Annotated in this window: 112 protein-coding genes, 1 tRNA gene, 1 riboswitch and 1 other annotated feature (2 of these 115 cut by a window edge); of the genes, 87 read left to right on the top strand and 26 right to left on the bottom strand. The window is 42.7% G+C overall.

Going from position 1 to position 115,343, the window contains the following annotated elements; genetic code table 11:
- From AC0MXB_RS02335 to rlmD, 15 genes are all read left to right on the top strand, one after another.
- Nucleotides 1–248, top strand: partial view of a RidA family protein gene (locus AC0MXB_RS02335; protein WP_474037948.1) — the 3' portion only. Its footprint begins 130 nt before the window's first position; 248 of the gene's 378 nt are visible here — the last part of the coding sequence; its start codon lies beyond the left edge, outside the window; its stop codon occupies nt 246–248.
- A 138-nt stretch (nt 249–386) separates the two neighbouring features.
- Nucleotides 387–2,888, top strand: a complete 2,502-nt coding sequence (gene pcrA, locus AC0MXB_RS02340; RefSeq protein WP_474038727.1) for a DNA helicase PcrA — start codon at nt 387–389, stop codon at nt 2,886–2,888.
- A gap of 12 nt (nt 2,889–2,900) precedes the next feature.
- Entirely contained in the window at nt 2,901–4,943 is a 2,043-nt protein-coding gene (gene ligA / locus AC0MXB_RS02345; RefSeq protein WP_474037949.1) for an NAD-dependent DNA ligase LigA, read from the top strand.
- On the top strand, nt 4,924–5,184 hold the full coding sequence (locus AC0MXB_RS02350) for a DUF1653 domain-containing protein (RefSeq protein WP_474037950.1): 261 nt from the start codon (nt 4,924–4,926) through the stop codon (nt 5,182–5,184). The genes ligA and AC0MXB_RS02350 overlap by 20 nt, the downstream gene beginning before the upstream one ends.
- A gap of 57 nt (nt 5,185–5,241) precedes the next feature.
- Nucleotides 5,242–5,532 carry an Asp-tRNA(Asn)/Glu-tRNA(Gln) amidotransferase subunit GatC gene (gene gatC / locus AC0MXB_RS02355; protein ID WP_474038728.1) on the top strand — a complete coding sequence of 97 codons (291 nt, stop codon included), beginning with the start codon at nt 5,242–5,244 and terminating at the stop codon, nt 5,530–5,532.
- 14 nt (nt 5,533–5,546) lie between these two features.
- Entirely contained in the window at nt 5,547–7,007 is a 1,461-nt protein-coding gene (gene gatA / locus AC0MXB_RS02360; protein ID WP_474037952.1) for an Asp-tRNA(Asn)/Glu-tRNA(Gln) amidotransferase subunit GatA, read from the top strand.
- On the top strand, nt 7,007–8,446 hold the full coding sequence (gatB, locus tag AC0MXB_RS02365; RefSeq protein ID WP_474037954.1) for an Asp-tRNA(Asn)/Glu-tRNA(Gln) amidotransferase subunit GatB: 1,440 nt from the start codon (nt 7,007–7,009) through the stop codon (nt 8,444–8,446). Before gatA ends, gatB begins: the two co-directional genes overlap by 1 nt.
- 165 nt (nt 8,447–8,611) lie before the next feature.
- Nucleotides 8,612–10,459 (top strand): spore germination protein, encoded by a 1,848-nt coding sequence (locus tag AC0MXB_RS02370; protein WP_474037955.1) that lies wholly within the window; start codon nt 8,612–8,614, stop codon nt 10,457–10,459.
- Nucleotides 10,460–10,477: 18 nt separating this feature from the next.
- Complete coding sequence (locus AC0MXB_RS02375; RefSeq protein WP_474037956.1) at nt 10,478–11,581, top strand: GerAB/ArcD/ProY family transporter; 1,104 nt, start codon at nt 10,478–10,480, stop codon at nt 11,579–11,581.
- On the top strand, nt 11,563–12,807 hold the full coding sequence (locus AC0MXB_RS02380) for a Ger(x)C family spore germination protein (RefSeq protein WP_474037957.1): 1,245 nt from the start codon (nt 11,563–11,565) through the stop codon (nt 12,805–12,807). Before AC0MXB_RS02375 ends, AC0MXB_RS02380 begins: the two co-directional genes overlap by 19 nt.
- Before the next feature lie 15 nt (nt 12,808–12,822).
- Complete coding sequence (locus tag AC0MXB_RS02385) at nt 12,823–12,981, top strand: hypothetical protein (RefSeq protein WP_474037959.1); 159 nt, start codon at nt 12,823–12,825, stop codon at nt 12,979–12,981.
- Nucleotides 12,982–13,009: 28 nt separating this feature from the next.
- Nucleotides 13,010–14,311, top strand: coding sequence for a Ger(x)C family spore germination protein (locus tag AC0MXB_RS02390; RefSeq protein WP_474037960.1), 1,302 nt, complete (start codon nt 13,010–13,012; stop codon nt 14,309–14,311).
- A gap of 10 nt (nt 14,312–14,321) precedes the next feature.
- The gene (locus AC0MXB_RS02395; RefSeq protein WP_474037962.1) at nt 14,322–15,011 is read left to right on the top strand and encodes a lysostaphin resistance A-like protein; all 690 of its coding nucleotides are present in this window, start codon (nt 14,322–14,324) and stop codon (nt 15,009–15,011) included.
- Between the two features lie 82 nt (nt 15,012–15,093).
- On the top strand, nt 15,094–17,517 hold the full coding sequence (locus AC0MXB_RS02400) for a Lon protease family protein (RefSeq protein WP_474037964.1): 2,424 nt from the start codon (nt 15,094–15,096) through the stop codon (nt 17,515–17,517).
- Nucleotides 17,518–17,534: 17 nt separating this feature from the next.
- Nucleotides 17,535–18,917, top strand: a complete 1,383-nt coding sequence (rlmD, locus tag AC0MXB_RS02405) for a 23S rRNA (uracil(1939)-C(5))-methyltransferase RlmD (protein WP_474037965.1) — start codon at nt 17,535–17,537, stop codon at nt 18,915–18,917.
- Between the two features lie 377 nt (nt 18,918–19,294).
- Here rlmD and AC0MXB_RS02410 read toward each other — a convergent pair whose 3' ends face one another.
- From AC0MXB_RS02410 to AC0MXB_RS02425, 4 genes are all read right to left on the bottom strand, one after another.
- On the bottom strand, nt 19,295–20,416 hold the full coding sequence (locus AC0MXB_RS02410) for a J domain-containing protein (RefSeq protein ID WP_474037967.1): 1,122 nt from the start codon (nt 20,414–20,416) through the stop codon (nt 19,295–19,297).
- A 148-nt stretch (nt 20,417–20,564) separates the two neighbouring features.
- The gene (locus tag AC0MXB_RS02415; RefSeq protein WP_474037968.1) at nt 20,565–21,329 is read right to left on the bottom strand and encodes an ion transporter; all 765 of its coding nucleotides are present in this window, start codon (nt 21,327–21,329) and stop codon (nt 20,565–20,567) included.
- Between the two features lie 7 nt (nt 21,330–21,336).
- Nucleotides 21,337–21,630 carry a hypothetical protein gene (locus tag AC0MXB_RS02420; protein ID WP_474037969.1) on the bottom strand — a complete coding sequence of 98 codons (294 nt, stop codon included), beginning with the start codon at nt 21,628–21,630 and terminating at the stop codon, nt 21,337–21,339.
- Nucleotides 21,627–22,058 carry a rhodanese-like domain-containing protein gene (locus AC0MXB_RS02425; RefSeq protein ID WP_474037970.1) on the bottom strand — a complete coding sequence of 144 codons (432 nt, stop codon included), beginning with the start codon at nt 22,056–22,058 and terminating at the stop codon, nt 21,627–21,629. The genes AC0MXB_RS02420 and AC0MXB_RS02425 overlap by 4 nt, the downstream gene beginning before the upstream one ends.
- Nucleotides 22,059–22,249: 191 nt before the next feature.
- On the opposite strand from AC0MXB_RS02425, the gene AC0MXB_RS02430 reads away from it, so the two are divergent.
- Complete coding sequence (locus AC0MXB_RS02430; protein WP_474037971.1) at nt 22,250–23,218, top strand: hypothetical protein; 969 nt, start codon at nt 22,250–22,252, stop codon at nt 23,216–23,218.
- A 552-nt stretch (nt 23,219–23,770) separates the two neighbouring features.
- On the opposite strand, the gene AC0MXB_RS02435 is transcribed toward AC0MXB_RS02430, so the two are convergent.
- Nucleotides 23,771–24,367, bottom strand: coding sequence for a hypothetical protein (locus tag AC0MXB_RS02435; RefSeq protein ID WP_474037972.1), 597 nt, complete (start codon nt 24,365–24,367; stop codon nt 23,771–23,773).
- 739 nt (nt 24,368–25,106) lie between these two features.
- Between AC0MXB_RS02435 and AC0MXB_RS02440 the strand changes: the two genes are divergently transcribed.
- From AC0MXB_RS02440 to AC0MXB_RS02450, 3 genes are all read left to right on the top strand, one after another.
- Nucleotides 25,107–25,373 carry a hypothetical protein gene (locus AC0MXB_RS02440; RefSeq protein WP_474037974.1) on the top strand — a complete coding sequence of 89 codons (267 nt, stop codon included), beginning with the start codon at nt 25,107–25,109 and terminating at the stop codon, nt 25,371–25,373.
- 485 nt (nt 25,374–25,858) lie between these two features.
- Nucleotides 25,859–26,140 carry a hypothetical protein gene (locus AC0MXB_RS02445; RefSeq protein WP_474037975.1) on the top strand — a complete coding sequence of 94 codons (282 nt, stop codon included), beginning with the start codon at nt 25,859–25,861 and terminating at the stop codon, nt 26,138–26,140.
- A gap of 301 nt (nt 26,141–26,441) precedes the next feature.
- A complete protein-coding gene (locus AC0MXB_RS02450; protein ID WP_474037977.1) occupies nt 26,442–27,233 on the top strand; it encodes a hypothetical protein in 792 nt (263 codons plus the stop codon).
- Between the two features lie 216 nt (nt 27,234–27,449).
- Here AC0MXB_RS02450 and AC0MXB_RS02455 read toward each other — a convergent pair whose 3' ends face one another.
- The 4 genes from AC0MXB_RS02455 to AC0MXB_RS02470 form a co-directional block, all read right to left on the bottom strand.
- Nucleotides 27,450–27,779 carry a universal stress protein gene (locus AC0MXB_RS02455; RefSeq protein WP_474037978.1) on the bottom strand — a complete coding sequence of 110 codons (330 nt, stop codon included), beginning with the start codon at nt 27,777–27,779 and terminating at the stop codon, nt 27,450–27,452.
- A 36-nt stretch (nt 27,780–27,815) separates the two neighbouring features.
- Nucleotides 27,816–30,935, bottom strand: a complete 3,120-nt coding sequence (locus AC0MXB_RS02460; protein WP_474037979.1) for an efflux RND transporter permease subunit — start codon at nt 30,933–30,935, stop codon at nt 27,816–27,818.
- Nucleotides 30,932–32,050, bottom strand: coding sequence for an efflux RND transporter periplasmic adaptor subunit (locus AC0MXB_RS02465; RefSeq protein WP_474037980.1), 1,119 nt, complete (start codon nt 32,048–32,050; stop codon nt 30,932–30,934). The genes AC0MXB_RS02460 and AC0MXB_RS02465 overlap by 4 nt, the downstream gene beginning before the upstream one ends.
- Nucleotides 32,051–32,628: 578 nt before the next feature.
- Nucleotides 32,629–33,087, bottom strand: coding sequence for a MarR family winged helix-turn-helix transcriptional regulator (locus AC0MXB_RS02470; protein ID WP_474037981.1), 459 nt, complete (start codon nt 33,085–33,087; stop codon nt 32,629–32,631).
- Between the two features lie 953 nt (nt 33,088–34,040).
- Between AC0MXB_RS02470 and AC0MXB_RS02475 the strand changes: the two genes are divergently transcribed.
- Entirely contained in the window at nt 34,041–34,316 is a 276-nt protein-coding gene (locus tag AC0MXB_RS02475) for a CD3324 family protein (protein ID WP_474037982.1), read from the top strand.
- Between the two features lie 130 nt (nt 34,317–34,446).
- The gene (locus AC0MXB_RS02480; protein ID WP_474037983.1) at nt 34,447–35,172 is read left to right on the top strand and encodes an SAM-dependent methyltransferase; all 726 of its coding nucleotides are present in this window, start codon (nt 34,447–34,449) and stop codon (nt 35,170–35,172) included.
- A gap of 176 nt (nt 35,173–35,348) precedes the next feature.
- On the opposite strand, the gene AC0MXB_RS02485 is transcribed toward AC0MXB_RS02480, so the two are convergent.
- Nucleotides 35,349–35,900, bottom strand: coding sequence for a helix-turn-helix domain-containing protein (locus tag AC0MXB_RS02485; protein ID WP_474037985.1), 552 nt, complete (start codon nt 35,898–35,900; stop codon nt 35,349–35,351).
- Between the two features lie 163 nt (nt 35,901–36,063).
- Here AC0MXB_RS02485 and AC0MXB_RS02490 point away from each other — a divergent pair, with 163 nt between their 5' ends.
- From AC0MXB_RS02490 to AC0MXB_RS02500, 3 genes are all read left to right on the top strand, one after another.
- On the top strand, nt 36,064–36,756 hold the full coding sequence (locus tag AC0MXB_RS02490) for an AzlC family ABC transporter permease (protein ID WP_474037987.1): 693 nt from the start codon (nt 36,064–36,066) through the stop codon (nt 36,754–36,756).
- Nucleotides 36,753–37,079 (top strand): branched-chain amino acid transporter permease, encoded by a 327-nt coding sequence (locus AC0MXB_RS02495; protein ID WP_474037988.1) that lies wholly within the window; start codon nt 36,753–36,755, stop codon nt 37,077–37,079. The genes AC0MXB_RS02490 and AC0MXB_RS02495 overlap by 4 nt, the downstream gene beginning before the upstream one ends.
- A gap of 125 nt (nt 37,080–37,204) precedes the next feature.
- Nucleotides 37,205–37,750 carry a CatA-like O-acetyltransferase, family 3 gene (locus tag AC0MXB_RS02500; protein WP_474037990.1) on the top strand — a complete coding sequence of 182 codons (546 nt, stop codon included), beginning with the start codon at nt 37,205–37,207 and terminating at the stop codon, nt 37,748–37,750.
- A gap of 110 nt (nt 37,751–37,860) precedes the next feature.
- On the opposite strand, the gene AC0MXB_RS02505 is transcribed toward AC0MXB_RS02500, so the two are convergent.
- The 4 genes from AC0MXB_RS02505 to AC0MXB_RS02520 all read right to left on the bottom strand — a co-directional run bounded on the left by AC0MXB_RS02505 (nt 37,861) and on the right by AC0MXB_RS02520 (nt 41,204).
- Complete coding sequence (locus AC0MXB_RS02505; RefSeq protein ID WP_474037991.1) at nt 37,861–38,808, bottom strand: NAD(P)-dependent oxidoreductase; 948 nt, start codon at nt 38,806–38,808, stop codon at nt 37,861–37,863.
- Nucleotides 38,809–38,872: 64 nt separating this feature from the next.
- Nucleotides 38,873–39,847: a phosphate acetyltransferase gene (gene pta, locus AC0MXB_RS02510; RefSeq protein WP_474037993.1), complete on the bottom strand. Its 975-nt coding sequence runs from the start codon at nt 39,845–39,847 to the stop codon at nt 38,873–38,875.
- Nucleotides 39,848–39,877: 30 nt separating this feature from the next.
- Nucleotides 39,878–40,285: a FosX/FosE/FosI family fosfomycin resistance hydrolase gene (fosX, locus tag AC0MXB_RS02515; RefSeq protein WP_474037995.1), complete on the bottom strand. Its 408-nt coding sequence runs from the start codon at nt 40,283–40,285 to the stop codon at nt 39,878–39,880.
- 31 nt (nt 40,286–40,316) lie between these two features.
- Nucleotides 40,317–41,204 (bottom strand): EamA family transporter, encoded by an 888-nt coding sequence (locus AC0MXB_RS02520; RefSeq protein ID WP_474037997.1) that lies wholly within the window; start codon nt 41,202–41,204, stop codon nt 40,317–40,319.
- 108 nt (nt 41,205–41,312) lie between these two features.
- Here AC0MXB_RS02520 and AC0MXB_RS02525 point away from each other — a divergent pair, with 108 nt between their 5' ends.
- From AC0MXB_RS02525 to AC0MXB_RS02540, 4 genes are all read left to right on the top strand, one after another.
- The gene (locus AC0MXB_RS02525; RefSeq protein WP_474037998.1) at nt 41,313–42,194 is read left to right on the top strand and encodes a LysR family transcriptional regulator; all 882 of its coding nucleotides are present in this window, start codon (nt 41,313–41,315) and stop codon (nt 42,192–42,194) included.
- 70 nt (nt 42,195–42,264) lie between these two features.
- On the top strand, nt 42,265–43,023 hold the full coding sequence (locus AC0MXB_RS02530) for a hypothetical protein (protein WP_474038000.1): 759 nt from the start codon (nt 42,265–42,267) through the stop codon (nt 43,021–43,023).
- Between the two features lie 219 nt (nt 43,024–43,242).
- Nucleotides 43,243–44,331 (top strand): ribosome small subunit-dependent GTPase A, encoded by a 1,089-nt coding sequence (gene rsgA / locus AC0MXB_RS02535; protein WP_474038001.1) that lies wholly within the window; start codon nt 43,243–43,245, stop codon nt 44,329–44,331.
- A gap of 91 nt (nt 44,332–44,422) precedes the next feature.
- Nucleotides 44,423–44,878, top strand: coding sequence for a gamma-glutamylcyclotransferase family protein (locus tag AC0MXB_RS02540; protein ID WP_474038002.1), 456 nt, complete (start codon nt 44,423–44,425; stop codon nt 44,876–44,878).
- On the opposite strand, the gene recD2 is transcribed toward AC0MXB_RS02540, so the two are convergent.
- A complete protein-coding gene (gene recD2 / locus AC0MXB_RS02545) occupies nt 44,853–47,081 on the bottom strand; it encodes an SF1B family DNA helicase RecD2 (protein ID WP_474038003.1) in 2,229 nt (742 codons plus the stop codon). The two genes, AC0MXB_RS02540 and recD2, sit on opposite strands and share 26 nt — an antisense overlap.
- A gap of 197 nt (nt 47,082–47,278) precedes the next feature.
- On the opposite strand from recD2, the gene AC0MXB_RS02550 reads away from it, so the two are divergent.
- The gene (locus AC0MXB_RS02550) at nt 47,279–47,815 is read left to right on the top strand and encodes a hypothetical protein (protein WP_474038004.1); all 537 of its coding nucleotides are present in this window, start codon (nt 47,279–47,281) and stop codon (nt 47,813–47,815) included.
- Between the two features lie 12 nt (nt 47,816–47,827).
- Here the strand turns inward: AC0MXB_RS02550 and AC0MXB_RS02555 are convergent, their stop codons facing one another.
- The gene (locus tag AC0MXB_RS02555) at nt 47,828–48,058 is read right to left on the bottom strand and encodes a DUF2164 domain-containing protein (protein WP_474038006.1); all 231 of its coding nucleotides are present in this window, start codon (nt 48,056–48,058) and stop codon (nt 47,828–47,830) included.
- Nucleotides 48,059–48,163: 105 nt separating this feature from the next.
- A complete protein-coding gene (locus AC0MXB_RS02560; protein WP_474038007.1) occupies nt 48,164–49,408 on the bottom strand; it encodes an L-lactate MFS transporter in 1,245 nt (414 codons plus the stop codon).
- Between the two features lie 70 nt (nt 49,409–49,478).
- Nucleotides 49,479–49,561, bottom strand: a riboswitch (ZMP/ZTP riboswitch).
- A gap of 211 nt (nt 49,562–49,772) precedes the next feature.
- On the opposite strand from AC0MXB_RS02560, the gene AC0MXB_RS02565 reads away from it, so the two are divergent.
- A complete protein-coding gene (locus AC0MXB_RS02565; protein ID WP_474038009.1) occupies nt 49,773–49,928 on the top strand; it encodes a hypothetical protein in 156 nt (51 codons plus the stop codon).
- 258 nt (nt 49,929–50,186) lie between these two features.
- Here the strand turns inward: AC0MXB_RS02565 and AC0MXB_RS02570 are convergent, their stop codons facing one another.
- Nucleotides 50,187–50,684, bottom strand: a complete 498-nt coding sequence (locus tag AC0MXB_RS02570) for a hypothetical protein (RefSeq protein ID WP_474038010.1) — start codon at nt 50,682–50,684, stop codon at nt 50,187–50,189.
- 208 nt (nt 50,685–50,892) lie between these two features.
- On the opposite strand from AC0MXB_RS02570, the gene AC0MXB_RS02575 reads away from it, so the two are divergent.
- A complete protein-coding gene (locus tag AC0MXB_RS02575; RefSeq protein ID WP_474038012.1) occupies nt 50,893–51,600 on the top strand; it encodes a Bax inhibitor-1/YccA family protein in 708 nt (235 codons plus the stop codon).
- Nucleotides 51,601–51,679: 79 nt separating this feature from the next.
- Here the strand turns inward: AC0MXB_RS02575 and AC0MXB_RS02580 are convergent, their stop codons facing one another.
- From AC0MXB_RS02580 to AC0MXB_RS02595, 4 genes are all read right to left on the bottom strand, one after another.
- On the bottom strand, nt 51,680–52,471 hold the full coding sequence (locus AC0MXB_RS02580) for a hypothetical protein (protein WP_474038014.1): 792 nt from the start codon (nt 52,469–52,471) through the stop codon (nt 51,680–51,682).
- 242 nt (nt 52,472–52,713) lie between these two features.
- The gene (locus AC0MXB_RS02585) at nt 52,714–53,427 is read right to left on the bottom strand and encodes a DUF421 domain-containing protein (RefSeq protein WP_474038015.1); all 714 of its coding nucleotides are present in this window, start codon (nt 53,425–53,427) and stop codon (nt 52,714–52,716) included.
- Nucleotides 53,428–53,615: 188 nt separating this feature from the next.
- Nucleotides 53,616–53,780 carry a hypothetical protein gene (locus tag AC0MXB_RS02590; RefSeq protein WP_474038016.1) on the bottom strand — a complete coding sequence of 55 codons (165 nt, stop codon included), beginning with the start codon at nt 53,778–53,780 and terminating at the stop codon, nt 53,616–53,618.
- 38 nt (nt 53,781–53,818) lie between these two features.
- Entirely contained in the window at nt 53,819–53,989 is a 171-nt protein-coding gene (locus AC0MXB_RS02595) for a hypothetical protein (RefSeq protein WP_474038018.1), read from the bottom strand.
- Nucleotides 53,990–54,279: 290 nt separating this feature from the next.
- On the opposite strand from AC0MXB_RS02595, the gene AC0MXB_RS02600 reads away from it, so the two are divergent.
- Nucleotides 54,280–54,510, top strand: a complete 231-nt coding sequence (locus AC0MXB_RS02600; protein ID WP_474038019.1) for a hypothetical protein — start codon at nt 54,280–54,282, stop codon at nt 54,508–54,510.
- A gap of 108 nt (nt 54,511–54,618) precedes the next feature.
- Here AC0MXB_RS02600 and AC0MXB_RS02605 read toward each other — a convergent pair whose 3' ends face one another.
- Nucleotides 54,619–55,143 (bottom strand): hypothetical protein, encoded by a 525-nt coding sequence (locus AC0MXB_RS02605; protein ID WP_474038020.1) that lies wholly within the window; start codon nt 55,141–55,143, stop codon nt 54,619–54,621.
- A 420-nt stretch (nt 55,144–55,563) separates the two neighbouring features.
- On the opposite strand from AC0MXB_RS02605, the gene AC0MXB_RS02610 reads away from it, so the two are divergent.
- The 3 genes from AC0MXB_RS02610 (at nt 55,564) to AC0MXB_RS02620 (ending at nt 59,670) form a co-directional block, all read left to right on the top strand.
- The gene (locus tag AC0MXB_RS02610; RefSeq protein ID WP_474038021.1) at nt 55,564–55,827 is read left to right on the top strand and encodes a LysM peptidoglycan-binding domain-containing protein; all 264 of its coding nucleotides are present in this window, start codon (nt 55,564–55,566) and stop codon (nt 55,825–55,827) included.
- 203 nt (nt 55,828–56,030) lie between these two features.
- Complete coding sequence (nrdJ, locus tag AC0MXB_RS02615; protein ID WP_474038023.1) at nt 56,031–58,040, top strand: ribonucleoside-triphosphate reductase, adenosylcobalamin-dependent; 2,010 nt, start codon at nt 56,031–56,033, stop codon at nt 58,038–58,040.
- 70 nt (nt 58,041–58,110) lie between these two features.
- Complete coding sequence (locus tag AC0MXB_RS02620) at nt 58,111–59,670, top strand: aldo/keto reductase (protein ID WP_474038024.1); 1,560 nt, start codon at nt 58,111–58,113, stop codon at nt 59,668–59,670.
- A gap of 64 nt (nt 59,671–59,734) precedes the next feature.
- Here the strand turns inward: AC0MXB_RS02620 and AC0MXB_RS02625 are convergent, their stop codons facing one another.
- The 3 genes from AC0MXB_RS02625 to AC0MXB_RS02635 form a co-directional block, all read right to left on the bottom strand.
- Nucleotides 59,735–61,573 carry an APC family permease gene (locus AC0MXB_RS02625; RefSeq protein ID WP_474038025.1) on the bottom strand — a complete coding sequence of 613 codons (1,839 nt, stop codon included), beginning with the start codon at nt 61,571–61,573 and terminating at the stop codon, nt 59,735–59,737.
- 227 nt (nt 61,574–61,800) lie between these two features.
- Nucleotides 61,801–62,133 (bottom strand): hypothetical protein, encoded by a 333-nt coding sequence (locus AC0MXB_RS02630; RefSeq protein WP_474038026.1) that lies wholly within the window; start codon nt 62,131–62,133, stop codon nt 61,801–61,803.
- On the bottom strand, nt 62,134–63,366 hold the full coding sequence (locus AC0MXB_RS02635) for a radical SAM protein (RefSeq protein WP_474038027.1): 1,233 nt from the start codon (nt 63,364–63,366) through the stop codon (nt 62,134–62,136). It lies immediately after the preceding gene.
- A gap of 156 nt (nt 63,367–63,522) precedes the next feature.
- Here AC0MXB_RS02635 and AC0MXB_RS02640 point away from each other — a divergent pair.
- The 52 genes from AC0MXB_RS02640 to mreD form a co-directional block, all read left to right on the top strand.
- Nucleotides 63,523–63,597, top strand: a tRNA-Gly gene (locus AC0MXB_RS02640).
- A 184-nt stretch (nt 63,598–63,781) separates the two neighbouring features.
- Nucleotides 63,782–65,071: a trigger factor gene (tig, locus tag AC0MXB_RS02645; RefSeq protein ID WP_474038028.1), complete on the top strand. Its 1,290-nt coding sequence runs from the start codon at nt 63,782–63,784 to the stop codon at nt 65,069–65,071.
- Nucleotides 65,072–65,106: 35 nt separating this feature from the next.
- Nucleotides 65,107–65,712, top strand: a complete 606-nt coding sequence (clpP, locus tag AC0MXB_RS02650) for an ATP-dependent Clp endopeptidase proteolytic subunit ClpP (RefSeq protein WP_474038029.1) — start codon at nt 65,107–65,109, stop codon at nt 65,710–65,712.
- Nucleotides 65,713–65,724: 12 nt separating this feature from the next.
- Nucleotides 65,725–66,990 carry an ATP-dependent Clp protease ATP-binding subunit ClpX gene (gene clpX, locus AC0MXB_RS02655; protein WP_474038030.1) on the top strand — a complete coding sequence of 422 codons (1,266 nt, stop codon included), beginning with the start codon at nt 65,725–65,727 and terminating at the stop codon, nt 66,988–66,990.
- Nucleotides 66,991–67,128: 138 nt separating this feature from the next.
- Complete coding sequence (lonB, locus tag AC0MXB_RS02660) at nt 67,129–68,787, top strand: ATP-dependent protease LonB (protein WP_474038031.1); 1,659 nt, start codon at nt 67,129–67,131, stop codon at nt 68,785–68,787.
- A gap of 180 nt (nt 68,788–68,967) precedes the next feature.
- Nucleotides 68,968–71,328, top strand: a complete 2,361-nt coding sequence (lon, locus tag AC0MXB_RS02665; RefSeq protein ID WP_474038033.1) for an endopeptidase La — start codon at nt 68,968–68,970, stop codon at nt 71,326–71,328.
- Nucleotides 71,329–71,351: 23 nt separating this feature from the next.
- Nucleotides 71,352–71,996, top strand: a complete 645-nt coding sequence (gene yihA, locus AC0MXB_RS02670; RefSeq protein WP_474038729.1) for a ribosome biogenesis GTP-binding protein YihA/YsxC — start codon at nt 71,352–71,354, stop codon at nt 71,994–71,996.
- Between the two features lie 95 nt (nt 71,997–72,091).
- Nucleotides 72,092–72,544: a siroheme decarboxylase subunit alpha gene (gene ahbA / locus AC0MXB_RS02675; protein ID WP_474038034.1), complete on the top strand. Its 453-nt coding sequence runs from the start codon at nt 72,092–72,094 to the stop codon at nt 72,542–72,544.
- An 8-nt stretch (nt 72,545–72,552) separates the two neighbouring features.
- On the top strand, nt 72,553–73,050 hold the full coding sequence (ahbB, locus tag AC0MXB_RS02680) for a siroheme decarboxylase subunit beta (RefSeq protein WP_474038035.1): 498 nt from the start codon (nt 72,553–72,555) through the stop codon (nt 73,048–73,050).
- 88 nt (nt 73,051–73,138) lie between these two features.
- Nucleotides 73,139–74,107, top strand: coding sequence for a polyprenyl synthetase family protein (locus AC0MXB_RS02685; RefSeq protein WP_474038037.1), 969 nt, complete (start codon nt 73,139–73,141; stop codon nt 74,105–74,107).
- A gap of 211 nt (nt 74,108–74,318) precedes the next feature.
- The gene (locus tag AC0MXB_RS02690) at nt 74,319–74,528 is read left to right on the top strand and encodes a twin-arginine translocase TatA/TatE family subunit (RefSeq protein WP_474038039.1); all 210 of its coding nucleotides are present in this window, start codon (nt 74,319–74,321) and stop codon (nt 74,526–74,528) included.
- 9 nt (nt 74,529–74,537) lie between these two features.
- The gene (gene tatC / locus AC0MXB_RS02695) at nt 74,538–75,293 is read left to right on the top strand and encodes a twin-arginine translocase subunit TatC (protein ID WP_474038040.1); all 756 of its coding nucleotides are present in this window, start codon (nt 74,538–74,540) and stop codon (nt 75,291–75,293) included.
- A 75-nt stretch (nt 75,294–75,368) separates the two neighbouring features.
- Entirely contained in the window at nt 75,369–76,214 is an 846-nt protein-coding gene (gene folD / locus AC0MXB_RS02700) for a bifunctional methylenetetrahydrofolate dehydrogenase/methenyltetrahydrofolate cyclohydrolase FolD (RefSeq protein ID WP_474038041.1), read from the top strand.
- Nucleotides 76,215–76,255: 41 nt separating this feature from the next.
- A complete protein-coding gene (locus AC0MXB_RS02705; protein WP_474038042.1) occupies nt 76,256–77,923 on the top strand; it encodes a formate--tetrahydrofolate ligase in 1,668 nt (555 codons plus the stop codon).
- Between the two features lie 36 nt (nt 77,924–77,959).
- Complete coding sequence (locus tag AC0MXB_RS02710) at nt 77,960–78,799, top strand: sulfide/dihydroorotate dehydrogenase-like FAD/NAD-binding protein (protein ID WP_474038044.1); 840 nt, start codon at nt 77,960–77,962, stop codon at nt 78,797–78,799.
- The gene (gene gltA, locus AC0MXB_RS02715) at nt 78,781–80,187 is read left to right on the top strand and encodes an NADPH-dependent glutamate synthase (RefSeq protein WP_474038045.1); all 1,407 of its coding nucleotides are present in this window, start codon (nt 78,781–78,783) and stop codon (nt 80,185–80,187) included. The genes AC0MXB_RS02710 and gltA overlap by 19 nt, the downstream gene beginning before the upstream one ends.
- 65 nt (nt 80,188–80,252) lie before the next feature.
- Nucleotides 80,253–80,472, top strand: a binding site (T-box leader).
- 46 nt (nt 80,473–80,518) lie between these two features.
- Entirely contained in the window at nt 80,519–83,173 is a 2,655-nt protein-coding gene (locus AC0MXB_RS02720) for a valine--tRNA ligase (protein ID WP_474038046.1), read from the top strand.
- Between the two features lie 33 nt (nt 83,174–83,206).
- A complete protein-coding gene (locus AC0MXB_RS02725; RefSeq protein ID WP_474038047.1) occupies nt 83,207–84,499 on the top strand; it encodes a bifunctional folylpolyglutamate synthase/dihydrofolate synthase in 1,293 nt (430 codons plus the stop codon).
- A gap of 77 nt (nt 84,500–84,576) precedes the next feature.
- Nucleotides 84,577–85,830, top strand: a complete 1,254-nt coding sequence (locus AC0MXB_RS02730) for an O-antigen ligase family protein (RefSeq protein ID WP_474038048.1) — start codon at nt 84,577–84,579, stop codon at nt 85,828–85,830.
- Nucleotides 85,831–86,072: 242 nt separating this feature from the next.
- Nucleotides 86,073–86,465: a DRTGG domain-containing protein gene (locus AC0MXB_RS02735; RefSeq protein ID WP_474038050.1), complete on the top strand. Its 393-nt coding sequence runs from the start codon at nt 86,073–86,075 to the stop codon at nt 86,463–86,465.
- Nucleotides 86,438–86,881: an ATP-binding protein gene (locus AC0MXB_RS02740; protein ID WP_474038052.1), complete on the top strand. Its 444-nt coding sequence runs from the start codon at nt 86,438–86,440 to the stop codon at nt 86,879–86,881. The genes AC0MXB_RS02735 and AC0MXB_RS02740 overlap by 28 nt, the downstream gene beginning before the upstream one ends.
- A 6-nt stretch (nt 86,882–86,887) precedes the next feature.
- Entirely contained in the window at nt 86,888–88,240 is a 1,353-nt protein-coding gene (locus AC0MXB_RS02745) for a [Fe-Fe] hydrogenase large subunit C-terminal domain-containing protein (protein ID WP_474038053.1), read from the top strand.
- Between the two features lie 14 nt (nt 88,241–88,254).
- On the top strand, nt 88,255–88,605 hold the full coding sequence (locus tag AC0MXB_RS02750; RefSeq protein WP_474038054.1) for a serine kinase: 351 nt from the start codon (nt 88,255–88,257) through the stop codon (nt 88,603–88,605).
- Entirely contained in the window at nt 88,598–89,341 is a 744-nt protein-coding gene (locus AC0MXB_RS02755; RefSeq protein WP_474038056.1) for a PHP domain-containing protein, read from the top strand. The genes AC0MXB_RS02750 and AC0MXB_RS02755 overlap by 8 nt, the downstream gene beginning before the upstream one ends.
- A gap of 42 nt (nt 89,342–89,383) precedes the next feature.
- Nucleotides 89,384–89,881, top strand: coding sequence for an NADH-quinone oxidoreductase subunit NuoE (gene nuoE / locus AC0MXB_RS02760; RefSeq protein ID WP_474038057.1), 498 nt, complete (start codon nt 89,384–89,386; stop codon nt 89,879–89,881).
- A 2-nt stretch (nt 89,882–89,883) separates the two neighbouring features.
- Nucleotides 89,884–90,447, top strand: a complete 564-nt coding sequence (locus AC0MXB_RS02765; RefSeq protein WP_474038058.1) for an ATP-binding protein — start codon at nt 89,884–89,886, stop codon at nt 90,445–90,447.
- Nucleotides 90,434–90,799 (top strand): (2Fe-2S) ferredoxin domain-containing protein, encoded by a 366-nt coding sequence (locus AC0MXB_RS02770; protein ID WP_474038059.1) that lies wholly within the window; start codon nt 90,434–90,436, stop codon nt 90,797–90,799. Before AC0MXB_RS02765 ends, AC0MXB_RS02770 begins: the two co-directional genes overlap by 14 nt.
- 22 nt (nt 90,800–90,821) lie before the next feature.
- Nucleotides 90,822–92,612: an NADH-quinone oxidoreductase subunit NuoF gene (nuoF, locus tag AC0MXB_RS02775; protein WP_474038060.1), complete on the top strand. Its 1,791-nt coding sequence runs from the start codon at nt 90,822–90,824 to the stop codon at nt 92,610–92,612.
- A gap of 21 nt (nt 92,613–92,633) precedes the next feature.
- Nucleotides 92,634–94,358: an NADH-dependent [FeFe] hydrogenase, group A6 gene (locus AC0MXB_RS02780; protein WP_474038061.1), complete on the top strand. Its 1,725-nt coding sequence runs from the start codon at nt 92,634–92,636 to the stop codon at nt 94,356–94,358.
- 116 nt (nt 94,359–94,474) lie between these two features.
- Nucleotides 94,475–95,701, top strand: a complete 1,227-nt coding sequence (locus AC0MXB_RS02785) for a cation:proton antiporter (protein WP_474038062.1) — start codon at nt 94,475–94,477, stop codon at nt 95,699–95,701.
- A 237-nt stretch (nt 95,702–95,938) separates the two neighbouring features.
- Nucleotides 95,939–96,580 carry a redox-sensing transcriptional repressor Rex gene (locus AC0MXB_RS02790; RefSeq protein ID WP_474038063.1) on the top strand — a complete coding sequence of 214 codons (642 nt, stop codon included), beginning with the start codon at nt 95,939–95,941 and terminating at the stop codon, nt 96,578–96,580.
- Between the two features lie 439 nt (nt 96,581–97,019).
- Complete coding sequence (locus AC0MXB_RS02795) at nt 97,020–98,525, top strand: acetyl-CoA hydrolase/transferase family protein (protein ID WP_474038065.1); 1,506 nt, start codon at nt 97,020–97,022, stop codon at nt 98,523–98,525.
- A gap of 25 nt (nt 98,526–98,550) precedes the next feature.
- Nucleotides 98,551–100,197, top strand: coding sequence for an acyl-CoA mutase large subunit family protein (locus tag AC0MXB_RS02800; RefSeq protein ID WP_474038066.1), 1,647 nt, complete (start codon nt 98,551–98,553; stop codon nt 100,195–100,197).
- A gap of 20 nt (nt 100,198–100,217) precedes the next feature.
- Nucleotides 100,218–100,610: a cobalamin B12-binding domain-containing protein gene (locus AC0MXB_RS02805; RefSeq protein WP_474038067.1), complete on the top strand. Its 393-nt coding sequence runs from the start codon at nt 100,218–100,220 to the stop codon at nt 100,608–100,610.
- Between the two features lie 84 nt (nt 100,611–100,694).
- Complete coding sequence (meaB, locus tag AC0MXB_RS02810) at nt 100,695–101,633, top strand: methylmalonyl Co-A mutase-associated GTPase MeaB (protein ID WP_474038069.1); 939 nt, start codon at nt 100,695–100,697, stop codon at nt 101,631–101,633.
- Between the two features lie 36 nt (nt 101,634–101,669).
- On the top strand, nt 101,670–102,077 hold the full coding sequence (gene mce, locus AC0MXB_RS02815; RefSeq protein ID WP_474038071.1) for a methylmalonyl-CoA epimerase: 408 nt from the start codon (nt 101,670–101,672) through the stop codon (nt 102,075–102,077).
- A gap of 37 nt (nt 102,078–102,114) precedes the next feature.
- Nucleotides 102,115–103,644: a methylmalonyl-CoA decarboxylase subunit alpha gene (mmdA, locus tag AC0MXB_RS02820; RefSeq protein WP_474038072.1), complete on the top strand. Its 1,530-nt coding sequence runs from the start codon at nt 102,115–102,117 to the stop codon at nt 103,642–103,644.
- A 107-nt stretch (nt 103,645–103,751) separates the two neighbouring features.
- A complete protein-coding gene (locus tag AC0MXB_RS02825) occupies nt 103,752–103,913 on the top strand; it encodes a hypothetical protein (RefSeq protein ID WP_474038073.1) in 162 nt (53 codons plus the stop codon).
- A 32-nt stretch (nt 103,914–103,945) separates the two neighbouring features.
- Nucleotides 103,946–105,076: a sodium ion-translocating decarboxylase subunit beta gene (locus AC0MXB_RS02830; RefSeq protein WP_474038074.1), complete on the top strand. Its 1,131-nt coding sequence runs from the start codon at nt 103,946–103,948 to the stop codon at nt 105,074–105,076.
- A 135-nt stretch (nt 105,077–105,211) separates the two neighbouring features.
- Nucleotides 105,212–105,814, top strand: a complete 603-nt coding sequence (locus AC0MXB_RS02835; RefSeq protein WP_474038075.1) for an LbetaH domain-containing protein — start codon at nt 105,212–105,214, stop codon at nt 105,812–105,814.
- A 33-nt stretch (nt 105,815–105,847) separates the two neighbouring features.
- Nucleotides 105,848–105,997 carry a hypothetical protein gene (locus tag AC0MXB_RS02840; RefSeq protein WP_474038076.1) on the top strand — a complete coding sequence of 50 codons (150 nt, stop codon included), beginning with the start codon at nt 105,848–105,850 and terminating at the stop codon, nt 105,995–105,997.
- Between the two features lie 55 nt (nt 105,998–106,052).
- Nucleotides 106,053–106,370 carry an OadG family transporter subunit gene (locus AC0MXB_RS02845; RefSeq protein WP_474038077.1) on the top strand — a complete coding sequence of 106 codons (318 nt, stop codon included), beginning with the start codon at nt 106,053–106,055 and terminating at the stop codon, nt 106,368–106,370.
- Between the two features lie 42 nt (nt 106,371–106,412).
- Nucleotides 106,413–106,811, top strand: coding sequence for a biotin/lipoyl-containing protein (locus AC0MXB_RS02850; RefSeq protein ID WP_474038078.1), 399 nt, complete (start codon nt 106,413–106,415; stop codon nt 106,809–106,811).
- A 273-nt stretch (nt 106,812–107,084) separates the two neighbouring features.
- Nucleotides 107,085–108,500 (top strand): GntP family permease, encoded by a 1,416-nt coding sequence (locus AC0MXB_RS02855; protein WP_474038079.1) that lies wholly within the window; start codon nt 107,085–107,087, stop codon nt 108,498–108,500.
- Nucleotides 108,501–108,590: 90 nt separating this feature from the next.
- The gene (locus tag AC0MXB_RS02860; protein ID WP_474038080.1) at nt 108,591–110,066 is read left to right on the top strand and encodes an SLC13 family permease; all 1,476 of its coding nucleotides are present in this window, start codon (nt 108,591–108,593) and stop codon (nt 110,064–110,066) included.
- Between the two features lie 172 nt (nt 110,067–110,238).
- A complete protein-coding gene (locus AC0MXB_RS02865) occupies nt 110,239–111,114 on the top strand; it encodes a LysR family transcriptional regulator (protein WP_474038082.1) in 876 nt (291 codons plus the stop codon).
- Between the two features lie 163 nt (nt 111,115–111,277).
- Nucleotides 111,278–111,565 carry a DUF4321 domain-containing protein gene (locus AC0MXB_RS02870; RefSeq protein ID WP_474038083.1) on the top strand — a complete coding sequence of 96 codons (288 nt, stop codon included), beginning with the start codon at nt 111,278–111,280 and terminating at the stop codon, nt 111,563–111,565.
- Nucleotides 111,566–111,578: 13 nt separating this feature from the next.
- The gene (locus AC0MXB_RS02875) at nt 111,579–112,181 is read left to right on the top strand and encodes a Maf family protein (RefSeq protein ID WP_474038084.1); all 603 of its coding nucleotides are present in this window, start codon (nt 111,579–111,581) and stop codon (nt 112,179–112,181) included.
- The gene (gene radC / locus AC0MXB_RS02880; RefSeq protein WP_474038085.1) at nt 112,178–112,873 is read left to right on the top strand and encodes a RadC family protein; all 696 of its coding nucleotides are present in this window, start codon (nt 112,178–112,180) and stop codon (nt 112,871–112,873) included. The genes AC0MXB_RS02875 and radC overlap by 4 nt, the downstream gene beginning before the upstream one ends.
- 28 nt (nt 112,874–112,901) lie before the next feature.
- Nucleotides 112,902–113,936 carry a rod shape-determining protein gene (locus AC0MXB_RS02885; RefSeq protein WP_474038087.1) on the top strand — a complete coding sequence of 345 codons (1,035 nt, stop codon included), beginning with the start codon at nt 112,902–112,904 and terminating at the stop codon, nt 113,934–113,936.
- A gap of 15 nt (nt 113,937–113,951) precedes the next feature.
- Nucleotides 113,952–114,896: a rod shape-determining protein MreC gene (gene mreC / locus AC0MXB_RS02890; RefSeq protein WP_474038088.1), complete on the top strand. Its 945-nt coding sequence runs from the start codon at nt 113,952–113,954 to the stop codon at nt 114,894–114,896.
- Nucleotides 114,893–115,343 carry the 5' portion of a rod shape-determining protein MreD gene (gene mreD / locus AC0MXB_RS02895; RefSeq protein WP_474038089.1) on the top strand. 44 nt of this gene lie beyond the right edge of the window, so the window shows 451 of its 495 coding nt (coding positions 1–451); its start codon is at nt 114,893–114,895; its stop codon lies beyond the right edge, outside the window. Before mreC ends, mreD begins: the two co-directional genes overlap by 4 nt.

The following is a 115,343-nucleotide window of genomic DNA, read 5'->3' on the forward strand; positions in this document are numbered from 1 at the left end:
AAGGCGGCGTAGAAGCGCAGACGAAGCAATCTTTGGAAAATGTTATGGCGATTTTGAAAAGTGAAGGTCTTACTGCCGCTGATGTAGTAAAAACATGTGTATTTATTAAAGACATGAATGATTTCCAGAAAATTAACGGCGTATACAGTCAGTATTTTACCGAAAAAGCGCCAGCTCGTGCTTGTGTAGAAGTGGTTCGTCTGCCGAAGGATGTTCTCGTAGAAGTAGAGGCTATTGCCGTTTACTAAGCCGGAGAATTTTACAGTAAAAGCCTTGCCGGAATCATTCGTGCAAGGCTTTTTTCACTTTGTACCATAGAGCTTCAGGGAAAAACGGCTAGTTACGATGCAGGTCGGATAAAGGAGTCGAAGAGTTTGTCAAAAGAAATGATTGAGGAATATGGAGAACTTTGCGAGGCGCTGCGGCAGAAGTTTCTTGCTGGTTTGAATCGTGAGCAGCGACGGGCTGTTATCAGCACAGAAGGGCCGCAGCTTATTTTAGCTGGCGCTGGCAGCGGCAAGACGCGGGTTCTTGTTCATAAAATTGCTTATATGCTCATGTTTGGGGCCGATTGCTATGAAAAAGACCCTTATCTTTCGGCCGAACGGCTGACGAAGCTTCGCCGCCTAGTAGAAAGCCCTGGCGCCTCCTGGGAGCAATGTGTGGGACTGATCGGACAGGAAGCGCCCATTCGACCTTGGCAGATTTTAGCCATTACCTTTACGAATAAAGCGGCAGCGGAGATGAAAGACCGGGTGGCAGCGCTCATTGGCGAAACTGCGAAGGATATTTGGCTCAGTACCTTTCATTCCTTTTGCGCGAAGTTTTTACGGTTCGAAATTGACCATTTGCCTGGTTACAGCAAGAATTTTACCATCTATGATACATCAGATAGTCAGAGTGTCATTAAACACTGCTTGAAAACGCTGAATCTTGATGAGAAACAGTATGCCCCAATGGGAGTACTGTCAGCCATTTCCAATGCCAAAAATGCGCTCATGGGGCCGCGCGAATTTGCCAGAAAGGCTGATCATTTTTACGCGCAGAAGGTTGCGGAAATTTACGAGCTTTATCAAGAGCGACTCTGGCGGAGCAACGCCCTTGATTTTGATGATCTCTTGATGCTTACGGTTACTTTGCTAGAAGAAAACGAAGAAGTGCAGGAAAAATATCAGGAAAAATTCCGTTATATTTTAATTGACGAATATCAAGATACGAACCATGCTCAGTATCGCTTGGCCAAAATTTTGGCAGCGAAGCGGAAAAATCTCTGTGTGGTTGGTGATGCCGATCAGAGTATTTACGGCTGGCGCGGTGCTGATATCAGCAATATCCGTGATTTTGAACGAGACTATCGCGATGCCCAAGTCATTAAATTAGAGCAAAATTATCGTTCCGTAAAGACGATTCTTGATGCCGCGAATGCGGTTATTGAAAATAACGGCAACCGGATTCCCAAAACGCTCCTAAGTACCCGCGAGCAGGGTGATAAGATTACTTATTATTTGGCGCAGGATGAACATGACGAAGCGCGCTTTATTTCAGATCAAATCAGCCAGCTCAATACGATTTATAATATGCCTTACGGCGACATGGCTGTATTGTATCGAACGAATGCCCAGTCGCGTGTCGTGGAAGAATGGTTTATGCGGCAAGGCATTCCCTATACAATGGTGGGCGGTTTGAAATTCTATGACCGCAAAGAAATTAAAGATATTATCGCTTATTTAAAAGTGATTCATAATCCCGCCGATACAGTAAGTCTTCAGCGCATTATTAATGTGCCAAAACGCGGCATTGGCGCTGCCAGTATCGAAAAGATGGAAGCTGTAGCCGCTCTGGAAGAATTCACGTTTTTTGATGTACTGTCGAATACGGATAAAGTGCCGAAATTAACAGCGAAAGTGAAAAAAGGCTGCGAAGATTTGGCTACTTTGATTTTTTCTTTGATGGGTCAAATGCAAAGTCTTTCGGTACGCGATCTGATTGAAAAAGTAATCCATGAATCAGGCTACTTGCTAGAACTGCAGCAAGAAGGGACCGATCAGGCGGAAAGCCGCATTGAAAATATGAAAGAGCTTCTGTCGGTGGCGCGCGATTTTGCGAAAGATAATAATGTGGAAGATACTTTGGAAAACTTTTTAGAAAGAGTGGCTCTCGTATCGGATATTGATACAGCCGATTTGGATGGTGAACGTGTTACGCTCATGACGCTCCACTCGGCCAAGGGATTAGAGTTTCGTACGGCCTTTCTGGCTGGTTTGGAAGAAGGTATCTTTCCTCACTCACGGGCGCTTATGGATGACAGCCAGATGGAAGAAGAACGCCGTCTTTGCTATGTGGGAATTACCCGGGCCAAAGAGCGGTTGTATCTGACTGGTGCTAAAATGCGAACGATTTATGGTCGGGCGCAAATGTCGGGACCGTCACGGTTTATTTATGAAATTCCCTCAGAACTGTTAGAACAAGAAGAGCCGCGACGACCGCAGCGACCTGTTTATAATGGGCGTTCCGATAGTCAGCAACGGATTGTGAATAGTCCCTTTCGAGCTGCTCCGACGGCGCCGGTTGGTCAGACGTTTGCTCAAATGCAGCAAAGTCAAAGACAAAGTCTTGGCCAACAAGACTCGTCACGATTCCCAAATTCCAGTGCTATGCAAGGTTCTGTAAGACAAGCTAGTACAAGTCCAGGCGCGGCAAGAATTTCTAGTGCTGCGGCGGCAGGCGACTGGAAAGCTGGTGACAAAGCGCTGCATAAGAAGTACGGCGTGGGGACAGTCGTGAGTGTCAAGGGCTCCGGCGAAGAACAAGAGCTCACCATTGCCTTTCCTGGTGTAGGGATTAAGCCGTTTATGGTAAAATACGCTCCGCTGCAACGAGTGGAGTAGGGAGGAATTGTTTTGAACGAACCAATCGGGTGTACGCGTGAGGAAGCGGAACGGGAAATAACGTCTTTACGAGAAACAATTCATACCCATAATTACTATTACTATGTCCTTGATGACCCGAAAATCTCTGATAGTGATTTTGATGGGTTGCTGCGTCGATTGCAGCAGTTGGAAGAAGCTTATCCTGAGCTTATTACCGAGGATTCGCCGACGCAGCGTGTGGGCGGCGTTGTCGCCGATGGATTTGAGAAGGTGGCCCATCGTCAGCCCCTCTTAAGTTTAGCGAACGCTTTTTCCGCGCAGGAACTACGCGATTTCGACCAGCGTATCCATCAAACTTTGCCGGAGGAACCTATTGAATATGTAGGAGAATTGAAAATCGATGGTTTGGCCATGAATCTTACCTACGAAGCGGGGCGGCTCATCCAGGGAGCGACACGAGGCGATGGCGAATACGGCGAAAATGTAACGAATAATATTCGCACCATTCGTTCGATTCCCTTGAAACTTCACAAGGCGGCGCCGCCGTTGCTCGAAGTTCGCGGCGAAGTCTATATGCCCTTTCGTTCTTTTGAACGGCTTAATGAAGAACGCGATGAAGCAGGCGAAGCCGCTTTTGCCAATCCGCGCAATGCCGCGGCGGGATCGCTTCGTCAGCTTGACCCGAAAATTGCGGCTAAGCGTTCCCTCGATATGTTTATTTACGGACTGGGTGAGGGTGCGCCCATAGAGCTTGCGACCCATTATGCTGGGCTTCAGTATGCGAAAGAGCAGGGGTTTAAAATCAATTCCCATGCGACGCTGCTGACTGATATCGAAGCTGTCATTGCTTTTTGCGACAGTTGGTCGGAAAAACGCTTTGCCCTTCCGTACCAAATTGATGGGATTGTCATCAAGGTGAATTCGCTATCCGCCCAAAAAGCGCTTGGGGCAACAGCTAAAGTACCGCGCTGGGCCATTGCTTTCAAATTTCCCGCAGAACAAGCTAAAACCGAGGTTCTGTCCATTGATATTAGTGTCGGGCGGACAGGGGTACTTACGCCAACGGCGAATTTAAAGCCAGTCCACTTGGCTGGGACGACTGTGAGCCGGGCGGCGCTGCATAATAGCGATTATATTGCCGATAAAGATATCAAGATTGGCGATAAAGTGCTGATTCACAAGGCTGGTGAAATCATCCCCGAAGTCGTGCGGGTTGTTACGGAAGAACGAACTGGCGATGAAATCCCTTTTGTTATGCCAGAGGAGTGCCCCGAATGTGGTTTTCCTGTGGTTAAAGAAGGGCAGGAGGCGGCCCATAAGTGCAGCAATCCCCACTGTCCGGCTTTATTTCGGGAAGGGCTGATTCACTTTGTGTCCCGCGATGCCATGAATATTGAAGGCCTAGGAGAGGCGGTGGCCATTGCCTTAGTCGATAGCGGTCTAGTCACTTCGGTGGCGGATCTGTATCGTCTGACAGTAGAGGAACTGCTGAACTTAGAGCGATTTGCCGCTAAATCAGCCAATAATCTCATTGAAGCGATTGCGAAAAGCAAAGAAGCGGGCCTGGAGCGTCTGCTCTTCGGACTGGGAATCCGCCATGTAGGCGTAAAAGCTGCAGCGCTGTTAGCGCAGCATTTTGGTTCGATTGAAGCTTTGCAGCAAGCCGACGAGGCAGAAATTACAGCGATTGCTGAAATTGGTCCCAAAATGGCGGCAAGCATTTGCCACTATTTCCAGCAGGAAAAGAATCAGCATTTAATTGCCGATTTAACGGAGCTAGGACTGGTTATGACTGCTCTGGCCAAACCAGTTACTGCTACAGCGCAGTTTGCTGGTAAGACCTTCGTGCTGACAGGTACTTTGCCAACCCTGTCCCGCACGGAAGCTGCGGCGGCAATTACAGCTAGAGGCGGCAAGGTGTCCGGCTCTGTCAGTAAAAAAACCGATTATGTGGTAGCTGGCGAAGAAGCTGGCAGTAAGCTCGCGAAAGCGCAAGCGCTCAATATTCCGGTGATCTCCGAGGAAATTCTCGTGAGCTGGCTGGAGGAGGCCGATGATGACAGAAAAAACTAGTACGATACAAAATGAATCTCCCATTCAAACAGGACGCTATCGCCACTTTAAGGGCAAAGAATACGAAGTGATTGGGGAAGTGATTCATTCCGAAACAGAGGAACTGCTCGTGCTCTATCGTCCGCTCTATGGCGAAGGAAAACTGTGGGTTCGTCCGAAAGCCATGTTTTTGGAGCTAGTAGATCGCGATGGTCGTCAGATTCAGCGCTTTTCCTACCTGGGGCCTCACATCTCTAAGTAACTTTGTGATATAATATATAATTATTTGCAGAAAAGCAGAAAAATGGATGGTGAAATGATGAAAATTACCAACGAAGATGTAAAGCAGGTAGCGCTGCTGTCCCGTTTGGATATTGCCGAAGATCAGATTGAGACTTTTACCAGTCAGCTTAGCGCTATTTTAGATTATGCTGAAAGTCTCAGCAGCTTAGATACGGCCGATACGCCTCCTATGGCTCATGTTTTGCCGATTCAAAATGTTATGCGTGCTGATGAAGTGAAACCATCGCTCGCGCGTGAATTGGCGCAGCAAAATGCGCCTGAGCCGGAAGACGGCTACTTTAGAGTTCCCAAAGTCGTGGAAGGGTAGGAGGAAAGGCGCTTATGCTATGGAAAGAGACAATTCATGGACTTCATGAAAAATTAGTAAACAAAGAAATTTCCGCCGTAGAGCTTTCTGAGTCCGTTTTCGAGCGGATTGATGCTGTAGACAGCCAAGTAAAAGCCTATGTGACGGTTACGAAAGAAACCGCTCTGGAGCAGGCTCGCGCAGTGGATGCCAAAATTGCCGCTGGAGAACAAATTGGTGATTTAGCAGGGATTCCTGGCGCGATTAAAGATAATATTTGCACGAAAGATATTCGGACAACGTGTTCCTCAAGAATGTTGGAGAAGTTTGTACCGCCCTATAATGCTGCTGTTATTGAAAAACTGCAGCAAGCTGATTTTGTCATGACAGGCAAAGCGAATCTTGATGAATTCGCTATGGGCGGTTCGACCGAATCGTCGGCGTTCTTCCCTACGCATAATCCTTGGGATTTGAGCCGCGTTCCTGGCGGTTCCAGCGGCGGTTCTGTTGCGGCTGTAGCAGCAGGCGAAGCCATTTGGGCATTAGGTTCTGATACGGGCGGATCAATCCGTCAACCTGCAGCCTTTTGCGGTCTTGTTGGCTTAAAACCGACGTATGGTCGTGTTTCTCGTTATGGTCTCATTGCCTATGCTTCTTCATTAGACCAGATCGGGCCGTTGACACGGGATGTGACCGACTGCGCTATTGTCATGAATGCCATTGCTGGTCATGATCATCGCGATTCTACGTCAAGCAATACAGTTGCACCCGACTATAAAACAGCGCTTGTTAATGATGTAAAAGGCCTGAAAGTCGGAATTCCTAAGGAGTATTTCGTAAAAGGAATGGACCCGGCTGTGGAAAGCGCCATTAGAAAATCCATTGATCAGTTGGCTTCGCTCGGCGCTGATATTCAGGAAGTCTCCATGCCTCATACGGAACATGCCTTGTCGGTCTATTATCTCTTAGCTCCGGCAGAAGCAAGCTCGAATCTGGCTCGTTATGACGGTGTCGGTTTTGGCTATCGTAAAGAAGGCTCTGATATTGTTGATATGTATAAAAAGACCCGCAGTGAAGGCTTTGGCGACGAAGTCAAACGCCGGATCATGCTGGGAACTTATGCGTTAAGCTCCGGTTACTATGACGCTTACTACCTCAAAGCACTTAAAGTACGGACGCTCGTAAAACAAGACTTTGATAAGGCCTTCGAAAAAGTTGACGTTCTTTTAACGCCAACAGCGCCTTCCGCTGCTTTTAAAATCGGCGAATTTACTGATCCTTTGACTCTCTATCTACAGGACGTATGCACTGTTCCGGTTAATTTGGCCGGTCTTCCGGGCATTTCTGTTCCTTGCGGCTTTGCCAACGGTCTACCAGTAGGGATGCAGTTTATCGGCAAACCTTTAGCGGAAGCAACTTTGCTTCAGGCCGCCTATACCTTTGAACAAAATAATGACTACTTTACGCGCTTGGCGCCGCTCGGGGAGGCCAAATAATGAGATACGAAACAGTCATTGGACTTGAAGTTCATTCTGAATTAAAAACAAAAACAAAGATCTTCTGCGGCTGCAGCACCCAGTTCGGTTCTGAGCAGAATACGAATGTATGCCCGGTTTGCCTAGGGCTTCCTGGCGTTCTGCCGGTACTCAATGAAAAAGTCGTAGAGTTTGCCATTCGCGCTGGTCTGGCGCTAAATTGCACGATTTTGCCATTTAGCAAATTTGACCGTAAAAATTATTATTATCCTGATCTGCCGAAGAACTTCCAAACGTCTCAATATGATTTGCCGATTGCAGTAAACGGCTATTTAGATATTGAGGTAGATGGCGAAACACGGCGTATTGGCATTACACGCGTACATATGGAAGAAGATGCTGGCAAGCTAGTTCATGCTGGTACGACAATTTCTAATTCTGATTACAGTCTCGTAGACTACAATAGAACCGGGGTTCCTTTGATTGAGATTGTGTCTGAGCCTGATATTCGTACTCCTGAAGAAGCCAAGGCTTATTTGGAAAAAATGAAATCCATTCTGGAATATATCGATGTATCAGACTGCAAAATGGAAGAAGGCAGCTTGCGCTGCGATGCTAACGTATCGCTGCGTCCAGTAGGTCAAGAAGAATTCGGCACCAAGGCCGAAATGAAGAATCTCAACTCTTTCCGGGCCGTGCAGCGTGCACTGGAATATGAAGTGGAGCGTCAGACCGAAGTCTTGGAAGATGGCGGCGAGATTATTCAGGAAACGCGTACTTGGGATGAAGCCAAAGGCATTACGGCGTCTTTGCGTAGCAAAGAACAGGCCCATGACTATCGTTATTTCCCTGAGCCGGATCTTGTGCCTATTGTAACAAGTGACGAGCGGATTGCTGAAATTCGCGCGAGTTTGCCAGAACTGCCTGACGCGAGAAGAGAACGCCTCATGGCTGAGCATGGCTTATCTTCTTATGATGCTGGGGTTATTACGGCATCACGGGCGATGGCCGAATATTTTGATGCAGTCGTCAGTCATAAAGCGGACGCGAAAGCAGCAGCCAACTATCTTATGGGCGAAGTATCGAAGCATTTAAACAATGAAGGCTTGTCCGTAAAAGAATGCCCAGTAGCGCCGGAAAAATTGGCAGGACTCTTGCAACTCATCGACAAAGGAACCATTTCCAGCAAAATTGCTAAAACTGTGTTTGAGGAAATGTGGAAAACCGGTCATGATGCGGAGCAAATCGTAAAAGATAAAGGTCTCGTACAGATCAGCGATGAAGGCGCCATTCTTGCCATTGTCGACTCGGTGATTGCAGCGAATCCGCAATCAATTGCCGACTATAAAGGTGGTAAGGAAAAAGCTCTGGGTTTCCTTGTTGGCCAGATTATGAAGCAAACGAAAGGCCGCGCTAATCCCGAAATGGTAAATAAAATGCTGCGCGATCGAATTCAATAAATAACTTGCTGATTCATCAGCTCATACAAGAATTATAAATCTGTAAAAAGTCGTCTCTTTAGGGAGGCGGCTTTTTTTATGGTCAAAACGCGCCGTTGTTTTTTAGTAAAAACATGTGTGGCCGCACATACTAGAAATACTTTCTTGCGAGGCGGAGGAAGAAAAATGGCTAAAAACTGGTTTCAAACGATAACTCGTTTTATTACAGGAACCCTTTTGTATCAACCGACGCCGAAGCAGCCGCGCTTTGTTCTCGATGAAGCTGCTGGCGATGATGGGACAGCTTCGCCCGAACAAGCGGTTTTGCAAGCAGTTCAGGAAATAAAGGCGCTGATTCGCTATGGCCACCGTATGGAAGCGGTCCGACAACAGGTTGTTACTATGCTGCAAGCAGAGATTGATACGCAAGCACTACCAGTGATTCAGCAGAAAATAGACAGCCTTACAGCAGAATGGCAGGAAGTAAAACCCTTAAAGCTTGCCTATCGCGAAGCGTTACTTCCCCATGAACGAACTATAAGCGCTAGTCTAGCCGAGAATGAACGCGTTCTTGGTGAAATGTATCAGTTGCCGGAAAATAAGGATCTTGTGTTACGTCATTTCACTTTACCAGGCGAAGGCGGTGTGAAGGCGCTGCTCGTGTTCATGGATGGTATTGTTGATAAGAACATAATTAACCAAGGTATTTTACGTTCCCTCATGGTTCACTCCTGTCAGAGAACAGAAGCTTCTTTGCTTAGGCAAATTCGAGAGCAGTGTCTACCTAACAGCCAGGAGCAGTTGCTCAAAGAATTCGCTGATATTGAACAAGCCATCAATAATGGCGACGCTGTACTTTTTCTGGCGGGCAGCGCCGAAGCACTCACTATTGACGCCCGCGGCGGCAAACGGCGCGCTGTATCAACCCCAGTTACAGAATCTGCTGTTAGAGGATCGCAGGAAGCCTTTACAGAAGTGCTGCGCGTCAATACGGCTCTGGTGCGGTCTGTGCTGCGGACAAGTGATCTAGTAACTGCAATGCATCGAATTGGGAAGCGGGGGCGGATGCAATGCGCCGTTATGTATATTGCTTCAATTGCTAATGAACAGCTTGTGAGGGAAGTACAGCGCCGTATTGAAAGTTTATCAATGGCCTATATTACGGAAGCTGGCGGATTAATGCAACTGCTGATTGATCATCCGAACTTTTGGTTTCCCCAGACTCTTTCGACCGAGAGACCCGACCGGGTAGCGGCAAATCTCGTCGAGGGCCGTATCGCTATTTTAATAGAAGGCAATCCCTTTGCCCAAATTGTGCCGATCAGTTTATTTTCCTTGCTGCAGTCACCAGAAGATTATAGTCTGCCTGCCTCTTATGTAACGCTGATTCGCTATACCCGCGTTATCGGGGCCCTTTTGACGACTTTTCTTCCTGGCGTATTTATCGCCATTAGTCTCTTTCATCAGGAAGCCTTGCCAACTGACCTTGTGTTGGCGATTGCCGCGGCACGAGAGCAAGTGCCTTTTCCGGCTGTGGTGGAAATTGTATTAATGATGGGATCATTTGAACTGATTCGCGAAGGGGGCCTGCGTATTCCCGGTTTACTTGGGCCGACTATCGGTATTGTTGGCGCAATTATTTTGGGGCAAGCTGCTGTCATGGCTAAGATCGTCAGTCCGATCATGATTATTGTGGTGGCAGTTGCGGGACTTGCTTCGTTTATCTTGCCGGAATACCGTTTTGGCATTGCCTTGCGGATGCTTAGCTTTCTGTTTCTAATTTTGGGATCGGTTCTTGGTCTTGTTGGAATTGCTGTTGGAATTTTTGTTTTAACAGGTTTGCTGAGTAGTATGAAATCCTTTGGCGTACCTTACTTAGCGCCCATAGCGCCAAAAGTTCAAAAAGGCAAAGATATACTACTAAAAGGACAATACTTTAATCAACAGTCGCGGCCTGACGAATTGAATACAAAAGATTCGATTCGGCAGCCTGATATCAGCCGTTCCTGGACCGATGAAGATCCGGCTCGATAAAGCGAAGGAAGGTGCGTTATGAGTTATGAAGTAGGGAGAATGGGGCTTTCGGAAGGGGCCGCTTTAGTCTTTATCAGCTTATTGCCGCGAGTCACCTTAAATTCCTTTACCCTTGTTTTATCACAGCAGGCGCAGCTAGGCTGGTTCTACCTGCTGATTAATGGCTTAGTGGCTCTCTTTATTGCCTTTCTGTTAGTCTATATCCATAGTAAAATCAAGGGCGATCTATTTGCTGTGACGTCCATTTTACTGGGGAAAAAAGCAGCTTGTTTGATGATGGGAATTCTTATTATCGTATTCGGCGGCAATGCTGTTTTGCTTATTCGGCAATATGCGGAAAATACATTGATTACGGCCATGCCGGGGATGGATGTACGCATATCTATCCTCGTCTATACTTTAAGCGCTTTAGCCGTAACCTATTTTGGCGCGAGCGGCATTACCCGGTGCAGTATCATTTTTATGCCGCTGATGGTCGTTAGTTTTTTGGCGGTTACTCTCTTGCTGTATCCTTTTTATATTCCTTACCAGTTGCTGCCCTGGCAGGGAAATGGCTTAGCGCCCTGCTTTGTCCAGGGCATTAAAGGGGCTGGATACAATGCTGGATTTTTAGCGTTGTTTCTCTTAGCGCCTTCCTTTCAAAATATAAAAACTTTACGACATAGTTTGTTACAAGGAATTGCCGCCTCCGTATTATTGAAAGCCTATATGATGGTTATTTTTATTATGGTTTTTGGCGTTGCTGTGGGGTCAGAAAAAACGATGCCCTTTTTTGAGTTGGCTAGACTCATTTATCTTGGCCGCTTTTTTCAGCATTTAGAGGCCTTTTTTATTGTGACATGGGTTATTTTGGGGGCTTTAGCCATTGCAATCAATTTTTTTATGGTGAATTATTTACTCGGACGCGTCCTGGATTTGCCGATGATTCGCCCGTTAATGCCCTGTGTAGCAATGTTCATGTGTAATTTAGCTTTACTGCCTGAGGACATTAATAAGACAGTGCAGCTTGATACCAAGTTTATTTTAATGAATGATCTAGCGATTTTTGTAATTCCGATCCTGCTGCTTGCTGCCTTATGGATTAAGCAAAGGAAGGGATTTGAATGGGGAAAAAGTGCCTAGCCGCTTTGCTGATCATATGGAGTAGTTTCTTGCTAACAGGGTGTAATGGTTCACAGGAAACGGATCAGCTTGCTTATGTCCTCGTAATGGGGCTGGATAAAGGGGAAGGGGGGAAAATCAACGTAACCTATCAAATTGCCATTCCCCGGGCCATTGCCGGGCAAGGCGGCGGTAGTGGGAAACGAACGATGAATATGACTTTTTCGGTCTTATCCATTGCGGAGGCAAGAAATTTATTAAATTCCACAGTGGCGTTATCACCAGTCATTTATCATGTAAAAGCTATTGTCTTTGGTGAGGAGCTGGCCCGAAGCGGTATTGCCAATACATTAGGGCCATTAATGCGCTATCGCGAGTATCGTGGTTCCTCCTTTGTCGTTGTAACTCGTGGTAAGGCGCAGAATTTTATTGAAAAAAATAATCCGCCGGTCATTTTGTCACCAGCGAAATATTTTGAAATGATGATGCAGCAAAGCGATGATAACGGTCTATATGGAAAGTCCACGCTCCATAGTTTCTATCTGCGATTAAAACAAGGTCATGAGGCTTCTTATGCCGCTTTGGGCGGCGTAAATGAAACCAAGGATAGTAAGAGTAAAGCGGAACCCAAGCCCCTGCCCGGGCGGAAAGAGCAGGTTCATGTAAGCGGCACTTTGCCGCGCCAAGGCGGCAATCCGATTGAGTTTGCCGGACTTGCTTTGTTTCATGGCGATAAAATGGTGGAGATTCTTGATAGTAATGAGACCAGAATTATCAATATGATCTTAGGAAACTTCCGTCAGGGCTTTATCTCCCTAGCAGATCCTTTGTCACCACAGCATCAAATATCGCTCCGTTTGCGCGTCGATGAGAGACCGCAAATCAAGACGCAGCTTGTCGATGGGAAAGCGGTGATTCAGATTCACCAAAAAGTCGATGCTGTCATTTCCAGCAATGCCAGCGGAATTCATTATGAGAGCAAAGAGTACCAAAGTTTATTAGAACAAGCAGCTAGTCAGCTGCTTACGGAAGATGCGCAGCGACTGCTGGCAAAGACACAGGTCTGCGGTTGCGATGTGATTGGGCTTGAACAGTATATGACGCCGTTTTTATCAAGCTATCAAGAGTATCAGAACTTTAACTGGAGCGATCGCTATAAAGAAGCGGATATTCAAGTTGACATGGACGTGAAAATTCGGCGAACCGGGCTGTTATGGCAGACGACGCCGCTACAGGGAAAGGAATAGAAGCGGGGGATTCAGGTGGATGTTGTTTACTTTCTATTAACGCTGGGGAGCGTGATCCATGTCTACTCCTTTGGCGCTTACATGAAAAAAGACGGGAAACAGTCAGGCTATCTGGTGATTTCATTGCTGTGTGTTGGTACCTTGGGACTGGCCTTGTACCGGTTTACGCAGTAGGAACTTTTGGTGAAAGAGAAGGGACGTTATGAAGCCATTGCAGAAATGTTTGATTGGCTGCTGCATTTTCTGTGTCTTTCTAATCAGCGGCTGCAACGGATCCCGTGAAGCAGAACAAAATGCTTATGTAATAGCGATTGGGATTGATAAAGGGGAAAATCAACAGTTAGAAGTGACCTATCAGATTGCACGGCCCGTAGCAGTATCGGCGATTGAACAAGGCGGCAGCAGTGAGACGAGCGGTGATAAAGAGCAAGACGGGGATTCGAAAAAAGACTGGGCCAATATTACGGTTTCCGGGTTTTCCGTGGCGGAGACGCGGAATGAACTGAAATCAACATTGGCGCTGATCCCCATATTTAATCATACGAAGTTTATTGTTTTAGGCGAAGAATTAGCCAAGGATGGTATTGGCGATATTATTATTTCGCTCATACGCTTTCAGGAATATCGCGGTTCCATGTACGTTGCTGTGACCAGCGGCAGCGCCAAAGATTTTCTCAATGAAATTCACCCCGGACTGTCCACTTTTCTGTATCAATGGTATGAACTTATGATGCAGACTGATAGTAATTCCGGCTATTTTCCTGGCGTGTCGCTTCATCAGCTTTATCGAACGATGAAAAGTGAGGGGCAGGACTCCTCTATTACTTTCGTGGCGCCTAATCAGCGGCTTAGTAGAACGGTGATGGCGCAAGCGGCAACGGAAGCTTCCGATTCTTTAGAGCCACTTGAAGCGCCGCATCAAGCGGGCGATTTGCCGCGTAGTTCGGGGAATCCGATTGAAGTTATAGGGGCTGCTGTATTTCATGGCGATAAACTGGCAGGTATCTTAAAGAGCGATCAGGTACGCATCAAAGAATTGTTTTTGCGACATGTAGAAAATGGTTTTGTTAGCGTGAAAGATCCGTTGGTACCGGAAAGTCCCAAGGGGATTAACTTTCGCTATCGGGCGGAGGAATCACCGAAGGTTACTACTGCCATTGTTGATGGGAAACCGAGCGCGCATATTCATTTGGTCGTGGAATGTGAGATTACGGGGATTACGAGCGGCATTCACTATGAAGATCCAGCGTATCAAAAACTACTGGAAGACTATTTGAGCAATTTATTTACTAGAGATTTGTTAGAACTCATTCAAGCGACTCAAACCATGAATAGTGATATTTTAGGAATTGGCGATTATTTTCGGCCAAATTTTGCTACTTTGCCTGCTTATAAAAATTTTCATTGGCGCGAACTCTATAAAGACGCGGCGATTACCGGCGAAGTCGAGTGTAAAATTCGGCGCAGCGGGTTGATGATGCAAACAAGTCCGATTCAAAAGTGAGCTGGCGGTGATGGAAACAGTGAAAGCCAAGTGGCGGCTAAGGCAGGTAGCGGCTGTATATGCGCTTCGTTTCAGTAGTTTATTCGTGCTGTTTCATTATGTTTTTCCACTAAGATGGTCTGATTCTGTTGTGATTGTTGATCTTATAGATCGCCTGATTAGTCTGGGGCTAGTCTATTTCATTATCAAACGAGCCAATCAGTCATTTAACGATCTCGGTCTTACCTTGAGAAATGGGCGAAAGCAGTTGTTGATCGGAGCGGCAAGCGGGTTTGTTTTGCTGTTAGCAAGCTATTACTCTGAACAGCTTTATGCTGCGATCTTTTCTTTAGACAATAAGGAGCATCCGCTGGTGTTTCTTGCTAAGAATGCGGATTCCTGGCAGAACTTTGCTTGGCCGTTTATCCTTGGCGCGATCATAGCTCCCGTTACGGAGGAGCTTTTTTACCGTTTGTTTACCTTTTTGCCGCTAAAGCAGCGGTTCGGTTTTTTTCCGGCCATGGTGATTACGTCACTGATTTTTGCTGCAATGCATTATAATGTATATTGGCTGCCGGAAATGCTCCTAGTCAGCGGCACTCTTTGCTGGCTTTATAGCCGTAGCGGCTCTTTGCTGGCGCCAATTACAGCCCATTTTATGATTAATAGCAGTAAACTACTGCTGCTTTATCAAAGCACCTTATTTAACTCGAACCGATAAGGGAGGAAGTTTTTCCTTAGGCAGCGAAGTCAAAAAGAGGCATAGAAGAAAATAGGATGAAAATCGAATAAAAGGAGATTGCATGATGGCGAATTGGCAGGAATTATCCCTTGATAAGTTACGCTTTCACTGTAAGGAAGAGTTATTTGATTTTACTACGACGGCTGAAATCCCAGAACCACATGAGATGATCGGCCAGGAACGAGCTGTTCGAGCAGTACAGTTTGGACTTATTAATCAAACGCCTGGCTATAATATTTATATTTCCGGCCTTGTGGGCACAGGGAAAATTACTTATGCAAAACATGCTGTAAAACAGGCGGCTAAAGGACAAAGTGTTCCTTGTGATTGGTGTTATGTGAATCATTTTAATAACCCCAGTCAGCCGTTGGCCTTATCATTGCCGCCGGGAATTGGCGTAATCTTTCGCCAGGACATGAAAGATCTTGTTGATAACTTAAAAACAAGTATTTCCAAGGCGTTTAGCAGTGATGATTATGAGCAGTCCCGGAAGACACTGGCAAAACGGTTTCAAGAGCAACGCTCTGTAATTATGGATGAATTCAATGAATTGGCTGAGCAGGAAGGCGTTATGCCGCAGTGGTCTACGACCGGATTTGTCGGTTTGCCGATCATGGATGGTAAAGCTTTGACCGCCGAAGAGTTTCAGAAGCTGCCAAAAGACGAACGAGAAGTGATCGAAAAAAAAGTGATGGCTGTTCATGAGAAGGCCCTTGTGGTGATTCGGCGCATGCAAGCCATCGAACGAGAAGTGCGCGAAGAATTAAAAAAACTCGATGAAAAAATCGGGATGTACGCTGCCGGAAATCTTCTCGAAGAGCTCTTCGAAAAGTATGCTGGCAATGACGCGGTGATGGCCTATCTCGAAGAAGTAAAACAAGATGTGGTAAAAAATATTGCCGACTTCAAGCCTTCTTCTGGCGAAGAAGAAGCCAATCCGCTGGCTTTGTTTCGGCGTCAGCCTGACATTAAGGAAAAGTATCAGGTTAATGTTCTTGTGAATAATCAAGACTTAAAAGGTGCGCCTGTTGTTGTAGAAATCAATCCTACCTATTATAATTTGATGGGGCGCGTCGAATACGAAGCCCGTATGGGTGTGGTCAATACAGACTATACGATGATTAAAGCAGGGGCGCTGCATCGGGCCAACGGCGGCTATTTAATTCTGCATGCTCGTGATATTTTAAGCAATCTTGGCGCATGGGAAGCTTTAAAACGAGTTTTGAAAACGAAAAAACTGCCCATTGAAAATCTTGGCGAGCAGTATGGAATGTTGGCTATGGCTTCGTTAAAGCCTGAGCCCATTGATTTAAATGTAAAAGTCGTTTTAGTTGGCAATACCATGTTATATCATATGCTTTATTCTTATGATGAGGATTTCCGCAAGCTCTTTAAAGTTCATGCTGATTTTGATACGGAAATGGAAAATACAGCAGGCAATATTCACAAATTGGCTGGATTTATCAGTTCCACGGTGGTACGCAAAGGACTTAAGCACTTTAACCGCGGCGCTGTAGCCCGCGTCGTAGAATACTGCAGCCGCTTAGCAGGCAGTCAAAATAAATTGACGACGCGGTTTAATGAAGTCGTCGAATTAATTTGTGAGGCCGACACCTGGGCGACTCTAGATAAGAGCGAAGTAGTCACGGAAGAGCATATTAAACAAGCCATTGATGAAAAACGGTTTCGGGCTAATAAGTACGAAGAAAAATTGCAGGATATGTTTGCCGAAGGCAAGCTGCTCATGGATACAGACGGGGCCAAAGTGGGGCAGGTAAACGGCTTGGCCGTGCTCGCTGTCGGCGAGTATACTTTTGGCAAGCCGTCGCGTATTACCGCTAATACCTATATGGGGCGATCTGGCGTCATTAATATTGAACGGGAAACAAAGATCAGCGGCACAAGTCACACGAAGGGCGTGCTGATTTTAAGCGGTTATCTCGGTGAAAAATACGCCCAGAAAAACCCTTTGACACTCACCTGCAGTCTGACCTTCGAACAGCTTTACGAAGGTGTTGATGGTGATAGCGCCTCGAGTACTGAGCTCTATGCTATTTTGTCGAGTTTATCAGGCATTCCTTTGCGGCAAGATATCGCGGTGACTGGGTCAGTCAATCAAAAAGGAGAAATTCAGCCGATTGGCGGCGCTACCCAGAAAATCGAAGGTTTCTTTTCTGTTTGCAAGCTAAAAGGGCTTACTGGTAAGCAAGGGGTCATGATCCCTTATCAAAATATTAATAATCTGACGCTAAATGACGAAGTTTTGACAGCCGTCCAAGCAGGGACCTTCCATATTTATGCCGTAAAAACAATTGATGAAGGCATAGAAGTCCTCACAGGCGTAGCGGCAGGAGCGCCGCAAAGCGATGGAACTTATCCCGCCGGAACCGTTCATTTTAAAGTAGTAAATAAACTAAATGAGTATATGGAGCGGTATCTTGCTTTAGGAAAAAGCAGTGAGAGTAAAAAAGCGACCGATCTATAAGCAAGGAGAAGGATTCATTGAAAGACGCGAAACAAAAACCGCCCGTACAAAAGGGCGATAAAATTACAGTAGAGATTCATGGATTAGGACATAGCGGCGAAGGTGTCGCCCGGTTAGACGGTTATACCTTATTTATTGAAGGCGCTTTGCCTAGCGAACAGGTCACAGCGAAAGTCAAAGAAGTAAAGAAAAGCTACGGACGGGCGCAGTTATTAGAGGTGTTGACGGCAGCGCCGGAGCGGATTGCGCCGCCTTGTCCTGTCTATCAGGCTTGCGGCGGCTGTCAATTGCAGCATCTTTCTTATGAAGGACAGCTTGCAGCCAAATATGAGACCGTGCGAGCCGCAATGGAACGGATTGGCAAGCTTGCTGGCGTTACCATTCAGCCAGTAATGCCATCACCAGAATCGTGGCATTATCGCAATAAAATGCTGCTGCCTATCGGTCGCCGCGGACGCCATCTCATTGCAGGCTGCTATGCTCAGGGAAGCCATGAGATTGTGCCAATGGAAGCTTGTCTTATTCAGCATGAGGCCAATAATCGCGTCGCTGCTGCTGTAGCGGCTGTGGCGACAGAGCTTCGGATCAAGGCTTATGAAGAAGCAACTGGCGAAGGCTCCTTGCGTTATGCTATGGGACGTGTCGGCGTCGCTACTGGCGAAGGCATGGTCGTAGTCGTAACAGCTACCGAAGAATTGCCGGAGCAAGAGGCTTTCATTAAGGGCCTGCAAGAGCGGATTCCCGGCCTTGTCAGCATTTTGCAGAATGTAAATTCGCGCAAAACCAATGTGATGTTAGGGCCAAAAAATAAACTACTTTGGGGCAAAGAATATATTGAAGATAAACTGGGGAATTTGACCTTTCAGATTTCGCCCCATTCCTTTTTCCAAGTCAATACGAAACAGGCGGTACGGCTTTATGAAACAGCGCTGAAGTATGCTGACTTGCAAGGCGAAGAAACTGTCATTGACGCTTACTGCGGCACTGGTACGATTTCGCTTTTCCTAGCGCAGCAAGCCAAGAAAGTATACGGCATTGAAGTAGTGGCGCCAGCCATTGCTGACGCCAAGAAAAACGCCGCCGATAACAAGATTGATAATGTAGAGTTTCTTGTGGGTGATGCTACTGACGTTATGCCGAAACTGTATCGCGATGGGCTAAGACCTGAGGTTGTCGTCGTCGATCCACCGCGCGCAGGCTGCAGCACAGAAGTTCTTGATACGTTTGTGCGCATGGAACCAAACCGAATCGTCTATGTCTCGTGCAATCCCGCTTCTTTGGCTAGAGACCTCGGTTACTTTGCGGAACAGGGTTACGAAGCCAAAGAAATACAGCCTGTAGACATGTTCCCCATGACGTATCATGTGGAGTGTGTGGCCCTTATAACCCGCAAAAAATAAGGATTTATCGGACTTAATCGCATAAAATTAGACGTTTTTTCGTCGCTTTTCCACCCATTTTCCACCGCCAGTGTGAAGTGGGTGGAATTTTTGTTAAAATAGTAATACCATGTGATGCCTTTTTTACGAACTCCTCCGGCCATTTTTCGTTCTCCTTTCCATGAATTAATAGTAAATTCAGTACGTATGTTCGGTGAAATGGGTGAAATAAAAAGCCGTTGGAAATATCCATCGACTTTGCTTATAAATGAGTGTTTAATAGGTGCTTCTACTTATTCTATAGCTATTATCGTATAGATGACGGTGGAATGCAAGGACGATATAAAAATAGTTAGAGTGATTTTGTCCAGAAAAAACTTTTTATTTGAGATGATTATCTATAATTCAGTAGCGCTAATAGGATGTGTTTTTGCATTGCCATTATGAACTTTGTATAATGTAAAACTGATTGTATCGTAGTTTGTTCCGTTTGCTGTAAGAGTTTGACTTAATAAAAAAGGATCGGTTTTAAAAACATCTTGAGATTCCGCATTTTGATATAAATGCATATATCTAATTTCGTAGTTATCTGGCGTCATATTTTGAGCAGTAAACTGTTCACCTTGCTTAATAGTAAAAGTTCTTACTGGTTTATGATTAGAGAGACTCCAAATTCTTACAATGACAGGAAATGTATTTTGTTTATTATCTACTGTAATTTTGCAATAGCCTGTAGTGTTTAGCTGTGGCTCATTAGCAACATATTTTGTAGAAACGTCATTCTTAGGAATGAAGCTCAATTGAGGTTGTTGTTGGGTTTGCGGAACTGTAGTCTTAATTGGCTTGTTTTGACTTTGTTGTGGCTGAAAAGTAAAAACTGAATATGCTAAAAATACGGTAATAAAAATAAGTACTGACATGGCAAATTTTTGTTGTTTAAACATATAAAAAAACCATGACAAATTGAGTTTATAGGGTATTTTACTTATTATAAAATAGCCTTTATCTTTCTTAATTACTCTGTATTCGCCAAGGGGGATTATAGGGAAATATAATAGGGTTATCCAGTATTGAGTTATAAAACTATTAGTAAATTTGTCAATATTTCTTGAACCATAAAAAGTTGCGCCAAAGCCATAAATTAAAAACAAAGATAATTTCTTCGTGTTGTCCCAAATTACTTCTTTTAACGCAAGTGCAAGAGCCCTAGCATTGATAAAATTTTTAGTCTCTGGAGATAGATCATCTGTACTGTTCGTGGGAGTTGGAGATGGAGGCGGTGGTGGCGGGGGATCTACATATTGTCTTTTTAAGAGATTGTCATAGTCTCTTCGCTTATTTGAATCAGATAAAACAGAATAAGCTTCGTTAATTATATACATCATTTTATTTGTAGTTTCTTTATCAGGGAAAACATCGGGATGATATTTTTTAGCTAATGCCCTATAAGCTGATTGAATGACTTCAGAAGATGCTGTTTTACTTACCTCTAAAATATCGTAATAGTTTAGTTTTGCCAAGATAATCACTTCTTCTTTCGTTAAATAATAAAACCACAGACTGGTCAGCAGTGCTGTGGTTTTTGGTGTATTTAGCGAATGGAGTAGTTGCTTCAAATAGGCTGAAATAATCAAGAAATATGTTGTTAATATGTGGTCCGTGAGTCTGTTACTTTTGACGCTCTTTCAAAGCGATTAAGACAGAATGCATATCATCAATATCATTAATTGTTAAATCAGAGAAGTGTTCAAGCTTTTTTGCGATTTCTTTGACTGTGTCATCACAATATGATGAAGGAGTGCTATCTCTATTAATAAAGAAAGTTGCGATTGTACCTGTTAGCATACTTAAGAAGCCGATGCCTATTAGCATTAGGAAAACAGCTATGATCCGGCCACCGAATGACTGAGGAGCAATGTCACCATAGCCGACTGTTGTAGTGGTTACAAAAGACCACCAAAGGGCATCGCCGATTTCCATGTCATCGACGTAAGATATGGCAATTGCACCACAAAAAATTGTTGAGAAAGTAAACCAAAGAACATGGTGAAAATCATTTGTGGTAACTAATGCACTCAGACGGGTGTGAATTCGATTTAGGTAAACAAATACTCTGAGCATGTAAATTAAGCGAAGAATCCGTAATGCTCTGAGTCCTTGGAAGGCGGCCTCGAAGGGGAGAATAGAAATGAGATCGATGATATTGTAACGAAGAAATTGCAGCTTATTCTTAGATAAAATGAATCTGACTATGTAATCAACTACAAAGATAATCCATACGGCATAATCGATTTCTCTAAATATCAGTGTTTCCTTATCGCTTAAATCAAATCGCGCTTCAACAAATAAAGATCCTATTATTACAACCGCAAGCACGGCCATTAACGCATCGTAATAGAGTTTATATCTCTGCGGTAATGTTGTTAGGTTCATTTAGTCCTTAACAACCACAAGTGGGGCTATAAGTACCGTCACAACATACTGTGCGGCCATTTTCGCAGCCGCAAACGCCTTTATGCCAGCTGCAGCACCCTCTGGTTAATGGGATAATATCAGGATCTTTGATTCCGGCGATTGAGTTTTTATCTGGCGATCTATGGAGGTCGGCATCAAGGCTACCTGCAATAGAGTTAGGATCAATTTGAGGAGTATTTTGATTAGGAGTAGGCGATCCAAATACAATTGCAGGGAAGAGCATTAAGCAAAAAAACACGCAAAATATTAATTTTTTCATTGAGCTCCCCCTTCCTGGATAGGAGCTGTTTTAATGCCCGTTTTAGTTAAAGCATCCCAGCCACCTTGTAAAACAGAAACATTTTCAAAGCCATTCTTAGTTAAGATTTGAGCTGCTCGTATACTGTAATTATCATCAACGCAAGAACAAAAAACTGTGTATGAAGCTTTTTTATCTGCTGTATTCATAAAGTTTTCAAGTGCAGGGCCACTGTAAGGGTCAATCCACTTTGACCCTGGAATTTCTAGTTTGTTTTTTTCACGACTAGAGGATGAACGGACATCAATTAAAAGAGTGGCGCTAGCAGTTTCTTTATACTGTGTAGCGCCTATAAATTTAACGTTTATTTGTGCGGCATAACTCAAAGATGACAAAGCAATAAGTAAAAGGAAAATTAATAATAGCTGAAAACTGATTTTTCTCTTCAATAAAATCGCTCCTTTTTCTAAATAGTACAAGTAATTAGGTCGTAATACCTAAGATCATACACCTATGAATTCGATTTGTCATCACTTTGTAGGTGGTTTTGTATTATTTTGCTAGGAATATAGGTAATGATGGAGAATAATGAAATAGACTCATATATGAACTACTGTGGTTTAGGAAGGAGTTGTAGGAGTTGGAGGATCTAACTGAAAAGATATATTCTATACATATTCCCGCTATTTTGGGGTTTGATTATATAGAGAAAATCGAAGATTATTTAACCACTTGGAGAGAAATTGAAAAATATTATTCTTCGTTTATTTATTCAATACAAGCTGGTTTATCAGTAAAAATAGACATTGATTGGAATGCTGTTACAAGTGACTTAGATGAAAAAATAAGAGATATTCATGATGTTACTATTGAATCAAGAATTCAACTTGTAAATAAAAATGATAATAGAGTAAATTTTGATCACTATATAGAACTGGCTTTATGTAATATTTTTTTATTGAGTAATTTATCTTGTCCCGGATGTTTTAATTTGTATAATTCAAAAATAAAACACGAAGGTACATTGATTAGTGAGCTGAACTTTTTTAATGTTCCTTTTGACGGAGCTCGTTTTATATCAGGAAAATTTGCAGAATGGCCAGAAATATCGAGAATTCCACTGGAGAAGGTTAATAGATGGTATACCGAGCTTGGCATAGGCATAAAACAGCTGGCAGATAGTAATATGGAAAGAGTTTTATTTGCCTTGCTTCACTTTTGTAAAGAAGGCGATAAACTAAGTCCTAATACTACTATTTGGCTCATGCACGCATTAGAGGCACTTTATCATTCTCCTAAAGAAAACATAGGGAAAACGTTACAGAATAGAATACTACTAGTTTTGGGTGAACCCGAATGTAATCAAAGAAAAATAGCTAAGATGATTCGTGACCTTTATACTGCACGAAGTGATTATGTACATGGTAGCAGCAAAATTCATCATCCATTGTTTAATGATATTTTTGATAATAGACTTAATGATTATTCAACCTCAATATCGCAAAGTTATGATATCGCGTCAGCAATTATAGTTGGAACACTGCAAAAAATGATTAAAAATGAATGGCAAGATTTTAAATTTGAAGAAGTTTTTTCTGGTTTGAAATAATAAAAATTTTAGAAAATAATCGTTTAAATACTATGGAATTTAGGAATTGGAGTGTTTGCAGTGAGCGATTTATATGATGATTATCAATACATGATATTAGATAAACGTATTCGTATAAAGTTGATTCGTGATGATGAAATGTCCTTAAGTCCGTGAGGAATTTCTAGATTGGTAAGTAAACTATATTCATGACGTATCATGTGGAGTGTGTCGCGCTCATCACCCGCAAAGAATAAGGATCTTTGTTTTCTCATCAGCACTAATATAGGCTATTTGCCGACAAATTGCCTACGCAATATTACTCGCGTAGGCAATTTTTATTTTTTGTCGCCAAAGTTGGCAGCTAATTCGAAGATATCGACAGACTGTTCGGCCATCTTTTGGGTGCATGAGTATACTTGCCTAAAGTCGTTTCGATGTTTGTATGACCTAGTCTTGCATGTACGCCTTTAACGTTGGCGCCATTCTCTAGAGATAGGTCGATGAGCATAGAAAAAGCGGCGGGAATCGCTCCTGCCTCTCCGATCGATAAAAACATTTGATATGGCGTTTTTAGCAACCACAGTCGTCAAATTGCTTAAAGATGCCTTTGGCAAAGATATCAGCCATCATTAAAGCTTCTCTTTCAATTTCGTCAAAGAGACAAATACTTTTACTATATTTTTCATTTAGCATAGTGACAGTCTCTTCCTTTGTTAAGGATAAATGTTTATACCACATGGATCGCATAGACTCAACGGACCAATAGGGATTAATGTGATTTAAGAAGCAGGCGATATCATCCGCATTTTTGTACCAACGCCTTTCTGCATTTGATGCAAGTTTGCTTTTTCCAGACTTGGCTGCTTTGACAAGTTCTGCCCCTATAGTTAGGTGATCTGTTATTAGGCGGTTAATTTCACAACAAACTTTCTCGCCATAAAACTGGTCAAATACTTTAGCATAATCATTGGGATTGCGGAGAAGTCGTTTTTGAGTTGCAGCTAAATCAGGTAGATCAAAGACTACTCCAATAATAAACATTCTTGTCCAGTATACATGCTGTTCCCAAAGTAAGCGAAAGCAATTTACTAAACGACAGTAACGCGATTGATCGAAATACTGATATTGATCTTCGCAAGGGATATATTCATACATTGATCTGTTCATCTCTATTCCCCTTATTCATTTTATATTACATAATACGTGATGCTCCAGCGGGTGATACTAAAAAGTTCGACTGATGAAAATACAATAACCCATCTGAAGTTATAACATATTAGCTAGCGAAATAATAGCGATGTTCAGATTCTATGTAGACTTCAAATAACTAACCTCGCTATGGAGTGGGACCTGTTAGGACAATAAAAAATACCAAGGCCACGGCAGTCGTCAATGGTCCTGGTATTTAAACAGGAGAGTATCCCATTGGTAGTTTGTAGCTGAAGTGGAAACTTTATGCATTCTTTACAACAAAAAGAACAAGGCAGTCAGCGGTTTAGCCTTGTTCTTCAAAGAGCGTTACAGAGGAACATGAAGAATCTATAACACTATTAGTATATGTAATTTTTCGAACTCATGTGGTTAGCACGAAGAGTTCTATTTTTATGTGGCGGTGGTGACTTGTGTCAATGGCTAATAGCGATCTAGCTGAAAAAGATTACATACTCGGCATGCCTTATAAGGACATTGCTGAAAAATACGGTGTCTCTGTTGAAGCTGTAAAATGATGGCGTAAGTGTCACGGCTGGTCAAGGGACAAAGCGGCAAAAAAGGGTGGCCCATTGCACCCCTAAAAACAGAGGCGAACCAGTCGAGGAAGATTCGTGTAATACCCTATGTTGTTGATACCGTTGATGATTGAGGCGTTGGTGGAAAAGAAGCGAAAAATGGTTGTGATATTTGTTGTATGTCAATTGGTAGGTTAAAATTACTGAAATTATTCAGGACAACTGCTTGGCAAGGTAACAAAAGTTCTGGAGGAATTGGTAACGGAACAGTAGTTGGAGTAATAGCTGTAGACGAAGTTGTTGAAGTAACGGGTGCAATTGGAGTGAATGGCAAAATTGGAGTGATAGGCGGAATTGGAAGTGAAGGATTGGGGATGACTTGGGAATCTGGAGAAATAGTATTAGCTGCATTGGTAGGATTAGACAAGTTAGGAAGAGATGAATAAGTAAAAACTTCAATAATATTATAAAAATCATTTGGTATAGGCATATAAAACCTTCTTTCTGATAGTTTTCGGTATTTCATGTTGTAATTTATGAAATGTATGTACATTTAGAACTTATCGATTGAGAATAGCTTGGATTGGGGAATGATCCCGTACTCGTAACTGTTAATGGCAGGATCATATGCTGTATTTTTTCTATGGGTATTACTTATAAATTCTAATTACCTGTTAGATATGCAAGAAATTCACGATTTTGGATGTAAAGCGGGAAGGGTAAAATGTTTCGCTGTATATGCATGGGGGAAGTTAGAGGTTTTTCTTGCTAGATAAAAGATTAAAACTCCTATTTTGGCCAGATGGCTAGATAGGAGTTTTTTTATGTTTCCTTAGTAGCGTATACTTCATAAGCTATAATAAGGGGAGGTGAGCTATCTTGGATTTTGACAATATAGTATTATATAGATATCCAGTGTATTATGGCGGATATGGATATTATCCAACGCATTATGTTTATGGAGGGTACGGATATTATCCTATTCATTATGGATACGGAGGCCATTATGGATACGGAGGCCATTATGGATATGGAGGCCATTATGGATATGGAGGCCATTATGGATATGGAGGCCATGGTGGATACGGAGGTCATGGTGGATACGGAGGTCATGGTGGATACGGAGGTCATGGTGGATACGGAGGTCATGGTGGGTATGGTCATCGATAATACAGTGTTAAGTTCCTATTCTGGGCCATTTTGGCTGGAGTAGGAGCTTTTTTTATTTCATAGTTCAATTATATTTTTTGTTTGGCTGTGGCATAAATTTAGCCTGTGGGGTAGCCCTAAGTTCCTGGGGGTTGAAGACGGTCAGAGCAAAATTGAAATGATACTTTAGCGAGCAATATAGAACCGTATTATCTATAATGGCTAAAGAGCTTTTGCTAAATTTTTGTAGGATTTTGGCAGGTGTTTTTTCTTATATGGTAAATATACTTATAATGAATTAATAATTTCAAATCGTAATACGTGTTATGAAATGAAACCTATAAATTTATTAAGGCGGTATTTGCATGAGAAATATTCGTTGTAGACAGATATGGATAACGGCATTTGTAGTAGTAGCATTTTTGACAATAAACACAACTTCTTTTGCCCAATCAACAGAGATTATAGCAGAAGGTGTTTATCAAATGGGGGATAATGACACACCATCATTAGCAGAGGATAGGGCTTTATTAAAGGCCAAAAGAAATGCAGTAGAGCAGGCGGGAACCTATATTGCAAGTTATACCAGTGTTAAAAATTTTCAGGTAACAGATGATAATATAGTTGCTTTATCTGCCGGAGCTGTCAAGGTGACCGTTCTAGACAGTAAAAGAACTCAAATCGGTAATAGTATGGAGATGAGAGTTAAAATTAAAGCGGTTGTAGATACTGATATATTAGATGCAATTATAAAAAATCTAGAAGCGACACAGAAAAAGAATGATACTTCTGGGTTGCAGCCTATACCTATTGATAAAGGAATAATAAAGTTTAAGGGGCTATACCAAGCTACTTCATATCATGGTCAAGGGCATTATTACTATTATTATAGGTTTTTCCCTAATGGGACAGTCAGTAGTTACTTTAGCCCATTAAATGATCGTGTATCAGAGGTATATAAATCTCTGGAATTAGCTCCAGCTGGCACAGGAAAATATTCAGTTCAAAACGGTGAAATCATATTTTCACTGAATTTTCCTAAAGGTACTATAGAATATAAAGGAACGATGGTAGAAGATAAACTGCGGCTGCTTTTTCATAGCAATATAATTAATACTGACGGTGGATATGATTGCAAATTTGTTGAAGTCAATTAAAAGAATCGTGGATAGACGTTTGATATTTGATAATATTAAACGTCTATTTTTTTATCCATTTTTAGTGAGGAGGAACAGAAAATGTTAAGACAGGGTATAATTGAACGATTTAGAAAGGCCGCTCCAATGCAGTATTTGTTATCATACTGTATTGCCACTGTCATCTGATCATAAATGATTGGGGGACGAGTTCTGCAGGTCTAGTATCAATAAAGATTATTTGATAATCAAAACAGGACAAGGGGAATGCTGGACTACGTATGTGCTGACACTTCCCAAAAGCAAGCCGGAAATCGTTCCTAAGCCCCGACTACCAATGACGATAACATCATAGTCATGTTGAGCGGCAAAATCGGTAATCAGAAGGCGCGGTTCGCCAATTTCGTTGTGTGCTTGAACGAGTATGTCTTTAGGAACTTGTTTGATCGATTCAGCCAGAATTGCTTTAGCAAAGGTTACGGGATCTGTAGATGCGTTACAGAACTTCCATGATAAGTAACTCCTTATAAAATGTATAGGGTAATCTATATAAATAGAGTCATTCACCGACTTCCAGCAATTACGTGCGCAATTTGATTCATGCTACTGAGACAGTGACTTTCCGGCATCATTTAAAGAATTGTTTTGTGCACCGTCAACTGGTTGTGCCTTATACCATGTGGCATACATAACCGGCAACACCAATAAAGTTAGTATGGTTGCTCCCAGCAAACCGCCAGCAATGGCAATCGCCATGGAGCCCCATAAAGTACTGGGGACTAGCGGAATCATGCCGAGGATAGCGGCTGCAGCTGTTAACATAATTGGGCGGAAGCGGCTGATCGTCGCTGACACAATTGCGTCCCATAGCGAGTCGCCAGCCACCAAATGTTGTTCAATCTGGTCCATTAATATAACGGTATTGCGCATAATGATACCGAACAAGGCGAGAACTCCCAATTGGACTACAAAACCCATGGGGCTTCCGGTAACAAGGAGACTGATGGATACACCGATAATACCTAGCGGCGCTGTAAAGAGGGTTAGCAGCATTTTCGGAATACTTTGCAACTGCGTCATGAGCAGAATCATAATGATCAGCATCATGGCCGGAATGGGTTCCGCCAGGAATTTGCTGCTTTTTATGCTGCGTTCTGTTGCGCCGTCAAATTCAATGGAATAACCGACTGGCAGACTATTTCTGAGTTCCTGAAGGCTGCCATAAACTTGCTTGGTTACATCCGAACCAGTGAGTTTAGACGCGGGATTGAGTTCCGCCTGGACCATAATCATAGGTAGCAGGTCACGTCGGTAAATTAAACCTTCTTCAGCATCATAACGAATGGTGGCAATTTGATCGAGCGGAACATATTTGCCATTCCCGATATGGATGTTGAGGTCTTTTAGCCGTTCTGGGTTATTACGGTCCGCTTCCGCAAACCGGAGAACCATGCTAACTGTTTTATCATTCTCACGAAATTCGGTAATCGGTGCTCCAGATAACTGGGTTTGGAGCGAGGCGGCCAATTTATGGGAACTGAGGCCGAGGGCTTTTGCTTTTGCCTGGTCAATCTCCAAGTGCATCACTTTGTTTTTCTCATTCCAGTTGAGGTTTACATTTTGTGTAGACGGATGAGCGGCCATGACGGCGCGGACTTGTTCAGCGATATCACGAACTTTTTCATGGTCTGGGCCTTTTACTCGCAGCATCACCGGATAATCAGGCCCTGTCCCGGTGAATAATAACTTGATATGCCCTCGAACATTTGTAAATTCGGTGTTTAATAATTGTTCGGCTTTCTGGGCCAGAGCATTACGAGCTTCAACATCCTTGGCCACTACAATGAATTCAGCGAAATTCGATTTATTGAAAGTTGGTTCAAAACTGAGCACAAAGCGTGGGGCTCCTTCACCTACATGATAGGTGTAATAAGAAATATTCGGGTCATCATCCAATTCTTTAGCAAATTGGCGAGCAACTTCTTCGGTGTTGATTTGGGATGCTCCTTCCTGTAATTTGAGCTGGATGATGAGCTCCGGACGGCTCGACGGAGGAAAGAATTCCTGTTTGACCAACCCCAGGAGAAAGATAGAGCCGATAAATGTAGCAACAGTAGCTGTTAGTATGATTTTACGATGACACATGCACCATAGTAACAAGCGTTTAAATCGTCGATAAAACGGAGTATCATAAAGGTCATGGTGTACATTGCTTTCAGCGGCTTTTTGCTGGGCCGGTTTTATTTTGATAAATTGATAACCCAGCAACGGGGTGACTGCCCCGGCAACTAGCCAGGAGGCGAGGAGAGCAAAGAATATAACCCAAAAGAGATCGACGCAAAATTCGGCGGCGAGCCCCTTGGAGAAACCGATGGGAATAAAGCCTGCACAGGTTATTAATGCGCCAGTTAAACGAGGATAGGCGGTAGAAGTATAAGAAAAACAAGCAGCATCGAAGCGGCTCCAGCCTTGCTCTAGCTTGACTGTCGTCATTTCCGTAGCGATGATGGCATCATCGACCAACAAGCCTAACGCGATGATGAGGGCTCCCAGTGAAATGCTCTGCAGGGCGATTCCTGTCAGATACATTAAAGTAAAGGTAATGGCAATGACCAACGGAATGGTTAGGGCCACGACCACACCGGAGCGCATACCCAAACTGGCAAAGCTTACGATTAAGACGATGATAATTGCTTCGACCAGGGATTCAATAAATTCGTTGATGGAGGATTCCACAACTTTTGGCTGATTTACAGTTTGACTGATTTCCAGCCCTGTTGGCAGTTCTTGCTTTATTTGAGAGATTGTGCTATCAAGATTTTTACCTAGGGTCAGAATGTTGCCGCCGGGTTCCATGGCTAACGCAATGCCGATTGCTGGTTGACCGTTAAAGAACATTTTCGGGTCGGATGGTTCGGCATAGGCACGAGTTATTTTAGCAATGTCTCCCAGACGGAAGGTGCGTCCACCAGCTTGAATTGGTGTAGCACCGATGTCTTCCATATTTTCAAACATCCCAGTAATTCGTAAGTATGCGTTGTCTGATGTCGTTTCCAGCATACCAGCAGCTGCTTGGGTATTTTGTTCTTTTAAAGTGGACGTAATTATGGACGGATCAAGACCTAAGTTGGCTAGTTTGCTATTTTCTATTTCAATGTAGATCTTTTCGGTTTGCACCCCTAGCAGTTGGACCTTGCTAACGCTGGGAACGCTTAAGAGAATACGACGGATTTTTTCCGCTTTCTCTCGCATTTCTTCGTAAGTAAATCCATCACCGGTCAATGTATAGATTACGCCATATACTTCATCGAATCGGTCATTAAAGGTAGGTTCGAAAACTCCTTCAGGGAGGGTTTTTTTGATATCATTTACCATGTTGCGAGCTTCAAACCATCTGACCCGAAGTTCCTTAGCGGGGACCTGATCTTTGAGGTTAACGTAAATTACGGTCCGGCCCGGTGTAGAGTAACTCTTTAAATAGTCAAGTCCAGGTAAATCTTGTAGTTTCTTTTCAATTTTATCCGTAACCTGTTCTTCCATTTGGCTGGCAGTGGCTCCTGACCAGGAAACGCTGACAATCATTTGCTTAATGGCAAAATCCGGGTCCTCCATGCGTCCCACGTTTTTATAAGAGAAAAGACCGGCCACAAAGAAGAGGACGACAAAGAAATAAATGAATTGTTTGTGCTTTAATGACCAGGCGGTAAGGTTAAAATGGCTCATAGGGTATCACCGGCTATTTTTACCCTCTGCCCTTCTTCCAATTTATGAACGCCGGCACTGACAATTCGGTCACCGATTTGAAGTCCGGCCAGTACTTGTATCATGCCATTACCGAAAGAACCGGTTTGGATGGGACGCAGTGTTAGAATATTGTCGTTTACAACCCAGACAGCAGGTGTATCACCGGTCTGATAAAGTGCAGATATTGGAATGGAAAATCCCGTAGTGGCATCAACATCGGCTAAGGAAACGGTAGCTGTCATTCCTAATTTGATAGAGGGTGGCGGATTGAGTAAGCTAATGCGCACTTTGAAGGTACGCGTCGTCGGATCGGCCATGGGAGCAATTTCTCGCACTTTGCCGTTCAGTGTCACGTTAGGCAAAGCCCAGAAAGTAACTTGGAATCGTCCTGCTGTTTTTAATTCTTCCAACCGGTTTTCGGGTACGTTGATTTCGATTTCTCGTTCTCCATTTTGGACGATGGTAACAACCGTCTGGCCGGGGCTGACAATTTGGCCGGCTTCGGCGATAATAGCGGAGACAACTCCTGATTGATCTGCTTTCAATAAGGTGTAATCTAGCTGATTGGTTCCTTGCGTATATTGTGCTGTTGCCTGTTGCATTGCTGCTGCCGCGGCATTATAGGCATTGACGTACTGGTCATATTGAGCATGGCTGATTGCGCCGCTATCCAGTAATTGCCGGTATCGGTTTAAGTTGCTTTCGGCAAGATTAAGCTGTGATTGAGCGGAATATACCTGGGCAGAATTGCTGCTTACTGTCTGCTGAATGTCTTTGGCATCTATTTGCATCAGCACATCACCGGCAGTAACACTGCTGCCTAATTGCACATTGCGTTTGATGATTTTACCGGTGACTTGGAAAGCCAATTGACTTTCATAGCGGCCACGCACTTCTCCTGGATAGGTGTAGCTTTGTCCGTTATTAGCTGCCTGAATGACTTGGGTTCGGACTACAGGGGGATTTTCCGATTTTATTGGTGCTTTGGCAAAATGTGCTTTTGCCATGATTCCGACCATTAGGCAGCTTACAGTCAAAGCCGCCAGGACATAATAGTATTTTTTTCGACTGAGATGCAGTCGCACGTTGAACATAAAAACACTCCTTATCATATGCAATCTGTTTTTATAGAAGAAAAATTATGGGACACGCTGGGCGATGCAAAACAACATCGTTATGATTTGCTGACGCATAGGTACATGCTGTGGCATAGAAAGATTCCTCCCTTAGTGAAGTAATTAGAATAAGAGTAATCGCAAGCTCTTAATAGCAAGAGATCCATAGACGTTATTGATTGTTCTGAAGTAAGACAAAGGATGAATGATTGCGAGCTAGGTTTGAGGGAGTTGGAAATTTGCAATAAAGTTAACCAGATGAACTATTTTTCAAAAAGATAAGGATTTCGTTTGCCGGTTTTCGCAAAAGATATCCTTGTTGTTGAAGTATTCCATTTTTAGTTCCAAATAGATAAACTTGATTACAGGGTATTACTCAGTCGCCGGTTTATTTAATATGAAACAGTTATTTTTCTTGTCTTAAAAAAAGTTAACTAGGTGAACAATAACTTTAAATAATAAGAATGTTGGTGTAGAAATTTTAATTTTACCAACACTCCTGGCCAAACATCTTGATATTTTCATAGGGGATAACAAAAGTTTTGTATAAAGCTTTTTTATTCCTGTTGCTTCATATGGTCAATATACTGCTCTAGTTCTTCCAGGATATCGCTGAGAAACAAATATTCTTCTGGCGTTAATAAGTTGATTTTTTCCATAATACCGCTGTCAAAGGTTTCGTGAAACTCGAAGTGGTGTTGAACAGCAACTCGGCCTTTGTCGGTCAATTCCAAGAGGATATTCTTTTTATTGCCGGTTTCTTGATAACGATAGATCAAATCTTTTTGGATCAGTTTGTGGACAAGCTTTGGTAGGGCGCTTTTGGAAATGCCTTGTCGGTCTGCTAGTTCGGTTACAGTTATACCGGGATGTTTGCCGATCATTTCGAGGGTATGAATTTCTGACGAGTATAAGAGTTGATCTGTGCCAAATTTATTTGGCTGTTTCATAGTCTCAAAAAATTTCTTTGACAGCCTAAAAATAGATTCCAGCATTTCTTTTCTTTGTTCTGTCATTGTTTTAACCTCATATCGTTGGTAAAATATCAGAATTGATGTTCTATGGTTATATTGTACACTAGGTTAACTATGTGTCAAGTTATATTTTATAAAGAATGAAAAAGACCAATGCAAAAATGGAGGACAAATAACATGATTGCAGAAAAAAACCATGGTTATTATAAGTCATACATACAGTAGTCATCGACACGTTCTTATTCTTACCGTAGTACATAAATTAAAGTGTGATGAATCGTGAAAGGCGTGTTTATTATGAACGATATAATTTATAAGTTGTTAAGGAGAATGTTAAGTGGTATACCTGGAAACTCTTGTTTTAGAACTAGTTTATTACCAGTCGGTATTTAGAGAAAAACGAATGTTTAGATGAGTTTTTAAAAGATGATGGTCATGATCGTAACAACGTGTGAGCTTTTGATATGCTATTTTTGAGTCGACATGATGTCCTGTCCTATCTAAATATACTGTTTTGGGAAAAGTTTCTTTAGAATTATTCTCCAAGAAAAATCGCCATCCTTCGGTATATTTTCAAGAGTTCCCCGTAGCCACTTAAGCATAACTATAATCCTTTAGTTAACAATTTTACATTTAGATTATTGCTTTAATATGTAACTATTTTGCCCAATGAACCATGAAGAAGAAATAGCGGCTACTCTATGAAACCTAATTGATCGACTTGGCTACGGATCGTGTATCGTCAGAAGTGCGGATGATGTTGTAACTGCAAGCAATTTTCTTTCCCTGTTTTTTGTGGTAGACTGCTAATAAAGCAACAAATTTATCCTAATTGGTGAAATTTGTGAAAGATAAAAATTTTTAAGAAAGGAGAATGGCTTATCATTTTATATTATTTGGAGTCGGTGTTATGCGGAGCAAAGGCTATCGCATAACAAACATGCTGTGAGATAGCCTTTGTTCCATCCTAAAACTATAATTTTAGGAGGAGCATAATGGGCTACAAGAATGCATTTAATGTATTTCCCGCGGACTTATTAGAAGCAATGCAACAATATATTGATGGTGAATATATTTATATACCACGAAAGGCAGAAAATAAAAAACGGTGGGGGGAAGTAAAAAATAGTCGGCAATATATTCAGAAACGCAATGAATTAATATTTTCTCAGTATCAAAAGGGTGTTTCCGTTGAGGATATTGCAAGCTGTAATTACTTATCACCTAAAACAATTTATAAAATATTGGCTGATATGAAAAGTCAATGCTAAAACGAGAGCGACATGGTGATTTTGCCATGTCGCTTTTTTACTTCTGAATGATCTTGTAGGGAGTATTGCCATAATATAATTATTATAATGGATTTATAGCACCATAGGGGACTTACGGAGGAGGAAAATCATGTATGCCTTTACAAATCAATTTATTTCGAATCAAAACAATATGGAATTATTGAAAGCTGCGATGATGGGGCCTAATGCTATGCGCGTAGCAGAAGAACTTGCGTCCTATTTAAACATCGATGCCAATATGCGGATTCTTGATCTCGGGTGTGGGTGCGGCCTTTCTACGATCTTATTGACACAAAAATACGGTGTAAATGTTTTCGCTGCCGACTTGTGGATTTCACCAACAGAAAATTATGAGCGTTTCAAAGCTAGCGGAATTGAGGATAAAGCAGTTCCCATTTCAGTAGACGCTACGAAAGGCTTGCCTTTCGCAAACGAGTTTTTTGACCTGTTGTTTACAGTAGATGCCTATCATTATTTCGGGGATACGGCGGAAATGCTTCCATCGCTTATTCCTTTTGTGAAAAAGGGGGGCTATATCGTTGTGGCTATTCCCGGTTTAAAATACGAATTTGGGAAAAATGTTCCCGCCGATATGTTGCCGTTTTGGAATAACGATATGGAAAGAACTTTACACTCGCTGGAGTGGTGGCAAGCTTTGTGGCAGCAGGCTGAGGACATTGAAATAGTGGACAGCCGCGAAATGGCTTGCTGTAGTGAGGCGTGGAGAGAATGGCTGAGCGCCGATCATCCCATTGTCGCTGAAGACATCAAAATGATGCAGGCTGAGGGAGGACGGTACTTTAATCTTGTGCAGTTGATTGCTAAAGTCCTTTGAAGGGCGTCGGCACGACCAGACCCTTATCAGATAGAAGTGCAGCATATCCATTCGATGGCAATAAATAATGAAACTAAAAATAAAGCGGAGATGAGAATCTCTGCTTTATTTTTAGTTGGTGAAATGCAGCGACTTTTGCATGAACAGCTGATGCGACTAAGTGAGGAGGCGATTTTTTAATTCGGATAATAATTTATAACCAGAAAACTGACAAGGGTATCTTGCTCGTTTATATAAGTGTGACTGATAGAAGAATCAAACATAATGGCGTCTCCGGCATTGAGTGTATGTTCGCCCATTTCAGTTTGAAGTTTAAGTTCGCCTTGGATAATATAGATATATTCCTGGGCTTTTTTAGAGTGCCCGATCGATGCGTTAGACGACTTTGCATCTAATTCCACGTAGAAAAATTCGAAGTTTCTAACAGGAGTACTTGTAAAATAGCAATACACGCGATATTGTTCTGTTTCACCAACTTGTGCCGTAGGTTCAGAACGTCGGATCACGGTAGTTTCTTTTTCCATACTATCTATTAATTTCGTATAGGGGACATTTAGCCCATTGGCAATCTTCCAGATCGTATTGATTGTCGGGTTACTGTTTCCTTTTTCAATATCGGATAACATAGCTTTACTAATACCTGCTATTTTTGATAATTGTCCCAAGGTTAAGTTACGTTCATCGCGTAATGTTTTTAAATTTATCGCTATCGTTTTTCCTAATTCCATAATTAATTTTCGCCTTCCTTGACAGATATATCGAACAGTTGTAAGATATATACAATAAAATTGTTCGATATACTGGATAATCGTAAGTTTTAATGTAGTCTTACTGAGGTTATTATATGAAATATTAACAAGAAAATCAAGGAATACGAGGAGTGATTTATTGATGAAAATCAAAGCATTTAAGGCGGCGCTGCCATACACTATACCGATTTGCGTTGGCTTTCTTTTATTAGGAATGTCCTATGGTTTTCTTATGCAAAGTAAAGGATTTTCATTTATTTATCCTATGTTAATGAGCTTATTTATTTATGCTGGTTCGATGGAATTTGTCGCAATCAATTTGTTGTTATCCGCATTTAATCCGTTTGCTGCATTTTTTTTGACGCTTATGGTAAATGCTAGACATCTTTTTTACGGTATTTCTATGCTAGAAAAATACAAGAATTGTGGTTGGAAGAAATCCTATCTAATCTATGGAATGTGTGATGAATCTTTCTCAATCAACTGCACTGTGACGCCGCCTCCTGATGTTGACAGAGGCTGGTTCATGTTTTTTGTCACATTTCTTAATCAAATTTATTGGGTTTTGGGAGCAACCTTGGGCGCCCTTTTAGGATATGTCATTCACTTTGATCCGACTGGAATTGAATTTGTCATGACGGCACTCTTTGTAGTTATGTTTATGAATCAATGGGAAGAAGCAGCTAATCATCGTTCAGCTCTTACCGGATTACTCTGTTCCGTATTGTGCCTATTGATTTTTGGAAGCCAGAACTTCATTTTGCCAGCTATGGCGTTGATCGTTTTTAGTCTTTCCCTAGATAGAAAGACTAAAGCAAAGGAAGTGGAATTATGACAACAACACAAGGGATAATCACAATTCTTATTGTTATATTTGGTACGATGGTAACAAGGTTTCTTCCCTTTCTCATTTTCCCCGCGGGAAAGACTCCGCCGCCCTATATTAAATATTTGGGAAACGTTTTGCCCTATGCGGTAATGGGGTTACTAGTTGTTTATTGCTTAAAAGATTCGTTTAACGGCAAGGGGGATATTATTCCTGAAATAGCAGCAATTATTTTTCTTGCTGTTCTCCACAAGTGGAAAAAGAATATGCTGCTGAGTATTGGAGCAGGAACCGCTTTATATATGTTTTTAGTACAAGCTTATTTTGGCTGAGATTGCTTTTGGCAAAGCTCATGTTAAGTGTGGCTTTAAGTGGCTTAATAAGTAATAAAAGTTACAAGGAGAGTTTTTTGAAAACTATTGTATAATAAAGCTAGCAAATTAATTCATGAGAGGATGTGACGGAACTAGAAACCTATTCTCGGCGCAGTGGTACGAAGTTTTATATTAATTTTCTTTATGTATTAGCAAAAGTCTTGAATTCTCGGGAAGATTATCGCCTGGGATATCTTTGGCAGACAAAGCAAGTTATTGTGTATGACAAGATTAACCCCACTCAGTATGTTTTTTACGAAGATACGGAAACCTGTACGCCAGTCTATACAGAGTACCAAGAGGATTATAATGCCTTTTATGCCGCATGTGTAGCCGATATTGCGAAAGCAAAGCAGACTCGGAAGTATGAGCTCGATATGGAAAATCATCCAAATTGGTTTGATGCTTCGTATATTTCTTGGTTGTCCTATGACTCACTGCATGTGGAACTGCCAGATGGCTATCTTTATTTTATGCCAATCGTGAATTGGGGGCGTTACCGTAAGGTAGACGGCCGTTTAATGATGCCGGTCAGTGTACGCTTGAATCATGCAGCAGCCGATGGGTATCTTTTGGCTAAGGTGTTTTTGTTGCTGAAAGACGAAATTCTGAATTTAATTCAGCAATAGGGCGGCGAAGAAGAGCGACTTGAATGAGTAGGAACAAAGAGAAACGGCTAATTTAGAAATTCGCCGTTTCTCTTTGTCAAATTTGAAGTTGGATTTTTATTGTACGCACGCTATACTAACTGATTAAGTTTGCTTTCTGGTTCCTCACCCTTTTCTACACGTTTAATATTATTCACAAAGAAATCATATCTTTTTTTATGAAATTTACGGCTGTCAGGCATGCCTGCGGTGTGGGGAGTCAGTATCACGTTGCTTAGGTTCCGTAGTTCACTGTCCATTGGCAACGGTTCGGATTCAAATACATCTAGACAGGCGCCTGAAATATCCCCATTTTTTAATGCGCTGATCAAGTCTTGTTCATTGACGATCCCGCCGCGGGCGGTATTGATAAACAGTGCGGAGCTTTTCATTTTCTTAAATGTCGATTGGTTGATCAACTGTTTGGTTTGTTGATTCAAGGGGATATGTACGCTTACTATGTCGGAGGTGCTGATAAGAGTCGCGAAATCCGTCATTTTTACAAAATCGTCAGACTGTGCCGTAGCATTTCTAGCATAGGCCTGTACATTCATATCAAAAACTTTACAAAACTCAGCGACTTTTTTGCCGATGGCGCCAAGGCCGATAATCCCAATCGTTTTGCCTGCTAATTCACTACCCCTATAGGCCAGTTGATTTTCAGCGATCTTGTTTTTCATGAAAGTATCAAGAAACGGTATGTTTTTATAATAAGATAAAATCAGTGCCATTACATGTTCAGCAACAGCCTGGGCATTGACTCCGGCAGCATTGGCCGCCCAAACGCTGAATTGGGTACAAGCATCTATATCTACATTATCAAAGCCTGCGCCTGTTTGTACTAATTTTAATTTTTTTGCCATGGAAAGCAGGTTGCTGTCTACTTTAATATGTTCGGGAATGAGTACCTGGCAATCTTCTATATGCTGCGTTATTTCTTTTCCCGGCGGGACAATTATAATGTCCCAGCCGGTCGGAAAATGATTTGCAATCGTTGTTTTTGCAGTCTCAGTAAAATAGCCAACAATGAGAATCTTCACGGCTAAACCCCCTTTTCAGGTTTTATACTATGTTTGGCAGAAAATCTGTTTGTGGCTTACCGTTTTATCCTTTTAATGAAGCCGTAATAATTGCCATATTATATACTTCATCTGCGTTACAACCTCTTGAAAGGTCATTGATCGGTGCATTAAGTCCTTGTAGGATTGGACCATAGGCCTTAAAGTTTCCGAGACGTTGCGCTATCTTATAACCAATATTGCCGGCATTAATATCAGGGAATATGAAAGTATTTGCTTCTCCAGCGACAGGCGAGTGTGACGCTTTTATTTTGGCGACATCTTTAGAAAAGGCCGCATCAAATTGTAATTCGCCGTCAATGGGGAAAGCAAGATTCATACTCCTTAATTTGGCAGCTACATTTCGCATTTTATCAACTGATTCTCCTGCGCCTGAACCTAAGGTGCTGTATGATAACAAAGCAACTTTGGGATCAATGTCAAAAACCTTTGCTGTTTTTGCCGTTTCAACAGCAATCTCAACAAGCTCATCTTCGCTGGGATTTAAGTTGATCGCACAATCAGCCATGGCGTATTTTTCCTCAACATTCTCTATATTACGATATAGAATAAAGCTGCTTGAAACAATTTTATTTCCAGGTGATGTTTTTATAAGTTGAAGTGCCGGGCGAACGGTGTCGGCAGTAGAATAGGTTGCACCACCTAATAGGCCGTCAGCATACCCCATTTTTACAAGCATGGTACCAAAGTAATTCGTTTTCATCAAAGCCTCTTGGCAGGCGGCTTTATCCATTTTTCCTTTTCGAAGCTCAACCATTTGCGTAACCATGGAATCCAGCGCCGGATAGGTTTTAGGCTCAATGATTTCAATTTCATTTATAGGAAAACCATACTGTTGCGATGCTGTGCTTATCTCTTGGGGATTTCCTAACAGGATCGGTTCGAGAATTTTTTCTGTTTTTAAACGACTGACCGCCTCAAGAATTCTAGGATCAGAACCTTCGGTAAATACGAGTTTTCGCTGGTTATTTCTTAATTTTTCAATCATGCTTTCAAACATTTTGGCACCTCCATTTTTACATATAGGATTTTATTTCGCTATTTTATATCTTTCTAATCGTTGCAGGAGTGTTCCTGTATGGATTTCAAACAAATGATTGTCAAAGTCATAAAAATATAAGGATTGGCCTTCGCCCTCTACGCGCGGCCGCGGCGGCTTAAAATCTACACCCAGTTTTTTTATGCGTGATTCGTATACTTCGAAATCTGCTTCTGCTATTTTAAAGGCGATGTGGTTATAGGTTCGAGTTGGCAGAGAATCACCTTCCATAATGGCAATCCATTGTCCGCCAATGAGGAAAAATTTCTCTTTTGATAGCGAGAAGGTATTATTACCGCTAGCGTAAACTTCTTCTGCTTCAAATATTTGCTTGAAAAATGTAGTCGCAAGTTCAAGATCTTTAACGATAAAAGTTACGTGACTGATGCCTTCGATCATACTATTAACGCCTCCTTTCTGAAGGGTATTGCTATCCTAGCGACAGCGCGCCTAAACCAAGGATCATCGCAATTGCTCCAATGATACGAATTCTTATATTTTCTTCTGATAGCAGCTTGGCTCCCAGGACAGTGCCGATTAGAATGCTAATTTCTCTCGCTGGTGCGATATAACTTACCGGACTAAATACCATTGCAGTTAAAACTAAAATATAGGCCAATGGACACAAAACAGCCACACTAATAGCCTCCACTTTGTGACTCTTCCATTGGTCTTTTACTTTGTTCCAATTTTTGATTGCATAAGGAGTTAAGAGAAATATTCGTCCCAAGTTAGTTGCCCAATCCAGCAGTAACGGGGGGATTAGTAAGGTAGTAACAGCTAATTTGTCTGAGAGCGTATATCCAGCAATCATAGTGCCGCACAAAACAGCAAATATCACTGATTTGCGGGCTGTAGGTTCGGCTATGTGCAAAGGATTTCCGGTGATTACAATAATTCCTAGTCCAATGAATAGCGTTCCCATAAGCGCTATGGCAGAAGGTTGTTCGCCTAACAATACAATAGCGGCAAATGTCGAGATCATAGGACCTGTACCACGAGCGAGAGGATAGATGAGCGAAAGATCCCCAATTCGATATCCTTTATCCAACAAGATATAATATAAAGAGTGCAATATGGCGCTGACTAGCATAAAACCTAGTTGATACCAGCCGATTACCGGGTTTTGTGTGACGATGATCCAAAGAGCGAATGGAAAGTAAAGCAAAGTCGAAAGCGTGGCGAACAGCCAAATAAAGGCGGTACCCCCGCAGGCTTTTTTGGCCAAATAATTCCAGGTGGCATGGGCGAAGGCGGCAATCAGAATAAGAATAAGAGCTGATTCTGTTATAGTATCCCCTCCAATGCAAAGAAGCATTTGACTAGCGGCTTTGTTAATGTTAATTTTACATATATAGAATACTGGTGTAAATGTTAAGTATTTTGTAATAAATATTAACTTTTTCTATATATGAGAGGTGCCTTTATGTACTTTCCTGGGATTGAAGCTTTTTTAGCAATTGTGAAGACGGAAAATTTAAGCAAGGCGGCGGAACTTTTGCATTTATCGCAAGCTACAGTAAGCTATCGGTTGAAGACCTTGGAGAAGGATATGGGCGGTCTCTTAGTGGAGCGACGAAAAGGGGAAGCCAAAATCAGTCTGACGCCAAAAGGGGAAAGCTTTTTTTATATTGCTGAGAGATGGGATGCTCTTTGGCGGGAAACGCAAATCTTGCAAGCTAATGACTCTCAATTCAGTTTGGCCATTAGTGTTGCTGAAAGTATAAGTCACTTTGTTTTACCGCCTTTATATCGCCTGTTAAATGAGCACAATCCAGCAATACGGCTGCAAATTCGAACACAGCATACGCAGGAGGCCTTTGATAGTATAGAGAGACGCGAGATGGATGTGGCCTTTGTGGTACGCGAGATCGCATCGCCCTGTGTCACCGTGAAGCCGTTTTTTTCGGAAGAAATGATGTTGTTGCGTCTTGCCGCACCGGGGCGTCAGGAAGGAGACACTGTTGAAATAAAGGAATTAGCGCCGCAGCACGAAATATTCATAATTTGGAATAAAGAATTTCAATTTAAACATGATCAGTGGTGGGACCCCCATTGTCCTTCCCGCATTCATTTAGATTCGGCAGGGCTTATCACTACTTTTATGAAGGACGTTCAGCAGTGGACTATCGTTCCAGCTTCGGTAGGTGCACACATGGTACAGGGTGGACAGTTTGTTCTTCAGCGGCTATCAGAACCCATTCCGCCTAGAATATGCTATAAGGCGACCCACAAGTTTCCTTATCAGGATTTAAACAAAACACTTTGTATTCTTGATCAGTATTTGCAAACGATATTTGGTGTATAAGGTCGTTGCTTAGGCCAATACGGATTTAGCAGGTGACGGTTAGAGACTAGTAATTTATTGGGAGGATTATATGGAGAACACGAACTACATAAAAGAGAAAATACTTCAGCTTATTCAAACGCCGCCCGTATTTGGCGAAGAACGAATTCCAGGAGGCCTTGCCGATTATGAGCGCCTAGCCCCTGAGTGGCTGAGCAGTCTGAGCGGTATTGATCAGTTGGAAGCTGACGCGTGGCATCGTAACGATGCTTTTGTTCTAAAAATAAAATATTTGCGGGAAGCTATTTTTCGTCTTGGCTCCTTGGAGTGTGCGGCGGGAGCAAGCGCAGAGCGGTGTCGCCTATGGTTTGCTTGTCTCGCGCTCCTTCTTTCCCAGAAGCTAGTAGGCGAAAATTATCCTATCGATTCGGAAGAAACTGTTACGTTTTTCGCCTTGACACGGGATTTTTCTTTAGAACATTATCGAGATTGGCCGGAAAAATCTGATTATGAAGGTGTTGCTTCCCGAATCCTATATGGCTTAATGACAGGATATCCCGTGGTCTTACCGACAGAAAATCCTGCCTATGATGATCGTCATTGGCTGCAACTGTATCGAGCCATTACGCAAAAAAATGCAACTGACCTTAAGCAAGCGTGTATGGCTTTGGCTGATTATTGGCTCCATGACTATGCGGTTAATGAAGTGCCGGTATTTGATCAAGAGCAATTTCCGTGCTTTGAGGCAGACTGCAATGCTATTTTGGCCATTGCGCTTTATCGGGAACAGATTTCTGTTGTATTTGAGGAGGAAAAATATCGGCAGTTTTATCTTGCTGCTTTGCTATAATAGGATTTTAAAGTTAGTGATAATTCATAAGGCTGTTTTATGAGTTAATGCTTTTGTGATATGATCAAATTGTAAGAGAATCTGCTTTTAAAAGGAGATGTTGTTTTATGTTGCATAGTAGTGCAATGGATATTGTAAGAACCTGGGAGGTGCATACAAAATAAAATAATGTATATACCTCCCAAAAGCTGAGTTCACAAACTTTTGGAGGATATAAAATTGAGCAAAATTGATATGGAAAATATGGGGCTCAGTCAACGGTTTATTACTGAGTCTAGTTTATATTCTGGTTTTTATGTTGGGCGCATTATTGCCCAATATAAAGATTTATACAAGGTAGTAACCGAGAACGGTGAGTTAACAGCAGAAATTGCCGGAAAGTTTCGTTTTGATGTCCGCGCGGTATCTGATTACCCGGCAGTGGGCGATTTTGTTATGCTGGATCGAAATGATGATACTAGAGGGAATGCCATTATTCATCAGGTTTTGACACGGAAAAGCGCTTTTATTAGAAAGGCGGCGGGACGTTCAAATGAGGAGCAAGTTGTAGCTTCAAACATTGATACCGTGTTTATCTGTATGTCACTGAATAATGATTATAATCTTCGCAGGTTAGAACGTTATCTTGGCATTGCCTGGGATAGTGGAGCTGTTCCGGTTATTGTTCTTACGAAAGCTGATTTATGTGATAATCTACCACAAAAATTGTTAGAGCTTAATACGGTTGCTTGTGGGGTTGATGTGCTTGTTACTTCGAGTTTGATTGAGGCTGGTTGCGGATCTGTGCAAAGCTATCTCGTTAGTGGTAAAACCATTGCATTTATCGGCTCATCCGGTGTGGGAAAGTCGACGTTAATCAATAGACTCACAGGCCAAAAAGTGCTACAAACCCAAGGGATAAGAAACGATGATAAAGGCAGGCATACTACGACTAGGCGCGAATTGATCACTATTCCAAGTGGCGGTGTTGTTATTGATACCCCAGGAATGAGAGAAATCGGAATCGAGAGCGCTGATTTTACGAAAGCCTTTGCCGACATTGACGAGCTCAAAGCAAAGTGCAAGTTTCATGATTGCACTCATACTAATGAGCCGAACTGTGCAGTACAAAGGGCTATAAAAGACGGGTTGCTGTCGGCAGAACGGCTTGCTAATTATTTAAAGTTGAAAAAAGAAGCCAAGTATGAGGGCTTAACTTCAAAGCAGATTGAACAGGAAAAGAGTACGACTATGTTTGCGCAAATGGGCGGCGTGAAAAACGCACGAGAGTTTGTCAAAGAAAAAAATAAAAGACGGCGTGGCTTTTAAATCATCTCTTTGGAGATGCTTTTTTGCAAACGTCGCAAAGCTGAATGAACCTCAATGATTATCTTGGCGATAAGGAAGGAGAATAAAGCGCATGAAAGCCAAAGTATATGCTGCTTATGGCAGTAATATGAATATACAGCAAATGAAGCGGCGTTGTCCGAATGCTCAGGTAATTGGTACGGGTGCGCTAACAGGCTATACTTTGACTTTTCGCGGCAAACAAAACGGTGTTGCTAATGTGGAACGGCAAAGCGAGGGCGTTGTCCCGGTTGTCCTTTGGCATATTACGCAAGATTGCGAAAAGGCTCTTGATCGTTATGAGGGATATCCAAGGCTGTATAAAAAGAAAAATGTTACGGTAGGGACTAAGATCGGCGAGCAGGAAGCCATGCTTTATGTAATGGCTGAAGAGTATGAAGCCATGCCGGCGTTACCGCATGAACGGTATCTTGAAATGATTCGGCAAGGTTATCGGGATCATGGCCTTAATACTATGGTGTTAGAACAGGCAGTGAAAAATGCTAAAGCGAAAGTGGATTCGTTGTAATAGTTTTTAAGGTTACAAGCCATTCTTTAAGCTTTGAATAACGCGGTTTGTTATGCTTTTTGCCGTTAACCGCAATATTTAAGGCTTTTTTTTGTCCCACGAGAATGACTAGTTTTTTGCCGCGAGTGACTCCTGTATAGATGAGATTGCGTTGCAACATCATAAAATGCTGCATCATGATTGGGATGACGATAACCGGATATTCCGAGCCCTGGCTTTTATGAATGGTACAAGCGTAAGCAAGAACGACTTCATCTAGTTCGTCAAAATCATAAATTACTGTGCGATCATCAAACTGAATTGCCAGCTCTTTTTCGCTTGTGTCAATGCTAGTGATAAAGCCAATATCACCATTAAAGACTTCTTTGTCGTAGTTGTTTTGAATTTGCATCACCTTATCGCCAGTGGCGAGGGGAATCCCGAATTTTACTACTTTTTCTGTAGCCTGAGGGTTTAGTACCTTTTGCAGTTCAATATTTAAAGATTTAGCGCCAATACCGCCGATATTAGCCGGACAGAGAATTTGAACGTCAGTGATCGGATTATAGTGCCAACGTTTTGGTATGCGGTACTTTACAATTTCAATGATTTTTTGTACAGTATCTTCTGGGGTTTCCGAGCTAACAAAAAAGAAATCGCCGTCAAGCTGATTCGAGAGATCAGGCATATTGCCGCTATTAATCGCATGAGCGCTAGTAATGATCTTACTTGTTTTGGCCTGACGAAAGATTTCATTTAATGTAACAACTGTCACACATTCAGAATCAATAATGTCAGCTAAGACTTGTCCGGCGCCCACAGAAGGAAGCTGATTTACATCGCCGACGAGGATAATCGAAGCGTTTTGCGGTACAGCTTTTAGCAGGAAATTCATTAACTGGGCATCTACCATGGATGTTTCATCAATAACCAACAGTTGACATTCGAGCGGATTCATTTCGTTTCGTTTGAATTGATGTTCTAACGGATCATATTCCAGCAAGCGATGAATGGTTTTGGCTTCTAGGCCGGTAGATTCTGAGAGGCGTTTCGCAGCTCGACCTGTTGGGGCAGCTAAGAGGATTTGTAGTTGCTTGGCATTGAGAATTTTGATGATAGAATTTACGATCGTAGTTTTTCCTACACCAGGGCCGCCAGTAATGACCATAAATTTAGACTGTATCGCTGTAGCAATGGCTTTTTTTTGATTCCCCGCCAGTTGGATGCCTAATTTCGCTTCAACCCAGGGAATTGCAGTAGCTGCATTTATTTCACCCCATAGGGGCGAACCTGAGGCGACAGCGACAATTCGTTCGGCAATATATTTTTCATAATAATAGAGGCTGGGGATAAAGAGACACTCCTCGTCGCCGATGGTATCTACCATAATACCTTGTGTCTCAATTTCTTCGATAAGGGCTTGTTCTAAGATATCAAGCGGGATTTCTAATAATTCTACTGCTTGGGGCAGCAGAGCGGCTTTGGGGTAGGCGCAGTTGCCGTTGGAAACTTCTTCGAAAAGGGCATGACGAATTCCCGCTTTGGCACGAATGAGCGAGTTTTTTTCAACACCGATTTTCTGAGCAATTGTATCAGCTGTCACAAAGCCTATCCCATATATATCTTGCGCTAAACGGTAGGGGTTTTCCTGAATCAGAGAAATCGCTTTATCGCCATAGGTTTTATAAATTCTAACAGCTTTTGATGTGCCAACGCCATTTGAATATAAAAAAAGCATAATTTCTTTAATTTTCTTTTGGGCATCCCAGCCCTTCACAATCTTTTCACTGCGGACTTTGCCGATTCCATCAACTTCTCGTAAACGGTGCGGTGTCTGTTCGATGACGGTAAAAACGTCTAGACCGAAACAGTTGACTAAACGCTCGCCATAAACAGGACCAATCCCTTTAACTAGGCCAGAGGAAAGATATTTTTGAATGCCTTCCAACGTAGTAGGCGGCATGGATTTTAAAGAAATACAAGATAATTGAAGCCCGTATTGGGGATCGTTTTTCCATAGTCCGATGGCTTCAATGAATTCGCCGCTCGTGATTGTGGAAGCATGTCCGACAACAGTTACTAAATCGCGAAAGCCCCTTGCTTTTACTCGCAGGACGCAAAAACCATTATCGTCATTATGAAAAGTAACACGTTCTACGGTTCCGCTGAGAAATACTTTTTCTTCAGTAGAATCGGTAGGAATTATTGTAGGGATATCTGCCATTAAAAAAATGCCTCACTTCATAAGAAAGTACGGTTCATTGAAAAAGAGCAGCAGGGAGGAAAAAGTCCAAAGACATAAAATAAGTAATACAAGGCTTTGCAATATGATCTTTATTCCTTTACTGACAGTATATTTGAACACTTCTGGAGGAGTTTAGATATTCCTGTATTTTATTATCATTTTATGAGGTGATTTCATTGAGTAACAAAGGTAAGAAGAAGCCCTTTTTGGTGGCAATGACAGCTATCATAATGAGTGCAAGCGGACTTTGCAGTGCCGCTGCTGCGCCGACAGAAACATTAGTTGGTATGCCAAATCCAATTGTTGAATATCAGACTTATGAAGACATGATCAATACAATTGGCTTTACGCCGCTGTATCTCCCTAAGATATCTGGATATAGCTGTGACTCTATTTCTGTAATTAGTAAGAAAATAGCAGATGTAAGGTTTCAAAGATTAGGCGATAGAAATTCTAAACTTCGTATTCGTACAGCACAACAAGATGGTTTTTCTGGCGATGATATTAGTGGCATTTATAGTGTAACTTGGGAAGAAAAGCACATCAATGACACTGCCATCAGTATCGCAAAAATGAAAGATCACTCTTATGTCGCCCATTGGAAAACTGGCAAATATCTTTTCTCGGTACAGGCCGATGGAATTTCTTATTTAGAATTTATGTCCTTACTTTCCGATTGTTTGGTTGATCTAACCGCACATTATTATCAGTGATTTTTAACAGGATCAATTCGTTATGCGTTTTTCAAGCGAAAAAAGTTCTTCCACCTTTTGTGACATTAACTGCTGGGCATCAGAAATTGCTTGATTATAAATATACACACCGGCATTGTTCAGAATGAAATCCAAAAACAGCGAAGCTTGAAAAGAACTGATTTCTTCATCGCGTTCTTTCAAAAAGAATTCTTGGATGCTGCTTAGTAAAACTTGTTTTGATTCGTCAGAAAGCTTAATCATGATGGCACCTCGAATTTAAGTTTTGGTTCATTATAGCATTGCCTTTTTCAGAAAAAAAGATTGGTAATAAGAAAGCCAGCGCTTTTGGCGCTGGCTGATAATTTTTTATGAAGGATTTTCGGCCGAATATTGTCTTGCCGTAATTGCTGTAACGGTATGACGAGCGCCATAGTGTTTTAAGAAGAAGGCAATGATTAAATTAATAACAAAACATCCGGCGAAGAAATATAGGGTCAGTGTGTAGCCGCTGGTTGATTCTCTAAGTAATGACACGACATAGGGACCAGCGACACCGGCCATTCCCCAGGCAGTCAAGATCCGACCATGGATGGCGCTTAGTTTTCTGGTGCCAAAGATATCGCTGAGATAGGCTGGCATGCAGGAGAAGCCACCGCCGTAGCACGTAATAATGAGAAGAACTAGTACTTCAAATCCGAAAGCATCTGCCGTTGTGGCAAGCTTCCAGAAAGCGAAGCACTCTAAACCGAAGAAGAGTACATAAGTATAACCGCGGCCAATATAGTCAGAAATCGTTGACCAAAAGATACGGCCTGCGCCATTAAATAGTCCAATGATACCTACTAATGAGGCTGCTTCGGCAGGAGACATGCCGACAACTTCTTGGGCCATGGGCGATGCGACTGCTAAAAGGCCGATGCCGCAAGTAATATTTACGAAAAAAATCCACCATAAAGCACTGAACTGCCAAGTCTTTAAAGCTTCGTTTTCCGTAAAGCCTCGCTGTAAACAAGAATTTTTCGGTGATACAGGATTATTAATTGGCTTTTCTGGGGGAGCTTTTAAATAGGAAGCCGATAGTCCCATAACAATCATATAAATGATGCCTAGCACCAGAAAGTTATCTACTAATCCGTAGGCTGTCGTTAATCGCTGCATTAAAGGACCGGCAATCAAACTAGCAAAACCAAAGCCCATAATAGCAAGGCCCGTGGCAAAGCCCCGATGATTCGGGAAATACTTGACTAGTGTTGAAACAGGGGTAATATATCCAATGCCTAAGCCAATACCGCCAATTACGCCGTAAAACAAATACAGTAGTGGCAAACTATGCAGATAGAGAGCCAAAGCAGTGCCGAACATTCCTGCACCCCAGAAAGCGGCGGCGATGAGGCCACTCTTTTTGGGACCGTATTTTTCTACGAAACTGCCTAAAAGTCCAGCAGATAAACCTAAAAACAAAATAGCTAATGAAAATGTCCAGGTTGTTTCTTTCAAGGAAAAGCCTTGGGTTGCCATAATTGGACGAACCAATACACTCCAAGCATAGACGCTGCCAATACAAATATGAATTCCCACAGCAGCAAGAGCGATAAACCAGCGATTTCTCATATAAATCCATCCCTTCTAAGAAAAAAATCCGAGAGATGCTGCCAAAACGCAAAAACCGTCCAGGCATGAATCTCTCTGCCCAGACGGTCGGCTTATCTTTGCTCTGCAGTACATGTGGTCATTTCCACTTATCCGTCAGTCCTGCATAGCCTATGAACTTTTTATTACAGGCTCATTATAGCAACAGGGAAAAAAGGTGTCAAGATAAAATACTGCTAAAAATACGATGGACGAGGGGGAAAATAAAAGAGCTCCTATTGCGGAGCTGTTAAGATTAGGGATAATAATATTTGTCAAGAAGGAATAAATACAATTGATGTAAAATCTATTTGGCATAATAATTTTATTAAGAGAGGGATTTATTATGGAGCTATCTGAGGTGGATAAAGCTTGGAATGAAATGGTTACTTTACTGAATTCTGATGACCGAGAAGAGCGGGAGCAAGGAATAAAGTTGCGAGAAGAACTTTGTTCGAAGTGGCCTAATGTATGCGAAATGGTCAAAGAACAGCTTAAATAGTAATGGCAATTTAGTGTATTCTAAAAGAGTGGCAGAGCCACTCTTTTTCTTTTGATATATCGGTTATTTTGAGTCGATTATTGTAACTATAATAGGTTTTATAATAGAAAGAAGTCGTCTGCAATTAATGCAGGCGACTATAATAAGATAATATGAAATCAGGTAATTATATCATAACACATAAAAATGAAATGTCAAGTCTATATAAAAAAGCTTCCCAGGAATCTTGGGAAGCTTTTAGTCAGGTTAGTTTTCTTTTTAATAGTAGGTTATTAAGTTATGCGAAACAATATAATTGTAGATTGCAATGACTGTATTGCGGTTGGTGCTGGCTTCGGGGGTATCGCCATAATAAGGACCGGCAGGCATATTACCTTGTAATTGATATAAACATAGGGCTGTTGGAGCACCGCCCCATATTTCATCATTTGTGATCCAAAGAGTCCCATCGGGGTTCCATTGGTTTTGGATTTTGTTAAAGGAACATTTAAAGATAAAGGTTTGTTTTTTATAGGCGATTTTATTGTCTAATGTTTGGTTTTTTAACGTGTCTAACGTGGGTTTATCAGGTACTAAAAGTAAAGAATAAGTCATTTCAAAGGTTGAGAGTTGATCGCTTTTTGGCAGTACTTTTGCATTTGCTGTTTCAGAACGCAAATATTTTGTATAGCCGTTTTCGTTGGCGATAAATACGTCTTCAGCGAAACAATTACTGGTAAAAAGGGTAATAAGAAGAATTAGGAAAATTTTTTTCATAGCTAGGCCTCGTTTTATTTTTACTCTAATGTATTTCACATGTAAAATATACACCCGCAAAGTGATTTTGTCATTACTTAGCCGAGAAATTTACCAGATAAAATTAGTTGAGAATTTTAATTATGGAGAAATTTTTCTATTTCTTTCCCTGCAAGGGGATTACTCTATGGTATAATATAAATCAAACCCTTAAAAGGAGATGATTTTTATGGCAAATCCAATTCTTTCAAAAGTAAGAGAACTTCCAGCATACGGCAGTGAGACTGCCACATATACGGGTGTCGCATTAAAAAGTATGCTTCTTGTCGCTATTGTTATCGCTTCGGCCCTTGTTACTTGGCTAGGCGGTTATGCAACGCCTGTTACAGCTACTGTTACTGCGATTATGGGCTTTATTGCCGCAATGGCAATTAGCTTTAAGCCTTCCTGGGCTGGTTTTTTATCGCCTCTTTATGCAATTCTAGAAGGCATGTTTTTAGCTGCTGTTTCGGCTATGTTTGCGAGAATGTATCACGGCATCGTACTCAATGCCGTCATGATTACTTTCGGTCTTGCCATTAGTGCGGCTGTGATCTATGCCCGTGGGTATGTAACGGTCAACGATAAGTTTATGCGCGGTGTCTTTATGGCGACGATGGGAATCGCTGTGACGTATTTGATTGAATTTGTTTTAGGCTTTTTCGGGATCCGTATCCCTATGATTCATCAGGGGGGCATCGTCGGTATTGCTTTTAGCTTGATCATTGTCGGTGTTGCTACGCTCAATTTGTTTATTGATTATGAGCAGATCAGCCAGAGCGTTCGTCAAGGCTTGCCCAAAGAATATGAATGGTTTTGCGCCTTTAGTCTATTGGTAACGTTAGTCTGGTTGTATATTGAAGTATTGAATCTGCTGCGCAAATTGAAAGACGAGTAAAGAGCGCTGTTTTCAGGATATAGGATAAAGGAAAAGGACGGGCCATTGGCTCGTCCTTTTTTCTTTGTAAACTAGGTTATTACGTTTTGGGGCTTTCGATTTCCTGCCAGCCATCAGGACCGTGAACACCTCGATCAATATCTTCCCATTCAATGGGATTTACGTCAAGGGTAACGCTTTGATAGCCTTCCGGTAATTTATTAATAATGACTGTAAATGCTTTTTTATTACTTATTTTCAGCGAAGGGTTTGCTGAAAAGTTTTCTTCTAGCCAGTTGCTTTCATATTGGCGGTAGATTTTATAATGGACATGAGTAGTACCGGAAGATGTAATCTGATAGGCTTTTTCTCGCTTTAGCTGGCTGTCTGGCGGAGCTAGTTCTGTAATAATTTGATTGATTGTCGTAATGTCTTTTACGGGATATTCTAAGGGAGTGGTAAGCTGCCAATCGGCAGTGCGTTTTTCTAAGACAACACGAATGCTATCGACCTTTTCGGGTACCAATCGGTTGCCGCCTACTGCCATAAGAAATCGATTTTCATATAGATTTTGCGTGATCCACTCACGTGAAACAGGTGCTTTAGGATATTTTTTTTCGAAAGTTGTTATGTCCGACCCTAAGCTATAGACTGGTTGCTGCTGCGCCACGTCTGTTGCTGCGCTTATTGGAGCAGTCGCATCACTGGGCGCTGGCTGTAGCCTGAAGTAAGCGGCGAGAGCTAGTGAGCAAATTAAGATAGGTCCGTAGAGTATAATGACAGCTTTGCGTGTTTTGGTCTTTCCCCAGAAAAGTGCCGCTGATGGCGAGATGAGGCCGACTAACAAGAGGATAAAAGCTAATAAAAACAAAGTGGCAAAAAGATGATTCATGTAGTTCGCGTCTCCTAGGCCAAACTATAAAGCATTACTGTAGCTTGGCAAATTGTAATGTTCATGCTTAACGAAGTGAAAATGTGTTCAATATGTTATTAAACACATTATATCAAATCTTAGGAATACCTTTAATTATATATCAGAATCTCCTAAATAAAAAACAGAGTATGCCTTTTTATGTCAAAAAAATTTTATATTATAGCAAAAAAGTTTTACTATTGAATATAAGAGGCTTATTGTTAAGGCAAGGGGTCTCTTTTTTTATCAAAATAAAGAGATCCATCAGAGCGAATCAGGGCTGTATTTACTTGTGTCAGATCGTTTAGCCCTTGGACTTTAAGTTGCTGTAGCAGCCAAGTCAGCGATAAACCGCTTTGACGCAGATTTTCTTTGATGAGAATGCCATCGGTGATGAGTTGGAGCCCTGTAAAGGGGGATAGAAATTTGGGCGATTCTGATAGCGCAAGGTTCTGATTGGTTACGTGCGAGGCTGGAAAAGTCTTTTTGACACTTAACTGGCCGTTTGGCTCTAATATGCCAATAGCTACTTCAGTAGGGTCAAATATGTCTTTATTACGCAGCTCCATAAAGAGGTCATCTAAGGTATAGTTCATTTTGCCAAGAGTTTCCTCCAGGATTTTCCCTTGATAAATCACCATAACAGGGGAGCTTTCAACAAGTTTTCGGGCAGGTACGCTATGTTTCGTTAAATAATTTGTCGTCATGATGCTACAAGTCCAAACGAATAGGCTAAGAACGCCTAGATAAAAATCACCTATAGGACCAATGGCAATTGCGGCGGCAATAGAACCAATGGTAATGCTTGTTACATAATCAAAGAAGGTAAGTTGGGTAATCTGCTTTCGTCCCATGATTCTAGTAAGAAAAAGCAAAAAGATATAGCTAAATAGCGTGCGGCATAATGTAGCGATGATTTGGAGGATTTGTTCCATAAAAAAATCTCCTATCCATTTTTTATAGGATAAGAGTATCGTAGTTTTGCTATACCATATTTTTATAAAAACAAAAGCGAGAGCTTTTTCCGATCTGCTCCCGCTTTTGTCCCGCCTTATAACCACTACTACGAATCATCGTAGCATCCCCATAGATAGAATACACTATCTAGTTAGGAAATGCAACTTTAATTTCGATCGCGATTAATGTATTCAGAAACAGCTTCTAAAGAGTCTTTTGGTGGTTTTTTCTGATCTTCCTTGAACTGAATGGGTTCTGGATTATTGGGTCCATAACCGACAGATGCATTGGCTTTAGCTGCTTGCTGCTCCACGGTTTCATTCTTATCCATGCTTATCACCTCTCGCTTAGCATAACCTGCTAGCAAGACTACCATTCGTCTTCCAAAGAAAAGCGTATACTTAAACTAGAGTGAATTAAATTCCTTCCAGCATCATAGCAGTGGACGATTTTTCGGAAAGCAAGTTTTTCTGTTGTGCGACGGCCATCTTTCGTAAAATAGGTAATGATCGTTGTTAGGTTTTTCTTCTTCTTTTCCACAGAACTCACCTGCTTTCTTTCTGACAATAAATATTATGTCGTATTTTGAGCATAAATGTCAATAAGGCTGAGGCGGTTTCGCAAAATATTAAATAAGACAGATAAATCGTTTTTATTATTTTAGGTTCTTTACAAATTTACGCCAAATTAACAAATTACATATAGACTAAATCCAGCAAAAGTCTTATAGTAATTATAGAGGGAGTTGTGATAATAGCAACTGTCTTAAAAAAATATGCTTGAATAGTTTCTGTTATGATCACACAACAATTTAGGAGAGTGATTGGCGTATGAAAATGCTTGACAGAAAAACTTGCGGTTTACTTAAAGCGGCAACTATTGAAGCAGAGATGCACCGTAAGGTGACGAAAATAGCAGGATTTACTCACCGCGACCGAAGGGTTTATGGACAAGCTGAAGTGAAAACGGTTCGCATGGATCCTGCTGAATTGGATCTTTATTTGAAAGAGCAAGCCAAAGGCTGGGGCAGGCAGCTTGCGCCTTCACGCAGTAGGCAGTAAATTAAGTATTAATACGAATCAATAGACGAAGCTTTCCATCAAATAGTCATTGTAGCATATAAGAATAAAAGCCAATGCACTTGTTATTTTAGCAAGTGCATTGGCTTTTTAATTGAAGCGATATTCTTCTTCAGCCTGTTTCAAATATTGTAGCATGCCGTGCCATTGCGTTGCTGTGGCTAAAGCTTGTTGATAGCTAGAAGAATTTTTTTTCGCTCTGACAGGCAGACAATTTATCCGAACCGTATGATATTTTAAATCATTAAGATGCATAATTACATGAACATGTTCCACATAGTCTTTACTCGTTTTTTGACTCGTATCATCTGTTACGATTGCCACATCTAATATTTCATGACCTTTTACGAGTTTCCAACGTAGCTTTTTATTTACAAGGCAAAGTGTACCTGTATCTGTATCTGCGTAAATATAGCCGTCTATAGTCTGTCCGCCTAGCGATAGAGCAGCAACCATGGCGGGAGTAAAATGATCAATTGTCTTTACGAGTCTGGCAGCTTCTACAGCAAAGTTGTTCATAGCATATTTTACATCATCAATTTTTTCTAATTCTATGCGCATTTTTACTAAAATTGCGGCAGCGATAAACAGTAAAATTAAAAACAATTCAATCACATAGACAGCCTCCTAAAGCAAAATTGACGCGACCGCATCGTCCGTTTGTCATTGATTTGTCATAATTACTCGTTATGATGAAATGATAGACAGAAGGGAGCTGGTCCACGTATGTATCCGTTAGATTTTGAAGACTTTTTTTTATTGGCTTTTTATATTGTTACTACGTTATTGCAATTATATTTTTTATGGACTATTAGCGACTCATTGAAAACTTTAACACAAAAGCGGGAAAAAGAGTAGGCGCGACATTAGATAAATTATTTTTTCCCATTATAGCATGATTACTATATGCTGTGAATAAAATTGACTGTCCTATTTATTTAGGGCGGTTATTTTATTTTGGCGATGGTTTTTCTGTTTGACCGAACACCTGTTCTATGATAAACTAAAACCAAACAAACGTTCGGAGGGGTTTGAATGCGTAAACTCTTATGGGTTTTTCTTTTATTATTCATGGCTGTAAGTTCTGTTCATGCTTATTCAATCCAGGGAAAACAAGCTGCTTTACGTTATGAAACAGTGACTGTGACGCAGGGCGATACCTTGTGGACCATTGCTGCTCGGTATACTACAGAACGAGAAGATATCAGACAGCGCATTGTTTTAATATGTAGTATAAATGGCTTAGATAGTAACGGAAAAATCATGGCTGGCCAGCAACTCAAAGTACCTTTTCCTTAATGGTTTTCTAATTACAAAACGCTGTATTGCAAACAAGACAAAAGGACTGTGCCTTTTGTCTCTATTTTTTTACAAGACCACAAAACACTATATATAGTGCTTGAAATGTGTTAAAATACAATATATAGTGATTGGAGAGGCTGTTATAGATGTCTGCCTTTTTTCGAAAGCTAACTAGTAAATTGTAAGCGGGAGCGATTATTATGTTGATCATCGATAAAGAAAAACTTCAGCAGTTGAATGAGTCAGTAGAATTTGGCGTTTTAGGCAAAGCCGTGTATGAACGAACCTATTCGAGGATTAAGCCGAATGGCGAAAAGGAAACTTGGCCGGAAACTGTTTTACGAGTGGTCAATGGGAATTGCAGTTTAGTACCAAGTCGTTACATAGAGCCGGACGAAGCGGAAAAGCTTTTTGATATGATGTATTCTTTCAAAGCAATTCCGGCGGGGCGAAGCTTATGGGTTTCTGGTGTGCCAGGACGGCAGTTTTTATTTAATTGTCATAATAGCTCTTGGACAGAAATTGTTTCAGAGCATTTTACTTTTTTATTCGATGAATTGTGCAAAGGTGGCGGTGTGGGCAGTAACTATTCGAATCGTTATGTCGAACGATATAATCCGGTACAGCGCCAGGTGAATCTGCATCTTGTTTGTGATCGCAGTCATCCTGATTACAGTGACATTAAAGACAAGATGTCACTGACTTATTCGCCGGAATGGACTGGTTCCATTACGATTGATGATTCTCGTGAAGGCTGGGTAGAGGCTCTTAAAAATCTGCTTGATGCTTTTTGGGAAACCGGCGATGAAGCAGTTGAGTTGATCTTCGATGTATCTAATATTCGACCGAAAGGATCTCGAATTAAAGGGTTTGGCGGGATTGCTTCAGGGCCCTTGCCACTCATTGTCATGCTTTATGATGTGGCAGAATTGCTCAATAGCAAACAAGGGCAAAAATTGAATTCTCTTGATTTTATGGAAATTGACCATCTTATTGCTCGTTGTGTAATTTCTGGTAATGTGCGACGTAGCGCTAGAATGAGTCTGAAATCTTGGAAAGACGAAGACATTTTGACTTTTATTGATTGCAAGCTTGATGAAACGTCCCATTGGACGACGAATATTTCTGTTGAAATTGATGATGATTTTTTTGCTGCATGGAAAAAGGGCAATTCTCATGCTCGGCTAGTTCTGGATCGAGCTGTTGAGGCGATGATGACTAGAGGGGAACCGGGATTTTGGAACCGCTCTTTATCGCAAGTAGGTGAAACAGAGCCTGAACTCATCGAAAGTACGAATCCTTGCGGTGAAATTGCCTTACAAGGTTTTGAAAATTGTAACCTAGGTCATATTAATCTAGCGGCTTTTAGTGACGAACAGGAACGGCAAGAAGCCTTTCGGCTTATGGCTAGGTTCTTAATTCGTAATACTTTTGGCGATATTTTAAATCAGCGTCAACAGGCGGTAGTCGCCAAAAATCGGCGAATTGGCGTAGGGTTTTTCGGCTATCAGACTTGGCTCATTCAAAACGGTATTAAATATTCTGAGTCTCACTATAATCAATATGTGATGCAATCCTTGAAAAAATATTATCAGATTGTGCGACAGGCGGCGCGCGATTATGCTTTTTGCCTGAGAATTCCCGAGCCTGTCAAAGTAACGACAATTGCACCGACGGGAACGATTGCTCTGTTGCCAGGTGAAACAACTGGGATTCAGCCGATTTATACGCGCTATGGGATTCGCCGTGTGCGTTATGCTGCCAATGATCCTGAGTTAGACGCTTTTAGCCTGAGTGACATGGAGCAGGACATGTATTCAGCAACTACGAAAGTTGTCAAATTTTACTATAAAGACCGCCTGGTAGAAATTGCTGAGGCAGCGGGATTAGATATAGAAGATATGGTTGAGCAACAAAATGAAATTCATCTTGCCGATATGCTCAGTGTTCAAGCCATGATTCAAGATGTTTATGCCGATAATGCCATTAGTTTTACTGCCAACATTCCGCCGCACTCGCTTTCTTCCTCAGAAGTAAAGAGCTTACTATTGTCCTTTTTACCGCGGCTAAAGGGTACGACAATTATGATTGATGAAAGCCGGCAGCAGGCGCCCTATGAACGGCTGTCTTTTGCTGAGTTTTCACAGCATCATGGCACTGTCGGTCATGGTGATTTAGAGTGTCAAAACGGCGCTTGTCCCATAAAGTAGTAATTTGATTGCTGGAAAAAGGCTGGGGCCTTATAATGAAGGGGGAGATTAATAAAGGAGTGGTAGTATTTTGGAAAATCTACAGACCAAGGCAACCCCGCAAGGCACAGCAGGCTATGCACAAAAACATAAGGAGTTAGCCTATCGTTCCTTGGGGAATACCGGGCTTGTGGTAAGCGAAGCCGGTTTTGGCAGTTATCGCTTGTTTTTAACCGAAGAAAGCCATAAAGCAGCGCTGAAGGTGGCTCTGCAGAGCGGCATTAATTTGATTGATACAAGTGCAAATTATACAGATGGCCAGTCGGAAGAGTTGATTGGACAAGTTCTTACGGAATTAACGAACTCTGGTGAACTTGCCAGAGACGAAGTTGTGATCGTATCGAAAGGTGGTTATTTGCAAGGCAGTAATTTAGTACGCTATCAGGAAGGGCAGGCGGCTGGGAATCCCATTTCGCCGGAAGTGCTCGTTTTTAACGAAACTTTGGCGCACTCGATCCATCCTGATTTTTTACGAGACCAGATCGCGGCAAGCCTTGCAAGACTTAATCTATCTGTCATTGACTGCTATTTGCTCCATAACCCGGAATACTTTTTTTTGTGGGCGAAAGAACAGGGGATGGAACAAGACGCAGCGAGAAGCGAATTTTTGCGGCGGATTGAGGCAGCTTTTATTTACTTAGAACAGGAGGTCGCTGCTGGTCGGATTGGTTGCTATGGGATTAGTTCCAACGATTTTCCGACGCCATCTGACGCCTATGAAGCGGTGTCTTTAAGCGATATTTGGCAAATTGCCGAAAAAATTGCTCCTACTCATCATTTTAAAGTTATCGAATTTCCCTTAAACATCTATGAACCTGGCGCTATACTAGAAAAAAATCAGCCTGGTGGTCAGTCGCTTCTGAGTTTTGCAGCGGCACAGGAACTAGCTGTTCTGATTAACCGACCACTTAACGCGATGAAAGGTGACTCGATCTGTCGGCTTACAGAACTTTCTGGCGAAACTTTTCGACATATAGAGCTCCTTGTTGAGCAGATTCGGGCATTAATGGAACTCGAGGAAGTTTTCCGGCGAAAATTCATTACAGTATTACCTGATCATGATCTTGCCAATCCAGCTTTATTTAAAGGATTGAACTCTGGTGAAGTGTTGCAAAAACACTGGTATACTTTTGATTCTTATTGGCATTGGCAGGATGTGAATCATTCCTATTTTATTCCGGTGATTCAGACGTCGATTGATATATTATTGAAAAGCTCCGCCTTAAACCAGGAATTAACTTGCTGGATTGATGATTATGTGGCGCAATTAAATCCTTTATTTAAAAATATTGCTGCTTATTATCGTGGGAGAGAACAACAGCGAGTGAATCTTGATAAAGCAGCTTTAGCTGCTGCTGACCCTGATTGGAGCGAAGCGGCGTCCTTAAGTCAGCTTGCTTTGCGGACGATTCGTTCTACTTTGGGCGTGACCTCCGTGCTTGTTGGTATGCGGCAGGCTACCTATGTCGAAGATGTTCTTGAAGACCTAAAAAAGCCAGTTGCCGTAGCGCCACGTGAGGTAAGTTGGCAGAAATTGCAGGAAGCAACTAGTAAAATAGATCTTGATTCTTTAGCGCTTCTTGGGGAATAACGAAAAGCGCTCCTATCCAGAATGTAATTAGGAGCGCTTTTTTCATAAATGTTCATGATTACGCTTATTTTTTTAGATGATAAGGAATGGTTGTTACAACGACGTTGTCTTTTAAAATTAGCAAAGTACGTAAAATCCAGCCGGTTTGATTGTGTAGCAGTCGATGCCAGCTTTTTTTTGTTTCGAATTCGGGAATGAGTACGGTAATAAAGTCTTCCGGTGACTTTTCTTTTTCTAGTTTGGCTACATAATCAATAAGCGGCTGAATTACGAGGCGATAGGGCGAATAGACGGTAACTAGATGGATATCTAAGTTGAGTGACCGCCACTTTTTCTCGACCTTTTGACCGCTTTCTTCGTCAATAGCGATATGTAACGCTGTTACGTCAGCCGAAATGGAACGAGCGTATTTTAGCGTTTCGGCTACGACTCGCGTCGGTGAGGCAATGGGGACAATGACCATATTTTTCCCGATAGGCGTATTGAAAATTTCTTCAATTTCATTAGAAGGCAAGTGAAGCTGTTCTGCCATATCATTGTAATGGTGACGAATTTTTTTGAAGACGAACATCATGATCGGAATAAACACGATGACCATCCAGGCGCCATAGAAGAATTTCGTCACTAAGATAATCAGTACTACGATACCGGTGATTATGGCGCCAAAGGCATTTAAAATAGCTCTCACAATCCAGCCGGAGCCCTGTTCATGTTTCCAATGAACGACCATGCCGCTTTGCGCAATGGTAAAGGAGAGAAATACGCCGATGGCATAAAGTGAAATCAGATCTTCTGTATTGCCATTAAAGATGACAATAAGCAGGCCAGCTACGATGCTTAACAGAATAATGCCATTGCTGAAGCTAAGCCTTTCACCGCGTGTTCCCAGATAGCGGGGCATGTAGCCATCTTTAGCGAGAATCGATAACAGCGGCGGCAGACCATTAAAGGAAGTATTAGCAGCAAGATAAAGAACGAGCATCGTTGTAATTTGAATATAATAGTAGAAAAAGCCGCGGCCAAAGGTTTTTTCCGCAATCTGTGATAAAGCGGTTACGTCATCAAGGGGAAGAATATGAAAATGCATTAATAAATAGGAAATTCCGAGGAACATGACACCAAGAATCAGTGACATCCAATAAGTCGTTTTAGCGGAATTTTTTACTTCAGGTTCTTTAAACATCGGAACGCCGTTGGAAATAGCCTCTAAACCAGTCATCGAACTACAGCCGTTAGCAAAGGCTCGTAGTAGCAAATAAAATACGGGGAAGTTGAGCTGCCTTTCCAAGGATTCTGGCGGAATTGTTGGGCCAAGACCGGAAAGAGATTGCCAGATGCCAGCGCCAATTAAAATAAAAATACCCATAATGAAGGCGTAAGTCGGAATGACAAAGGCACTGGAAGATTCACGGACTCCCCGAAGATTCACAAGCATGAGAATAAAAAATAATACAAATAAGTCAATTGAAATTTCGTGGGCTGAAAGTTCGGGGAAGGCGGAGATGATGGCCGCTGTTCCGGCTGAAACACTTACGGCTACAGTTAGCGTATAATCGGCGAAGAGCGCTGCCGCTGCGGTAAGAGCCGGCCATTCGCCAAGATTATGGATCGCTACGGAATAGGAGCCGCCGCCGCCAGGATTGGCTTTTGCCACTTGGACATACGATAATGTTACGATTGCTAGTAAGACTAAAATAGCGATAGATACGGGCCCGATGAAGCCGTAAGCCATCATGCTAGGCAAAGCTAAGATCAACATAATCTGTTCTGGCCCGTATGCCACGGAAGACAAGGCGTCAGAAGAGAAGATTGCCAAGGCCTTCCATTTTGGCATTTTTTCATGCACCATTTCTTGATTGTGCAGTGGTCGACCAATAAGCAGGCGACGCAAAAAGTGCATCATAAGTGAATCATCCTCCAAGAAAAATATAACTCAGAACTTAATTATACAAGGACTGCTGTAGAATGAAAGCTTTGTTTTAGACGGATTTGCTATTATTTATTCGCAAATAAGAAGCATTTTAGCCTAAAAGGTTCCTATGACATTTCTTTTAACGCATTCGCTACCAATCTCTTACTTTTTCTTGAAAAATGCACCAGATGAGCTGGTGCATTTTCCTGTATCTGTATTTAACGTCTGGGATAGCAGCTGTTGGGGTAGCAATAGCGAGGATTGCAGCCGTGATTAGGCCAGCAAGTCATCCGTGGTGAACAGTAGCGGTTCGGATAGCAATAGGTATTGGGTGAACAAGGTGTGTTGGGGAAACAATAGGTATTAGGGTAACAAGGGCGGCGCGGATAACAAGAACGGGGGTAACAAGGCCGCGGATAGCAATTGTGGGGATAACAAATGCGAAGCGGTTCATCATAAAAATCAGCAGGCGTTTCAAAACGATCATCTAGTTCTTTTAGGTCTTCAATTTCCAGTTCGCCTTCTTGCCAAAAATCTCGTTCGTCAGACATTTATTTTTCCTCCCAAATCCCCAATGCGGGGTTGTATAGGCAGTTCTTAGGTGCGGCAAGCCAATGGGGAGTGGCAGCTGTAGCTTGCGCTAGGGGGCGGCAGTCATGGCAGGCATAGCGGTATTCGCAGTCGCAGCATTTTTCAATTTTATCCTTGGTGAGACGCCAGCAGGATTGTAGTTTTTCGCCAGAAAGTATTGATGAGAGGGATTCTGAATGGATATTGCCTAAAATTTGTTCACGAGCAAAAATACAGGGAATTACATCACCCATGGCGGTAATAGCTACTTTTCCGGCTAGACAGGTATGGTAGGTTTGGTTGCGGCTAAAAGCCAATGGGTCCGTAAAAAACGGCGGCTGAATAGGCGGCGTTGTGAGATGGTTCGGGCGGATGGCTTGATCATTGCCGCGGCCTGTCGGGCGAATTACGTCAGGTGGCGAGGGGGGTAAGCCAAGGCTGGCGCAAAGCTTCATAATATTTTCGGCCTCTGTTTCATTTTGTTTCATTAAGATAGAGGCAATACGTAGGGGCACATGGGCCGCTAGTAAGCTCTTTATTGCGGCGAGAGTTTGTTCAAAACTGCCAGGGTTTTGTGTAATTAGATCATGAATAGCAGCTTTATCGCTATAGAGTGTTGTGGCGATTTGCAACTTCTGTTCTTGGATAAAAGCAATCTCTTTTTCCGTAATTAGCGTAGCGTTTGTAAATATTTCAATGATTTCAAAGCCGAGTTCTTTAGCATACAGAGCTAGTTCGCGCCAGTGGGGATAAAGCAAGGGTTCACCGCCAATCAGTTGAACGGAACGAGCGCCGGCTGCAAAAGCCTCCCTTAATATTTGTTCACAACAATTGAGCGGAAGTTCTGTGACTGTTTCGGGTGAACTGTCGGCATAGCAATGCAAACAGCGATTATTGCACATTCCCGTTAGTTCTAGCCAGATAAAATCAAGGGTTTGCGTCTGAACTGGTTCCGTGCTTGGCCAGTCGAGGGCAGGCTGCTGATAGTAAAAGGAGCCGAGGCCCAGTGAAATGAGATGGTCAAGAAACTGGAGTTCGTTTTCTTTTAGTAAGGCCGCAGATAAAACCATAGTTTGAGATGAGCTTTCACTACCTGTTAAGAGCGATACGGCGGCAGGGCTAATGGAATGAACCTTGCCAGATTTGACGTTATAGATGGCGCCGCGCTGTTGACCGACCACGAGATGACAATCTTTATTTAAGCAAAAGAACAAGAAGAACCACTCCTTTGGTTTTGCCTTTAAGCTGGGTTATTTATTTTTATTCGGCCAATCTACTAGAGGTGCAGCCAATTAGATACTTTTTTTCAATATTATGTTGACAAAGTGTGGCTTTATAGCTATAATGAAAAAGTCGTCAGAAAAAATTGTGCGGAAGTAGCTCAGTGGTAGAGCATCGCCTTGCCAAGGCGAGGGTCGCGAGTTCGAATCTCGTTTTCCGCTCCATTAAAGTCAAATTCCCAGCAAAAATCGCTGGGTTTTTTGCATTTTTCTTGTTTTTGTTATACAATTATGATAGTATATTAGGCATGGCATGCTGGCGTTCGTGTTTCTACATAAGGCAATCATTGCGATTTGAATTTGTATTAGGACAAGCATGGCACTATTCATTAAGGAGGATATCGCATAAATGAAAGTAACAGTGGAAAGAATAGACAACCATAAAGCCGTACTTGAGGTGGAAATTCCTCAGGAACAAGTAACGAAAGCGGTAGGTCGTGCATATCAAAAATTGGCTGCTAAAGTAAATATTCCTGGCTTCCGTAAAGGAAAAGTTCCTAAGAAAGTATTGGAAATGAGAATTGGTAAAGAAGCGATTATGGAAGAAGCATTTGATCTTTTGGCATCTAATGCTTATAGCCAAGCGCTTGACGAACAGAACATTGAACCTGTAAGTCGTCCGCAGATTGAAGTCGTTACGTTAACGGAGGAAGCTCCTTGCGTATTTAAAGCAACTGTAACGGTGAAACCGGAAGTGACTTTAGGCGAATATAAAAACTTGAAAGTTGCGGAAGTAAAAGCAGAAGTAACTGATGAAGAAGTTGACAAACAGCTAGAAGATATGCGTTCCCGCCAAGCAAAAATGGTTGTAGTTCCTGATGCTGTTTTAGAAAAAGGCGATTTCGCCATTATTGACTTCGAAGGCTTTGTTGATGGCATTCCTTTCAAAGGCGGCGATGCACAAGGATATCCGTTAGAAGTTGGTTCCGGTAGCTTTATCCCTGGGTTTGAAGATCAGCTGATCGGTGCAAAAAGCGGGGAAGATCGTCTTGTTAAAGTAAGCTTCCCAGAAGAATATTTCTCGCAAGAATTGGCTGGCAAAGCCGCTGAGTTTAAAGTGAAAATTCAGGATATTAAACGCAAGGAATTGCCTGCTCTTGACGATGAATTTGCTAAAGACAGCGGCGAGTTTGAAACCTTAGAGGAATTAAGAGCCGATACCAAGAATAAGCTAGAAGAGGCTGCTAAAGAAAAAGCAGAACGCGAATTTAAAAACAACGTAATTAAATTGGCTGTAGATAATGCCCAAATGGACATTCCTGATGTTATGGTCGATGACCGCATCAATGTTATGATTCAAGATCTAGCTGTGAATTTAGAAAGTCGCGGCATGAAACTGGATAAATATTTGGAATATGTTCATATGGATATGAATACGCTCAGAGAAAATTATCGCGATAATGCTTTAGCCAATGTAAAAGTAGATCTTTTGCTCGAAGCAATTGCTAAAGCAGAAAAACTCAAAGTAGAAACTGAAGATTTAGACGCTGAAACAGCTGCTATGGCTGAAGCTTATCAAGCACCTGTAGAAGAAGTACGCAAAATTATTACCGAACAAGGCAACATTGGCGCATTAGCGCAGACTGTTCTGCGTAAAAAAGCTCTTGGCCTGATTCTTGACACGGTAGAAAAAGCGTAAAACAGGATGCTACTACACGAATAGAGGTGGTAATCATGAATTTTGTTCCTGTTGTTGTAGAACAATCAAATCGTGGCGAACGATCTTATGATATTTACTCTCGTTTGCTGAAAGACCGTATTGTCTTTATTGGCGGACCTATCGATGATACTGTAGCAAATCTTGTGATTGCACAGCTTTTATTTTTAGAGTCTGAAGATCCTGATAAAGATATTCACTTGTATATTAACAGCCCAGGCGGCGTTGTAACTGCTGGCTTAGCTATTTATGATACGATGCAGTATATTCGTCCTGATGTATCGACAATCTGCATTGGTTCAGCGGCCAGTATGGCAGCGATTCTTTTAACGGCTGGTGCTAAAGGAAAGCGCTATGCTCTACCTTATTCCCGTATTATGATTCATCAGCCTCATGGCGGTGCGCAGGGGCAGGCGACGGATATTGAAATTCATGCTCGTGAAATTTTGCGGTTACGCGAAATTGGCAATGAAATTTTATCTCGTCATTCTGGTCAACCCTTGGAGAAAATTCGTCAGGATATGGAAAGAGACTTCTTCATGTCAAGCCAAGAAGCTTTAGATTATGGTTTGATTGATGCTGTGGTATCTCGTAGCGATAAACAGAAGGAGACTTCCGAATAAAGAGGTGATAGCATGTTGAAGTTTGGCGATGACAGAGGTCAGTTAAAATGTTCCTTTTGCGGCAAGTTGCAAGAACAGGTTAAAAAGCTAGTTGCTGGTCCAGGCGTTTATATTTGTGATGAGTGCATTGAATTGTGCAACGAAATCATCGAGGAAGAGCTTGGCGAAACGATTGACATTGATATGAAAGAAATTCCAAAACCGAAAGAAATTAGAGCGATTTTGGATCAATATGTCATTGGTCAAGACGATGCCAAAAAATCTTTGTCGGTAGCTGTGTACAATCACTATAAACGGATCAATATTGGTTCTAAGATGGATGATGTGGAGTTGCAAAAATCCAACATTATCATGCTGGGACCGACAGGCAGCGGCAAGACTCTTCTAGCACAAACACTAGCTAAAATTCTCAATGTACCCTTTGCTATTGCTGATGCAACCTCTTTAACAGAAGCGGGCTATGTCGGTGAAGATGTAGAAAACATTCTGCTAAAGCTGATTCAGGCGGCCGACTACGATGTAGAGAAAGCCGAAAAAGGCATTGTATATATTGATGAAATTGATAAAATTGCTAGAAAATCGGAAAATCCATCTATTACCCGTGATGTATCTGGCGAAGGCGTGCAGCAGGCTCTGCTTAAAATTTTAGAGGGAACTGTTGCCAGTGTTCCGCCGCAAGGTGGTAGAAAACATCCTCACCAGGAATTCATCCAGATTGATACAACCAATATTTTGTTCATTTGTGGCGGTGCTTTTGATGGTATCGACCGGATTATCAGTGCTAGAATCGGCAAGAAAAATCTCGGCTTCGGCGCTGATATTCAACCGAAAGAAAAGAAAAATGTTGGCGAACTTCTCGGCAAAATGCTGCCGGAAGATTTACTGAAATTTGGTTTAATTCCTGAATTTGTTGGTCGTCTGCCAGTGATCGTAACATTAGATGCGCTTGATGAAGCGTCGCTTGTGCGGATTCTATTGGAACCCAAAAATGCTTTGATTAAACAGTATCAAAAGTTTTTGGAAATGGATGAAGTGCAACTTGAATTTAAGGAAGACGCTCTTTCGGCGATTGCTGACGAAGCCATTAAGCGCAACACCGGCGCTAGAGGACTTCGGGCAATTATTGAAGGAATTATGCGCAATGTTATGTATGAGATTCCTTCGCGCAGTGATGTGACGAAATGCGTGGTAACTCGCGAAGTCGTCATGGCGAAAGAAGAACCGAAATTGGTCACTGCAGCTGATAAAAAAAGCAAGAAAAAAGAAGAGTCTGCTTGATTAGCAGCTTAGCTTGAGGAGAGAACCTTGCGTTCTCTCCTTTTTTGTCTCTTTTGCTCGTCGGATAAAATGAAGTTTTGCGCTCATACTAAACTTGTGCAAAGCTGAAAAAGAACACGGAGCAAAAGGAGGGCGAACATGGAATATGCAGTCAATTTTTTTACGTTACTCCAGTGCTTTTTTGCTGTAGTAATTGGCCTTTACTTTTGGAATTTACTTAGATCACAACAAGGGAACAAAGTGGCTGTAGAAAAAGAATCACGTTCTGAAATTGATAAATTGCAACGATTGCGGTCCATTGCTTTAACGGAGCCGCTGTCAGAGAAAACACGTCCCACTTCTTTTCGGGAGATTGTCGGTCAAGAAGAAGGCATTCGCGCTCTGCGAGCGGCTCTTTGCGGCCCCAATCCACAACATGTCCTTCTTTACGGACCACCAGGTATCGGCAAAACTGCGGCAGCTAGACTTATTTTGGAAGAAGCCCGTGGCAACAGTCTGTCTCCTTTTCGACCTGGCGCTGTCTTTACCGAATTGGATGCCACTGTAGCGCGTTTTGATGAGCGGGGAATTGCCGATCCGCTGATTGGTACTGTTCATGATCCGATTTACCAAGGGGCGGGGCCGTTAGGCGTTGCTGGTATTCCTCAGCCGAAAGCGGGAGCAGTCACTAAAGCCCACGGCGGTGTTTTATTTATTGATGAAATTGGTGAGCTCCACCATGTACAAATGAATAAACTATTAAAAGTCCTGGAAGATCGCAAAGTATTCTTGGAAAGTTCCTATTACCATAAGGAAGACAAAAATATCCCGCTGCACATTCATGATATTTTTCAAAATGGCTTGCCGGCGGATTTTCGTCTGATTGGTGCTACAACAAGATTGCCGGAGGAGATTCCGGCAGCACTGCGTTCACGTTGCGTCGAAATTTATTTTCGGCCATTGCTTGCGCCTGAAATTGGCAGAATCGCTAAGATAGCCTTAAATAAAATAGATTTTTCTGTTGAGCCTGAAGTGATTTCTTTAATTGAACGCTATGCTTCGAGCGGGCGCGAGGCTGTAAATATCGTACAGACCGCGGCGAGTATGGCTCTTACGGAAAGACGTCGTACTCTTTCGAAGGCTGATATAGAATGGGTGATTAATTTTAGTCAATACGACCCGAGGCCGGAAACGAAGATTGGGGCAAGTCCGCAAGTCGGGTTTGCCAATGGCTTAGCGATTTGCGGTCCTAGCATCGGGGCGATGATGGAAGTTGAAGTTGCGGCGACGAAAGTGGATAGTGGTCAAGGAAAACTGACGGTAACAGGAATTGTTGATGAGGAAGAAATTCAGAGTCAAGGCCGCTTAATTCGTCGTAAAAGTATGGCTAAAGGATCGATCGAAAATGTTATGACTGTATTGAAAAATGAATATTCCATTGATTTTTCGTCTTATGATGTCCACGTGAATTTTCCTTCGGCCGGACCGGTTGATGGGCCGAGCGCTGGCGTAACCATCGCTGCCGCATTATATTCGGCGATTCATCAGATTCCCATTGACAACCGAGTTGCTCTGACAGGAGAATTATCATTGCGCGGCTTAGTTAAACCTGTGGGCGGAGTACTCGCAAAAGTGCTAGCGGCAAAGCAAGCCGGAGCCGAAAAAGTTTTGATTCCCCGAGAAAATGAACAGGAGGGGTTTCAATCTTTGGGCATTGAAGTACTTGCTGTGGATACTTTGCAAGAAGTTCTTGCGGAGACATTGTGTTTCGATTCTAGAACACTGGTACAGGAACCGGCTAAGATCAATTTAATATAAAACAAGGACAGCCGGGAAACTTACCCGGCTACTCTTGTGAGAAAAGAAAGGATTTTTAGGGAATGTGTAAGAATATGTATAAGATAGGCTGACCTATGAAATAATTACCGCAGCTCTTATTTCGGTTGCTAAACCGGAATAAGGACGTACAAAGTGAAGAGGCGAGAAGGAGGACACATTATGTCTGACCAAAAAAAATTGATACCATTGCTGCCGCTTCGAGGCATCTTGGTATATCCTTATATGATTATTCATCTTGATGTAGGCCGGGAAAAGTCGATCAGCGCCCTAGAAGAGGCGATGGTTCATGATCGGCTTATTATGCTGGCAACACAGAAAGATGCCCAGACGGATCAGCCAGAAGCGGAAGATATTTTTGAAATTGGCACGGTAGCGGAAATTAAACAATTATTAAAGCTGCCTGGCGGTACGATTCGAGTCTTGGTAGAAGGACTTCATCGGGCTAAAATTGCAAATTATATTAAATTTGATCCTTACTATTCCGTAGAGATTGAAGAATTTTCGGAAGTGGAACAGAAAACGCCAGAAATAGAAGCTCTGACGCGTACAGTGATCAGCCAATTTGAACAGTGGGTGAAGCTGAGCAAGAAAATTCCGCCGGAAACGCTTGTATCGGTTGTGACCGTAGAAGAAGCGGGGCGGCTTACTGATTTGATTGCGACTCATTTATCTCTGAAGATTGAAGATAAACAGGCGCTGCTTGATGCAGTAACCATTAAAGAACGCCTGGAAAAGCTTTGCGAGATATTAGGCCGTGAAATGGAAATATTGGAACTGGAAAAAAAGATTAATGTGCGCGTACGCAAACAAATGGAAAAAACCCAGAAGGAATACTATTTACGCGAGCAAATGAAGGCCATTCAAAAGGAATTAGGCGATAAGGATGACCGGGCGGCCGAGGTAGAAGAATATCGGCAGCGCATGAAGGAACAAGAACTGCCTAAAGAGGTAGAAGAAAAAATCAAGAAGGAAATTGACCGTCTGGAAAAAATGCCACCTATGGTGGCGGAAAGCGCCGTCATTCGCACCTATCTCGATTGGCTACTTTCTTTGCCTTGGTCGAAAATTTCTACAGATCGTCTTGATATTACTTTGGCAGAAGCCACGCTAGATGAAGATCATTATGGTCTGGAAAAAGTGAAAGAAAGAATTTTAGAGTACTTGTCTATTCGCAAATTAACCGATCAGATGAAAGGACCAATTCTCTGCTTGGTAGGGCCGCCTGGCGTTGGTAAAACATCGCTGGCGCGCTCGATTGCCAGATCAATGGAACGTAAATTTATTCGCGCTTCTTTGGGTGGCGTGCGTGATGAAGCGGAAATTCGCGGTCATCGTCGGACTTATGTAGGCGCTATGCCTGGTCGGATTATTCAGGGAATGCGGACAGTTGGTTCAAAAAATCCGGTCTTTTTGCTAGATGAAATTGATAAAATGAGTGCTGACTTTAGAGGCGATCCGTCTTCCGCATTGTTGGAAGTGCTGGACCCTGAACAGAACAATACCTTTAGTGATCATTATGTAGAGCTGCCCTTTGATTTATCGCGCGTGCTTTGGATTGTTACGGCGAATGTGATGCATAATATTCCCCGGCCGCTGTTAGACCGTATGGAAGTGATTCAGATTCCTGGCTATACGGAAGAAGAAAAGGTGCAGATTGCTAAACAGTATTTGGTTAGTAAACAGACGAAAGAACATGGTCTTACGGAGAAACAAATTTCATTTTCCGACGCGGCGATTCAAAAGATTATTCGTGACTATACGCGCGAAGCGGGAGTCCGCGGCTTAGAACGCAGTATTGCTGGCCTTTGCCGTAAGGTGGCCCGTCAAATTGTCCAGAATAAGCGTTCGCGTGTTAAAGTTACACCGCAAAACATTCATGTCTTTTTGGGTAGTCCGAAATTCCGCCATTCTGCTGCGGAAAAAGAGCCTCAGGTTGGCGTAGCGACAGGGCTGGCTTGGACGGAAGTGGGCGGCGATGTTTTACCTGTAGAAGTTTCGACTATGAAGGGCAAAGGGAAACTAACCTTGACCGGACAGCTGGGCGAAGTTATGCAGGAAAGTGCTCAGGCTGGTTTTAGCTATATTCGCAATCGGGCGCAGCTTCTTGGCATTGATGAAGAGTTTCACGAAAAACTAGATATTCATGTGCATTTACCAGAAGGCGCAATTCCTAAGGATGGCCCGTCAGCTGGTATTACCATGGCTACGGCGATCGTTTCAGCGCTAAGCGACAGACCGATTCGCAGCGATTTAGCTATGACTGGCGAAATTACGTTACGTGGCCGCGTTCTTGCTGTCGGTGGTATAAAAGAAAAAGTTCTGGCGGCGCATCGTGCTGGCATTAAAACCATTCTTTTACCAGCGGAAAACAAACGTGATCTTGAGGAATTGCCGCAAAATGTAAAACGAAGCCTGGAATTTATTCCAGTAGAGCATATGGATGAAGTCCTTAAAACGGCCTTGTTGGCAGGAAAATCGTCTGAGGAAGCGACGGAAACAGCGGAGGCTGCAAAAGAATGACTGAAGAAGTAAAAAACGGGCAAATGGCACCAGGCGAGAACGCGGCAGCTGTAATCGCAGAGGTTGAGGTTCTGGCGGCAAAATACGTCGCTTCCGCTGTGCGGGCTGATCAATATCCAGCAGAAGATCTGCCTCAGTTTGCCTTTGTAGGAAGATCCAATGTAGGAAAATCTTCGTTGATTAACTCGCTTTGCCGTCATCGGGGTTTAGCTCGCATCAGTAGTACGCCAGGTAAAACGCAAACTCTTAATTTTTATCAATTAGAAATGCGAAAATCTCTAGAGAGAAAGAGCATTTTCTTTGTCGATTTGCCTGGTTATGGCTATGCTAAGCGGGGGCAAAAACAACGCACAAGCTGGGGAAAATTTATTGAAGATTTTCTTATGGAATCTACGGAACTGAAACGGGTATTTCAGCTTATCGATATTCGCCACCCTGTGCAGGAAAGCGACTTACAGGTTTTTGACTGGCTTGTTTCATCAGGCGTACCTGTACAGATTATTGCGACCAAAGCCGATAAATTAAGTCGTTCGGCCGTGCAGAAACAGCAAGCTCTTATTAGTCGTCAGCTAAAAATAAAACAACATGAAATCATGACTTATTCTTCGTTAAAAGGAACTGGCAGGAAAGAAGTTCTTGACGTTATTGGCGACCTTTTGTTACTATAACAGTAATTGAATAGGAAAGGACAGTCTCCGGGCTGTCCTTCTTTCCATGCTGAACAGGTCTTATTTTCTTATTATTTTTAGAAAGGCTGGATGTCATGCTGTCACAACTCGATAAGGCTATTTTAAATATTTTACAGACGAAACTTCCGGTAGCCAGCCGTCCTTTTGCAATGATTGGCGATGCTGTAGGCTGCGATGAGGAGACAGTTTTGTCACGTGTCCGTTGGATGAAGGACAATGGCTATATTCGGCGAATTGGTCCTTTTTTTGATTCGGCACGACTCGGATATGTTGGTACATTAGTTGCTGCTGAGGTAGATAGTGAGGCCCTTGCTGCGGTAGCGCAAAAAATCAACTCCTATGTGGGCGTAACTCATAATTATGAACGAGAAGGGGAATTTAACCTTTGGTTTACACTGCTTTCACCAAGTAAAGCGGCGCAAGAACAAGTTCTGGCGGAAATTGCAAAAGTTCCTGGGATTCGGCGTTTGCATAGTTTACCAGCCCAAAAAAAATTAAAAGTAAATGTCAAATTTGATTTGAAGTAGGTGATGGAGTGGATTGGCTGGATAAAGAGATTATTATACTAATGCAAGATGAATTTCCTTTGGAAAAGGAACCTTATGCACGCTTAGCTAGCGAATTGAAAATTACCGAAGCAGAACTGATAGAACGATTGCAGCGGTTTCAAGAAACGGGGAAAATTCGTAAGTTTGGCGCTGTTCTGACGCATCGTCGCATTGGCTATACAGCAAATGCTTTATGCGCTTGGATTGTGCCATTTGCTGACTGTGAACGAGTCGGGGAAATTATGACAGCGTCTCCTGCTGTTACACATTGCTATTGCCGGGAAATAAAACCAGACTGGCCTTATAATTTTTATACGATGATCCATGGCCACAGCCGGGAGATTTGTGAAGAGACTGCGCTAAAGTTAGCAGAAGCGACAGGCGTTTTCGATTATAAGTTGCTGTTTAGCACCAAGGAATGGAAAAAGACGAGTATGCGTTATTTTCAGGAAGACGCAGTCTTACGCCAGGAAAAAGCGCAATAGGGAATAAAAAGGGGAAATATGGTGGACTATATGTCTGTTGTATTGTATGATAGTAACAGACTTTAGCTGTAGGTGATCTGATTTGACTATGACTAATTTATTTTCACTGGTGCAAGAAGAAATGGCTGCCGTGGAACAGGAGCTACTTGAGATGGTTACTGTGCCGGAAGCTTTACTTAGTAAAATCGGTGGACATTTACTTCATGCCGGTGGAAAGAGATTGAGGCCGGCTTTGTTTTTACTCTGTGCCAAAAGGGACAAGGAACAAAGTAACGAGGCTCATTATTTAGCAACGGCTATCGAATTAATTCATATGGCGACACTTGTCCATGATGATGTAATTGATGTGGCGGCTACGCGGCGGGGGCGTCCTACGGCAAATGTGATTTTTGGTAACCATGCTTCGGTTTTGGCTGGAGATTATTTGTTCGCTCGTGCCTTTTCTTTGATCGCTGAGCATTCACGCAGTGAATCGATGAAACTTTTAACAGATGCGATCTGTGTTATTTGTGAAGGGGAAATTTTCCAAGAACGGGATCTCTTTGATTTAAACCAAACCATGGAAGGCTATTTTACCAATATTAATCGCAAGACAGCTGATTTTATTGCAACAAGCTGTAAGTTGGGTGGAATTGCTGCTGGGTATGATACGCAGTCGGTAACGGCGCTTCATCGTTATGGCTACTGCATTGGGATTGCTTTTCAAATTACGGACGACCTACTTGATGTCACGGCTACGGAACAGGAAGTAGGCAAGCCCACAGGCAATGATTTAAAACAAGGCATCTTAACAATGCCTACGCTGTATGCGTTGAACCATAGTCACAATAAAGACAAGCTGTATCAATTAATTGCCTCACGTGCTGTAGCGAATGATGCAACAAAGCTGACAGAGGCATTAGGTTATATTCGTAATAGTGGTGCTGTTGAATATTCTTTTCAGCAAGCCCAGCACTACCTGGAAGAGGCGCGGCAGGTTTTGCCTGAATGCATACCGCTTTCGGTTAAAAAGGTTCTTTTGGATATTACTGAATTTATTGGTAAACGTCATTTTTAAGATTTCAAGAAAGACATTTTATGCGCTGCGATAAAATGTCTTTTTTTCAATCATTATTCTGCTATTTTGTTAAATTACTGTAAAATGAAAATATTTTAAAGGAATTATCACTTGGTAGGGCGAAATTTTTTAGACAAATCTTACTGAATATCCCTCATATTGTGTTTTAGAAAACAAACAGGTATAATATTAATGAAAGGGTGTGACAGGATTGTTTAGTTTTAGTATGCCGGAATTGATCTTAATTCTTGTAATTGCTTTAGTTGTATTTGGACCGGGGAAACTTCCTGAAGTTGGCAAGGCTCTTGGCCGCGGCATTACTGAATTTAAAAAGGCGACTATCGGTGAAGCAAAAGATGAGTCCATTAAAGTAGAAGCAAAGCCGATTGAAGAACCTCGCAAAGCGGAAGAGAAAAAGTGAGGATTTCTTATGGCGACCGATGAACAAGACGAAGTAACGGCAGCAGAATCCGATACGGCTGCACCCGCCGCGCAAGGAATGATGTCGCTGGTAGACCATCTGCAGGAATTACGTCATCGGTTAATTAAAATAATTATTGCACTGGTGGCCACAAGTTCTGTCTGTTACTTCTATGCTGTAGACTTAGTGAGTTTTATTACAGCGCCAGCTGGAAAACTTTATTATATGCATCCTGCTGAAGCTTTTTTTACCTATTTAAAAGTTTCTTTTTTTGTGGGTTTTTTAATTGCACTACCTGTAATTTTATATCAAGTTTGGGCTTTTATTCTGCCAGCTTTAACGGGTACAGAGAAGAAAGTTTCTTTTTTTCTGGTGCCCGCATCTGTTTTGCTTTTTTTAGCGGGACTGGCCTTTTCCTACTTTTTAGCACTTCCAGCGGGGATTCGCTTTATGCTGGGATTTGCTACGGATAGTTTGCAGCCGCTTTTTTCGATTGGTGATTATTTATCATTTGTAATTTCCTTTTTATTGCCTTTTGGCTTTGTTTTTGAATTGCCCCTGTTTATTACGGTAGCAGCGAAATTGGGGCTGCTTACATCAGATTTTTTAAAGAAAAAACGCAAAGTCGTTTTTGTTTTATCGTTTGTATTCGGCGCCATACTTTCGCCGACGCCAGACGTGTTTTCACAGACGCTTGTAGCTGTGCCCATGCTTATTTTGTATGAGATTAGCTTATTAATCGTCCGTTATATTTTAAGAAAATAAATAGCTATGCTCCTTTCAGATTTTGCTGTCGGCGAAATTCTGGAGGGACTTTTTCACATTAGAAAGGATGGACTTATGGCGCATTTACTTGATGGACAAAAAACAGCACAATTGATCAAAGATGAACTAATAAATGATATTGCTTGTCTGAAAAATCGGGGAATTACGCCAGGCCTTGCTGTCATCCTAGTTGGTGAAAATCCTGCCTCGAAAGTTTATGTAGGACATAAGGAAAAGGCTTGCCAAGCCTTAGGCATTTATTCCGAAGTGATTCGAATGCCGGAAACGGCAACGACAGCAGAGGTTCTTGCCGTAATTGGCGAGCTAAATCAACGTGATGCGATTCACGGCATTCTCGTGCAACTGCCTTTACCACAAGCCGTCGATGAACAGCAAGTGATTGAAGCAATTGTACCGGAAAAAGACGTAGATGGTTTTCATCCGATTAATACCGGGTGTTTATGGCAAGGAAAAGATGCTTTTATTCCTTGTACGCCTCAAGGCGTTATGGAATTATTAGACCGCTATGATATCGCTGTTGCCGGTAAACATGCAGTCATTATTGGACGCAGTAATATTGTAGGAAAACCAATGGCTGCTTTGCTCTTGGCCAAAAGCGCCACTGTGACGATTTGTCACTCAAAAACAGAAAATCTGGCAGGTCTTACGAAGCAAGCTGACATAGTGATTGCTGCCGTAGGCAAGCCGCAATTTGTAACAAGCTCCATGGTGAAAGCAGGCGCTGTAGTGATTGATGTAGGGATTAATCGCCTTGATAAGAAGCTGGTTGGCGATGTGGACTTTGCCTCTGTGCAGGAGATTGCCAGTGCTATTACGCCAGTACCAGGCGGTGTTGGCCCATTGACAATCGCCATGCTGCTGAAAAATACAGTAAAGGCTGCGAAACTTATTAGTGAATAAGGGCAGTCTTGATGCAAGAATGATTTGGAGGGAACGACAGGTTGAAAAGTGACGTAGAAATTGCACAAGAAGCAGTGAAAGAACCGATTACAGTTGTAGCGAAGCAATTGGGAATTGGGGAAGAAGAAATTGAATTATACGGCAAATATAAAGGGAAAATAGCTCTTTCCACTTGGGAGCGCTTAAAAGATCGCCCCAATGGTAAGCTCGTCCTTGTGACAGCTATTACGCCGACGCCTGCCGGTGAAGGCAAAACAACAACAACAGTGGGCTTAGGCGATGCCCTTCATAAACTCGGTAAAAAGGTCGTTATTGCCCTGAGAGAACCTTCTTTAGGGCCTTGCTTTGGAATTAAAGGCGGTGCAGCTGGCGGCGGATATGCTCAAGTTGTACCGATGGAAGATATTAACTTGCACTTTACGGGCGATATTCATGCGATTACCACAGCGCATAATCTGCTGGCGGCGATTATCGATAACCATGTTCATCAAGGCAATGAATTGAATATCGATCCTAGACGCATTACTTGGCGGCGGGTGCTTGACTTAAATGAACGGGCTTTACGTCAGATTATTACAGGTCTTGGCGGTAAGGCCAACGGTGTGCCGCGCGAAGGTGGTTTTGATATTACGGTTGCTTCAGAAATGATGGCAATTCTGTGTCTTGCTGCTGACTTAGAGGATATGAAAGCAAGAATCAGCCGGATTATTGTGGCTTATACCTACGATAATAAGCCAATTACCGTAGCGGATCTTAAAGTAGCAGGAGCCTTAACGCTTCTCTTTAAAGATGCGATTAAGCCGAACTTAGTACAGACGTTGGAAAATACGCCAGCTCTTGTCCATGGCGGTCCTTTCGCTAATATCGCTCATGGCTGTAATAGTATTATGGCGACAAAATTTGGTTTGAAACTGGGCGATATTGTTGTTACAGAGGCTGGTTTTGGCGCTGATCTAGGTGCCGAAAAGTTTCTTGATATTAAGTGTCGGTTCGGCGGGTTTTCGCCAGATGCTGTTGTTCTTGTCGCTACGGTAAGAGCACTGAAAATGCATGGCGGATTACCAAAAACCGCATTGACTACAGAGGATCTTGCCGCGTTAGAACGCGGTATGGCCAATCTAGAAAAACATATTGAAAATATGAAACAATTTGGTTTGCATACTGTTGTGGCAGTCAATGTGTTCCCGACGGATACACAGGCCGAGCTTGATCTTTTAAAAGAAAAATGCGAAGTCTTAGGCGCTGAAATCGCTATTTCCAATGTATGGGCTGATGGCGGTGCTGGCGGCGTAGAGTTGGCGGAAAAAGTTCTGGCCGCTTGTGATCAGGCGAAAAATTTCCAATTTGTTTATGATGTCAATGAATCAATAGAACATAAAATTACGGCAATTGCTAAGACGATTTATGGTGCGAGTCAAGTGGCCTTTACAGCAGCGGCAGCTAAGACCATAACGGAACTTACGGCGCTTGGTTTTGATAAAACGCCAATTTGCATTGCGAAAACACAGTATTCCTTTAGTGATGATATGACCAAACTGGGTCGTCCGGAGAATTTCACTTTGACGATTCGTGAGATTCGTGTGGCTGCCGGGGCTGGTTTTCTTGTTGCCTTAGCAGGCAATATTATGACAATGCCTGGTCTTCCCAAACGGCCAGCAGCGGAATTAATGGATATTGCCAATGATGGTACAATCACCGGCTTATTTTAGCTGATTGAGTGATAGGTATATTTTAGGAGGGGTTTTATGTTTAAGATTGTAGAAAAAAAAGTTCTGTCTCCTAGCGTAAAACAATATGCTATGGATGCGCCGCGGATTGCGCAGAAGTGCCATCCCGGTCAGTTTGTAATTATTCGAATAGACGAAGAAGGCGAGCGTATTCCGCTCACGATTGCCGATTTTGACAGAGAAAAAGGAACGATTAGCCTTCTGTTTCAAGAAGTGGGCGCTTCGACCCAGCAACTCGGTCAATTAGAAGAAGGCGATTCACTGCTTGATATTGCCGGTCCTTTGGGTAAACCGACGGATATTCAAAATTTTGGTACTGTCGTTTGTGTCGGCGGCGGCATCGGTGTTGCACCGGTATACCCCATTGCTCGCGCCATGAAAGAAGCGGGAAATCGGGTTATTTCGATTATTGGTGCTAGAAATGAAGATCTTTTAATTTTCGAAGATGAAATGAAAAATGTAAGTGATGAGCTTTATGTCACGACTGATGATGGTTCAAAAGGCGTAAAAGGCTTTGTCACGGACGTTTTGAAACGTTTAATTGATGAAGGCGAAAAAATTGCTGAAGTTATGGCAATTGGCCCCGTTGTTATGATGCGCGGCGTAGCCGAAGTAACACGCCCTTATGGCATTCATACCGTAGTCAGTTTGAATCCAATTATGGTTGATGGCACAGGAATGTGCGGCGGTTGCCGTGTAGCTGTAGGTGATGAGAATAAATTCGCCTGTGTTGATGGCCCCGAATTTGATGCCCATAAAGTAGATTTTGCCAATCTAATTGCTCGTCAAAAAATGTATTTGCCTCAGGAAAAGAAAAGTTGTGAAAGCGGAAGGAGCGAATGTCATTGTCACCGGTAATGAAGAAACACCCCATGCCAGAACAAGATCCGAAAGTTCGCGCAAAGAATTTTTCTGAAGTTTCTTTAGGATATAATGCAGAAGACGCCAAAGCGGAAGCGGACCGTTGTCTGCAATGCAAAACATCGCCTTGTCGCCAAGGCTGTCCTGTTCAAATTAACATTCCTGATTTTATTAAAAAACTGCGCGATGATGATTTGGAAGGCTCTGCACAGAGCCTTAAATCCTTCAGCAGTCTGCCTGCAGTCTGCGGCCGTGTTTGTCCGCAGGAAGAACAGTGTGAAAAATATTGCGTTTTGGCGAAAAAAGGGGAAGCTGTAGCAATTGGTCGTTTGGAACGTTATGTAGCTGACTATGCCAGAACTCATGGCGAGGCAGCTCCGGTGAAAGCCGCTGAACCGAAGAATCAGAAAGTTGCCATTGTTGGCGCAGGCCCTGCTGGTCTGACCGCCGCTGGTGATCTGGCGAAGCTCGGCTATGAAGTGACGATCTTTGAAGCGCTTCATGCGCCAGGCGGTGTTTTGATGTATGGCATTCCTGAATTCCGTCTGCCAAAAGAAATTGTTCAAAAAGAAATTGACACGCTGAAACAACTTGGCGTAAAAATTGAAGTCAATACGGTAATCGGTCGTACTTATACTGTTGATGAGCTTATGGAAGAAGAAGGCTTTGACGCCGTGTTTATCGGCACAGGCGCTGGGTTACCGCATTTTATGAAAATGCCTGGTGAAAACTTGAATGGCGTGTATTCCGCCAATGAATTTTTGACTCGTTGCAATCTGATGAAAGCCTATCAATTCCCGCAAGCAGCTACACCGATTCATGTCGGCAAGAAAGTAGCTGTTATCGGCGGCGGTAATGTAGCTATGGATGCAGCTAGAACGGCATTGCGCCTCGGGGCTGACCATTCCTATATTGTGTATCGTCGCTCCGAAGAAGAAATGCCAGCCCGTTTGGAAGAAGTCCATCATGCGAAAGAAGAAGGCGTGGAATTTGCGCTTCTTACGAATCCGCAGGAAGTTATGGGCCAAGATGGCTGGGTTTCCGGCTTGAAATGTGTAAAAATGGAACTGGGTGAACCAGATGCCAGTGGCCGTCGTCGTCCAGTTGAAGTACCAGGATCGGAATTTGTTCTTGATGTTGATGTGGTTATTATTGCCATTGGTCAGGGACCGAATCCGCTGGTGCAGTCTACAACGACAGGTCTTGATACGGATAAGCGCGGCAATATCGTAGCGAATGAAGAGACCGGCCAAACGTCTCGTGACGGTGTCTTTGCTGGCGGTGATATTGTGACAGGCGCTGCTACTGTTATTTTAGCGATGGGTGCCGGGAAAAAAGCGGCAGCAGCCATGGATCAGTACTTGGCGGAAAAACGCAAAGCTTAATAAGGTTTTGCTTGTGCTTGACAAGAATCGATCGATTCGATAAGATAATAACGAATCGAATGAACATAACTACAGTGAATGGAAGAGTAGATTGCTTAGTAAGACACAGAAATAAGATCCTTGGCTGAGAGATCTTAACTTAGAAGCTTTCGAAGGTCATCCAGGAGTTGCCGCGCTGAAAGAATAGTAGGCCTGGCCGGTTTTGTCCCGTTACGACAAGGAGAGTGTCCGGTTTACACCGGAAAGTAAGGTGGTACCGCGAAAGATAACCCTTTCGTCCTTTGGGATGAAAGGGTTTTTTATTTTTATTGAGTCTAAGGAGGCTATCACGTTGAACACAGAAGAAAAAACACTTCCTACGGTTTACAATCCTGCGGAGTTTGAACAAAAATGGTATGATTATTGGCAAGAAGAAGGTTTCTTTCATGCAGAAGTAGAGCCAGAAAAGGCGCCATTCAGTATGGTCATACCGCCACCGAATGTAACAGGAAAATTGCATATGGGTCATGCGCTTGATAATACGCTTCAAGATATTTTAATTCGCTTCCGGCGCATGCAGGGCTATAATACGCTATGGATGCCAGGGACAGACCATGCCGGTATTGCTACGCAGATCAAAGTAGAAGAAATGTTGGCGAAGGAAGAAGGAAAAAGTCGCTACGATCTAGGTCGTGAAGCTTTTGTCGACCGCGTATGGGACTGGAAGAAGCAGTTCGGCGGCGATATTATTCATCAGCTTAAACGTCTTGGCGCTTCCTGCGACTGGGACAGAGAGCGTTTTACTCTCGATGAAGGTTGCTCTAAGGCGGTAAGAGAAGTATTTGTTAATCTCTATGAGCAAGGTTTAATTTATCAAGGTCACCGTATTACCAATTGGTGCCCTCGTTGTAATACGGCTTTAAGCGATATCGAAGTAGAACATGAAGAAAAACCAGGCAATTTATATCATGTTTTCTATGCGGCTGAAGATGGCAACGGCGGTTTAACGATTGCTACAACGCGGCCAGAAACACTTTTAGGCGATAGTGCTGTGGCGGTTCATCCTGACGATGTGCGGTATAAAGATCTGATTGGAAAAAATCTCATTTTGCCTGTTGTCGGCCGCTTACTGCCGGTTATTGCTGATGAATATGTTGATCCGTCTTTTGGTACTGGCGCCGTAAAAATTACACCGGCTCATGACCCGAATGACTTTGAAATGGGTCAGCGTCATCACTTGCCGGAATATATTGTGATCAATCCTAATGGCACTATGGCAGCAGAAACTGGCAAATATGCCGGAATGGATCGTTATGAATGTCGTAAAGCCTTACTGGCTGATCTGAAAGAAATGGGCTGCTTAGTAAAGATTGAGGAGCACAATCATTCGGTAGGCCACTGCCAAAGATGTTCAACCGTGGTTGAACCACTAGTATCGAAGCAATGGTTTGTTAAAATGGAGCCGCTGGCTAAACCGGCTATCGATGCAGTTACTGGCGGGAATATTGAATTTGTACCAGAACGGTTTACGAAAATTTACTGCAATTGGTTGGAAAATATTCGCGATTGGTGCATTTCTCGTCAACTCTGGTGGGGTCACCGCATTCCCGCCTGGTATTGTGAAAGCTGCGGTAAAACTAGCGTTTCTCGCGACGATCTGACTGTTTGTCCTCATTGCGGCGGCAAAGTCGAGCAAGATCCTGATGTGCTTGATACTTGGTTTAGCTCTGCGTTATGGCCCTTTTCCACGATGGGCTGGCCGGACGACACTGCTGAACTAAAACAATTTTATCCCACCAGCGTTTTGGTAACAGGCTATGATATCATTTTCTTCTGGGTGGCTAGAATGATCATGATGGGACTGGCTTTCCAGCAGGAAATTCCCTTTAAACATGTCTTCATTCACGGTCTCGTGCGAGATGATCAGGGCCGTAAAATGAGTAAATCTCTTGGCAATGGCATTGATCCTCTGGAAGTTATTGAAAAATACGGCGCTGACACGCTACGCTTTATGCTTATTACTGGTAATACGCCAGGCAATGATATGCGTTTTTACTGGGAAAGAGTCGAATCTACCAGAAATTTTGCCAATAAAATTTGGAACGCCTCTCGCTTTATGTTAATGAACCTAGAAGGCTTTGATGCGAACTTTGTGCCGCAGGAATTTACGCTGGCTGATAAGTGGATCTTAAGCCGTTATAACCAGACAGTAAAAACAGTAACGGAAAATCTGGAGAATTTTGAACTTGGCGAAGCCGGTCGACTCCTCTATGATTTTATCTGGAGTGAATTTTGCGATTGGTATATTGAATTAGCCAAAAATCGTTTGTATGGCAAAGAAACAGAAGAAAGCCGCAAAACAGCGCAATATGTTCTGTGCAAGGTGCTGCGTGGTACGCTGGAATTGCTTCATCCCTTTATGCCATTCATTACGGAAGCCATTTGGCAGACTCTGCCCCATGAAGGCAAGAGTATTATGGTTGCTCCTTGGCCAAAAGTTGAAGCAGAAGGAATCGATTTGGCGGCAGAAAAAGAAATGGCAGCTGTCATGGATACGATCAAAGCCGTACGGAATATGCGGGCTGAAGTCAATGTAGCGCCAGGGAAAAAGTGCGATATTATCTTGAAACTTGCCGATCTATCGTTAGAAGCAACTTTTACGATCAATAAAGGTTACCTCTATACCTTGGCAGGCGCTGAGTCCTTAACGATTCTTGCGCCAGAGGCTGTAAAACCAGAAAATGCCATGACCGCAGTCGTAGCTGGTCTGGAAATCTTCCTGCCGTTAAAGGGCCTGATTGATGTGGAAAAAGAAACAGCGCGACTTGCGAAAGAATTGGCAAACTTGAATAAAGAAGTCGCTCGTATTGAAGGGAAATTAAATAATGCCGGCTTTATGGCCAAAGCACCAGCCGACGTTGTGGCCAAAGAAAAAGAAAAGCTGGCAGGCTATGAGCAGCAAAAAGCAGCTGTCGCAGAGCGGCTTGCTTATTTAGATACTTTATAAGTCTGATTTTGTGGATAGGAGGATGCAAGAAGCATGGATTATGCAGCAGCCCTTGCCTATTTAGAATCGCTCGGTAAATTTGGCAGTCAGCTTGGGTTAGAGCGGATTCAAAAACTGACGGAACTGATGGGAAATCCGCAGCAAAAATATCGCACCATTCACGTAACTGGAACAAATGGCAAAGGGTCGACTTCGACCCTGATTGCCGCAAGTCTTCAGGCAAGCGACATTCGTACCGGACTTTATACATCGCCGCATCTTCACTCTTATTGTGAGCGAATGAAGCTTGGTGGAAAGAACGTTTCGGAAGATGATTTTGCTGCAGCTATTTTTCATACAGCGAAGTTTGTACAGCAAATGGTTGACTTAGGATTAGAGCATCCTACCGAATTTGAAGTGCTTACAGCAGCGGCTTTTTATTTATTTGCTGAAAAAGGCGTTGAGTATGCTGTCATTGAAGTAGGGCTCGGCGGTCTGTTAGATTCCACGAATGTCATTATTCCTGAAGTGTCAGTCATTACGAATGTGTCCTTAGAACATATGGATCGCTGCGGTGATACTGTCGAAGCGATCGCTGCTCATAAGGCGGGAATTATCAAGGCCGGACGGCCTGTCGTTACAGCAGCTGTCAGTCCTGCCCTTGAAGTTATTGCCGCGAAAGCTGAAAAGCTTGGCAGCGCGCTTTACTCATTAGATAGGGATTTTTCAGTTAAGATTTTGGACCGTTCGCAAGAGCGTCAGAAGCTAGCAGTAAATTGTTGGGGAAATAAATTTTGCCTAGAATTATCGCTTCTTGGTCATCATCAAGCGCAAAATGGGGCTGTGGCGGCGGCAGCGCTGCTGATTTTAGCAAAACAGGAGCAGCGCATTTCTTTAGAGAGCCTGCAAGCTGGCTTTGCCACGGCGGAATGGCCAGGTCGTTTTGAGATTTTTCCTGGCGAACCTGTTATGATTTTTGACGGAGCTCATAATCCAGCAGGAATTCAGGTATTGAAAAATACCCTGGCTGAATATTTTCCTGGACGCCGCTTTGTCTTTGTTTTGGGAATTTTGCGTGACAAGAATATCGCTGAGATGGTTGCTGATTTAATTGAGCCAGATGACCGTGTTGTTGTAACTGAGCCAATTTCTGAGCGAGCCTGTGACGCAGAGGCCGTAGCAGACTTTATTACCAAGTTCACCAAGCTACATAGTGAGCAGATTCAAGTAGCTGCTACAATACCGAAAGCCTTAGAACTAGCCCATAATTGGGCTGAAAAGGATCGGGTTGTTTGTATTGCCGGTTCGCTTTATTTAATCGGTGAAGCAAGACAATACTGTCAGTAGACAAAGTGAGCCAGCTTCGTTATAATGAGGTTGGCTCGCTTTATGTAATACAAAACTGAAATGGTAAAGGTGACAATGTGTGTAAGGAAAATTTCATACACCGTTTTTTTTATTCGCTTGATCAATATATTGAATATTCTTTAATTCTTGTTGTGCTTTTTTTGCCGCTGTCCTTAGATTTAACAACTTACTGTTTGATGGGATCGTTCGGCCTATGGTTAGTAAAGTTATTGTATCGTCGCAAGTGGTTGCTTCGGTCGACCCCGTTTGATTTGATTATTGGGTTTTTAACGCTTTTTTCGTTTGCCTCTGTATGGGGTTCGCCTGACGTGGGGTTTAGTTTTTACAATTATTATAATCTAATGGGTCGATATTTGCTGATCTATTATCTAGTTGTACATAATGTTCATTCTTTAGATCAAGTAAAACGCTTGGTAGCCGTACTGCTCTTTTCGGCTTTTTTTGTCAATTTGTATGGTTATTATCAGTATATTTTTGGCGTAGATATCTCGGCGTTTCAATGGGTGGACGATGCGCAGTTTCCTGATTTAAAAGTGAGGGTTTTTTCTACGTTGAAAAATCCGAATCTATTAGCGTTTTTTCTTGTTACCATTATGGCCGTTGCTAGCGGTCTCGGCTTTTATGCACCGGATCGCAAATATAAAAGTGCTTTGTTTTTGCTTGTTGCTGCTTCTGGCGCTTGTCTGGTTATGACCTATTCACGGGGCGCTTGGATTAGTCTGTTTGCCGTTTTTGCCGCTTTTGGCTGGTGGTATAATCGAAAAATTTTATGGCTTATTTTATTTGTTCCTTTATTGATCTTTTTTGCCCATAATGGTGTACTAGAACGATTGCTTTCTGTTTTAAATCCGACGACAGATAGTTCTTCCAGTCTGCGCTTGGCCTTATGGGAAAGCACTTGGTATATGATTTTAGATCATCCGCTCTTGGGGATTGGTTGGGGCGCTTACTATCTGGTCTATCCGGCTTATGATTTTTATGTTGTAGCAGGGAAGATTTTTCATGCTCATAACATGTACTTAAATATTGCCGCTGAGATTGGCGTGCCTGGTTTCTTATGTTTTATGGCTTTCTTTTATGGTCACGGTAAGTTGGCGCTGGTATTATGCAAAGAAAGTCGTGATCCCTATATTGCTGGTTTGATGCTTGGCGTGTTAGCCGCTTTTTTAGCGCTTGTGATCAGCGGATTTACTGACTATACTCTCTTTAATATTCAAATGTCCATGTTATTTTGGTTCTTGAATGCTCTCATTGTGCAATCATGGCGACTGAGTCGACGAGTCGATTGCTTAACACTTCAGGATAAATAATACAAAAAACAAAATATTTTTGTTTACATTTTTGATTTTAAGCAGGATTTTCTTCTTTTTTTTCGAATTACTTACAAGGTAATCTGATAAATTTAGTTACCATACCTTGTAGAGCAACTAAAAAGCGAAAGCATTTGATTACAATGAGGACAATGCGTCCTCTAATTTTTTGCAATTTATTATGTGAAATTTCTCATTTAATGATTTATTCACACTAATTGCGCAATGGAGGTGGCAGGCGAGTGAAGTTACAGCAGGTAGTAGAAATATTAGCGGCGGAAGTGCTTTGCGGCGGAGAATGGCTAAGTCGCGAAGTCGATAGTGTTTGCGGCGCTGATTTAATGAGTGACGTTCTGGCTTTTACGCACGAAAATACTCTTTTGCTTACGGGACTTACTAATATTCAAGTGATTCGTACTGCCGAGATGAGTGACTTAATTGGTATTGTTTTTGTGCGAGGAAAACGTCCTGGCGGAGAAGTTCTTAAACTAGCCTACCTGAATCAACTACCGCTCTTAGCAACAGAGCTACCGCTTTATGAAGCCTGCGGCCGTCTTTATCAAGCTGGCTGTGGACAAGGACGCGGCCAAAAAGGAGGGCAGAGAAGATGTCTGACGGACAAGCAATTTGTTTAGAGTTTTCCCTTTGTGGATCAAAATTTGAAAGCGCCGGTGAGGCATCTAGTAAAATCAAACAGGTTTTACAGCAGATTGGAGTGCCTTCCGAAGTGATTCGCCGCATTGCCATTAGCGCCTATGAGGCGGAAATGAATGTGATTATTCATGCTTTTCGCGGCTGGATGAAAGCGTCTATTTCGCCGGAAAAAACGGAGATAGCGCTGGAAGATGAGGGACCTGGTATTGCTGATATTGAACTGGCCATGCAGGAAGGTTACTCAACAGCGCCTGACCATATTCGCGCAATGGGCTTTGGCGCGGGTATGGGACTTCCTAATATTTCCCGCTGCGTCGATCAATTTGATATTTCTTCAGAAATCGGCGTTGGGACAAAAATTTATATTGTTATTGATCATAAGATTCGAGAAGCATAGATTCCTATGGGAAAGGATGGTGAGTGTGCAGTGAATGAAATAACCGGGACGCCAGCAATACATTCCGTCAGGCTTTTAGCAAACCGTTGCAAAGGTTGTGTTAGTTGTACCAAGCGCTGCCCGACTGAAGCGATACGCATTCGCTTTGGCAAGGCGCGAATTATTCATTCACGGTGCATTGATTGCGGTGAATGTATACGCCATTGTCCGACCCATGCTAAAACAGCGATAACCGATGGGTTAAATGCTTTGGCGGACTATGACTATAATATTGCATTGCCATCACCAGCTTTGTATGGTCAATTTGGTATGGAATTTAGCCATGAGGCAATTCTATGGGGTCTGAAACAACTTGGGTTCCAGGAAGTCGTTGAAGTGGCTGAAGGGGTAGAAATTGCTGCATTAGCCATAGCCGACTACTTACAGCAGCAGGGAAAAAAACAACCTGCTATTTCATCGGTTTGTCCGGCTGTGATTCGGTTGATTCAAGTGAAGTACCCAGAACTAGTATCTCATATTGTACCAATTGATGCGCCAGAAGAGATCTTAGCCAGGAAGCTGCGGCACGAAAGAAGCGACAAAGGACGGGTCGGCATCTGGTTCATTACGCCCTGTCCGGCTAAAATGACGGCAGTAAGTAACCCCTTGGGACGCGATAAATCAGAGCTTTCCGGTACGATTTCCATTTTGAAGATCTATGGGGAACTCTTAAAAATACTTCCTGCTTATTCACAGCAGGAATTTAGTCAAATTAGTTCGTGGATTGGCGTTGGCTATGAGAGCGCCGGTGGTGAAGGGATTGCTGGTAAGGTTGATTCGCTGTTGGTCCATGATATTCACAGTGTGATTAATGTTTTAGATCAAGTTGCTATCGGCAAGCTCAATGATGTCGCTTATTTAGAGTGTTTGGCTTGTGTCGGCGGTTGTCTTGGCGGTCCGCTTACGGTGGAAAATCGTTACGTGGCGAAACATCGTTTGAAACAGCGATTGAAACTTTGTTGTGAGGAAGACCAAAAAGCAGGAAGAAAAGGACGTTCTACTTACGGTCAAGACGAAATTGACGTAAAAAGTCGCAAGCCGATTTTACCGCTTGATGTGATGAAACTTGATGAAGATATTTTTAAAGCGATGCATAAGGTGGAAATGATTGATCAAATTTCGAGTCGTTTGCCAGGCCTTGATTGCGGGTCCTGTGGTTCTCCTACCTGCCGGGCTCTTGCTGAAGATATTGCCCAAGGAAGCGCCAGCGAAGCCGATTGTGTTTTTAAACTGCGCAAGCGTGTCAAGGAGCTAGCTCAGGAAATGATTGGTCTAGCTGAAAAAATGCCTTCTTCGCTTGCTAAAAAAAATTTGGAGTAGAGAAGGGATCGCTTGTGATTGTTCGGGAAATGTGTGAACAGTTGTCTCTGGACTGTCTTACTGTAGCGGAAGATGAACTTTTTTTGCAAGAAATTACTGGCGGGATTGTATCCGATCTTTTAAGTAATGTAATGGGTCAGGCGAAAGCCGGCGCTGTATGGATTACGATGCAATCTCATCAAAATATTGTTGCTGTCGCTTCTTTGTCCGACTTGGCAGCAGTGATTGTAGCCGGCGGCGCTACGGTAGAACAGGGAACAAGACAGAAAGCGGAGCAGGAAAAAGTTCTGTTATTTACTACAGCTCTTACTGCCTATGAAGTAGCGGGGCGCCTGTATCAATTGGGGATAAAGTCAAATGCTTAGGGCTTTTACCGCTGATTTGCATGTGCATACGTTGCTATCACCTTGCGCTTCCGTAGAAATGACACCACATCATCTAGTATTGCAAGCAGAAGCGATGGGAGTCGATATTTTAGCAATTACAGATCATAATTCTTGTGATAATGTAAAAGCTGCATTGTTGGCTGCTTCTGGTAAACCTGTCACGATCTTACCGGGGATGGAAGTAGAAACAAAAGAAGAAGCCCATATTCTCGTTTTGTTTGATGCGCTTGCGCCGCTGCTCGCTTGGGAGCAGATCGTAGCAAGCAATCGAAGTGGCCGCCGCAATGATGAGGAAAAGCTCGGAGCGCAATTTATAGTGGATCAGTATGATGAATTTGTTGCTGTAAAAGAAGAAATGCTGCTTGATGCTTTAAATCTTACTGTAGCGGAAGTTGTAGAAACCGTAGAAAAACTTGGCGGAATTACGATTGCGGCGCATGTGGATCGTCCTATGTACAGCTTGTTAACCCAATTAGGATTCATTCCAGAAGGACTCCAGCTTAGTGCGCTAGAAATTTCTCGTCGTTTTGGCGCTAACGAGGCCAGAAAAGCTTTTTCTAATCTACAAAATTGGCCTTTAGTTACGGCAAGCGATGCTCATTCACTCGAAGATTTTTGTCAGGGACCTCGGACAACTTTGTATTTAGAAAAGGTTTCTATTGCGGAGATCAAGCTTGCTCTAGCGGGAAGCTGTGGCCGGAGCGCTCTATTTTAAATAAGACAGTTAGAAAAGTTAATTTATAAGGGAGGTTTGTATATGGAATCTACTCATAGTAACTGTTGCGGCGGTAGCGGTCAAAAAATTGATTTTTCGCGGTGTGATGAAATTTTAGCACGCTATCAGTCGGTTAAGGGTGCATTGATTCCTGTTTTGCAGGAGATTCAGCAAGTCTACGGTTATCTTTCGAAAGATATTTTGCTTCGGATCAGTGAAAAAATGCAAATTCCTATTAGTCAGATTTACGGTGTAGTGACCTTTTATTCACAGTTTCATTTAAATCCGCGGGGACGCCACGTAATTCGCGTCTGTCAAGGAACAGCCTGCCATGTGCGCGGGGCCAAAGCAATATTAAAAGCACTGGAAGATTATTTACGGGTTGACGCAGGACAAACAACGAATGATCTTCGCTTTACTTTGGAAACAGTGGCCTGCATCGGCGCCTGTGGGTTAGCTCCAGTTATGATGGTTGATGAGGATACCCATGGCCGACTCACGCCAGCAATGATTCCGGAAATTTTAGGTCGCTATATGTAACTATGCGTGAGTTGTCGCTGCATATTTTAGACCTTGTGCAAAATTCCTTGGAAGCTGGTGCTGGAGAGATCAGTCTTACAATTCAAGAGGATCCCTCAAATGATTTATTTTTTCTGTCTGTTTCCGACGATGGTCGCGGCATGAGTCGACAGGAGTTGGAGTGCGTTAGAAACCCATTTGTAACAAGCCGCTATACGCGAAAAATCGGTCTGGGACTGTCCTTGATTGAAATGTCTACAAGCCGAGCGGGCGGAGCGCTTGAGATAGAGTCAAAGCCTGGTGCGGGGACAACTGTAACAGCAATCTATCAGTATTACCATTTAGATCGTCCGCCGCTAGGAAAAATCAAAGACACTATTTTAAATATTCTTGTTGCGAATCCTTCTTTGCGATTTTATTATCAGCATCGTGTGAAAGAACGTTCTTTTTCGCTTTCCTCACAGGAGATTTACGAAATTCTTGGTGGTATATCCCTGACGCAGCCTGATGTATTACAGTGGCTGACGCGATATTTAGAAGAACAGTATGAACGACTATACGGAGGTGTAGGCCATGAAGACGCTTGAAGACCTGAGAAAACTACGAGAGAAGCTGCAGTGTGAACGCAAAGTGCGCCAACTAGGTGAAACGCAGGTCATTATCGGCATGGGGACATGCGGGATTGCCGCTGGCGCTAGAGAAGTAATGAAAGCTTTATTAGAAGAAATGGCAAAGCGCCGTCTTGATGATGTATCGGTACGCCAAACTGGTTGTATCGGCATGTGTGAGAAGGAAGTGCTTGTAGATGTTGTGCGAGCAGGAGAACCGCGGATTACCTATGGCAATGTAAAACCAGAAGATGTGGCCAAAATTGTGGCGGAACACGTAGTGAACGGCCGAATTGTGGAAGAGCTTGTTGTGGCTAAAATAGAACAATAAAAGGCTAACGGGAGGAGAAGTTATGGAACATATCAGAGCCCACGTCTTACTTTGTGCCGGTACCGGCTGTGTGTCTTCCGGCTCGAAAAAAGTACAGGCTGCCTTTGTGCGGGAGTTAGAGCGCCGCGGCCTGAATAAGGAAGTTAAAGTTGTCGAAACAGGCTGTCATGGCTTTTGTGAAATGGGACCTCTTGTCATTGTTTATCCAGAAGGAGTCTTCTACTGCCGCGTGCAAGAAGAAGATGTGGCGGAAATTGTAGACTCGCATCTTTACAAAGGTCGCATTGTGGAACGACTTTTGTATCGTGAGCCGCTATCTCATGAGAAAATTCCTAATTATCAGGATATTGTTTTTTATAAGAAACAAATGCGTCTGGTCTTGGCAAACTGTGGTCATATTAATCCAGAATGTATTGAAGATTATATTGCTGCAGGCGGCTATGAAGCGTTAGGAAAAGCGCTTACTTTAATGACGCCAGAGGCTGTGGTTAGCGAAATGAAACAAGCGGGACTCAGAGGGCGCGGCGGCGGTGGTTTTCCTACCGGTGTCAAATGGGAATTTGCCAAAAATGCACCAGGTAAAGAAAAATATGTAGTTTGTAACGCCGACGAAGGCGATCCGGGCGCTTTTATGGATCGCAGTGTGCTCGAAGGCGATCCGCATCGAGTGATTGAAGGAATGGTTATCTGTGGCTATGCTATTGGCGCGCAAGAAGGCTATATATACGTACGGGCAGAATATCCGCTCGCGATTAAACGATTAAAAGTTGCCATAGAGCAAGCTCAGGCCATGGGCTTATTAGGCGATAATATTTTTGACTCTGGCTTTTCCTTTAAAATTAAGATTAAAGAGGGCGCTGGCGCTTTTGTCTGCGGGGAAGAAACGGCCTTGCTTGCTTCGATTGAAGGTGAGCGGGGGATGCCGCGGTCACGGCCGCCTTTTCCAGCGATTTCCGGCTTATGGGGTAAACCAACCAATATTAATAATGTGGAGACTTTTGCTAATGTGCCGCAAATTATTGTTCGCGGTAGTCAGTGGTATGCTGCTATTGGTACCGAGAAGAGCAAGGGAACCAAGGTGTTTGCTCTGACTGGGAAAATTAATAATACCGGTCTGGCGGAAGTTCCCATGGGAATTACCATGCGTGAGATCATTTTTGATATTGGCGGCGGTATTCTAAACGGGAAGAAATTTAAAGCGGTGCAAATCGGTGGTCCCTCCGGCGGCTGTTTGCCAGAGGAACTTTTGGATTTACCTGTAGATTACGATTCTTTAATAAAAGTTGGCGCGATGATGGGGTCAGGCGGTCTTGTCGTTATGGACGAAGATACCTGCATGGTTGATGTAGCAAAATTTTTCGTTCATTTTACGCAAAGTGAATCCTGCGGCAAGTGTACGCCCTGCCGGGAAGGCACCAAGCGGATGCTTGAAATTCTCACTCGGCTCACGGAAGGGAAAGGCGTCGAAGGGGATATTGAACTTTTAGAATCCTTGGCGAAAAATATTAAAGCAACGGCTTTATGCGGGCTCGGTCAAACGGCCCCGAACCCTGTTCTCAGTACACTCAAGTATTTTCGCAGTGAATATGAAGCGCATATTAAGCAAAAACGCTGTACCGCTGGAGTGTGCAGCCGACTTTCGGGCTACGTGATTCAAGAAATCTGTAAAGGCTGTGGTCTCTGTAAAAAGGTTTGTCCGGTAGAAGCGATTTCGGGTGAACTAAAATCCGTTCATAAAATTGATGGCAGTAAGTGTATTAAATGTGGCGCTTGCATGACAAAGTGTCCCTTTAAAGCAATTGTGAAGGGATAAAGAAAGGGGGAAAACAGGAGTATGGAAAAAGTTCGACTGACAATTGATGGTAAGGAAATAGTAGTAGAGCCTGGCAGCACTATTTTAGCGGCGGCCGAGCAGCTTGGCATAAAAGTTCCTAGCTTGTGTCATCATCCGGAACTTAGACCGGCAGGGGCTTGCCGGGTATGTATGGTAGAAGTAGAAGGAGCGCGAACTCTTGTAGCTTCTTGTGTTTATCCAGTCAGTGAAGGTCTTGTTGTTCATACGAACACAGCCGATGTTCGCGAAGCGCGTCGGACTGTAGTCGAGTTGCTGCTAGCGAATCATCCGTCCGACTGTTTATCTTGCTATAAAAATCAAAAGTGCGAGCTGCAAAAAATTGCGGCTGATTTAAATATTCGCCAGATTCCGTTTCGTGGCGAAAAAAATGAATATCCGTTAGATACCAGTAATCCCTCGCTGATCCGTGAACCGTCAAAATGCATAAAATGTGGTCGGTGTGTTCGTGTTTGCAGCGAAAGACAGGATGTTAACGTCTATAGCTTTGTCAATAGAGGCTTTAAGACAATTGTAGCGCCTGCTTTTGAGCTGGGATTGGGAGAGGTGGCCTGTACACTTTGCGGTCAGTGTGCAACAGTCTGCCCGACAGCTGCTATTATTGAAAAAGATGATACGCCTGGTGTTTGGCACTCTTTAAGTGATAAGACGAAACACGTTGTTGTGCAAACCGCTCCGAGCGTGCGCGTGGCTCTAGGTGAAGCACTCGGTTTACCGACAGCCTCTATTGCTACAGGAAAAATGGTAGCAGCGCTAAGACGATTGGGTTTTGCCAAGGTTTTTGATACGGATTTCGGCGCTGATTTGACGATTATGGAAGAAGGACACGAATTATTGCATCGTATTAAGCAAGGCGGGGTTTTGCCAATGATTACTTCGTGCAGTCCCGGCTGGGTTAATTTTATTGAGCAAAATTACAGTGATCTTCTCAGCCATCTATCAACAGCGAAATCTCCGATGCAGATGTTTGGCGCCATCGTAAAGACCTATTATGCTCAGAAAACAGGAACAGATCCTAAAGATATTATTTCTGTCGCCATTATGCCTTGCACAGCGAAAAAGGCGGAAGCCTTGCGGCCCGATATGGCATCAAGCGGCTATCAGGATGTAGATTGGGTGCTTACGACAAGGGAGTTGGCGCGCATGATCACAGAAGCTGGTATTGATTTTGCCACCTTGCCAGAAGAAGAGTTTGATGATCCTCTTGGCGACTCCACCGGGGCGGCTGTGATTTTTGGTGCAAGCGGCGGTGTTATGGAAGCTGCTTTACGTACTGTTGCCGACGTGCTGGCGCAGGAAAGCCTTCCTGACCTAGAGTACAAAGCAGTACGGGGACTGGAGGGAATTAAAGAAGCGATTGTCAAAGTAAAAGACTTAGAGATTCGCGTTGCTGTGGCTCATTCCTTGGCCAATGCACGAGTGCTTCTTGAAAAAATCAGGCAAGGCGAGGCGAAGTATCATTTTATTGAAGTCATGGCTTGTCCTGGCGGCTGTATTGGCGGTGGCGGACAACCTTACCCTGTTTCCAAAGAGGTCAGAGAAGCGCGCATTGCAGCAATCTATGACTGTGACGAAGCAATGGTGTTGCGTAAATCCCATGAAAATCCTCGTATTAAAGAATTATATGAAGAGTTTTTAGGAGAACCCTTAGGCGACAAAGCCCATCATTTGCTCCATACCCATTATAAGGCGCAACAAAAAGGTTAATAAAACAGCTGACTTATCATCTTGCATCAGAAAGCTCTTTAGCGAACTGCTAAAAGTTTTCTGATGCTTTTTTATGTGTTACAATAAAGCAAAATGTTTTTATTCAGGGGGAGAATATGGAGTCACAGGCTATCGAAATATCTAAACATATTTTAGCAATTTTTGCGGCGTTATTTCTTGCCGGGGGGATTGCTGCTAAAGTTGCCGATCTTTTCAAAATTCCTGACGTTGTTTTATTTTTGCTTATTGGTATTTTAATTGGCCCGCCAGGGCTTAATTTAGTAGTTGTTCCGGCGGAATCGGTGTTAAACCAATTCATGCTTATTCTTGGTGCGTCCTTTTTACTCTTTCATGGTGGTACAAGTGTTAGTTTTGGTGTACTAAAAAAGACCTGGATTACTTTGTCGCTTCTGGCCACTCTTGCTGTAATCATTATGATCCTTATTGTCGGTTTTGTGGCGCAGTGGGCACTGGGGATTGATCTTATGGTTGCTTTTTTATTAGCGGCAGTTATTGCTTCTACTGATCCGGCGACACTTGTTCCTATTTTTTTATCGATTAAGATTCGTGATAAAGTAGCGCAGACTGTGCTTAGTGAATCGGCTTTTAATGATGCCACCGGCGCTATTTGTACCTTTGCGATCCTTGGTATGATTGCAACAGGGCAGGTTTCTGCTGGTGAAAGCATCATGAAGTTTTTTGTCATGGCTGGCGGCGGGATCGCCATTGGCGTAGTTTATGGCCTTCTTTCCGGCTTTATCATTTCCAATAAAGCGAGATTCTTATTTGGCGACTATGCGCAAGTTCTGATTCTGCCTGTTATTATTGCCGCCTATCTAACATCAGAACAGTTTGCAGCAAGCGGCTTTATGGCTGTTTTTGTAATCGGCTTGATTTATGGAAATCTAGATGCTTTTGGATGGCATATGACCGAAGAACACCATGAGAACTTTGAATCATTCCTTAATAATGGATCTTTGTTGCTGCGTATGATCATCTTTATTCTTCTAGGAACCCATGTGGATTTTGCGATCGTTTGCCAGTACTTGATTCCTGGTATGATTATTATTGGCATTTTTATGTTTGTCGCCAGACCTTTGGCAGTTCTTGCTTGCGTAATTTTTGATCGCAGAGCAGAGTGGACTAAACAGGAGATTTTGTTTATGTTTTGGACGCGAGAAACAGGGGTTATCCCAGCGGCTTTGTCGGGAATGTTGATCGGGATGGGAATTCAATATGCTGATATTATTGCGGCGATTACGTTTATGGCTATTTTGGCTACACTTGTCATTCAGGCAAGCACAACAAAGTGGTTGGCGCAAAAATTAGATTTGCTTGATTAAGTTTCAGAAAGTGTAATTATATAATGTTTTTCATGCCTTGGAGAATACTTTCGGTGATTTTGTGTGAAAGTAGTCTTCAAGGCATTTTGATTTTTATTGGCTATAATGTTGATTTTTTGGAAAACTCTTGAAAAGGCTTGACTAAATAGCCAGACTATGTGAAAATTATAAGTAATGTAGAAAAAGACAGAAATCTTCTTCTGTCATTGGGCAGTGGATGGATAAGGAGGAAGTTCTTTGAAAAGCCACATTGTTATTTCGAAAGCAACAATTGATCGTTTGCCTCTTTATTTTCGCACCTTAAAACTGACCCAGCAGGAAGGACTTGAAATCATATCGTCAGAAGAGCTTGGGCGGCGTATTGGTGTTACGCCTGAGCAGATTCGGAAAGACCTTGCCTCTTTTGGCCAGTTTGGCAAAAAGGGCGTGGGGTACTATGTACGTGAACTGATTCGCAATATTGGTGAGATTTTAGGACTTCATCGCAACTGGAATATGGCTATTGTCGGCTTAGGACATTTGGGATGGGCTTTGGCCAACTATCCGAACTTCTCTTCGCTTGGCTTCAATATTAAAGCGATTTTTGATATTGACCATAGCAAGGTAGGTCTCAATATTAAAGGCGTTTCAGTGAGCCATATTGATGAAATTAAAAAGGTAGTAGCGGCTGAGTCCCTTCATATTGCTGTGATTACTGTACCTGCTGATAAGGCGCAGGCTGTGGCGGATCAATTGATTGCTGCTGGTGTAAAAGGAATCTGGAATTTTGCTCCCATTAAGATTGAAGTTCCAGAAGATGTGTTGCTTGTATCGGAAGATCTTTCCGTCGGCTTGAGCAGTTTATCTTATTATTTGACGCGGGCTTTGCCTGATTCATAATGAAAGAAAATTGTGAAAATCTATATCTTTTTGTAATAAACGTAATTTTTGAAATTTTTTTCAAAAATTACGTTTGGCAAGAAGGAAATTGAAAAAGCATAGCGAATTACAATAAATATAAAGCGAGTATGCGGAGTTTCTTTTATAAGTGGATATTTACGGACGAAGAAGTTGCGGCTTCTTTGAAAGTAAAACGTCACAAACTGAAGCATCTTATGGTGTATTGCCCAAACGGCTATACAATTGAGTAAGCTGCGCCAAAGTTTGTTTTGAAGAATTATTATCAAAACTTACTAGGCGCTTTTTATTTTGCCTACAAACTATAAAATTGGAATTTTATAGGGGCAAAGATAAAGCTTTTTAACCTAGGCATATTTTGCATTGTTTTGCTGACAATACAAAATACTATAATTAATGAAAATGAATAGGGGGAACAAGAATGATTGACATTAAAAGTCGCATTCGTAACACCGCTCTGCACTCGAAAATCGTAAGTGCCGAAGAAGCAGCTGCTTTGATTAAACCTGGTATGAATATCGGTACAAGCGGTTTTACTCCAGCCGGCTATCCGAAAGCTGTACCTTTGGCATTAGCGGAAAGAATGAAGCAGGAACATTTTCAGATCAATCTTTGGACAGGTGCTTCTGTTGGTAAAGAACTTGACGGCGCTCTTGCTGCTGTTAATGGGATTGCCAGAAGAATGCCTTACCAAACGAATGGTGATATCCGCAAAGGAATTAACGCTGGTAAAATTGCCTATTGCGATCTTCATTTAAGCCATATGGCGCAAATGGTTCGTTATGGTTATTTAGGCGGCAAAGTAGATGTTGCTATTGTGGAAGTTTGCGCTATTACCGAAGAAGGTCATCTCATTCCTACGACTTCCATGGGTAATGCTGCTTCCTATGTACAAAGTGCTGATGTCGTTATTGTTGAAGTCAATACGAGCCAGCCACTTGAATTAGAAGGAATGCATGATGTATACATTCCACTGGATCCACCGCATAGAAAAGCGATTCCTTTGGAAAAAGCTGATGATCGTATTGGAACACCTTATATTCCTTGCGGCATTGATAAAATTGCCTGCATCGTTCCATGCGATATTCCTGATGCTGTTCGTCCTTTAGCTGAAATTGATGATGATGCTAAAGCAATGAGCGCTCATTTGATTGAATTCTTGAATCATGAAATCAAACAAGGACGTATGCCTAAAAACCTTCTGCCACTGCAGTCGGGCGTTGGCTCGGTAGCAAATGCTGTTATCTGCGGTCTTGTAGATTCGCCTTATGAAAACCTCTCCGTATTTACTGAAGTGGTACAAGATGGCATGTTTGACTTGATTGACGCTGGAAAGTTAGATTTCGCTTCAGGTACTTCTCTGAGTCCTTCACCAGAAGGTCTGAAACGTTTCTACAGCAATATTAGCGAATATCGCAAAAAGATTTTACTTAGACCTCAAGAAATTTCCAATAGTCCTGAACTTGCTCGTCGCCTTGGCGTTATCGCCATGAATACGGCAATTGAGTTCGATATTTATGGACATGTTAATTCTACACATATCATGGGCAGCAAAATCATGAACGGCATTGGCGGTTCTGGCGATTATGCCCGCAATGGTTATTTGACTTTCTTCTTTACCAATTCCGTAGCCAAAGGCGGAGCGATTTCTTCTATCGTTCCAATGTGCTCGCACATTGACCATACGGAACATGATACGGATGTGTTTATCACCGAACGCGGCGTAGCTGATGTACGCGGCCTGACTCCAAAAGAAAGAGCTCGTGTGATTATCAACAATTGTGCGCATCCTGATTATCAACCCATGCTTCTTGATTACCTGGAAAGAGCTGAAAAAGCTACAGGTTTTGCTCAATCGCCTCATATCATGAGCGAAGCCCTTTCCTGGCATAGCCGGTTCCAAGAAACTGGCACTATGAAGAAATAGAGTATAGAAAAGGAGGATTTGGAACATGTCTAATGACACTATGAAAGAAAAACTGGCAGCTTATGAAGCAAAAGTTGAAAAAACTCTTGCGAAAAGCCCAGAACGTAAACACCTTTTGGCAGACCGCCTCTACACTCCGCTTGATATCGAGGGTTTTGATTATGAAACCGATCTTGGTTTCCCTTCGGAATTCCCTTACACTCGCGGTGTACAGCCTACTATGTATCGTGGCCGTTTCTGGACCATGCGTATGTATGCAGGTTTCGCAACAGCAGAAGAATCCAATAAACGTTATCGCTACTTGATTGAATCGGGTGCTACTGGACTCTCTTGCGCATTCGACCTTCCGACTCAGATCGGTTACGATTCTGATGACGCAGTAGCCGAAGGCGAAGTTGGTAAAGTGGGCGTTGCTATCGACTCTTTAGCTGACATGGAAATCTTGTTTGATCAGATCGATCTTGGCAAAGTTTCCACTTCAATGACGATTAATGCACCTGCATCAATCTTGTTGGCTATGTATATTGCTGTAGCAGAAAAACAGGGTGTAACTCCTGACAAATTAAAAGGCACGATTCAGAATGATATTCTGAAAGAATATGCTGCTCGCGGCACTTACATTTTCCCGCCAAAACCTTCAATGCGTTTAATTACGAACGTATTTGAATATTGCTCGAAAAATGTTCCTTCCTGGAATACGATTTCCATTTCCGGTTATCATATTCGTGAAGCTGGCTCGACTGCTGCACAGGAAATCGCATTCACTATCGCTGATGGTATTGCTTATGTAGAAGCTGCTATCAAAGCTGGCTTGAATGTTGATGATTTTGCTGGTCGTCTTTCCTTCTTCTGGAATGCACACAATAACTTCTTCGAAGAAATTGCTAAATTCCGCGCTTCCCGCCGGATTTGGGCTCGCATCATGAAAGACCGTTTCAAAGCTACAAAACCAAAATCCATGATGCTTCGTTTCCACACTCAGACTGCTGGTTCCATGCTGACTGCACAGCAGACTGACAACAATATTGTTCGTGTTGCTTTGCAGACGGCAGCTGCTGTTATCGGCGGAACGCAGTCTCTTCACACGAACTCTAAAGATGAAGCGTTGGCTCTTCCTACAGAAGCTTCCGTACAGGTTGCTCTTCGTACACAGCAGATTGTTGCTTATGAAAGCGGCATTGCTGATACGGTTGACCCAATGGGCGGCTCCTACTATGTAGAAAGCCTGACTAACCAGATCGAAAAAGAAGCTATGGAATATATTGCTAAAATCGATGAAATTGGCGGCGCTGTTGTTGCTATCGAAAAAGGCTATATTCAAAGAGAAATTCAAGACAGTGCTTACAAATGGCAGATGGATGTTGAAAAGAACAACCGCATCATTGTAGGCGTAAATAAATTCCAAGTTGAAGAAAAAGCTCCAGAAGGTCTTCTTCGTGTAGACGCTTCTGTTGGCGAACTGCAGAAGAAAAAATTGGCTGATCTTAGAGCAAAACGCGATAATGCAAAAGTTCAGGAAGCCTTGGCAGCTCTGGAAACACAAGCAAAAGACGAACATGTAAACTTAATGCCTTTCATTTTGGAAGCAGTTCGTGCTTATGCAACGCTTGGCGAAATTTGCGGTGTACTGCGTAAAGTATTCGGTGAATACGAAGCGCATGTCAATCTGTAAGAAGGGTAGGAGGGACAACGATGGAAAAACATATCAGAGTATTAGTAGGAAAACCAGGTCTTGATGGTCATGATCGTGGTGCCAAAGTCGTGGCCCGCGCTCTTCGCGACGCCGGCTTTGAAGTTGTATATACAGGACTTCGCCAAACTCCGGAACAAATCGCAGAAGCTGCTTTGCAAGAAGACGTGCAGGTTATTGCACTTAGCCTTCTGTCTGGCGCTCATAACCATTTATTCCCGAAAGTTATTGCTTTATTAAAAGACAAGGGCATGAACGATGTTCTTGTTCTTGGCGGCGGAGTTATTCCTGATTCCGATATTCCTGGACTGAAAGCAGCCGGTGTGGCTGAAGTCTTTACCCCAGGAACGCCTACTTCAGCTATTGTAGATTTCATTAATGCCAATGTGAAGTAAGGTAAACACGCCAATAATTATTGTGGAGTCGCTGCTGCCTGCTGTTTTTAGCAGGCAGCAGAAACCCATAAGGTGGTGCAAAATTTGGACATAGCAAAAGAAATACTGGCAGGATCACGGCTGGCTTTATCGCGGGCCATTACTGCAGTTGAAAATGAATATGACAGCGCTGTAGAAATCATGAAAGCGCTTTATAGTCATACTGGCAGGGCACATGTCATTGGCATCACTGGTCCTCCGGGCGCAGGCAAAAGTACTTTGACTGATAAACTTGTTAAAGAATGTCGGCGTCAGGGAAAAACGGTGGGTATTATTGCAATCGACCCCACGAGTCCGTTTTCCGGCGGAGCGATCTTAGGTGACCGGATTCGGATGAATGATTTAACACTTGATGAAGGTGTGTTTATTCGCAGTATGGGTACTCGAGGCAGTTTAGGCGGTTTATCCCGCAAAACTGCAGATGTCGTCAAAATTTTGGATGCTTTTGGTAAAGATGTGATTTTTGTCGAAACTGTAGGTGTAGGGCAATCGGAAGTTGATATCGTCAAAATGGCTGATACAACTGCCGTTGTTTTAATTCCCGGAATGGGTGACGATATACAGGCGATAAAAGCAGGTATCCTTGAAATTGGCGATATTTTTGTTATTAATAAAGCAGATCGTGATGGTGTGGATCGCTTGAATATTGAGCTCGAAATGATGCTTGATCTTGATCAGTATAAAACTGATTGGCGACCGCCTGTTATGAAAACCGTTGCTCACCAAAACAATGGGATTAGTGAATTAATTGCAAAAATGCAAGAACATTTGACATATTTAGATGAAACAGGTAAACTAGCGGAACGGCGTAGAAAACGGATTGCTAATGAACTTACCGCAATGATTGATGATGAAATTGGTCGTTACGTTAGAAAAAATGTTGTTTCTGGCGAGCAATTTGACGCTATTTTGTCAAGTGTTGAAAAAAGGGAGAAAGACCCTTATACTATTGTTAGTGAAATCCTGAGCAAAGTTTTAAAATAATTTTAAAATGAGAAGTACCAAAAGGGAGGAAATAACATGTTTAATGTTTTAAAAGTAGACCATATTGGTATTGCCGTAAAGGATTTGGAAGAAGCTAAGAAATTTTATACTGAAATTCTTGGTGTAAAAGCTATGGGTGAAGAAGTTGTTGAACAGCAGAAAGTAAAAGTATGCTTCTTGCCTTGTGGCGACAGCGAATTGGAATTGTTAGAATCCACTTCTCCTGATGGCCCTATTGCTAAATACATCGACAAAAATGGCCAAGGAATTCAGCACGTTGCCCTTCGCGTTGATAATATCGTAAACGCTTTGGCTGACTTGAAAGAAAAAGGCGTACGTCTTATTGATGAAACTCCTCGCTATGGTGCCGGCGGCGCTAGCATTGCCTTTGTACATCCGAAAGCAACGGGCGGCATTTTGCTCGAACTTTCTGAACGTAAATAAGTATAGATCTTGTTCCGACATTTAACGGAGGTGTAGTATGGCTACAATTCAAGAAAAAATCCAAGATTTAAGAAAACGCCAGGAAAAAATTCTTCTGGGCGGCGGCAAAAAATCCATTGATAAACAGCATGCCAAAGGAAAGCTGACTTCAAGAGAAAGAATCAATCTTCTCTTAGATCCAGGTTCTTTTGTTGAGCTTGATCAATTTGTAACGCATCGTTGCGTAAACTTTGATATGGCTGGCAAAGAAGCTCCTGGTGAAGGCGTAACGACTGGTTACGGTACAGTTGATGGCCGTCTCGTTTATGTATTTGCTCAAGATTTCACTGTCATTGGCGGTGCTCTCGGCGAAATGCATGCAGCAAAAATTGCTAAAGTGCAGAGCCTTGCTCTGAAAATGGGCGCACCAATCATCGGCCTTGCTGATTCCGGCGGTGCTAGAATTCAGGAAGCTGTTGACGCTCTTTCCGGTTATGGCCGCATTTTCTTCAACAACACTATGGCTTCCGGCGTAATCCCGCAGATTTCTGTAATCATGGGACCAAGTGCTGGCGGCGCAGTATATTCTCCGGCATTAACTGACTTTATCTTCATGGTTAAAAATACGAGCCAAATGTTCTTAACAGGCCCTGCTGTTATTAAATCCGTTACGGCGGAAGAAGTTACAGCAGAAGCTCTGGGCGGTGCTATGACTCATAACCAGACTTCCGGCGTAGCACAGTTTGCAGCTGAAAACGATGAAGACGCTCTTAACCAAGTTCGCTATCTCTTAAGCTTCTTACCAAACAACAATATGGAAGAAGCTCCGATTGTAGAAACTGGTGATGATCCGGCTCGTGTTGATCCAGCTCTTGATACGTTACTGCCTGACAACCCGAACATGCCTTATAACATGTATGATGTCATTAAATCGATTGTTGATAATGGCGAATATTTCGACGTAGCAACGCATTTTGCGAAAAACATGATCACTTGCTATGCTCGTATTGACGGCCAGTCTGTTGGTATTATTGCCAACCAGCCAGCTGTTATGGCAGGCTGCCTCGATATCAACGCTTCCGATAAAGCAGCTCGCTTTGTTCGGACTTGTGACGCCTTCAATGTACCTGTATTGACAATTGTCGATGTTCCTGGCTTCTTGCCTGGTACGCAGCAGGAATACGGCGGAGTTATCCGTCATGGCGCCAAAATGCTTTATGCTTACTCTGAAGCTACGGTACCTAAGATTACGGTTATTACCCGTAAAGCTTACGGCGGATCTTATCTGGCTATGTGCTCGAAAGATCTTGGCGCTGACCAAGTTCTTGCTTGGCCTTCCGCTGAAATTGCTGTTATGGGACCTGCTGGTGCAGCGAACATTATCTTCCGCGGCGATGAAAACATCAAAGCTAAAACGGAAGAATATATTAAAGACTTTGCGAATCCGTATAAAGCAGCAGAACGCGGTTTTGTTGATATCGTCATTGAACCAAGTCAGACGAGACCAGCTGTTGTTAATGCATTAAATATGCTGGCTACGAAACGGGAAGATCGTCCGAAGAAAAAACACGGCAATATTCCTTTATAAGAGTTCAGCCTATTACACCTCAATAATAGCGAGCTTGACGAGACTTAACTGAGAGCTTCCGCCAAGCTCGTTGTTATATATAATTAGCTTTAGAAAGGAGAATGCACATGACAGTACCTGATACAATTGAAGGCTCCATCCTACTCAGCGTCATTGACTTTATTTTGAGTTTCGTTATTATTTGGGGCATCGGCCTTGTGTTATACCTGTTCCCCATGCTCAATAAACTTGGCGAAATTAATGAAGAGAAGTTAAAAGGCGGTCACTAAGAATTAGATTTTTATAGGAGGTAAACAACTACATGCTTGAACAAATAGGCTCACTGATGATTGACATGGTCAATCAGACTGGCGTAATGCATTTATGGTATGGCAACATTATCATGATGCTCGTCGGTATTGTTTTCGTTTTCTTAGCAATTGTGAAAAAATACGAACCATTACTCTTAATTGGTATTGGTTTTGCTTGTATCGTAACAAACGCTCCGGGATCTGGGTTAGCGGACCCAGGCGGATTGTTCTGGTATGCTTACCAGGGGGTTGCTCTCATTATTATTCCTCCGCTGATTTTCCTCGGCGTTGGCGCAATGACTGACTTTGGACCGATGATTTCGAATCCAAGTGTTATTATCTTGGGAGCTGCAGCTCATTTAGGTATCTTTATTGCATTAATTGGCGCTAAAATGCTGGGCTTCTCCTTAGCAGAAGCTGGCGCAATCGGTATTATCGGCGGCGCTGACGGCCCAATGGCTATCTTCGTTACCATGAAATTAGCACCGCATTTGTTACCACAGATTTCCGTAGCAGCTTATTCCTACATGGCACTGATGCCACTCATTCAGCCGCCAATCATGAAACTCTTCACAACGAAAAAAGAACGCATGGTTATCATGACGCAGGTTCGTCCTGTAAGCCGTTTAGAAAAAATCGTATTCCCAATGGTTATCGCTGTTATTGTTGACTTGTTACTTCCTCCAGTTGCTCCGCTCATCACGATGCTGATGCTTGGCAACTTGCTTCGTGAATGCGGCGTGGTTGATCGTTTGGCTCAAACAGCAGCAAATGATTTGATCAATATCATCATCATTACGTTGACGGTTGCTATCGGTTCCACTATGAATGCTGATACTTTCTTGACTTTCGAAACGATTGAAATCGTTGTTCTTGGTTTGATCGCTTTTGCTGGCGGTACTTTCTCCGGTATTATCGGCGGACGTATTATGTACAAACTTTCCGGCGGAAAAATCAATCCTTTGATCGGTTCGGCTGGTATTGCTTCGGTACCTATCGCAGCGCGTGTTGCTCACGTAGTTGCTTTAAAAGAAAATCCTTACAACTTCTTGATTATGCATGCTATGGGACCAAACCTTGCTGGTGTATTTGGTACAGCCATTTCCGGTGGTATCATGCTGGCGCTCCTAGGCGTTCATTAATTAAAGGTTTTTTAAATCATAATGCAGAACTCTTTGTAAGTTCTGCATTATGGTTTCCTAATTTTCCCGGAATAGTGAAACTGGTTTCTTTTTCTTAAGATTGTACGATACTCGAATTTGATTGGAGCGAATACTATGATTGGAAAAAGTATAAAAACTCCCTGGTTTTCTGGCGCGTTTACTCCGGAAGTATCGGAATACTCCTTTATTTCTCCTACAGCAACCTTAATTGGTAAAGTAGAAGTTGGCAAACATGTTTTAGTTAGTCCTGGAGCCAGCCTACGGGCTGACGAAGGCGGTACTATTCATCTTAGCGATAACGTCAATGTGCAAGACAATGTAATTATGCATGGATTAAAGGACAAAGCAGTACAACGAAACGGGCAAAATTATTCTATTTTTGTAGGCGAAAAATCTTCCTGTGCTCATGCTTGCATTATTCATGGACCTGCGGCAATTGGCACAAATTCCTTTATCGGTTTTAATACAGTTGTTCACTCTTCAGTAATCGGTGATAACTGCTTTGTTGGCCATGGGGCTAAAGTTATCGGCGTAACAATTCCTGATGGTAAATTTGTTCCTCATGGTGCAATTGTTACTTCCGTCGAAGAGGTAGCAAAACTGAGTGAGGTACCGGAAGACCTGAAAGGATTCAACGCCGAAGTGGTAGAAGTTAATACCGATTTGGCGAAGAGTTATTTAGAAGCCTATGGTCATATGTCGCCTTCTTTCCCTTGATTTTAGCAATAACCCTTGAACGAGGTGATACACTTGAATGTGACCGCTTTTGTGCTAGGCATGATCGTCACACTAGGTTATTATTTCTGTGTCGTGCGAAAAGAGCAGAAAAAAATGCTTGCTCAACTTCGTGAAGAGATGGAACATAGTAGTCTGGCAGACGGTTCTGATAGTAAAAAGTAAAAGTGCTGGCTGCAATGTAGTCAGTACGTATCTGTGAAAGGGGGGGAAATACCTCATGTTGACATTTTTTATAGCTCTAGTTATAATTCTTGTGGTCTGCTATGTTTGGAAAGTAATGTCAGAAGCACAAGAAAAAAGAGAAGAGCAGAATAATCCAACTGCTCCGGCAGCGATGGCGGCAACGCCAGCAGCTCCGGCAGCTACTCCAGTTGCGGCAGCTCCTGTCGAAGAAGATGACAGTGAGTTGATTGCAGTGATTACAGCTGCAATTGCGGCAATTTCCGAAGGTGCTAATGTAAACATTGTAAGCATTAGCCGCGGCGGAGAAGCTTGGGTAATGTCTGGTCGTCAGGATCTTATGGGCGGCCTATAAGCAAGGAAAAAATGATTGTATGATATTGAAGGAGGATTTATCATGAAAAATTATTCAATCACAGTAAATGGTAAAACTTATGAAGTCGCTGTTGAAGAAATCGGCGGCGTAGCAGCTCCAGCAGCACCGAAAGCAGCTCCTGTAGCAGCACCGAAAGCAGCTCCTGCTCCGGCAGCAGCACCTGCACCAGCACCGAAAGCAGCTCCTGCTCCTTCCGCTGGCGGCCCTGGCACAAAAGTTGCTTCACCTATGCCTGGTAAAATTATCAGCATTAAAGTAAGTGTTGGCGACGCTGTAAAAAATGGTCAGGAACTGATCGTTATGGAAGCTATGAAAATGCACAATCCAGTTCTTTCCAGCGCTGACGGCGTTGTAAAAGAAATTCTGGTAAAAGCTGGCGACCCCGTACAAGCTGGCACTCCGCTGATCGTAATCGGCTAAAAAAAACACCAAGAAGCCGTTAAGGCTTCTTGGTCTTTGCAATTTTGCACGAATATATGTCAGAATATTGCTCATCATTTAATAAATTTCGAGACTTTTTATTTTCAATATAATGAGACCTAGGATTTAAGAGTGAATCTCCGTGCCTCAAATGAAAACAGCCTCCTGATGGAAAGATGATAGGGTAAATATTTTTTGGCATAGAAGTCGTGCCAAAAATTGTAAATGCAGAAATCCCTATGATAAGATAAATATAGAAATCAGGTGACGTGTATGGAATTACTTATGATTGCTCTTAGTCTGATGCTACTCATTGTATTTGCTTACCGTGGTTTTTCCATTATTATTCTTGCTCCTTTATTTGCTATGCTAGCTGCTTCGGTAGGAAGCATGGCTATTATGCCGGTTTACGGCGAACTTTATATGACGAAAGCAGCGGAATTTATCAAGCTGTACTATCCTGTGTTTTTATTAGGCGCCGTCTTTGCGCGATTGATGGAGCAGAGCGGTATGGTTGGATCGTTGGCTAATATGATTGCCAAAAAACTTGGCAAGGAAAGAGCTATTTTGGCTGTTTTGTTAGGCGGCGGATTAATGACTTACGGCGGTATTAATGTATTTGTTGGGGTCTTTGTTTTATATCCAGTAGCTGCCTTCTTATTTCGGGCTGCGGATATTCCGAAACGCCTCATGCCAGCGACGCTTTGGATGGGAATTTTCTCCTATGCCATGGTGGCTTTTCCTGGTACACCGCAAATTCAGAATATCGTTCCTTCCGTATTTTTTGGTACTTCGACATGGGCTGCTCCTATCGACAGTATTATAAGCGGTTTAGCCTTCTTCTTTATTGCTTGGGGCTGGTTAACTTACCGTTACAAAACTTTGGCCGCGAAAGGCGAAGGTTATGGCAACCATACGCTCAATGAACCTGATCCAATTGACGAAAGCAAATTGCCTTCGTGGAAAATTTCGTTGATTCCTTTTGTCATAATTCTTGGCTTAAATCTTTTTTTAAGCAATCCCTTTGGTTGGTCTTGGGCTTATCACTGGCAGTCAGCTCTCTTAGAACCGCTAAAAGCGTTGAAATTACCGTTGTTAAGCACATCTGTTGATAAAACACAGGCGCTTTGGTCATTAGAAATTGCTTTGGCTGTTGCTTCAGTTGCCGCTTTGATTTTAGGCCGTAAACGCTTAAAAGAACAAGGGTTTGCAAAACAGCTGAATGCTGGCGCACATTCTTCCTTAGCTGCAGTTATGAACACAGCTTCCGTATTTGCTTTTGGTAGCGTTATTACAAGCTTAGGCAGTTTCCAAATTGTCAAAGAAGGGCTTTTAAATCTGCATATTGGTTCTGGTCCGCTGATTTCCGAAGTTATTACAACCAATGTCATGATCGTACTTTCCGGTTCAGCTTCTGGCGGGATGACGATCGCTCTTGGTCTTTTAGGCCATGACTGGCTGGCTTGGGCGAATAGTATCGGAATGTCGCCGGAAATTCTTCATCGTGTTGTCTGCCTCGCTTCATCTGGCCTTGATACACTGCCGCATAATGGCGCTTTGCTGACATTGATGGGAGTTTGCGGTTTGGCTTATAAAGAAGCCTATGGCGATATTGCCGTATTAACAGGTTTAAAGGTTTTAGTGGCTTTTGCGATTGTAGCTTGGTATAGCGTTACTGGTATCGTATAAGTGAAACAGTAAAGGGGAAGAATAGTAGTGGCTTTTGCTAGAAATGAAAGTAAGGCAGTAACTTAGTTATTCATCCAAGGAGGTTTTATCATGGCAGATAAAAAATCACCGGCACCAGGGAAAATTCTCTGGATCATTATCGGTCTTGTTGTAATGTTAGGCGTTGCATTTATGCCGAATCCTGGCGGCGGTTTATCAACAGCCGGGCAGAGAGTGTTAGCAGTACTCTTGTTTGCCGTTATCATGTGGATTTCCGAAGCTGTTTCGTATCCTGTGAGTGCAATTGGCATTATTGCTTTTCTAATTATATTTGTTGGCTTTGCTCCCGCTAAAGGCGTAGAAGGCGCTTTACTGGGCACAGGCAAAGCGATTCCTTTAGCTCTCAGTGGTTTTATTAACACGGGCTGGGTGCTTGTAGCGGCAGGTCTGTTTATGGCGGCTTGTATATTGCACACTGGCCTGGAAAAAAGAATTGCTTTAACAATTATCAAAATGGTTGGTACTAAAACAAATAGTATCTTTGCGGGTATGATTCTTGTTACTTTAATTCTGACTTTCCTGATCCCTTCGATCACAGCTCGTGCAGCTACTTTAACACCGATTGCTATGGGTCTTATTGCTGCATTTAAATTGGATAAGAAAAGCCAGTTTGCTAGACAGCTTTTAGTCTGCATTGCGATTGGCACATCAATCTCCGGTATTGGCGTACTTTCTGGTGGCGCTCCAAATGCTGTTGCCAGCGGCTTTTTATCAAAATCATTAAATTCACCTGTGTCTTGGGGTCAATGGTTTATGTGGGCTGAGCCTTTCTGTATCGCTATGTCCATTGCATTCTACTTTATCATTACTCGTATGACAAAATTTGAATTTAAAGAAGTTCCTGGCGGTAAAGAAACCGTTGATAAAGCCATCGCTGAACTTGGACCAATGAGTAAACTGGAAAGAAAAATATCTGTAATTTTTGCTTTAACAATCGTAGGCTGGGCTACAGAGTCTTTCCATCATATTGATGCCAATACAGTGGCTATTTTCTCAGTTCTGCTTATGCTTTCACCTTATTCCGGTGTAGCAACATTTAAAGATGTTGTGAACAAGGTCGATTGGGGTACCATTCTTCTCTTTGGTGCTGGGATTTCCTTAGGCGAAATGCTGCTGTCCTCTGGTGCTGCTATCTGGTTGGCGAAAAGCTCGCTTGGTGCGTTAGGCGTAGGTAATATGCCTCTATATGTTATGATTGCTACAATTACAGTAGGCATTTTGATTCTTCGCTTCGCTTTTGCCAGTATCACTTCGGCAACGGCTGCAGTAGTACCAACTGTTGTAGGCTTTTTACTCAGCTTGAATAATCCGCAACTGCCGATGGTTGGTATGGTTATGCTTTCTACCTTCTGCGTATATTTTGCCTTCATTTTGCCGGTTCATTCACCACAAGCCATGATTCCTTATGCTACCGATACTTTTGAAACAAAAGATATGATTAAAGTCGGTATTCCGATGACAATCGTCGGTATTGCGCTTTATTTCCTCTTTGTCTTCACTTACTGGACTTGGACGGGAATGCTTTAATTAAATAAGCTACTTACTTTTTACTGCTAGAACTTGGGCCTGACAATCTTCTGATTGTCAGGCCTTTAATTATTTATCTATACTATACAAGGATTTCTTTTATGTTTCCAATGCATATTTTACATTGATTTAATGCAAAAAAGTTATATAATAAAAAGGGAGGCGAAAATGAATGGAATGGAGCCAATTAACTTACTTTAAGATGGTGGCGCAATTAGAACATATGACCAAGGCCGCAGACCGGCTTTCAATTTCTCAGCCTGCCTTAAGCCGCTCTATTGCAAAATTAGAAGAAGAGCTAGGATTCCCGCTCTTTGAGCGAAAAGGGAAGAGTTTACAGCTCAATCGATATGGTCATATTTTCTTAAAACATGTAGAAAAGGCGTTGTTAGAATTAGATACAGGTAAAAAAGTAATTCAGGAAATGCTAGATCCTGACTATGGTACTGTTTCAATTGCTTTTATTCATTCCCTAGGGCCGAATCTTTTACCTAGTTTACTTGGTAGTTTTCGGTTGCAGCATCCCTTTATTGAATTTAAATTTTCTCAAAATGCGAGCCATGTTATGCTAGAAGAATTGGCTGACGGGGCTATTGATCTATGTATTTTTTCATCGCCCTATGATGAAAATCTTATTGAAGCAGAGCCTTTATTTCAGGAGGAAATTTTTGCTGTTTCTACGGAAAAGCATCCGTTGGCAGCCCGGGCTAGTATTTCTTTAAAAGAATTGGCCGAGGAACCGTTGATTAGCTTAAAGAAGGATTATGGTTTGCGGGTCTTACTGGATCAGTTCTTTCTAGAGGCAGGACTTACACCGCGTATTGCTTTTGAAGGCGATGAAATATGGACGCTTGTTGGTTTGGTCGAAGCTGGTTTGGGAATGGCATTAATACCGCGTGTATCAGGCTTAAATCAATATAATGTTTCTTTTTTACCAATTGATGATTATAAATGTTGCCGGTCTGTTCAACTGGGTTGGGGACGTAATCGGTACTTATCGCCAGCAGCTGTAAAATTCAAAGATTTTATTTTGCATTACTTTTCCTAAATCTCTTCATTGCATTTCTATTGCATAAGTGACAGGAATCGGCTAAAATTAAACGTAAGGTTTTCTTCTCCAGCATCGAACAAGTAAGTTGCTGCAAATCCTTGTGGGTTACAAGGATTTCTTTGTTTGTCTGTAGAAAAATAAGGCTGAAGGTAAAGAGATAATGGAGGGACGCAAGGTGCGAGGCGGACAAACAAAAAATGCCGGTTTGTTTTTACTTTTTTTATTAACAGGAGCTGTAGTTGGAGGAATTCTAGGTGAGATGATTGCAAATTCTTCCATGCTTGTAGGAATTGCTCCCTACTTAGTGAAGGCTTATCCCATTTTAGATGTTCCCCCAATGACTGTGAATTTGTATATAATCCGATTTGTTTTCGGGTTTTCTATATATCCTAATTTAGTCAGCCTCTTAGGGATGTTTGTAGCTGTTTTTCTGTATCGGCGTTTTTAAGGGGGCTTAGGAAATGATTGTTTTAGCATCTGCTTCACCAAGAAGAAGGGAATTATTGGAGCAAATTCGAATGCCTTATGTTGTCGTTGTCAGTGATGTTGAGGAAGACAATGAACAGCACATGGCGCCGATTGATTTGGCTGTGCTCCAAGCAAAGCAAAAAGCACAGGCCGTTATGGCAAAATGGAATTTAACTGAAACAGCACATCAAAAAGACTGTATTATTGGCGCTGATACAATTGTTGCAGCAAACGGACAACTTTATGGTAAGCCTAAAGATGCCAGTGATGCTATGGCGATGCTACACAGCTTAGCCGGAAAAACGCATGATGTGATTACGGGAGTAGCTGTCTTGTTTTATCCAGGTGAAGGCGAAGCTGTTACGTTACTAGCAGATTATGCCCTAACAAAAGTTACTTTTCGAGCGATTGACTCTAAAGAGATTGCTTCTTATGTGGCGACCAAGGAACCCCTTGATAAAGCAGGCGGTTATGCCATTCAAGGACTTGGCGCCTTATTTGTGGAAAAAATAGAAGGAGATTACACGAATGTAGTCGGGTTGCCGCTTTCCGTGGTGGCAAAACTACTTCAACAAACAGGGATGCGACTATTATGAATGATGGTTCATCGTTTGTCTTGAAAACTTGGCCAGCGGAAGAACGGCCGCGGGAGAAATTGATTCGAACTGGACCAGAAGCGCTTAGTAATATGGATTTACTGGCGATTATTCTTCACACAGGGACTGTAAGCGAATCTGCCGTTCATTTATCAGAAAGAATTTTGAGTGAAACGAAGGGACTAGCCCGCCTTAGTATGTTGACTGTAAAAGAACTAAGCCGGATCAAGGGAATCGGTTTGGCGAAAGCTGCGACTATTGTAGCGGCTTTTGAATTAGGCCGGCGCTTGGGTCAGCTGGCCCAAGTTGATCGTTTTGTCATTCATGGCCCCAAGGATGCAGCTGATTATATGATGCCGCGACTGCGCTATGCGACGAAGGAGCATTTTATTGTTTTGCTGCTTTCAACAAAAAACCATGTAGTGGCGCAGCCGACCATTGCAGTAGGAAGTTTAAATGCTGCAATTGTCCATCCGCGGGAAGTTTTTCGTGAAGCAATTAATCACAGTGCTGCGGCTATGATTTTAATTCATAATCATCCAAGCGGTGATCCTAAGCCGAGTAGAGAAGATATAGATTTGACAAAACAATTAGTGGACGGCGGTAAAATTCTTGATATTGCTGTACTTGATCACGTGATAATCGGGGACGGCAAGTATGTTAGCTTAAAAGAACAGGGCATAATAGAATAAGTATAGGGACTGAAAGGAGTATCATTAGATGTTTAAATTATTTGGATCTTTTTCCCGAGATATGGGAATTGATTTAGGTACAGCCAACACATTAGTTCACTTAAAAGGCAGAGGGATTGTTTTAAGAGAGCCTTCTGTTGTTGCGATACAAAAAGATACTGGAGAAATTTTGGCTGTTGGTGAAGAGGCAAAACAAATGATTGGACGAACTCCTGGCAATATTGTAGCGATTCGCCCATTAAAAGATGGTGTTATTGCTGATTTCGATGTAACCCAATCGATGTTAAAATATTTTATTGGTAAAACAATTGATACAAAATCTTTTGTCCGTCCGCGTGTTGTTGTTGGCGTGCCTAGCGGTGTTACGGAAGTCGAAAAACGTGCCGTAATCGACGCAACGATCCAAGCTGGCGCCAGAGAAGCTTATTTAATTGAGGAGCCTATGGCCGCAGCCATTGGTGCCGGTCTGCCTGTTCACGAACCGACAGGCAATATGGTTGTTGATATCGGTGGCGGTACAACGGAAGTTGCTGTTATTTCTCTTGGCGGTATTGTAACAAGTCGGTCGATTCGTATTGGCGGCGATGAAATGGACGAGGCCATTGTACAGTACATTAAGCGTACTTATAACTTAATGATTGGCGAACGTACGGCCGAAGAAATTAAAATTACAATTGGTGCTGCTCTTACACTGCCCAAGGATGAAGTTCTTGATATTCGTGGCCGTGATCTTGTATCAGGGTTACCTAAAACACTTACAATTCGTGCTAGTGAAGTACAGCATGCTTTAAGTGAGCCGGTTTTCGGCATCGTAGAAGCTGTGAAAGTTACTTTAGAGAAAACACCGCCAGAACTTGCTTCGGATATTATGGATCGTGGTATTGTTATGACTGGCGGGGGATCGCTTCTGCGTGGTCTCGATCGGTTATTGAGCAATGAAACAGGTATGCCTGTGCATATTGCTGAAGATGCGCTTTCTTGTGTAGCAAATGGAACAGGCAAGGCCATCGAAAGTATCGATATGCTGAAACGGGTCCTGATGACACCGAAACGACTTGGTTAGGAAGGAGTCTTTCCAGTGCGATTTTTTGGCAAAAAGACCATAGTTTTGGTTGTCATCTTGTGTACCATTTTGCTCTTGGCTAGTGCTTCTGTGCACAAAAAATTTCAGTTTTCGTTTATGGATCAGGCCTTAACGACTGTTTTATCACCATTTGAGTATGTTTTTTCTCAAGTTGGTTACGGAATCCGTCATACTGTAGCAGCGACAACAGAAATTTTTACAGTGTATCAGGAAAATCAGCGCCTTAAAAGTGAAATTGAAGCAAGTCGGCAGCAAAATGCCGATATGACAGAAATTACTGCTGAAAATGATCGGTTGAAACTGATGCTTGATTATAAGAAGCAGGCAACACAGTTTGATCTTGTTGCAGCCACTGTCATTGCTCGTGATCCAGGTACCTGGACGAGTATCATTGTTATTAATAAAGGGACGAATGACGGTCTTACGAAAGATATGCCTGTCGTTACGCCCCAAGGTCTTGTCGGTAATGTTGTGCAAGTTTTTGGTTCTACGGCAAAAGTTCAGCTTCTATTAGATCCTCGCAGCGCAGTCGGCGCCTTAAATCAAAGGTCAGAATCGCGTGTTGCCGGTATTGTGGAAGGCAGTGGGGCGAATCATAATGCACCGCGTATGGTGAATTTGTCACGCGATGCTGATATTGTTGCCGGTGATCATATTGTTACATCGGGGTTTGGCGGCCTATATCCTAAAGGAATTTCTGTCGGCGACGTCATTGATATCGCGAATGATGAAGGCGGCTTGTTAAAATATGCGGTGTTAAAGCCTGCTGTTGATTTTGATCGATTAGAAGAAGTATTTATTATTGTTCACTCTCGTGAGCCTATTCCTGTTTTACCGTCGGTTAAACCGAATAGCGCTTCTGGGACCACTGCCGCCGATCCGACAGGAAAACTGTCGGAAGCTGCTAAGGATGCAGCGAAGGGAGCGGTGAAACCATGAAAATCCTTCGCTGGATCATGGTGATTATGCTGGGGTTTGTGATTCAGTGTGCTCTTTTGCCGATCATTACAATTAACGGAGTCAAGCCAGATTTGCTCATGATTATGACTTTAGCAACAGGGCTGTTGCTGGGCAAGGAAAAAGGCGTTGCTGTTGGCTTCTTTACAGGTCTTACGGCAGATCTCGCTTCAGGCGGTTTATTTGGCTGTCATGTTTTAGCGAAAATGTTGATCGGTTATGGCGCAGGCATGCTAGAACGGCAGGTTTTTAAAGAACACTTTTTACTTCCCCTGATGGCGGTCATTGTTGCGACTTTCGTGCATAATATTTTCTACATTTTTATGGTACTTCTTTTAGGATTTTCGTTTGAACTGGTTCCGTTTATAGTGTATAATTTCTTACCGCTACTTGCCTATAATGTTCTTGCTGCGATTCCAGTGCATCTTC

This window comes from Pelorhabdus sp. sgz311001, assembly GCF_055901755.1.

Excerpts from the sequence above, each read along its gene's own strand:
- AC0MXB_RS02585 (WP_474038015.1), bottom strand. The coding sequence starts at position 53,427 with ATGGAACAAATCCTCCAAATCATCGCTACATTATGCCGCACGCTATTT.
- nuoF (WP_474038060.1), top strand. The coding sequence starts at position 90,822 with ATGGAACATATCAGAGCCCACGTCTTACTTTGTGCCGGTACCGGCTGT.
- AC0MXB_RS02765 (WP_474038058.1), top strand. The coding sequence starts at position 89,884 with ATGCGTGAGTTGTCGCTGCATATTTTAGACCTTGTGCAAAATTCCTTG.
- AC0MXB_RS02485 (WP_474037985.1), bottom strand. The coding sequence starts at position 35,900 with ATGGAATTAGGAAAAACGATAGCGATAAATTTAAAAACATTACGCGAT.
- AC0MXB_RS02725 (WP_474038047.1), top strand. The coding sequence starts at position 83,207 with ATGGATTATGCAGCAGCCCTTGCCTATTTAGAATCGCTCGGTAAATTT.
- AC0MXB_RS02400 (WP_474037964.1), top strand. The coding sequence starts at position 15,094 with ATGATGGCGAATTGGCAGGAATTATCCCTTGATAAGTTACGCTTTCAC.
- AC0MXB_RS02580 (WP_474038014.1), bottom strand. The coding sequence starts at position 52,471 with ATGAATCATCTTTTTGCCACTTTGTTTTTATTAGCTTTTATCCTCTTG.
- folD (WP_474038041.1), top strand. The coding sequence starts at position 75,369 with ATGGCGCATTTACTTGATGGACAAAAAACAGCACAATTGATCAAAGAT.
- mmdA (WP_474038072.1), top strand. The coding sequence starts at position 102,115 with ATGGCTACAATTCAAGAAAAAATCCAAGATTTAAGAAAACGCCAGGAA.
- AC0MXB_RS02610 (WP_474038021.1), top strand. The coding sequence starts at position 55,564 with ATGCGTAAACTCTTATGGGTTTTTCTTTTATTATTCATGGCTGTAAGT.
- recD2 (WP_474038003.1), bottom strand. The coding sequence starts at position 47,081 with ATGGCAGATATCCCTACAATAATTCCTACCGATTCTACTGAAGAAAAA.
- yihA (WP_474038729.1), top strand. The coding sequence starts at position 71,352 with ATGGCACCAGGCGAGAACGCGGCAGCTGTAATCGCAGAGGTTGAGGTT.
- AC0MXB_RS02835 (WP_474038075.1), top strand. The coding sequence starts at position 105,212 with ATGATTGGAAAAAGTATAAAAACTCCCTGGTTTTCTGGCGCGTTTACT.
- AC0MXB_RS02370 (WP_474037955.1), top strand. The coding sequence starts at position 8,612 with ATGGCTAAAAACTGGTTTCAAACGATAACTCGTTTTATTACAGGAACC.
- AC0MXB_RS02475 (WP_474037982.1), top strand. The coding sequence starts at position 34,041 with ATGGGCTACAAGAATGCATTTAATGTATTTCCCGCGGACTTATTAGAA.
- AC0MXB_RS02785 (WP_474038062.1), top strand. The coding sequence starts at position 94,475 with ATGGAGTCACAGGCTATCGAAATATCTAAACATATTTTAGCAATTTTT.
- radC (WP_474038085.1), top strand. The coding sequence starts at position 112,178 with ATGAATGATGGTTCATCGTTTGTCTTGAAAACTTGGCCAGCGGAAGAA.
- AC0MXB_RS02825 (WP_474038073.1), top strand. The coding sequence starts at position 103,752 with ATGACAGTACCTGATACAATTGAAGGCTCCATCCTACTCAGCGTCATT.
- AC0MXB_RS02770 (WP_474038059.1), top strand. The coding sequence starts at position 90,434 with ATGAAGACGCTTGAAGACCTGAGAAAACTACGAGAGAAGCTGCAGTGT.
- AC0MXB_RS02520 (WP_474037997.1), bottom strand. The coding sequence starts at position 41,204 with ATGCTTCTTTGCATTGGAGGGGATACTATAACAGAATCAGCTCTTATT.
- gltA (WP_474038045.1), top strand. The coding sequence starts at position 78,781 with ATGTCATTGTCACCGGTAATGAAGAAACACCCCATGCCAGAACAAGAT.
- AC0MXB_RS02780 (WP_474038061.1), top strand. The coding sequence starts at position 92,634 with ATGGAAAAAGTTCGACTGACAATTGATGGTAAGGAAATAGTAGTAGAG.
- AC0MXB_RS02745 (WP_474038053.1), top strand. The coding sequence starts at position 86,888 with ATGGGAAAGGATGGTGAGTGTGCAGTGAATGAAATAACCGGGACGCCA.
- AC0MXB_RS02630 (WP_474038026.1), bottom strand. The coding sequence starts at position 62,133 with ATGTCTGACGAACGAGATTTTTGGCAAGAAGGCGAACTGGAAATTGAA.
- AC0MXB_RS02560 (WP_474038007.1), bottom strand. The coding sequence starts at position 49,408 with ATGAGAAATCGCTGGTTTATCGCTCTTGCTGCTGTGGGAATTCATATT.
- AC0MXB_RS02415 (WP_474037968.1), bottom strand. The coding sequence starts at position 21,329 with ATGAACCTAACAACATTACCGCAGAGATATAAACTCTATTACGATGCG.
- AC0MXB_RS02755 (WP_474038056.1), top strand. The coding sequence starts at position 88,598 with ATGCTTAGGGCTTTTACCGCTGATTTGCATGTGCATACGTTGCTATCA.
- AC0MXB_RS02875 (WP_474038084.1), top strand. The coding sequence starts at position 111,579 with ATGATTGTTTTAGCATCTGCTTCACCAAGAAGAAGGGAATTATTGGAG.
- AC0MXB_RS02435 (WP_474037972.1), bottom strand. The coding sequence starts at position 24,367 with ATGAACAGATCAATGTATGAATATATCCCTTGCGAAGATCAATATCAG.
- AC0MXB_RS02555 (WP_474038006.1), bottom strand. The coding sequence starts at position 48,058 with ATGATTAAGCTTTCTGACGAATCAAAACAAGTTTTACTAAGCAGCATC.
- AC0MXB_RS02860 (WP_474038080.1), top strand. The coding sequence starts at position 108,591 with ATGGCAGATAAAAAATCACCGGCACCAGGGAAAATTCTCTGGATCATT.
- AC0MXB_RS02850 (WP_474038078.1), top strand. The coding sequence starts at position 106,413 with ATGAAAAATTATTCAATCACAGTAAATGGTAAAACTTATGAAGTCGCT.
- clpP (WP_474038029.1), top strand. The coding sequence starts at position 65,107 with ATGAATTTTGTTCCTGTTGTTGTAGAACAATCAAATCGTGGCGAACGA.
- AC0MXB_RS02465 (WP_474037980.1), bottom strand. The coding sequence starts at position 32,050 with ATGTTCAACGTGCGACTGCATCTCAGTCGAAAAAAATACTATTATGTC.
- AC0MXB_RS02845 (WP_474038077.1), top strand. The coding sequence starts at position 106,053 with ATGTTGACATTTTTTATAGCTCTAGTTATAATTCTTGTGGTCTGCTAT.
- AC0MXB_RS02740 (WP_474038052.1), top strand. The coding sequence starts at position 86,438 with ATGTCTGACGGACAAGCAATTTGTTTAGAGTTTTCCCTTTGTGGATCA.
- AC0MXB_RS02855 (WP_474038079.1), top strand. The coding sequence starts at position 107,085 with ATGGAATTACTTATGATTGCTCTTAGTCTGATGCTACTCATTGTATTT.
- AC0MXB_RS02570 (WP_474038010.1), bottom strand. The coding sequence starts at position 50,684 with ATGAAAAAAATTTTCCTAATTCTTCTTATTACCCTTTTTACCAGTAAT.
- AC0MXB_RS02470 (WP_474037981.1), bottom strand. The coding sequence starts at position 33,087 with ATGACAGAACAAAGAAAAGAAATGCTGGAATCTATTTTTAGGCTGTCA.
- mce (WP_474038071.1), top strand. The coding sequence starts at position 101,670 with ATGTTTAATGTTTTAAAAGTAGACCATATTGGTATTGCCGTAAAGGAT.
- gatC (WP_474038728.1), top strand. The coding sequence starts at position 5,242 with ATGAAAATTACCAACGAAGATGTAAAGCAGGTAGCGCTGCTGTCCCGT.
- AC0MXB_RS02495 (WP_474037988.1), top strand. The coding sequence starts at position 36,753 with ATGACAACAACACAAGGGATAATCACAATTCTTATTGTTATATTTGGT.
- AC0MXB_RS02380 (WP_474037957.1), top strand. The coding sequence starts at position 11,563 with ATGGGGAAAAAGTGCCTAGCCGCTTTGCTGATCATATGGAGTAGTTTC.
- AC0MXB_RS02420 (WP_474037969.1), bottom strand. The coding sequence starts at position 21,630 with ATGAAAAAATTAATATTTTGCGTGTTTTTTTGCTTAATGCTCTTCCCT.
- clpX (WP_474038030.1), top strand. The coding sequence starts at position 65,725 with ATGTTGAAGTTTGGCGATGACAGAGGTCAGTTAAAATGTTCCTTTTGC.
- AC0MXB_RS02490 (WP_474037987.1), top strand. The coding sequence starts at position 36,064 with ATGAAAATCAAAGCATTTAAGGCGGCGCTGCCATACACTATACCGATT.
- AC0MXB_RS02530 (WP_474038000.1), top strand. The coding sequence starts at position 42,265 with ATGGAGAACACGAACTACATAAAAGAGAAAATACTTCAGCTTATTCAA.
- AC0MXB_RS02865 (WP_474038082.1), top strand. The coding sequence starts at position 110,239 with ATGGAATGGAGCCAATTAACTTACTTTAAGATGGTGGCGCAATTAGAA.
- AC0MXB_RS02830 (WP_474038074.1), top strand. The coding sequence starts at position 103,946 with ATGCTTGAACAAATAGGCTCACTGATGATTGACATGGTCAATCAGACT.
- gatB (WP_474037954.1), top strand. The coding sequence starts at position 7,007 with ATGAGATACGAAACAGTCATTGGACTTGAAGTTCATTCTGAATTAAAA.
- nuoE (WP_474038057.1), top strand. The coding sequence starts at position 89,384 with ATGGAATCTACTCATAGTAACTGTTGCGGCGGTAGCGGTCAAAAAATT.
- AC0MXB_RS02480 (WP_474037983.1), top strand. The coding sequence starts at position 34,447 with ATGTATGCCTTTACAAATCAATTTATTTCGAATCAAAACAATATGGAA.
- fosX (WP_474037995.1), bottom strand. The coding sequence starts at position 40,285 with ATGATCGAAGGCATCAGTCACGTAACTTTTATCGTTAAAGATCTTGAA.
- tatC (WP_474038040.1), top strand. The coding sequence starts at position 74,538 with ATGGCGACCGATGAACAAGACGAAGTAACGGCAGCAGAATCCGATACG.
- AC0MXB_RS02685 (WP_474038037.1), top strand. The coding sequence starts at position 73,139 with ATGACTAATTTATTTTCACTGGTGCAAGAAGAAATGGCTGCCGTGGAA.
- nrdJ (WP_474038023.1), top strand. The coding sequence starts at position 56,031 with ATGTTGATCATCGATAAAGAAAAACTTCAGCAGTTGAATGAGTCAGTA.
- AC0MXB_RS02375 (WP_474037956.1), top strand. The coding sequence starts at position 10,478 with ATGAGTTATGAAGTAGGGAGAATGGGGCTTTCGGAAGGGGCCGCTTTA.
- AC0MXB_RS02795 (WP_474038065.1), top strand. The coding sequence starts at position 97,020 with ATGATTGACATTAAAAGTCGCATTCGTAACACCGCTCTGCACTCGAAA.
- AC0MXB_RS02540 (WP_474038002.1), top strand. The coding sequence starts at position 44,423 with ATGAAAGCCAAAGTATATGCTGCTTATGGCAGTAATATGAATATACAG.
- lon (WP_474038033.1), top strand. The coding sequence starts at position 68,968 with ATGTCTGACCAAAAAAAATTGATACCATTGCTGCCGCTTCGAGGCATC.
- AC0MXB_RS02885 (WP_474038087.1), top strand. The coding sequence starts at position 112,902 with ATGTTTAAATTATTTGGATCTTTTTCCCGAGATATGGGAATTGATTTA.
- AC0MXB_RS02565 (WP_474038009.1), top strand. The coding sequence starts at position 49,773 with ATGGAGCTATCTGAGGTGGATAAAGCTTGGAATGAAATGGTTACTTTA.
- AC0MXB_RS02710 (WP_474038044.1), top strand. The coding sequence starts at position 77,960 with ATGTTTAAGATTGTAGAAAAAAAAGTTCTGTCTCCTAGCGTAAAACAA.
- tig (WP_474038028.1), top strand. The coding sequence starts at position 63,782 with ATGAAAGTAACAGTGGAAAGAATAGACAACCATAAAGCCGTACTTGAG.
- AC0MXB_RS02460 (WP_474037979.1), bottom strand. The coding sequence starts at position 30,935 with ATGAGCCATTTTAACCTTACCGCCTGGTCATTAAAGCACAAACAATTC.
- AC0MXB_RS02870 (WP_474038083.1), top strand. The coding sequence starts at position 111,278 with ATGGAGGGACGCAAGGTGCGAGGCGGACAAACAAAAAATGCCGGTTTG.
- AC0MXB_RS02600 (WP_474038019.1), top strand. The coding sequence starts at position 54,280 with ATGAAAATGCTTGACAGAAAAACTTGCGGTTTACTTAAAGCGGCAACT.
- AC0MXB_RS02450 (WP_474037977.1), top strand. The coding sequence starts at position 26,442 with ATGAGAAATATTCGTTGTAGACAGATATGGATAACGGCATTTGTAGTA.
- AC0MXB_RS02390 (WP_474037960.1), top strand. The coding sequence starts at position 13,010 with ATGAAGCCATTGCAGAAATGTTTGATTGGCTGCTGCATTTTCTGTGTC.
- AC0MXB_RS02525 (WP_474037998.1), top strand. The coding sequence starts at position 41,313 with ATGTACTTTCCTGGGATTGAAGCTTTTTTAGCAATTGTGAAGACGGAA.
- AC0MXB_RS02350 (WP_474037950.1), top strand. The coding sequence starts at position 4,924 with ATGATGACAGAAAAAACTAGTACGATACAAAATGAATCTCCCATTCAA.
- pta (WP_474037993.1), bottom strand. The coding sequence starts at position 39,847 with ATGTTTGAAAGCATGATTGAAAAATTAAGAAATAACCAGCGAAAACTC.
- AC0MXB_RS02625 (WP_474038025.1), bottom strand. The coding sequence starts at position 61,573 with ATGATGCACTTTTTGCGTCGCCTGCTTATTGGTCGACCACTGCACAAT.
- AC0MXB_RS02445 (WP_474037975.1), top strand. The coding sequence starts at position 25,859 with ATGGATATTATCCAACGCATTATGTTTATGGAGGGTACGGATATTATC.
- ahbA (WP_474038034.1), top strand. The coding sequence starts at position 72,092 with ATGCTGTCACAACTCGATAAGGCTATTTTAAATATTTTACAGACGAAA.
- AC0MXB_RS02395 (WP_474037962.1), top strand. The coding sequence starts at position 14,322 with ATGGAAACAGTGAAAGCCAAGTGGCGGCTAAGGCAGGTAGCGGCTGTA.
- pcrA (WP_474038727.1), top strand. The coding sequence starts at position 387 with ATGATTGAGGAATATGGAGAACTTTGCGAGGCGCTGCGGCAGAAGTTT.
- AC0MXB_RS02805 (WP_474038067.1), top strand. The coding sequence starts at position 100,218 with ATGGAAAAACATATCAGAGTATTAGTAGGAAAACCAGGTCTTGATGGT.
- AC0MXB_RS02590 (WP_474038016.1), bottom strand. The coding sequence starts at position 53,780 with ATGGATAAGAATGAAACCGTGGAGCAGCAAGCAGCTAAAGCCAATGCA.
- gatA (WP_474037952.1), top strand. The coding sequence starts at position 5,547 with ATGCTATGGAAAGAGACAATTCATGGACTTCATGAAAAATTAGTAAAC.
- AC0MXB_RS02440 (WP_474037974.1), top strand. The coding sequence starts at position 25,107 with ATGTCAATTGGTAGGTTAAAATTACTGAAATTATTCAGGACAACTGCT.
- lonB (WP_474038031.1), top strand. The coding sequence starts at position 67,129 with ATGGAATATGCAGTCAATTTTTTTACGTTACTCCAGTGCTTTTTTGCT.
- AC0MXB_RS02800 (WP_474038066.1), top strand. The coding sequence starts at position 98,551 with ATGTCTAATGACACTATGAAAGAAAAACTGGCAGCTTATGAAGCAAAA.
- AC0MXB_RS02575 (WP_474038012.1), top strand. The coding sequence starts at position 50,893 with ATGGCAAATCCAATTCTTTCAAAAGTAAGAGAACTTCCAGCATACGGC.